107 protein-coding genes, 1 tRNA gene and 4 pseudogenes (1 of these 112 cut by a window edge) are annotated in these 110,080 nt (G+C 63.5%); 57 read left to right on the top strand and 55 right to left on the bottom strand.

What is annotated here, in order from left to right:
• Both FJ548_RS16075 and FJ548_RS16070 read right to left on the bottom strand, forming a co-directional pair.
• Window positions 1-408 carry the 5' portion of a sugar ABC transporter substrate-binding protein gene (locus tag FJ548_RS16075; RefSeq protein WP_140610916.1) on the bottom strand. The gene continues 543 nt to the left of window position 1, outside the view, so the window shows 408 of its 951 coding nt (coding positions 1-408); its start codon is at window positions 406-408; its stop codon lies beyond the left edge, outside the window.
• A gap of 112 nt (window positions 409-520) precedes the next feature.
• On the bottom strand, window positions 521-1,567 hold the full coding sequence (locus FJ548_RS16070) for a sterol desaturase family protein (RefSeq protein WP_140778389.1): 1,047 nt from the start codon (window positions 1,565-1,567) through the stop codon (window positions 521-523).
• A 187-nt stretch (window positions 1,568-1,754) separates the two neighbouring features.
• Between FJ548_RS16070 and FJ548_RS16065 the strand changes: the two genes are divergently transcribed.
• Complete coding sequence (locus FJ548_RS16065) at window positions 1,755-2,789, top strand: LacI family DNA-binding transcriptional regulator (RefSeq protein WP_140778370.1); 1,035 nt, start codon at window positions 1,755-1,757, stop codon at window positions 2,787-2,789.
• Window positions 2,790-3,060: 271 nt separating this feature from the next.
• Here the strand turns inward: FJ548_RS16065 and FJ548_RS16060 are convergent, their stop codons facing one another.
• On the bottom strand, window positions 3,061-3,963 hold the full coding sequence (locus tag FJ548_RS16060) for a GNAT family N-acetyltransferase (protein WP_140778369.1): 903 nt from the start codon (window positions 3,961-3,963) through the stop codon (window positions 3,061-3,063).
• Between FJ548_RS16060 and FJ548_RS29855 the strand changes: the two genes are divergently transcribed.
• The 7 genes from FJ548_RS29855 (at window position 3,911) to FJ548_RS16030 (ending at window position 10,779) form a co-directional block, all read left to right on the top strand.
• Window positions 3,911-4,210, top strand: coding sequence for a hypothetical protein (locus FJ548_RS29855; RefSeq protein WP_181168812.1), 300 nt, complete (start codon window positions 3,911-3,913; stop codon window positions 4,208-4,210). The two genes, FJ548_RS16060 and FJ548_RS29855, sit on opposite strands and share 53 nt — an antisense overlap.
• The gene (gene argE, locus FJ548_RS16055; RefSeq protein ID WP_140778368.1) at window positions 4,197-5,321 is read left to right on the top strand and encodes an acetylornithine deacetylase; all 1,125 of its coding nucleotides are present in this window, start codon (window positions 4,197-4,199) and stop codon (window positions 5,319-5,321) included. The genes FJ548_RS29855 and argE overlap by 14 nt, the downstream gene beginning before the upstream one ends.
• A 13-nt stretch (window positions 5,322-5,334) precedes the next feature.
• On the top strand, window positions 5,335-6,258 hold the full coding sequence (locus FJ548_RS16050) for a glyoxylate/hydroxypyruvate reductase A (RefSeq protein ID WP_140778367.1): 924 nt from the start codon (window positions 5,335-5,337) through the stop codon (window positions 6,256-6,258).
• 24 nt (window positions 6,259-6,282) lie between these two features.
• Window positions 6,283-6,636, top strand: a complete 354-nt coding sequence (locus FJ548_RS16045; RefSeq protein ID WP_140778366.1) for a cupin domain-containing protein — start codon at window positions 6,283-6,285, stop codon at window positions 6,634-6,636.
• 150 nt (window positions 6,637-6,786) lie between these two features.
• Window positions 6,787-8,250, top strand: a complete 1,464-nt coding sequence (locus FJ548_RS16040; RefSeq protein ID WP_140778365.1) for an aldehyde dehydrogenase — start codon at window positions 6,787-6,789, stop codon at window positions 8,248-8,250.
• Between the two features lie 10 nt (window positions 8,251-8,260).
• The gene (locus FJ548_RS16035) at window positions 8,261-9,304 is read left to right on the top strand and encodes a tartrate dehydrogenase (RefSeq protein WP_140778364.1); all 1,044 of its coding nucleotides are present in this window, start codon (window positions 8,261-8,263) and stop codon (window positions 9,302-9,304) included.
• A gap of 17 nt (window positions 9,305-9,321) precedes the next feature.
• On the top strand, window positions 9,322-10,779 hold the full coding sequence (locus FJ548_RS16030; RefSeq protein ID WP_140778363.1) for an NAD-dependent succinate-semialdehyde dehydrogenase: 1,458 nt from the start codon (window positions 9,322-9,324) through the stop codon (window positions 10,777-10,779).
• Window positions 10,780-10,803: 24 nt separating this feature from the next.
• Here FJ548_RS16030 and FJ548_RS16025 read toward each other — a convergent pair whose 3' ends face one another.
• Together FJ548_RS16025 and FJ548_RS16020 are read right to left on the bottom strand one after the other, a co-directional pair.
• Window positions 10,804-12,078, bottom strand: coding sequence for an FAD-binding oxidoreductase (locus FJ548_RS16025; RefSeq protein ID WP_140778362.1), 1,275 nt, complete (start codon window positions 12,076-12,078; stop codon window positions 10,804-10,806).
• Between the two features lie 16 nt (window positions 12,079-12,094).
• Window positions 12,095-12,763 carry a haloacid dehalogenase type II gene (locus FJ548_RS16020; protein WP_140778361.1) on the bottom strand — a complete coding sequence of 223 codons (669 nt, stop codon included), beginning with the start codon at window positions 12,761-12,763 and terminating at the stop codon, window positions 12,095-12,097.
• Between the two features lie 317 nt (window positions 12,764-13,080).
• On the opposite strand from FJ548_RS16020, the gene FJ548_RS16015 reads away from it, so the two are divergent.
• The 7 genes from FJ548_RS16015 to FJ548_RS15985 all read left to right on the top strand — a co-directional run bounded on the left by FJ548_RS16015 (window position 13,081) and on the right by FJ548_RS15985 (window position 21,480).
• Window positions 13,081-13,920 carry a GNAT family N-acetyltransferase gene (locus FJ548_RS16015; protein WP_140778360.1) on the top strand — a complete coding sequence of 280 codons (840 nt, stop codon included), beginning with the start codon at window positions 13,081-13,083 and terminating at the stop codon, window positions 13,918-13,920.
• A gap of 14 nt (window positions 13,921-13,934) precedes the next feature.
• The gene (locus FJ548_RS16010; protein WP_140778359.1) at window positions 13,935-15,308 is read left to right on the top strand and encodes an aspartate aminotransferase family protein; all 1,374 of its coding nucleotides are present in this window, start codon (window positions 13,935-13,937) and stop codon (window positions 15,306-15,308) included.
• Window positions 15,309-15,544: 236 nt separating this feature from the next.
• Window positions 15,545-16,267 carry an HAD-IA family hydrolase gene (locus tag FJ548_RS16005; RefSeq protein ID WP_140698210.1) on the top strand — a complete coding sequence of 241 codons (723 nt, stop codon included), beginning with the start codon at window positions 15,545-15,547 and terminating at the stop codon, window positions 16,265-16,267.
• 65 nt (window positions 16,268-16,332) lie between these two features.
• Entirely contained in the window at window positions 16,333-17,943 is a 1,611-nt protein-coding gene (locus tag FJ548_RS16000) for an ABC transporter substrate-binding protein (RefSeq protein ID WP_140778358.1), read from the top strand.
• Window positions 17,944-18,029: 86 nt separating this feature from the next.
• Entirely contained in the window at window positions 18,030-18,980 is a 951-nt protein-coding gene (locus tag FJ548_RS15995; protein WP_140698204.1) for an ABC transporter permease, read from the top strand.
• Window positions 18,977-19,828, top strand: a complete 852-nt coding sequence (locus FJ548_RS15990; protein ID WP_140698201.1) for an ABC transporter permease — start codon at window positions 18,977-18,979, stop codon at window positions 19,826-19,828. Before FJ548_RS15995 ends, FJ548_RS15990 begins: the two co-directional genes overlap by 4 nt.
• Window positions 19,825-21,480, top strand: coding sequence for an ABC transporter ATP-binding protein (locus tag FJ548_RS15985; protein WP_140778357.1), 1,656 nt, complete (start codon window positions 19,825-19,827; stop codon window positions 21,478-21,480). The genes FJ548_RS15990 and FJ548_RS15985 overlap by 4 nt, the downstream gene beginning before the upstream one ends.
• On the opposite strand, the pseudogene FJ548_RS30460 reads toward FJ548_RS15985, so the two are convergent.
• A pseudogene (locus FJ548_RS30460) lies at window positions 21,481-21,576 on the bottom strand (Lrp/AsnC family transcriptional regulator); the annotation flags it as partial.
• Window positions 21,577-21,699: 123 nt separating this feature from the next.
• Entirely contained in the window at window positions 21,700-23,775 is a 2,076-nt protein-coding gene (locus FJ548_RS15975) for an NADH:flavin oxidoreductase (protein WP_140778356.1), read from the bottom strand.
• Between the two features lie 71 nt (window positions 23,776-23,846).
• Between FJ548_RS15975 and FJ548_RS15970 the strand changes: the two genes are divergently transcribed.
• Entirely contained in the window at window positions 23,847-24,788 is a 942-nt protein-coding gene (locus FJ548_RS15970) for a LysR substrate-binding domain-containing protein (RefSeq protein WP_140778355.1), read from the top strand.
• A gap of 37 nt (window positions 24,789-24,825) precedes the next feature.
• On the opposite strand, the gene FJ548_RS15965 is transcribed toward FJ548_RS15970, so the two are convergent.
• Window positions 24,826-25,302, bottom strand: coding sequence for an Lrp/AsnC family transcriptional regulator (locus tag FJ548_RS15965; RefSeq protein ID WP_140610868.1), 477 nt, complete (start codon window positions 25,300-25,302; stop codon window positions 24,826-24,828).
• 224 nt (window positions 25,303-25,526) lie between these two features.
• Here FJ548_RS15965 and FJ548_RS15960 point away from each other — a divergent pair, with 224 nt between their 5' ends.
• Window positions 25,527-26,852 carry an FAD-binding oxidoreductase gene (locus FJ548_RS15960; protein ID WP_140778354.1) on the top strand — a complete coding sequence of 442 codons (1,326 nt, stop codon included), beginning with the start codon at window positions 25,527-25,529 and terminating at the stop codon, window positions 26,850-26,852.
• 46 nt (window positions 26,853-26,898) lie between these two features.
• On the opposite strand, the gene FJ548_RS15955 is transcribed toward FJ548_RS15960, so the two are convergent.
• From FJ548_RS15955 to FJ548_RS15935, 5 genes are all read right to left on the bottom strand, one after another.
• Entirely contained in the window at window positions 26,899-28,266 is a 1,368-nt protein-coding gene (locus FJ548_RS15955; RefSeq protein ID WP_140778353.1) for an FAD/NAD(P)-binding oxidoreductase, read from the bottom strand.
• Window positions 28,263-28,565 carry a (2Fe-2S)-binding protein gene (locus FJ548_RS15950; RefSeq protein ID WP_140778352.1) on the bottom strand — a complete coding sequence of 101 codons (303 nt, stop codon included), beginning with the start codon at window positions 28,563-28,565 and terminating at the stop codon, window positions 28,263-28,265. The genes FJ548_RS15955 and FJ548_RS15950 overlap by 4 nt, the downstream gene beginning before the upstream one ends.
• The gene (locus FJ548_RS15945) at window positions 28,562-30,547 is read right to left on the bottom strand and encodes a hydantoinase B/oxoprolinase family protein (RefSeq protein ID WP_140778351.1); all 1,986 of its coding nucleotides are present in this window, start codon (window positions 30,545-30,547) and stop codon (window positions 28,562-28,564) included. Before FJ548_RS15945 ends, FJ548_RS15950 begins: the two co-directional genes overlap by 4 nt.
• A 4-nt stretch (window positions 30,548-30,551) precedes the next feature.
• The gene (locus FJ548_RS15940; RefSeq protein WP_140778350.1) at window positions 30,552-32,630 is read right to left on the bottom strand and encodes a hydantoinase/oxoprolinase family protein; all 2,079 of its coding nucleotides are present in this window, start codon (window positions 32,628-32,630) and stop codon (window positions 30,552-30,554) included.
• 89 nt (window positions 32,631-32,719) lie between these two features.
• Window positions 32,720-33,625 (bottom strand): LysR family transcriptional regulator, encoded by a 906-nt coding sequence (locus tag FJ548_RS15935; RefSeq protein WP_140778349.1) that lies wholly within the window; start codon window positions 33,623-33,625, stop codon window positions 32,720-32,722.
• Window positions 33,626-33,838: 213 nt separating this feature from the next.
• On the opposite strand from FJ548_RS15935, the gene FJ548_RS15930 reads away from it, so the two are divergent.
• A complete protein-coding gene (locus FJ548_RS15930) occupies window positions 33,839-34,957 on the top strand; it encodes an FAD-binding oxidoreductase (protein ID WP_140778348.1) in 1,119 nt (372 codons plus the stop codon).
• 203 nt (window positions 34,958-35,160) lie between these two features.
• Here the strand turns inward: FJ548_RS15930 and FJ548_RS15925 are convergent.
• Window positions 35,161-35,236, bottom strand: a tRNA-Ile gene (locus FJ548_RS15925).
• Window positions 35,237-35,371: 135 nt separating this feature from the next.
• Here FJ548_RS15925 and FJ548_RS15920 point away from each other — a divergent pair.
• Window positions 35,372-36,082 (top strand): SIMPL domain-containing protein, encoded by a 711-nt coding sequence (locus FJ548_RS15920; protein ID WP_140778347.1) that lies wholly within the window; start codon window positions 35,372-35,374, stop codon window positions 36,080-36,082.
• A gap of 146 nt (window positions 36,083-36,228) precedes the next feature.
• Here the strand turns inward: FJ548_RS15920 and FJ548_RS15915 are convergent, their stop codons facing one another.
• Together FJ548_RS15915 and FJ548_RS15910 are read right to left on the bottom strand one after the other, a co-directional pair.
• A complete protein-coding gene (locus FJ548_RS15915; RefSeq protein ID WP_140778346.1) occupies window positions 36,229-36,585 on the bottom strand; it encodes a hypothetical protein in 357 nt (118 codons plus the stop codon).
• 203 nt (window positions 36,586-36,788) lie between these two features.
• Complete coding sequence (locus tag FJ548_RS15910) at window positions 36,789-37,235, bottom strand: YcgN family cysteine cluster protein (RefSeq protein WP_140692496.1); 447 nt, start codon at window positions 37,233-37,235, stop codon at window positions 36,789-36,791.
• 199 nt (window positions 37,236-37,434) lie between these two features.
• Between FJ548_RS15910 and FJ548_RS15905 the strand changes: the two genes are divergently transcribed.
• Complete coding sequence (locus FJ548_RS15905) at window positions 37,435-39,660, top strand: OmpA family protein (protein WP_140778345.1); 2,226 nt, start codon at window positions 37,435-37,437, stop codon at window positions 39,658-39,660.
• A 338-nt stretch (window positions 39,661-39,998) separates the two neighbouring features.
• Here FJ548_RS15905 and FJ548_RS15900 read toward each other — a convergent pair whose 3' ends face one another.
• Window positions 39,999-40,865: an NAD(P)-dependent oxidoreductase gene (locus FJ548_RS15900; RefSeq protein ID WP_140778344.1), complete on the bottom strand. Its 867-nt coding sequence runs from the start codon at window positions 40,863-40,865 to the stop codon at window positions 39,999-40,001.
• 179 nt (window positions 40,866-41,044) lie between these two features.
• Between FJ548_RS15900 and FJ548_RS15895 the strand changes: the two genes are divergently transcribed.
• Both FJ548_RS15895 and FJ548_RS15890 read left to right on the top strand, forming a co-directional pair.
• Window positions 41,045-41,311, top strand: a complete 267-nt coding sequence (locus FJ548_RS15895) for a type II toxin-antitoxin system VapB family antitoxin (RefSeq protein ID WP_140778343.1) — start codon at window positions 41,045-41,047, stop codon at window positions 41,309-41,311.
• Window positions 41,308-41,697, top strand: coding sequence for a type II toxin-antitoxin system VapC family toxin (locus tag FJ548_RS15890; RefSeq protein ID WP_140778342.1), 390 nt, complete (start codon window positions 41,308-41,310; stop codon window positions 41,695-41,697). Before FJ548_RS15895 ends, FJ548_RS15890 begins: the two co-directional genes overlap by 4 nt.
• 8 nt (window positions 41,698-41,705) lie before the next feature.
• Here the strand turns inward: FJ548_RS15890 and FJ548_RS15885 are convergent, their stop codons facing one another.
• Together FJ548_RS15885 and FJ548_RS15880 are read right to left on the bottom strand one after the other, a co-directional pair.
• Window positions 41,706-42,338 carry a helix-turn-helix transcriptional regulator gene (locus tag FJ548_RS15885; RefSeq protein WP_140778341.1) on the bottom strand — a complete coding sequence of 211 codons (633 nt, stop codon included), beginning with the start codon at window positions 42,336-42,338 and terminating at the stop codon, window positions 41,706-41,708.
• 8 nt (window positions 42,339-42,346) lie between these two features.
• Window positions 42,347-43,219, bottom strand: coding sequence for a S1C family serine protease (locus FJ548_RS15880; protein ID WP_140778340.1), 873 nt, complete (start codon window positions 43,217-43,219; stop codon window positions 42,347-42,349).
• Window positions 43,220-43,387: 168 nt separating this feature from the next.
• Here FJ548_RS15880 and FJ548_RS15875 point away from each other — a divergent pair, with 168 nt between their 5' ends.
• Window positions 43,388-44,338 carry a trypsin-like peptidase domain-containing protein gene (locus FJ548_RS15875; RefSeq protein ID WP_140778339.1) on the top strand — a complete coding sequence of 317 codons (951 nt, stop codon included), beginning with the start codon at window positions 43,388-43,390 and terminating at the stop codon, window positions 44,336-44,338.
• 9 nt (window positions 44,339-44,347) lie between these two features.
• Here FJ548_RS15875 and FJ548_RS15870 read toward each other — a convergent pair.
• Window positions 44,348-44,772 (bottom strand): annotated as a pseudogene (locus FJ548_RS15870) (VOC family protein).
• 66 nt (window positions 44,773-44,838) lie between these two features.
• Here FJ548_RS15870 and FJ548_RS15865 point away from each other — a divergent pair.
• Entirely contained in the window at window positions 44,839-45,432 is a 594-nt protein-coding gene (locus FJ548_RS15865; RefSeq protein ID WP_140611725.1) for a TetR/AcrR family transcriptional regulator, read from the top strand.
• Window positions 45,433-45,533: 101 nt separating this feature from the next.
• Here the strand turns inward: FJ548_RS15865 and FJ548_RS15860 are convergent, their stop codons facing one another.
• A complete protein-coding gene (locus FJ548_RS15860; RefSeq protein ID WP_140611751.1) occupies window positions 45,534-46,487 on the bottom strand; it encodes a LysR family transcriptional regulator in 954 nt (317 codons plus the stop codon).
• Between the two features lie 108 nt (window positions 46,488-46,595).
• Here FJ548_RS15860 and FJ548_RS15855 point away from each other — a divergent pair, with 108 nt between their 5' ends.
• From FJ548_RS15855 to FJ548_RS15845, 3 genes are all read left to right on the top strand, one after another.
• Complete coding sequence (locus FJ548_RS15855) at window positions 46,596-47,231, top strand: FMN-dependent NADH-azoreductase (RefSeq protein ID WP_140778338.1); 636 nt, start codon at window positions 46,596-46,598, stop codon at window positions 47,229-47,231.
• Between the two features lie 189 nt (window positions 47,232-47,420).
• Window positions 47,421-47,660: a CopG family ribbon-helix-helix protein gene (locus tag FJ548_RS15850; RefSeq protein WP_140778337.1), complete on the top strand. Its 240-nt coding sequence runs from the start codon at window positions 47,421-47,423 to the stop codon at window positions 47,658-47,660.
• A 2-nt stretch (window positions 47,661-47,662) separates the two neighbouring features.
• Window positions 47,663-47,956, top strand: coding sequence for a type II toxin-antitoxin system RelE/ParE family toxin (locus tag FJ548_RS15845; protein ID WP_140611719.1), 294 nt, complete (start codon window positions 47,663-47,665; stop codon window positions 47,954-47,956).
• A 96-nt stretch (window positions 47,957-48,052) separates the two neighbouring features.
• Here the strand turns inward: FJ548_RS15845 and FJ548_RS30455 are convergent.
• Window positions 48,053-48,176: pseudogene (locus tag FJ548_RS30455) on the bottom strand (IS630 family transposase); the annotation flags it as partial.
• Between the two features lie 141 nt (window positions 48,177-48,317).
• Window positions 48,318-48,989 carry a DUF1236 domain-containing protein gene (locus FJ548_RS15840; RefSeq protein ID WP_140763586.1) on the bottom strand — a complete coding sequence of 224 codons (672 nt, stop codon included), beginning with the start codon at window positions 48,987-48,989 and terminating at the stop codon, window positions 48,318-48,320.
• A 178-nt stretch (window positions 48,990-49,167) separates the two neighbouring features.
• Here FJ548_RS15840 and FJ548_RS15835 point away from each other — a divergent pair.
• Window positions 49,168-49,596 (top strand): annotated as a pseudogene (locus FJ548_RS15835) (IS630 family transposase); the annotation flags it as partial.
• Window positions 49,597-49,626: 30 nt separating this feature from the next.
• Here FJ548_RS15835 and FJ548_RS15830 read toward each other — a convergent pair.
• Both FJ548_RS15830 and FJ548_RS15825 read right to left on the bottom strand, forming a co-directional pair.
• On the bottom strand, window positions 49,627-49,926 hold the full coding sequence (locus FJ548_RS15830; protein WP_140778335.1) for an AzlD family protein: 300 nt from the start codon (window positions 49,924-49,926) through the stop codon (window positions 49,627-49,629).
• Window positions 49,923-50,657 carry an AzlC family ABC transporter permease gene (locus tag FJ548_RS15825; protein ID WP_140778334.1) on the bottom strand — a complete coding sequence of 245 codons (735 nt, stop codon included), beginning with the start codon at window positions 50,655-50,657 and terminating at the stop codon, window positions 49,923-49,925. Before FJ548_RS15825 ends, FJ548_RS15830 begins: the two co-directional genes overlap by 4 nt.
• A 170-nt stretch (window positions 50,658-50,827) precedes the next feature.
• Between FJ548_RS15825 and FJ548_RS15820 the strand changes: the two genes are divergently transcribed.
• Window positions 50,828-51,286, top strand: a complete 459-nt coding sequence (locus FJ548_RS15820) for an Lrp/AsnC family transcriptional regulator (protein WP_140611709.1) — start codon at window positions 50,828-50,830, stop codon at window positions 51,284-51,286.
• Window positions 51,287-51,386: 100 nt separating this feature from the next.
• Here the strand turns inward: FJ548_RS15820 and FJ548_RS15815 are convergent, their stop codons facing one another.
• Window positions 51,387-53,477, bottom strand: coding sequence for an EAL domain-containing protein (locus FJ548_RS15815; RefSeq protein WP_181168805.1), 2,091 nt, complete (start codon window positions 53,475-53,477; stop codon window positions 51,387-51,389).
• A gap of 199 nt (window positions 53,478-53,676) precedes the next feature.
• Here FJ548_RS15815 and FJ548_RS15810 point away from each other — a divergent pair, with 199 nt between their 5' ends.
• Complete coding sequence (locus FJ548_RS15810; protein WP_140778333.1) at window positions 53,677-54,711, top strand: class I SAM-dependent methyltransferase; 1,035 nt, start codon at window positions 53,677-53,679, stop codon at window positions 54,709-54,711.
• A 400-nt stretch (window positions 54,712-55,111) separates the two neighbouring features.
• Here FJ548_RS15810 and FJ548_RS15800 read toward each other — a convergent pair whose 3' ends face one another.
• Window positions 55,112-55,402, bottom strand: a complete 291-nt coding sequence (locus tag FJ548_RS15800; RefSeq protein ID WP_140778332.1) for an HlyU family transcriptional regulator — start codon at window positions 55,400-55,402, stop codon at window positions 55,112-55,114.
• Between the two features lie 48 nt (window positions 55,403-55,450).
• On the bottom strand, window positions 55,451-56,092 hold the full coding sequence (locus FJ548_RS15795) for a TetR/AcrR family transcriptional regulator (protein ID WP_140778331.1): 642 nt from the start codon (window positions 56,090-56,092) through the stop codon (window positions 55,451-55,453).
• A 185-nt stretch (window positions 56,093-56,277) separates the two neighbouring features.
• On the opposite strand from FJ548_RS15795, the gene FJ548_RS15790 reads away from it, so the two are divergent.
• Window positions 56,278-56,955: a PspA/IM30 family protein gene (locus tag FJ548_RS15790; protein ID WP_140778330.1), complete on the top strand. Its 678-nt coding sequence runs from the start codon at window positions 56,278-56,280 to the stop codon at window positions 56,953-56,955.
• Between the two features lie 62 nt (window positions 56,956-57,017).
• Entirely contained in the window at window positions 57,018-57,278 is a 261-nt protein-coding gene (locus FJ548_RS15785) for a YiaA/YiaB family inner membrane protein (RefSeq protein WP_023770145.1), read from the top strand.
• Between the two features lie 321 nt (window positions 57,279-57,599).
• Here FJ548_RS15785 and FJ548_RS15780 read toward each other — a convergent pair whose 3' ends face one another.
• Window positions 57,600-58,274, bottom strand: a complete 675-nt coding sequence (locus FJ548_RS15780) for a PadR family transcriptional regulator (protein ID WP_140763559.1) — start codon at window positions 58,272-58,274, stop codon at window positions 57,600-57,602.
• A gap of 275 nt (window positions 58,275-58,549) precedes the next feature.
• On the opposite strand from FJ548_RS15780, the gene FJ548_RS15775 reads away from it, so the two are divergent.
• On the top strand, window positions 58,550-59,413 hold the full coding sequence (locus FJ548_RS15775; RefSeq protein ID WP_140611694.1) for a patatin-like phospholipase family protein: 864 nt from the start codon (window positions 58,550-58,552) through the stop codon (window positions 59,411-59,413).
• A 25-nt stretch (window positions 59,414-59,438) separates the two neighbouring features.
• On the opposite strand, the gene FJ548_RS15770 is transcribed toward FJ548_RS15775, so the two are convergent.
• The 3 genes from FJ548_RS15770 to FJ548_RS15760 all read right to left on the bottom strand — a co-directional run bounded on the left by FJ548_RS15770 (window position 59,439) and on the right by FJ548_RS15760 (window position 60,480).
• Window positions 59,439-59,807 carry a DCC1-like thiol-disulfide oxidoreductase family protein gene (locus FJ548_RS15770; protein WP_140692404.1) on the bottom strand — a complete coding sequence of 123 codons (369 nt, stop codon included), beginning with the start codon at window positions 59,805-59,807 and terminating at the stop codon, window positions 59,439-59,441.
• A 20-nt stretch (window positions 59,808-59,827) separates the two neighbouring features.
• Window positions 59,828-60,088 (bottom strand): DUF333 domain-containing protein, encoded by a 261-nt coding sequence (locus FJ548_RS15765; RefSeq protein WP_140778329.1) that lies wholly within the window; start codon window positions 60,086-60,088, stop codon window positions 59,828-59,830.
• Window positions 60,089-60,186: 98 nt separating this feature from the next.
• The gene (locus FJ548_RS15760) at window positions 60,187-60,480 is read right to left on the bottom strand and encodes a GYD domain-containing protein (protein ID WP_140611690.1); all 294 of its coding nucleotides are present in this window, start codon (window positions 60,478-60,480) and stop codon (window positions 60,187-60,189) included.
• 345 nt (window positions 60,481-60,825) lie between these two features.
• Here FJ548_RS15760 and FJ548_RS15755 point away from each other — a divergent pair, with 345 nt between their 5' ends.
• Entirely contained in the window at window positions 60,826-61,881 is a 1,056-nt protein-coding gene (locus tag FJ548_RS15755) for a TauD/TfdA family dioxygenase (RefSeq protein ID WP_140778328.1), read from the top strand.
• Between the two features lie 71 nt (window positions 61,882-61,952).
• Here FJ548_RS15755 and rpoD read toward each other — a convergent pair whose 3' ends face one another.
• The 5 genes from rpoD to FJ548_RS15730 form a co-directional block, all read right to left on the bottom strand.
• The gene (gene rpoD / locus FJ548_RS15750; RefSeq protein ID WP_140611686.1) at window positions 61,953-63,977 is read right to left on the bottom strand and encodes an RNA polymerase sigma factor RpoD; all 2,025 of its coding nucleotides are present in this window, start codon (window positions 63,975-63,977) and stop codon (window positions 61,953-61,955) included.
• Between the two features lie 427 nt (window positions 63,978-64,404).
• On the bottom strand, window positions 64,405-66,342 hold the full coding sequence (gene dnaG / locus FJ548_RS15745; protein WP_140611684.1) for a DNA primase: 1,938 nt from the start codon (window positions 66,340-66,342) through the stop codon (window positions 64,405-64,407).
• 129 nt (window positions 66,343-66,471) lie between these two features.
• The gene (locus FJ548_RS15740) at window positions 66,472-66,837 is read right to left on the bottom strand and encodes a helix-turn-helix transcriptional regulator (protein ID WP_140611682.1); all 366 of its coding nucleotides are present in this window, start codon (window positions 66,835-66,837) and stop codon (window positions 66,472-66,474) included.
• Between the two features lie 12 nt (window positions 66,838-66,849).
• Entirely contained in the window at window positions 66,850-67,098 is a 249-nt protein-coding gene (locus FJ548_RS15735) for a type II toxin-antitoxin system RelE/ParE family toxin (protein WP_140611680.1), read from the bottom strand.
• A 144-nt stretch (window positions 67,099-67,242) separates the two neighbouring features.
• Window positions 67,243-67,605 (bottom strand): RcnB family protein, encoded by a 363-nt coding sequence (locus FJ548_RS15730; protein WP_140611678.1) that lies wholly within the window; start codon window positions 67,603-67,605, stop codon window positions 67,243-67,245.
• Window positions 67,606-67,982: 377 nt separating this feature from the next.
• Between FJ548_RS15730 and FJ548_RS15725 the strand changes: the two genes are divergently transcribed.
• From FJ548_RS15725 to FJ548_RS15710, 4 genes are all read left to right on the top strand, one after another.
• Window positions 67,983-69,647, top strand: a complete 1,665-nt coding sequence (locus FJ548_RS15725; protein WP_140778327.1) for a Na/Pi cotransporter family protein — start codon at window positions 67,983-67,985, stop codon at window positions 69,645-69,647.
• Between the two features lie 131 nt (window positions 69,648-69,778).
• Complete coding sequence (locus tag FJ548_RS15720) at window positions 69,779-69,988, top strand: DUF2061 domain-containing protein (RefSeq protein WP_140611674.1); 210 nt, start codon at window positions 69,779-69,781, stop codon at window positions 69,986-69,988.
• A gap of 164 nt (window positions 69,989-70,152) precedes the next feature.
• The gene (locus FJ548_RS15715; protein WP_140763535.1) at window positions 70,153-71,337 is read left to right on the top strand and encodes an MFS transporter; all 1,185 of its coding nucleotides are present in this window, start codon (window positions 70,153-70,155) and stop codon (window positions 71,335-71,337) included.
• Between the two features lie 93 nt (window positions 71,338-71,430).
• A complete protein-coding gene (locus FJ548_RS15710) occupies window positions 71,431-72,465 on the top strand; it encodes a P1 family peptidase (protein ID WP_140763532.1) in 1,035 nt (344 codons plus the stop codon).
• A gap of 5 nt (window positions 72,466-72,470) precedes the next feature.
• Here the strand turns inward: FJ548_RS15710 and FJ548_RS15705 are convergent, their stop codons facing one another.
• Window positions 72,471-73,028, bottom strand: coding sequence for a GNAT family N-acetyltransferase (locus tag FJ548_RS15705; protein ID WP_140778326.1), 558 nt, complete (start codon window positions 73,026-73,028; stop codon window positions 72,471-72,473).
• A 31-nt stretch (window positions 73,029-73,059) separates the two neighbouring features.
• A complete protein-coding gene (locus FJ548_RS15700) occupies window positions 73,060-73,770 on the bottom strand; it encodes a DNA helicase (RefSeq protein WP_140778325.1) in 711 nt (236 codons plus the stop codon).
• Window positions 73,771-74,155: 385 nt separating this feature from the next.
• On the opposite strand from FJ548_RS15700, the gene FJ548_RS15695 reads away from it, so the two are divergent.
• Entirely contained in the window at window positions 74,156-75,163 is a 1,008-nt protein-coding gene (locus tag FJ548_RS15695; protein ID WP_181168804.1) for a hypothetical protein, read from the top strand.
• A 35-nt stretch (window positions 75,164-75,198) separates the two neighbouring features.
• Here the strand turns inward: FJ548_RS15695 and FJ548_RS15690 are convergent, their stop codons facing one another.
• Window positions 75,199-75,648, bottom strand: coding sequence for a GatB/YqeY domain-containing protein (locus FJ548_RS15690; protein ID WP_140763519.1), 450 nt, complete (start codon window positions 75,646-75,648; stop codon window positions 75,199-75,201).
• A 277-nt stretch (window positions 75,649-75,925) separates the two neighbouring features.
• Here FJ548_RS15690 and carA point away from each other — a divergent pair, with 277 nt between their 5' ends.
• From carA to FJ548_RS15675, 3 genes are all read left to right on the top strand, one after another.
• On the top strand, window positions 75,926-77,131 hold the full coding sequence (gene carA / locus FJ548_RS15685) for a glutamine-hydrolyzing carbamoyl-phosphate synthase small subunit (RefSeq protein WP_140778324.1): 1,206 nt from the start codon (window positions 75,926-75,928) through the stop codon (window positions 77,129-77,131).
• A gap of 95 nt (window positions 77,132-77,226) precedes the next feature.
• Complete coding sequence (locus FJ548_RS15680) at window positions 77,227-77,478, top strand: plasmid stabilization protein (RefSeq protein WP_140778323.1); 252 nt, start codon at window positions 77,227-77,229, stop codon at window positions 77,476-77,478.
• Between the two features lie 11 nt (window positions 77,479-77,489).
• Window positions 77,490-77,873 (top strand): helix-turn-helix transcriptional regulator, encoded by a 384-nt coding sequence (locus FJ548_RS15675; protein WP_140611659.1) that lies wholly within the window; start codon window positions 77,490-77,492, stop codon window positions 77,871-77,873.
• Between the two features lie 9 nt (window positions 77,874-77,882).
• On the opposite strand, the gene FJ548_RS30450 is transcribed toward FJ548_RS15675, so the two are convergent.
• From FJ548_RS30450 to ehuB, 11 genes are all read right to left on the bottom strand, one after another.
• Window positions 77,883-78,194, bottom strand: coding sequence for a hypothetical protein (locus FJ548_RS30450; RefSeq protein ID WP_246678679.1), 312 nt, complete (start codon window positions 78,192-78,194; stop codon window positions 77,883-77,885).
• Window positions 78,195-78,197: 3 nt separating this feature from the next.
• A complete protein-coding gene (locus FJ548_RS15665) occupies window positions 78,198-79,463 on the bottom strand; it encodes a TCR/Tet family MFS transporter (RefSeq protein WP_140778322.1) in 1,266 nt (421 codons plus the stop codon).
• A gap of 154 nt (window positions 79,464-79,617) precedes the next feature.
• Window positions 79,618-80,556 carry a neutral zinc metallopeptidase gene (locus FJ548_RS15660; RefSeq protein ID WP_140611655.1) on the bottom strand — a complete coding sequence of 313 codons (939 nt, stop codon included), beginning with the start codon at window positions 80,554-80,556 and terminating at the stop codon, window positions 79,618-79,620.
• Window positions 80,557-80,721: 165 nt separating this feature from the next.
• Entirely contained in the window at window positions 80,722-81,189 is a 468-nt protein-coding gene (locus FJ548_RS15655) for a hypothetical protein (protein ID WP_140778321.1), read from the bottom strand.
• Between the two features lie 130 nt (window positions 81,190-81,319).
• Window positions 81,320-81,508 (bottom strand): hypothetical protein, encoded by a 189-nt coding sequence (locus tag FJ548_RS15650; protein WP_140611651.1) that lies wholly within the window; start codon window positions 81,506-81,508, stop codon window positions 81,320-81,322.
• Between the two features lie 104 nt (window positions 81,509-81,612).
• A complete protein-coding gene (gene mntR, locus FJ548_RS15645) occupies window positions 81,613-82,062 on the bottom strand; it encodes a manganese-binding transcriptional regulator MntR (RefSeq protein ID WP_140692366.1) in 450 nt (149 codons plus the stop codon).
• Between the two features lie 361 nt (window positions 82,063-82,423).
• The gene (locus FJ548_RS15640; protein ID WP_140611647.1) at window positions 82,424-83,173 is read right to left on the bottom strand and encodes a GntR family transcriptional regulator; all 750 of its coding nucleotides are present in this window, start codon (window positions 83,171-83,173) and stop codon (window positions 82,424-82,426) included.
• Window positions 83,170-83,949 carry an ectoine/hydroxyectoine ABC transporter ATP-binding protein EhuA gene (gene ehuA, locus FJ548_RS15635; protein WP_140778320.1) on the bottom strand — a complete coding sequence of 260 codons (780 nt, stop codon included), beginning with the start codon at window positions 83,947-83,949 and terminating at the stop codon, window positions 83,170-83,172. The genes FJ548_RS15640 and ehuA overlap by 4 nt, the downstream gene beginning before the upstream one ends.
• Entirely contained in the window at window positions 83,946-84,605 is a 660-nt protein-coding gene (gene ehuD / locus FJ548_RS15630; RefSeq protein WP_140692361.1) for an ectoine/hydroxyectoine ABC transporter permease subunit EhuD, read from the bottom strand. Before ehuD ends, ehuA begins: the two co-directional genes overlap by 4 nt.
• A complete protein-coding gene (gene ehuC, locus FJ548_RS15625) occupies window positions 84,602-85,330 on the bottom strand; it encodes an ectoine/hydroxyectoine ABC transporter permease subunit EhuC (RefSeq protein WP_140778319.1) in 729 nt (242 codons plus the stop codon). Before ehuC ends, ehuD begins: the two co-directional genes overlap by 4 nt.
• 57 nt (window positions 85,331-85,387) lie before the next feature.
• Window positions 85,388-86,251 carry an ectoine/hydroxyectoine ABC transporter substrate-binding protein EhuB gene (gene ehuB / locus FJ548_RS15620; RefSeq protein ID WP_226890382.1) on the bottom strand — a complete coding sequence of 288 codons (864 nt, stop codon included), beginning with the start codon at window positions 86,249-86,251 and terminating at the stop codon, window positions 85,388-85,390.
• Window positions 86,252-86,506: 255 nt separating this feature from the next.
• On the opposite strand from ehuB, the gene FJ548_RS15615 reads away from it, so the two are divergent.
• The 6 genes from FJ548_RS15615 to FJ548_RS15590 are packed head-to-tail and all read left to right on the top strand — an operon-like array spanning window position 86,507 to window position 93,888.
• A complete protein-coding gene (locus FJ548_RS15615; RefSeq protein WP_140611637.1) occupies window positions 86,507-87,688 on the top strand; it encodes a M24 family metallopeptidase in 1,182 nt (393 codons plus the stop codon).
• Between the two features lie 37 nt (window positions 87,689-87,725).
• Entirely contained in the window at window positions 87,726-88,874 is a 1,149-nt protein-coding gene (locus FJ548_RS15610; RefSeq protein ID WP_140763504.1) for a Xaa-Pro peptidase family protein, read from the top strand.
• A 9-nt stretch (window positions 88,875-88,883) separates the two neighbouring features.
• Window positions 88,884-90,140: a sarcosine oxidase subunit beta family protein gene (locus FJ548_RS15605; RefSeq protein ID WP_140611633.1), complete on the top strand. Its 1,257-nt coding sequence runs from the start codon at window positions 88,884-88,886 to the stop codon at window positions 90,138-90,140.
• 11 nt (window positions 90,141-90,151) lie between these two features.
• Entirely contained in the window at window positions 90,152-90,409 is a 258-nt protein-coding gene (locus tag FJ548_RS15600) for a sarcosine oxidase subunit delta (protein ID WP_140692350.1), read from the top strand.
• A 4-nt stretch (window positions 90,410-90,413) separates the two neighbouring features.
• Window positions 90,414-93,362: a sarcosine oxidase subunit alpha family protein gene (locus FJ548_RS15595; protein WP_140778318.1), complete on the top strand. Its 2,949-nt coding sequence runs from the start codon at window positions 90,414-90,416 to the stop codon at window positions 93,360-93,362.
• Entirely contained in the window at window positions 93,355-93,888 is a 534-nt protein-coding gene (locus tag FJ548_RS15590; RefSeq protein WP_246678678.1) for a sarcosine oxidase subunit gamma, read from the top strand. Before FJ548_RS15595 ends, FJ548_RS15590 begins: the two co-directional genes overlap by 8 nt.
• 53 nt (window positions 93,889-93,941) lie before the next feature.
• On the opposite strand, the gene mntR (FJ548_RS15585) is transcribed toward FJ548_RS15590, so the two are convergent.
• The gene (gene mntR, locus FJ548_RS15585; protein ID WP_246678677.1) at window positions 93,942-94,418 is read right to left on the bottom strand and encodes a manganese-binding transcriptional regulator MntR; all 477 of its coding nucleotides are present in this window, start codon (window positions 94,416-94,418) and stop codon (window positions 93,942-93,944) included.
• A gap of 257 nt (window positions 94,419-94,675) precedes the next feature.
• Between mntR (FJ548_RS15585) and FJ548_RS15580 the strand changes: the two genes are divergently transcribed.
• The 4 genes from FJ548_RS15580 (at window position 94,676) to FJ548_RS15565 (ending at window position 99,384) form a co-directional block, all read left to right on the top strand.
• Window positions 94,676-96,199, top strand: a complete 1,524-nt coding sequence (locus FJ548_RS15580; RefSeq protein ID WP_140778317.1) for an FAD-dependent monooxygenase — start codon at window positions 94,676-94,678, stop codon at window positions 96,197-96,199.
• Window positions 96,200-96,359: 160 nt separating this feature from the next.
• Window positions 96,360-97,724: an Nramp family divalent metal transporter gene (locus FJ548_RS15575; RefSeq protein ID WP_140613337.1), complete on the top strand. Its 1,365-nt coding sequence runs from the start codon at window positions 96,360-96,362 to the stop codon at window positions 97,722-97,724.
• 49 nt (window positions 97,725-97,773) lie between these two features.
• On the top strand, window positions 97,774-98,616 hold the full coding sequence (locus FJ548_RS15570; RefSeq protein WP_181168803.1) for a protein-L-isoaspartate O-methyltransferase: 843 nt from the start codon (window positions 97,774-97,776) through the stop codon (window positions 98,614-98,616).
• Window positions 98,617-98,733: 117 nt separating this feature from the next.
• Window positions 98,734-99,384 carry a dihydrofolate reductase family protein gene (locus tag FJ548_RS15565; RefSeq protein WP_140778316.1) on the top strand — a complete coding sequence of 217 codons (651 nt, stop codon included), beginning with the start codon at window positions 98,734-98,736 and terminating at the stop codon, window positions 99,382-99,384.
• A gap of 44 nt (window positions 99,385-99,428) precedes the next feature.
• Here FJ548_RS15565 and FJ548_RS15560 read toward each other — a convergent pair whose 3' ends face one another.
• Complete coding sequence (locus FJ548_RS15560) at window positions 99,429-100,298, bottom strand: LysR substrate-binding domain-containing protein (protein ID WP_140763489.1); 870 nt, start codon at window positions 100,296-100,298, stop codon at window positions 99,429-99,431.
• A 96-nt stretch (window positions 100,299-100,394) separates the two neighbouring features.
• On the opposite strand from FJ548_RS15560, the gene FJ548_RS15555 reads away from it, so the two are divergent.
• Window positions 100,395-100,994, top strand: a complete 600-nt coding sequence (locus tag FJ548_RS15555) for a LysE family translocator (protein WP_140778315.1) — start codon at window positions 100,395-100,397, stop codon at window positions 100,992-100,994.
• Window positions 100,995-101,223: 229 nt separating this feature from the next.
• Here FJ548_RS15555 and FJ548_RS15550 read toward each other — a convergent pair whose 3' ends face one another.
• Window positions 101,224-102,018: an SDR family oxidoreductase gene (locus tag FJ548_RS15550; protein ID WP_140778314.1), complete on the bottom strand. Its 795-nt coding sequence runs from the start codon at window positions 102,016-102,018 to the stop codon at window positions 101,224-101,226.
• A 195-nt stretch (window positions 102,019-102,213) separates the two neighbouring features.
• Here FJ548_RS15550 and FJ548_RS15545 point away from each other — a divergent pair, with 195 nt between their 5' ends.
• Window positions 102,214-102,678: a MarR family winged helix-turn-helix transcriptional regulator gene (locus FJ548_RS15545; RefSeq protein ID WP_140778313.1), complete on the top strand. Its 465-nt coding sequence runs from the start codon at window positions 102,214-102,216 to the stop codon at window positions 102,676-102,678.
• A 32-nt stretch (window positions 102,679-102,710) separates the two neighbouring features.
• Here FJ548_RS15545 and FJ548_RS15540 read toward each other — a convergent pair whose 3' ends face one another.
• A complete protein-coding gene (locus FJ548_RS15540; RefSeq protein ID WP_140778312.1) occupies window positions 102,711-103,889 on the bottom strand; it encodes an MFS transporter in 1,179 nt (392 codons plus the stop codon).
• Between the two features lie 194 nt (window positions 103,890-104,083).
• Between FJ548_RS15540 and FJ548_RS15535 the strand changes: the two genes are divergently transcribed.
• The 3 genes from FJ548_RS15535 (at window position 104,084) to carB (ending at window position 109,764) form a co-directional block, all read left to right on the top strand.
• Window positions 104,084-104,440: a helix-turn-helix transcriptional regulator gene (locus FJ548_RS15535; RefSeq protein ID WP_140778311.1), complete on the top strand. Its 357-nt coding sequence runs from the start codon at window positions 104,084-104,086 to the stop codon at window positions 104,438-104,440.
• Window positions 104,441-105,034: 594 nt separating this feature from the next.
• Window positions 105,035-105,988 carry an SH3 domain-containing protein gene (locus tag FJ548_RS15525; RefSeq protein WP_140778309.1) on the top strand — a complete coding sequence of 318 codons (954 nt, stop codon included), beginning with the start codon at window positions 105,035-105,037 and terminating at the stop codon, window positions 105,986-105,988.
• 272 nt (window positions 105,989-106,260) lie between these two features.
• A complete protein-coding gene (gene carB / locus FJ548_RS15520; protein WP_140778308.1) occupies window positions 106,261-109,764 on the top strand; it encodes a carbamoyl-phosphate synthase large subunit in 3,504 nt (1,167 codons plus the stop codon).
• The last annotated feature ends 316 nt before the right edge of the window (window positions 109,765-110,080 follow it).

Here is a 110,080-nt window from a genome sequence, read left to right as displayed (position 1 = left end):
ACCGCCCTTGTAATCGTCCGAGCCGACATAGTTCATGGCGCCAAGACGATCGGCCGCTTTCAGCCCGCCGGCATTGTAGATGAGCAGCGGAATGCCAGCATCCCTGACAGCCTTGAACGCAGGGTCCATCGCTTCCGGCACCCAGTCCGGGCCGACAATGGCGTCCGCCTTCTGGTCGATGGCTTGGCGGATCAGTTCGGCGGCGTCCACGCCCAGATTGTCGTAGTTCTGCGGCCCGAGCCAAGTGACCTTGCCACCCTGAGCCTCGACCACCTTGCCGGCGTCTTCGGCGCCGCGCTTGACGATCGACCAGAACGGATCGTCGGGCTTGCCGCCGACGACGAAGATGTTGGCGGCAAGCGTCGCGCCGGTGCTGAAGCCGACCAGCACCGCTGTCGACACAAGCATCTTGAAAAGCTTCATGGTTTTTCCTCCCAGATTACCCCGTAGGGTTTCGACAAAAGTCTTCCTGTTCCAGGCCCGCTCCTCACGGACTCAGCCGAAACAGCGCTTGGTTTCGTTATTCGGCCGGCATTCCAGACGCTGGATCGCCGCGGCCTTCCTGTCGGCCCCGTACCTTTTCCTTTTTCTTGCGAAAGCGGGTCTTCATGACTTCGTCGGCTTCCTTGCTGCCGTCGTGCCAGGTGCCGAACAGCTTATCGAGGGGCACAAGCCCGTCGCCGCCGTAATTCACCTCGAAGTATTTGTGGTGCAGGTAATGCACGTAAGAATGGCTATCGAGATTGATCTTCTCGGTGATTTCAAACGTCTCGAAGCCGAGGTGGCCGTTGACCGCGCCGAAGCCCGCTCCATGCAGCGTGAAATAGGCGCAGACCGGGTTGGACGGGATCAACAGGTGCAGCCAGGCTTCGGCATGATAGAGGAAGCCCTCAACCGGATGCATCGACAGCGACGACCACGGGCTCGGATTGATCGAATTGTGGTGGACCGAGTGCACCCATTTGTAGAGCGGAGGCCAATGGATCGCCCGGTGCAGGAAGAAGAAATAGACCTCATGCACGGCAGGCGCGATAAGCACCAAGAACGACAGGTAAAGCCAGTTCGTGGTCCATGGCAGCCAGACCGCCCAGCTGTTGGCATAGACCCACAACATCACGATCTCGACTACCGTCCACAGTGGTATGGTGACGAAAAACGATCGGGCGAAATTGTCGATGTTCTGGCTTTGAAACCAGAACACGTCGGACGGCGCGTCCGAGGGAAACTTTGGATTGTACTTGAAGCGGTTCTGTTGTTTGCGCTGGACATAGTAGCGCAGCTCGAAGAAGCCGTAGAAAAGAAAAATCCCAGCGGCGTTGAGGCCGTATAGCCAAAGGTAGTTTAGCAGCGAAAGGCTCGCGAGGCTCTGCCAGCTCGGGATCAGCAGGTTGACCCAAATGAGCGACGTGGCGAGGTGGAAGGTATTCCACGGCCAGAAGAATTCAGGAATCCAGGCCAAGACCTTTTTCGCATTGAACGGACGGTGCCAGATCGGTGCCGGCGCGGCGCGCAGGTGCGGGGCCCAATTGCCGCGCTTGTCGCGTGTTCCATACTGAAGGTCATCCATCATAACAGCGCCTCCTCGCCCGGTTCATTCTGGGGTTCGGACCCCGCCCCAGGGCTCAGCCGATCGAGCCCCTATTCGGCGCAATTCATATCGGAGGGTTGATATTCGGAGAAGCTAGAAATAATATCAAAATTGCATTTGTATCATTTAGCTTCAATCATGATGATACAGCCAAGGGACGGGTTTGGTGAAGCGGCCGACAATCCAAGATCTGGCTACCGCGGCAGGCGTATCGGTGGCGACTGTGAACAGAATTTTGGGCGGCACCGTTTCGGTGCGGCCGAAAACTATCCAACGCGTCCAAGGTGCTGCGGAAGAAATTGGCTTTTACGGTATCGGGGCGATTGACGATCGGGCTCGTAAAATATCGCCGCATTACCGACTGGGTTTTCTGCTCCAGCAGTCGACCCGTGACCTCTACCAGCTGTTCGGCAAGAAGATTGTCGCTGCCTGTCGCGAGCGTCGGGACGAGGTCATCGACCCTGTCGTCGACTTCGTCGATATTTTGACGCCGGATACTATTTCGAACCGCCTTATCGCGCTCGGCGAGAAATGCGACGCCGTCGCGGTGGTCGCGGCGGATCACCCGATCATTGGCCAAGCCATCCGTTCCCTGAAGGAGATGGGAAAACCAGTTGTTTCCTACATCACGGATCAGTCGGCGCCTGAAAGGGCGGCCTATGTGGGCACGGACAACTGGAAGCTGGGGCGTACATCTGCATTTTTGATTGCCCAAACCACCCACGGTCCTGGTCGAATTGCGGTTTTCATTGGCAACCATCGATATCAGTGCCAGGACGTCTCAGACGCCAGCTTCCGTTCGTATTTGCGCGAACACGCTCCACGGCTCACGGTGGAGGAAAGCCGCCCAACCCACGAGGAATCGAATGAGGCTTACCGAATGGTCGCCGAGTTGCTTAACACAACCGCCGATCTCGTGGGAATTCTGATCGTCGGCGGCGGAATTACCGGTGTCCTTCGTGCATTGAGAGAGGTCCCTTCGGAAAGGCGTTCGGGCATCAGGGTAGTATGCCGCGACATTGGTCCTGAGACTCGCAGGGGATTGTCGGAAGGGTTAATCACTGCAGCTCTCTGTCACCCGCTTGAGGCGACCTCCGCCCTTCTCGTGCAGACCATGATCGATGTCAGCGGACCACAAGCACCGCTCGCAACTCTTCAACGGTCCATACCGTTCGAAATAGTCACGCCGGAGAATATCTGAGGGTGGCTGCTAGGTCACACTCGGACATCTGATTAGGAGTCTGCTTTCAGGTGACATGCGAGCTGAGCTCAACGACCGAGATTGATGCCCCCAAAGCAGCCATGTCATCTCGCTCCGAAACCGGACTGGCGGCTTCTGGCCTGAGAGGTCCATGTCCGGACGTTCATATTTTAAGGCGTGAGGCTGGAACCGGTCCAGTTGGAGATACATAGGGAACAACCGTGCAATGGTTGAATGTTGACCGGCTTTTTTTGTCGACGAAAGCACCGGACTATCCGAGAGTTTGGCTCGCCAGAGCATAGATCTTCGGCGTAGCCGAGCCGCCTACGGAGAAATCGGCGAGGCGTTTGCCCAGCGACATGGTCAGCACCGTATCGAAGACCGGCATTCCGGCGTTCGAGAGAAAGGCGGCGAACTCGCCGCTGTCCATGTGGGTGTCGACCCGAAGGAAAGACCCCGAATGGTCGGCGACGTGCGGCCGCACGATAGCTATGGCGTCGGTATCGCTTTCGGCCACGACCGGTCCCACCACATAGCCGCGCCCGAACGGCCGGCAGAGCGCGAAGGCGCTCAGCCTGTCGCCCTTGAAAAGCCCATAGCCGGCCGAATGCGCGAAGAGCATTTCAATAAGCCGCGTCCGCTTCACGCCAAAGCCGGCCGCGTCGAGCGCGATCCCTGCCGGAATATCGCTTGCCGCCAAAGCCCGGATGTCGCCGCGCGCGCCCGGCTGACTATCCGTTGTTGGTATGCGGGCTATGCCCTGGTATTGATAGACGGTCTTCTCAGGCTGGAAGTCGAGCGAAAGGTAGAGCCGCCTTGCCGCCCGGGTTGCATTGAGGCGCAGGTCGCGCCCGGCGACCTTCTCGAAGACCCGCTGCATCAGCCATTGCCCCGCACCGAGCGTCTGCAGTCGCGGCGAGGTGATGACCATTCCAACGGTCGCGAAATCGGCGCCATGCGCGAACCACATGGCCGAGCCCAGAACACGGCCGATCTCATCAAGCGCCACGAGCCCTTGCCCCACCTCGCGCAGGAACTGCCAGTCTTCGGCTCGGTGCGGCCATCCCACGGACAGGGAGTGCGCGTGCAACCGGTCGAGTTCGATGCCCTCGATGTCGCCGATGCGCATCAAGAAGGCATCGATTTTGAAACTTCCGGACGGCTTCAATTTCATGCCTCAGAACGATTGCATCACGGGTGACACACAATGGCCGCCCGCCCCTGCCAACGCTAGACAACCAGGTCGATACGATTTGCTCGAAAGCCGCGCGCCAACGCAAGATTCGACTGAAACATTTCCGCTTTCAGCACGCAATCGCGAAAGAGGCCGCACATGCTGTTCCAAGTTGTTGCAGCATACGGTCGACGGCACCCATCCGGCGCACCCGAAATCCGTTGAGGGCTGGAATGGACGTCTTTGAGATCCTCGATCGCCTCGTCTCCTTTCCATCGGTCGCTGGCAAACCCAACGGTGATATCGCCGGCTGGGTCGAGACCTATCTCATGGAACATGGAACGCAGGTCACCGTCCTCCCCGGACCGGAAGGCGATCGTTCCAATCTTTTCGCGACGATCGGCCCTGCTGATGTCCCCGGCTACATACTGTCCGGCCACATGGACGTCGTCCCCGCCGCCGAGCCGCAATGGACCTCGGCCCCTTTCGCGCTGCGTCAGCAGGGCGAAAGGCTCTACGGACGTGGCACCACCGACATGAAAGGGTTTCTGGCCGTGGTGCTCGCGGCCGTACCTGCACTGAGGGGACTGCGCCTCGCCAGGCCGATCCATCTCGCCTTCTCCTACGACGAGGAGGTGGGGTGCCGCGGCGTTCCGCATCTGATTGCCCGCCTGCCTGCCCTTTGCGCGAAACCGCTCGGCGTCATCGTCGGCGAGCCGAGCGCCATGCGCGCCGTGTGCGCCCACAAGGGCAAGGCAGCCGCCCGCGTGACGATCAACGGGCGCTCCGGCCATTCCTCGCGGCCCGATCTCGGGCTCAACGCTATCCATGCCATGGCCGGGGCGCTGAGCGCGGCCGTGAGCGAAGCCGAGCGGTTGACGCATGGTCCGTTCGACCCTGCCTTCGAGCCGCCCTACTGCTCGCTGCAGGCGGGCGTGGTGGCAGGCGGACAGTCAGTCAACATCATTCCCGACACCTGCACTTTGGACCTGGAGGCGCGCGCCATACCCGGCGTCGATCCGGCCAGCCTGCTTGCGCCCGTCAAAGCGCAGGCAGAGGTTCTTATGGCCGACGGCTTCCAGGTCGAATGGACGCCGATCAGCGCCTATCCGGCGCTATCGCTTCCGCGAGACGCGGCGCTGACAACCCTGCTGTGCGAGTTGACCGGCGAAGCGCCGCTCGGGGCCGTCAGCTACGGCACGGAGGCCGGCCTGTACCAAGCCGCCGGCTTCGACGCGATCATCTGCGGCCCAGGCGACATTGGCCGCGCCCACAAGCCGGACGAGTACATCCTTGCGAGCGAACTCGCCGCCTGCCAGCGATTGATCGGGGCGCTGGGCACGCGCTGCGCGTCGTGACGAGGCAACCACGATGACATTCCTGTTCAATTCCGATGCGCGCCGCGGTGCCGTCTTCGCCGAGGCGTTCGCGGGGGAATTACCGGACGTCCCCTTCACGATCGATGCCGCAACAGTCGATCCCGACGCCGTGCGTTACCTGATCAGCTGGACCGTGCCGGACAACCTCGCCCGCTACAGGAACCTGGAAATCCTGTTTTCCATCGGCGCCGGCGTCGACCAGTTTCGCCTCGATGCGGTGCCTCAAAACGTGAAGGTCGTGCGCATGATCGAGGAAGGCATCGCGCGCATGATGCAGGAATATGTGACGCTGGCCGTGCTCGCGCTCCACCGCAACCTGCCGGCCTATCTGGCGCAGCAGCGCGCCGGCCAGTGGAACGATATCGCGCAACTTCAGGCCCGGTCGCGCCGGGTCGGCGTGCTCGGCCTCGGACAGCTTGGCCAGGCCGTCCTGGACAGGTTGAAGCCCTTCGGATTCCCGCTTGCCGGCTGGAGCCGCTCGCCGCGACGGATCGAGGGCGTTACCTGTAATCATGGCGAGCTCGGGCTGGAACAGATGCTCGCGGCCAGCGACATACTGGTCTGCCTGCTGCCCCTGACCGAGGATACGCGTGGCTTCCTTGATGCGGGCCTGTTTGCGAAGTTGCCCAAGAACGCGGCGCTCGTCCACACCGGCCGGGGGCCACAGCTTGATCACGAGGCGCTTGTCGCCACGCTCGACAGCGGCCACCTGTCGGCCGCAATGATCGACGTGACCGATCCCGAACCGCTGCCCGCGAGCCATCCGTTCTGGTCGCATCCGAAGATCATCCTCACTCCGCATGTCGCCAGTGTCACCCAGCCAGCGACCGCCGCCCGCGCCGTCATCGACAACATCAAGCGTCACCGCGCCGGACTCGACCCCTTCGGGCTCGTCGACCGGTCGCGCGGCTATTGAATTTCCAACACGAAAGGCCGCTCCTTGCTCCTGCTCAAGACCGTCGACACCAATCCAGCTTTTTCACCGCGCGAATCCAAGGCGTTGCCCGAACGGCTGATAGCCGGCAATCCCGCCTTCAAGACCTGGGCACAGGACGTGGCCAAGGACGACCTCGTCCATACCGGCGTCTGGGAAGCGACGCCTGGGGAGACGCGCTCGATCAAGGGGGAGACCTTCGAGTTCTGTCACATCCTCTCCGGCATGGTCGAAATCACCCCTGACGGCGGCAAGCCGGTGATCTACCGCGCCGGCGACAGCTTTGTGATGAAGCCTGGCTTCACCGGAGTTTGGAAGACCATCGAAACGGTGCGCAAGATCTACGTAACCGTGGGGTAGAGGGCGTGGGCGACAGGCGCCGACCTGCGCGGAAGATTTTGCCGTCCCCCGCGCCCAGCACGCAACATTCGTCGGCGACGGGCCACCGAACAGCGCATGCTGCGCGCTGCCACGCGCTACGCTCCGGCCAATGCAGGAAAGTGGTCGCCCGTGAGCCTAAGCTTCGATCCGGATACAGTTCCCTTCCCCGTTGGGCATTTCATTGGCGGAGAGCTGATCGCGGCCGAGGGTGCGATCGAGATGCGCCGACCGTCTGACGGCAAGTTATACACCGCCTGCCCCATTGCCGGCACCGACATCGTCGCCCGCGCGGTAGAGAGCGCCAAAGCCGCACTGAAGTCCAGCAACTGGAGCGGCATTCGGCCTCGCGAACGCACCAAGGCGCTCCAGGCCTGGGCAGACCTGATCGAGGTGGAAGCCGAAACGCTCGCCAGGATCGAGGCCATGAGCTCGACCCGGCCCGTGGGACAGCTCATCGCCGGCGACATCGCCGTCACCGCCGAGCAGATCCGCTTCTTCGCCGAGTTCGCCGACAAGGAAGGCAGCGAGCTCGTGCCGACCGACGATGCCAGCCTCGGCATGATCATGAGCGAACCCTATGGCGTGGTCGGCGCGATCACACCGTGGAACTTTCCCATTTCCATGGCCGGCTGGAAGCTCGGCCCGGCGCTGGCCGCCGGCAATGCCGTCGTGCTGAAGCCCTCCGAGATGACGCCCTTCTCGGCAGTCTACATGGCGCAGCTCGCCGTCAGAGCAGGCTTGCCGGCCGGGCTCATAAACATCGTGCTCGGCGACGGCCCGACGACCGGCACGGTGCTCACCGGCCATCCAGAGATCGCCAAGGTCAGCTTCACCGGCTCGACCCGCGCCGGCTCGGCCATCATGGAGAATGTCGCGCGCACCGGCATCAAGCCGACGACGCTGGAGCTCGGCGGCAAGAGCCCGCAGCTCGTCTTTGCGGATGCCGATCTCGACAAGGCGGCGATAGCGATCGCCGGCAGCGTCACCTTCAACGCCGGCCAGGCCTGCGTCGCCGGCACGCGCCTGATTGTCGAGAAGCGCGTGGCCGACCGGCTGACGGCCGCGATTCTGGAGCGGATGAAGGCGGTGCGCCCGGGCCCTACCTGGGACGAGGCGACGCACTATTCGCCCATTATCTCAGACAGGCAACGGACACGTGTCGATGGCATCGTGCGGGCCGCCATCGAGGCCGGTGGCGAATGCCTGACCGGCGGCGGGGCGATGGAGAACCCCGGCTATTTCTACGAGCCGACGCTGATTGCCAATGTCGACCAGGCCAATCCGGCGATCGTCGAGGAGATCTTCGGTCCGGTCCTGACCGTCCAGACCTTCGAGACCGAGGACGAGGCGCTGGCGCTCTCCAGCCATCCGACCTACGGCTTGGCTTCCGGCCTGTTCACCGCCGACCTGTCCCGCACGATCCGCATCGCGCGCAAGCTCGAAGCGGGCACCGTCTGGGTCAACCGCTACAGCCGCTCGCGCGACCACATCCTGCCGACCGGCGGCTACAAACGCTCCGGCATCGGCAAGGACCTTGGCCGCGAGGCCTATCTCGCCAATCGCAGGACCAAAAGCGTCCTGGTCAGCCTCTAGAGAGATGCCGATGAAGTCCTATTCGATCGCCCTGATCCCCGGTGACGGCATCGGCAGCGATGTGACCGCGGCCGCGTGGACGGTGCTGGAAACGGTGGCCACGCGGTCCGGCTTTGCGCTAGGAGCAACCGAATTTCCCTGGTCCTGCAAATTCTATAAGGAAACCGGCCGCATGATGCCGGGGGATGGCATTGAGACCCTGCGCGGCTTCGACGCCATCCTGCTCGGCGCGGTCGGCTGGCCGGCGGAGGTGCCGGATTCCGTCTCGCTCCACGGCCTGCTGCTGCCAATCCGCAAGGCATTCGTGCAATACGCCAACATCCGCCCGCATCGGCTGCTGCCTGGGGTGACGGGGCCGCTGCGGGCCGAGAGTTTCGACATATTGTGCATCCGCGAGAACACCGAAGGCGAATATTCCGGCGCCGGCGGGCGCGTGCATCAAGGCACTGCGGACGAGGTCGCGGTAGAGACCTCGATCTTCACCCGCGCCGGCGTGGAGCGCATCCTTCGCTTCGGCTTCGAACAGGCACGGGCACGGCGGGGCAAGCTTGCCTCCGTCACCAAATCCAATGCGCAGAAATATTCGATGGTGTTCTGGGACGAGATCACGCGAAAGCTCGCCGCGGAATACTCCGACGTCGCCGTGACCAGCTATCATGTCGATGCGCTTGCCGCGCGCATGGTCATGGCACCGGAAAGTCTGGACGTGGTCGTCGCGTCCAATCTCTTCGGTGACATCCTGACCGATATCGGCGCAGCGATCCAGGGCGGGCTGGGCTACGCCGCCTCCGCCAACATCAACCCCGACCGCTCGGCGCCATCCATGTTCGAGCCGGTGCACGGCTCCGCGCCTGACATCGCCCATCTCGGCATCGCCAATCCGATCGCCGCCATCTGGTCCGGCGCCATGATGCTCGATCATCTCGGCGAAATGGCTGCGGGCGGCCGCGTGATGAAGGCGCTCGAGGTGACGACCGCCAGAGGCATCGGCACCATTGCCGGCAAGGACCGGACGGAGGCCATCACGGCCACCGTCATCGCGGCACTCACCTGATTGCAAGGTCGTTTTCTATGAAAAACTTGAAGGACAAAACTCTCTTCCGCCAGGCAGGCCTGATCGGTGGCGAATGGGTCGGGTCAGGCTCCGGCAGAACGGTCGATGTCGTCGATCCGGCGACGCAGACCGCGATCGGCGCGGTGCCCGACATGGCCGGCTCCGAGACCCGCGCGGCCATTGACGCGGCGGCTTCCGCCTATCGGGATTGGCGGAAAAAGACCAACGCCGAACGCGCTGGCCTCCTGGAAGCCTGGCACGGCTTGATGCTCACGCATCTGGACGATCTGGCACTGATCCTGACGACGGAACAGGGCAAGCCGCTGGATGAGGCCAGGGGCGAGATCCGCTATGGCGCCTCCTTCGTCAAATGGTTCGCCGAGGAAGCGCGTCGCATCAACGGCCACACCATCCCCTCGCCGACGTCCGACCGCCGCATCATCGTGCTGAAGGAACCGGTCGGGGTGTGCGGCATCATCACGCCGTGGAATTTTCCCAACGCGATGATCACCCGCAAGGTCGCGCCGGCGCTCGCTGCCGGCTGCACCGTGATCGTCAAGCCGTCCGAGTTCACGCCCTATTCGGCGCTGGCGCTCGGCGTGCTCGCCGAACGGGCGGGCATCCCCGCCGGGGTCATCAATATCGTCACCGGCATGCCGGCCGAGATCGGCAACGAGATCATGGCGAACGAGACCGTGCGCAAGATCTCCTTCACCGGCTCGACGCGAGTCGGCTCGCTGCTGATGCGCGGGGCGGCCGACAGCGTGAAGCGGCTCAGCCTGGAGCTCGGCGGCAATGCGCCCTTCATCGTCTTCGACGACGCCGACCTCGATCTCGCCGTGGAGGGCGCGCTCGCCTCGAAGTTCCGCAATGGCGGTCAGACCTGCGTCTGCGCCAACCGCATCCTCGTCCAGGCCGGCGTCTACGAAACTTTCGCCGCGAGGCTTTCCGCCCGCGTCAACGCCATGACAGTCGGGCCAGGCACACAGCCCGGCGTCACCATCGGGCCGATGATCAACATGGCAGCGGTCGAGAAGATCAACCGGCACGTCGAGGACGCGCTCGCCAAAGGCGCCGCAATCGTCACGACGAGCCCGGCACTGCCGGAGGGAGCTCAGTATGTCGCGCCGCTGGTGCTGACGGGCGCGACAAAGGATATGCAGCTCGCCGGCGAGGAGACCTTTGGTCCGGTCGCGCCGCTTTTCCGCTTCGAGACGGAAGAGGAGGCAATCGCGCTGGCCAACGGCACGCCCTATGGGCTTGCCTCCTACTTCTACACCGAAAACCTGCAACGCGCCTGGCGTGTCGGCGAGGCACTGGAGTTCGGCATGGTCGGGCTCAACACCGGCTCGGTGTCGATGGAGGTGGCACCCTTCGGCGGCGTCAAGCAGTCCGGCCTCGGGCGCGAGGGGGCACAGGCCGGCATCGAGGAATATCTCGAGATGAAGAGCTTCCATATCGGCGGGCTGGGCTGAGGCCCGGCCACGCCGGATTGCTGATTATCGTATCTGGTCGAGCGCCTTGTAGTAGAGCCCGACCATCGGCAGGAACCAGGGCTTGCCGGAATAGCCGGGAATTGACGGCCACTCGAGCCCCTTCATCGGATTGCGATCCTCGCGGCCGAGCATGGCATCGGCCATGATCATGCCGAGATGAGTGGAAAGCTGCGCGCCATGGCCGGAATAGCCCATCGCGTACCAGGCTCCGTCCTGGTAGCCGGCGCGCGGGAAACGGTCCTTGGTCATGTCGACCAGCCCGCCCCAGCAATAGTCGATCTCGACCTTGGCGAGTTGCGGGAAAATCGCCGCGAGGCCTGCCTGCAATATCTGGCCGCTCTTGGCGTCGGAGCGCTGGTCGGATGTCGCCGAAAAGCGTGCGCGGCCACCGAAGATCAGGCGCTTGTCCGGCGAAAGCCGGAAATAGTTGCCGATATTCATCGAGGTCACGCATGTCCGGTTGCCAGGCATGGTCGCTGCGATCTCGGCATCGCTCAACGGTCTGGTGGCGATTATGAAGCTGCCGACGGAGATGATCCTGCGGCGGAAATAGCCGAAATTCGGCGTGGTGTACGCCCCGGTCGCCACCAGCAAATTGTCGGCGCTGATCTGGCCGCGGGAGGTGGTGATCTGATGCCTGTTGCCGGCCTGCTTGCGGTCAGTCACCACTGCATTCTCGTGGATGACGGCGCCGTGGCGGACGGCGGCCGTGGCGAGGCCGGCCACATAGCGGCCCATATGCATCATGGCGCTCTTCTTCGACAGCATCGCGCCATGGAAGGGAGAGCCGATCTCGGACTTGAGATCGGTCGCCGACAGCAGCGCCGTGTCCGGATCCACCTCGGCATGAATGGCTTCGAAGTTGCGCGCGATCGCTTCGAAATGCTGCGGCTTGGAGGCAAGCTTCAGCTTGCCGGCGCGGCGGAAATTGCAGTCGATGCCTTCCTCGGCGACCAGCGCCTCGATAGTGTCGATGGAACTGTCCAGCGCGCGGTAAAGTGCGATCGCCCGTTCCTTGCCGAGCTCCGCCTTGGCCGAAAGGTAGCTATGCGCAAGGCCGTTGTTCAGGTGCCCGCCATTGCGCCCCGACGCGCCCCAGCCCACCCGCTCCGCTTCCAGCACTGCCACCTTCGCGCCCGCCTTCGCCAGATGGCGCGCGGCGGCGAGACCGGTGAAGCCGCCGCCGATGATGGCGGCGTCGTAATGCCCCTCGACCGGGCCCTGGGCGCCGCCGGAAAAGACTGGGGCGGTGTCGTGCCAGTAGGAGACCAACTTCATCGGCATCCTGCCTGTCTCAAAGCCCGACCACGCCCGGAAGACCCGAAATATCGGCGATCTCGACATAGCCATAATACGGGTTGGCCGGCTCGTGACCCCGGTTGACCCAGACCTTGTTCTTGATGCCGAGGTCGTGTGCCGACATCAGGTCGTAGCGGAACGAAGACGAACAGTGAAGCACCTCTTCCGGGCCGCAGCCCAGCATGTCGAACATATACTCGAACGCCCTGAAGCGGGGTTTGTAGGCCTGCGCCTGTTCGGCCGTGTAGACGGCATGGAATGGCGCGCCGAGCTTTTCGACATTGGACATGATCTGCGCGTCCATGGCGTTGGAGAGAATGACCAGCGGGATTTCCTTGGCGACCTTCGCCAAGCCGGCCGGGACGTCAGGGTGCGGCCCCCAGGTCGGGACGCGCTCACAGACCATTCTGGCGTCCTCGGCGCTGAAGGCGACGTCGTTGCGCTTGCAGGCGCGTTCGAGCGCGTTGTGGACGACATCGGCATAGGGCTTCCAGTCACCCATGATCTCGTCGAGCCGGTAGGCCGCGAAGTTCTTGATGAACTCCTGCATGCGCGGTTCGTCGAGACGGCTGCCGTAGAGATCGCGCGCCGCTTCCGCCATCTGGAAGAAGGTCAACGTGCCGTAGCAGTCGAAGGTGATGTATTTGGGCCTGAAGGAAGCCATGTCCGTCGATCTCCGGTGGAAGCACATCCGCATTCGGGATGCCTGATCATATGCCGGCACACGGCGAGTCACCTGACCGAAATGAACCTCCCGAAAGCAGAAAGTTCCGTATCCGCCATCCCGTTTGGCACGCTGTAGCATCTTGCCTGGCGATGGCAGCGCGGTTTCGTGGCGTGGCGCGTTCGCTTCGGACGGCGCCGGCACAAGATGCGGCGCGCCCGTCGCGCTACGGCGAAAGATACTGCCAAAGCCGAGGTCTTCAGACGATCTGCTGCGCGCCGATGGCCGAAACTTGGCATCAGACGAAAGGACGCTCAATGCAGCAGGGCGAGATCGAACTCCAGGCCTTCCGGCCCGACCACATCGAGGGCGCGGTGGCGCTTTCCCGCCAGGAGAAATGGCCGCATCGGCAGCAGGACTGGCAGATGGCTCTGCAGCTTTCGAGCGGCGCGGTCGCGCTCGACGACCAGGGCCGCGTCGCCGGAACCATCCTGGTCACGCCCTACGGCAAGGACTGCGCCATGATCAACATGGTGATCGTCGACAGGAACGCGCGGGGCAAGGGGCTCGGGCGCCGTCTCATGGAGCAAGCCTTCACCCTCGCGGGCGAACGTCCGCTGCGGCTCGTCGCGACGACCGACGGCATGCCTCTTTATCAGAAGCTGGGCTTCGTGCCCTCCGGCACCATCATGCAGCATCAGGGCAAGGTCACCAAGCTTGAGGCGCCCGACGGCGTGGACGCAGCAAGCGCCGATAACCTGCCGGAAATCAAGGCGCTGGACCGCGGTGCCTATGGCGCCGACCGTGAAGCCCTGATCGATGCGCTGGCCGAGCGCGGCCAATTCGCCGTGATCCGCCGCAACGGGGCCATTGAGGCCTATGCCGCGATCCGACCGTTCGGACGCGGCGAGGTGATCGGTCCGGTCATCGCGGGAAGTGCTGACGCCGCGAAGGCCCTGATCGCGTTCTTCGCCGCGACCCGCCCCGGCGCCTTCCTGCGTGTCGATACCGACAGCAGGACCGGCATTGCCGGCTGGCTCGGGGAAATCGGCCTCGCCCATGTCGGCGGCGGGGTGGCCATGGACCGTCCGCCCAAGAAAGATCCTGAACAGTCCAGGCCAAAAATTTTCGCCCTCGCCAACCAGGCGCTCGGCTAGTCCGGAGGACAACAATGCTCGCCAATTCCCTGATCGAACTCGACCGCGCCCATCTCATCCATCCGGTCGCCTCCTATCGCGGCCATGAGGCGGTCGGCGTACGCGTGCTGAAATCGGCCAAGGGCGCCACCGTGACCGATGCGTCCGGCCGGCAACTTCTCGACGGTTTCGCGGGGTTGTGGTGCGTCAATGCCGGCTATGGCCACGACAGCATCGTTGAGGCGGCAGCCCGGCAGATGCGCGAACTCCCCTACGCCACCGCCTATTTCGATCTCGGCTCGGAGCCGGCCATCCGGCTCGCCTCGGAACTGGCCGAGCGCGCCCCCGGCGATCTCAATCACGTCTATTTCACGTTGGGGGGGTCGGACGCGGTCGACAGCACGATCCGTTTCGTCCGCTACTACTGGAATGCGAAGGGCGAGCCGAAGCGCGACCAGTTCATCTCCATCGAGCAGGGTTATCACGGCTCGTCGGTGGTCGGCGCGGGCCTGACCGCCCTGCCCGCCTTTCACGCCGGCTTCGGCATTCCTTTTGATTGGCAGCACAAGATCCCTTCCCCCTATCCCTACCGCAACCCGGTAGGCGAGGACGGCAACGCGATCATCGCCGCGTCGCTTGCCGCGCTGAGGGCCAAGATCGAGGAGATCGGGCCGGAGCGGGTCGCCGCCTTCTATGCCGAGCCGATCCAGGGCTCGGGCGGCGTCATCGTCCCGCCGAAAGGCTGGATCAAGGCCATGCGCGAACTCTGCCGGGAGTACGGCATCCTGTTCATCGCCGATGAAGTGATCACCGGCTTCGGCCGCACCGGGCCCCTGTTTGCCTGCACGGATGAGGACATCGTTCCCGATTTCATGACGACCGCGAAGGGTCTGACCTCGGGCTATGTTCCCATGGGCGCCGTGTTCATGGCCGACCATGTCTACGAGGTCATCGCCGATGGCGCGGGCGCCTCGGCGGTCGGCCACGGCTATACCTATTCCGCCCACCCGGTCAGCGCCGCCGTCGCCCTCGAAGTTTTGAAGCTCTACGAAGACGGTCTTCTGGAGAACGGCATCAAGGCCGGCGCCCGCCTGATGGCTGGTCTGTGGGGCTTGCGCGATCACCCGTTGGTCGGCGATGTGCGCGGTCGCGGCATGCTCGCGGCGATCGAACTGGTCGTCGACAAAGAGAAGAAGACGCCGCTTCCGGCGTCGGCCATGCCGGCGCGGCGGGTCTTCGACAGGGCATGGGACAACGGCCTCATCATCCGTGCGTTTGCGCATGGGGTTATCGGCTATGCACCCCCGCTGTGCTGCACAGACAGCGACATCGACGTGATCGTCGAGCGCACGCGCCGAACGCTCGACCAGACGCTCGAGGACCCGGATGTTCGCCAGGCCCTGCCATGACGAGCAGCGAATATTTCGTGTCTCGAAATATCGCCGGGGCAGATGATTTCGCAATTTTGTGCCGCCCCCTTACGCCTTTTCGGCGAATCCAGCGCGGGGGAAGTGCCAGACTGCTCTTAAGACAAGGCCAGAAGACCCGAATTTCCGGGCCTTTGAAAAGGCCGACGCCCCGGACAGCACGGAATTTTGTTCTGTTCAGCACGATTAATTCGGCCGCGCGCAGAGGAGAGCCAGTCTTGGCCAGGGGCTTCAGCGAATTCAAATATATGACCTTCGACGTTGTCGGCACGCTGATCGACTTCGAAGGCGGCATTACGACCTGCATGGCCGGGATTGCCGCCGAGGCCGGCGTTGCCATCGATGGCGAAGCCGCGCTGGCTCTGTACCGGCAGGCTCGCTACATGCCCGATGCGGGCCTGTTTCCCGACGATCTCGTGCGTGTCTACATGGTTATCGCGCCACAGCTCGGCCTGCCGGCCGAGGAGAAATATGGCGTCCGGCTGCGGGACTCCGCCAGTGCCTGGCGAGGTTTCCCCGACAGCGCGGCGGCATTGGCCGAGCTTGCGAAGTCACACAAGCTGATTGCCATGACCAATGCCCGGCGCTGGGCGCTCGATCATTTCGAAAAGCAGCTCGGATCACCCTTCTTCGCCACCTTCACGGCCGACGACACCGGCACGGAAAAACCCGACCCTGCTTTCTTCCAGACGGTCTTCGATTTCGTGGCCTCTCGCGGCGACAGCAGGGACGACATCCTGCATGTGGCGCAAAGCCAGTATCACGACATCGGCATCTCCCGGGCGCTCGGCATGACCAATTGCTGGATCGAGCGCCGGCACGCCCAGAAGGGCTATGGCGGCACGATCGAGCCCGAGCGCTTCACCGTACCAGACCACCACTTCACCTCGATGGCCTCCCTTGCAGCGGCCGTTCGGGAAAGCCTGAAGGAACGAACCTGAGCCAAAGCTCGGAAAGCCGCAGCAAGACGAGCATCCTGACCAAACAAACAGAAAGGGGAATGAACATGACCGACAAGATCACGAACTGGACCAGCGCAGACGATGCCATGGTCGAAAATGCCATTCGGCGGGGCGCAAGCCGCCGCGAACTTCTCAAGATGCTGTTGGCCGGTGGCGCCGCGGTTGCCGCGGGCAGCCTTGTGCTCGGCCGCGCCACCCAGGCCGTAGCCGCCACGCCGGTCTCCGGCGGAAATTTCAAAGCCGCCGGCTGGTCGTCCTCGACCGCCGATACGCTCGATCCGGCAAAGGCGTCGCTCTCCACCGACTATGTCCGCTGCTGCTCGCTCTACAACCGACTGACTTTCCTCGACAAGGATGGCGTCACGCAGATGGAGCTGGCCGAAAGATTCGACAGCAAGGACGCCAAGACCTGGACCGTGAAGCTGCGCAAGGGCGTCACCTTCCACGACGGCAAGGACCTCACCGCCGACGACGTCGTCTTCTCGCTGAAGCGCCATCTCGACAAGTCGGTCGGTTCCAAGGTCGCCAAGATCGCGGCGCAGATGACCGGCTTCAAGGGGGTCGACAAGTCGACCGTGGAAATCACGCTCGCCGACCCGAATGCCGACCTGCCGACCATCCTGGCGCTGCACCATTTCATGATCGTCGCAGACGGCACCACGGACTTCTCCAAGGGCAATGGCACCGGCGCGTTCGTGCTGCAAACGTTCGAACCTGGCGTGCGTTCGGTGGTCACCAAGAACAAGAACTACTGGAAATCGGGCAAGCCCTACCTGGATTCGTTCGAATTCATCGCCATCAGTGACGACAGCGCCCGCGTCAACGCGCTCTTGTCCGGCGACATCAGCTTCGCCGCCTCGATCAATCCGCGCGCGATGAAGCTCATCAGCGGCCAGCAGGGCTTCGAAGTGTCGAAGACGACCTCGGGCAACTACACGGATCTCAACATTCGGCTCGATATGGACCCCGGCAACAAGGCCGACTTCGTGGCCGGCATGAAATATCTCGTCAACCGCGAGCAGATCGTCAAATCGGCGTTGCGTGGCCTCGGTGAAATCGGCAACGACCAGCCCGTCTCGCCGGCCAATGTCTTCCACAACGCCGACGTCAAGCCGAAGGCTTTCGACCCGGACAAGGCGAAGTTCCACTTCCAGAAGGCAGGCCTGCTCGGCCAGTCCATCCCGGTGGTCGCTTCCGACGCCGCCACCTCGTCGATCGACATGGCTGTGATCATCCAGGCCGCCGGCGCGGATATCGGTATGAAGCTCGACGTCCAGCGCGTCCCGGCCGACGGCTACTGGGACAATTACTGGCTCAAGGCGCCAATCCATTTCGGCAACATCAATCCGCGCCCGACGCCGGACATCCTGTTCTCGCTCCTCTACGCATCCAACGCGCCGTGGAACGAAAGCCAATACAAGTCCGAGAAGTTCGACAAGATGCTCATCGAGGCGCGCGGCCTGCTCGACCAGGCCAAGCGCAAGGAGATCTATGGCCAGATGCAGGCTATGGTCTCCGAGGAGGCCGGCACCATCATCCCGGCCTACATTTCCAACGTGGATGCCCTCTCCAGCAAGGTGAAGGGTTTGGAGGCGAACCCGCTCGGTGGCATGATGGGCTACGCAATGGCGGAATATCTCTGGCTCGAAGCCTGAGGGAAGCCAGCCGGGGGCCAGTCAGCCAGCCCCCGGCATTTCATTGCGCAAGATTGCTTGGCCGAACAACCGCAGGGAGCGCTTCCATGACGTCTGGGGTTCTCAACCTCGTGCTGAAGCGGCTGGGGATTGCGGCCGTCACGCTTCTGATCGTCCTGTTCGCCGTGTTTTTCGCCACCAGCATGCTGCCTGGCGACACCGCGTCGATCCTGCTTGGCCAGGCGGCGACTCCCGAAGCCGTCGCCGGCCTGCGCGAGGCCATGCATCTCAACGATCCGGCGATCCTTCGCTTCCTACGCTGGCTTCTCGGCCTGCTCCACGGCGACCTCGGCACCTCCTATGCCAACCAGATGCCGGTCGCGGCGCTGATCGGCGGTCGCTTCGTCAACACCATGGAGCTTGCCGGCATCACCACCCTGCTCTCGGTGCCCCTGGCGCTGACGTTGGGTATCACCGCCGCCATGCTGCGCGGCTCCCTTTACGACCGCACCGTCACCGTCCTTTCGATCGGCGTCATCTCCGTGCCGGAATTCATGGTCGCGACCCTCGCCGTCCTGCTCTTCGCCGTTTATCTTAAATGGCTGCCGGCGCTGTCCTCGGTCAATGAGGCGCATACTCTGACCGACCTCGTGCGCATCTATGCAATGCCCGTGATTACGCTGACCTTCGTCATCTCCGCCCAGATGATCCGCATGACCCGCGCCGCGGTACTCGAAACGCTCTCCGCGCCTTATGTCGAGATGGCGCTGCTCAAAGGCGCCTCACGCGGCCGCATGGTGCTCAAGCACGCGCTTCCCAACGCGCTCGGGCCGATCGTCAACGCGGTTGCGCTGTCGCTGTCCTACCTGGTCGGCGGCGTCATCATCGTCGAGACAATCTTCAACTATCCCGGCATCGCCAAGCTGATGGTCGATGCCGTCGCCACCCGCGACCTGCCGCTGATCCAGAGCTGCGCGATGATCTTCTGCCTCGGCTATCTCTTCCTCATCACCGCCGCCGATGTCGTCGCCATCATGTCCAACCCGAGGCTCAGATGACGGTTGCGCGCGCCACAACCTCCCGTCGGTCCTTCCTGGGCCACAGCTACAGCCTCGTGGGCATCGTGGCCGCTTTGGTCATCCTGGCTTGGACGCTCGTCGCGATCCTCGCGCCCTACATCATTCCTCATTCGATTGGAGACATCGTCGACGACGATTATTTCGGCCCGATGCGTCAGGGGTTATGGCTCGGCTCGGACTATCTGGGGCGCGACATGCTCTCGCGGGTGCTTATGGGCGCGCGCTACACCGTCGGCATATCGCTCGCCGCCGTCGCCATCGCCTGCTTCTCGGGCGTCGTGCTGGGGATGATCGCGGCCGTCACCGGCGGCTGGCTCGACACCTGCCTCAGCCGCTTCCTTGACGCCTTGAATTCCATTCCCAGCAAACTGTTCGGCCTTGTGGTCGTTGCCGCGGTCGGCTCGTCGATCCAGGCGCTGATCCTGACGCTGGCCGTCATCTATATACCAGGCGCCTACCGCTTCGCGCGGGCGCTCGCCGTCAACATCAACACCATGGATTTCATGACCGTCGCTCGCGTCCGTGGCGAGAGCATCGTCTATCTCATCGGGTCGGAGATCCTGCCCAATATCATCCGCCCGGTGCTCGCCGACTTCGGCCTGCGCTTCGTCTTCATCGTGCTCCTGCTCTCCGGCCTCTCGTTCCTGGGACTCGGCCTGCAGCCGCCGCTCGCCGACTGGGGCGCGCTGGTGCGCGAGAACATCGGCGGCCTGCCCTTCGCGGCGCCGGCAGTCATCGTGCCTTCGCTGGCGATCGCCAGCCTCACCATCAGCGTCAACCTGCTGATCGACAACCTGCCGCAGAAGATCAGGGACAGGGACGCATGACCAATCTCGTCGAGGTCCGGAACCTGAGGATCGAGGCGACGACCGACGCCGGACGTGTCGTCGAAATCATCAAGGGCGTCAGTCTCGATATCGCCGACGGCGAGATCGTCGCCCTGATCGGAGAGAGCGGCTCCGGCAAGACAACGGTGGCGCTCTCGCTCATGGGGCACGCGCGACCGGGCTGCCGGATCACCGGTGGCGAGATCAATGTGAACGGCAAGAACATAGCCGCACTTTCCGAAAAGCAGCGCGCCAGGTTGCGAGGCACCGACATTGCCTATGTTCCGCAAAGTGCCGCAGCCTCGTTTAATCCCTCGTCGACCATCATGGAGCAGGTGATCGAGGTTACGCGCATCCACAGGCTGATGCCCCCCCAGAAGGCGCGAAAGCGGGCTGTCGAGCTGTTCAGGGCCTTGTCGCTGCCGGATCCGGAAGGGATCGGCGCCCGTTATCCGCACCAGGTTTCAGGTGGGCAATTGCAGCGGCTGTCGGCGGCCATGGCCCTTATCGGCGATCCCAAGCTGGTTATCTTCGACGAGCCGACGACAGCACTCGACGTGACGACGCAGATCGACGTGCTGAAGGCATTCAAGTCGGTCATGCGGGCGGGTGGGATAGCTGGGGTCTATGTTTCCCACGATCTCGCCGTCGTCGCCCAGATCGCCGACCACATCGTCGTGCTGAAGGGCGGCGAAGTGCAGGAGACCGGCAGCACGGTTCAGATTCTTTCGGCTGCCCAGCACGCCTACACGCGCGAACTGCTTGCTGCCTTCGAACCGAAGCCGCGGCAAGCGCATGCGGACGCAGATGCCGGCGCGAAGCCGTTGCTGCGCATCGACAATGTGACTGCCGGCTATGGCGCGCTGCGAGATGACGGACTGCCACTTATCCGGGCCGTCGATACCGTCAGCCTGGTCGTCGAGAAAGGACGCAACCTCGGCGTCATCGGCGAATCCGGCTGCGGAAAATCGACGCTCGCGCGCGTTATCGCGGGCATTCATCCGGCCGCGGCCGGCGACATCATCTTCGACGGCAAGCAACTGCAGCGTGCCGCAGGCAAACGCAGCCAGGACCAGCTGCGCGAGATGCAGATCGTGTTCCAGTATGCCGACACCGCGCTCAATCCAGCCAAGCCGATCGAAGACATCATCTCCCGTCCGCTGGCCTTCTATCACCGGCTCGACCGGCAGGCGCGCTCGAAGCGCGTCGACGAACTGCTTGACATGGTCCGCCTGCCGCGGGCGTTGCGCTACCGTCGCCCGTCGGAGCTCTCGGGCGGCCAGAAGCAGCGGGTGAACTTCGCGCGCGCCCTGGCGGCCGGGCCCAAGCTCATCATCTGCGACGAAATCACCTCGGCGCTCGACACGGTAGTGGCGGCCGCCGTGATCGAACTGCTCAAGGACCTGCAGCGCGAGTTGGGCCTTTCCTACATTTTCATCAGCCACGACCTCTCGGTCGTCGAAGCGATCTGCGACGAGATCATGGTCATGTACAATGGCGAGCGGGTGGAGCAGATTACGCCCGACAAATTGAAGGTGCCCACCCACCCCTATTCGAAGCTTCTGTTCTCCTCGGTGCCGAAGCTCGATCCGACATGGCTCGATGGCCTCGTCCGAGACCCCGAGCTGGTCAGCCAGTACGGCCATCGCTGACTACAAGGGAAAGAGGCGGGGCAGTGGCATATGCGCCGTGACGGTGGGAGACCTCAGCACCGGGAAGCTGAAACACCTGTCAATGCCGATATCCATGTGGTGAGCCGCTCATGAATCTCGATGTCAATTCGATCGAGTTCCATGAACTGCCCAGGAATAGAGGTGTTGGGAGCCGCCGTCAGGCTCCGCCGTCATCCATGCCGCGGAACTCTCCCGACGCTACAATTGCGAGCCGAGCCGGTAGGCCTCGTAGATCGACGAGTAGATGTCCCGGCTGGCAACCGCGTCTCCAATGCGGTGCAAGACAAACGATCCAGCGGCTTGGGCATTATCAGCTTTCTTTGTCCCCGCTCCGGTCATGAGTGCTATATCGGTGACGCCGTTGTTGGCTGAGCGCGCACGCAATTCCTGGTAGGTATCCTCCATGGGCGCGGTGCCGCGCTCGACAATGAGTTGGGCTGCCGGCACTTCCGTTTCCGCACCGGTGAGTTCGTGCCGGAACGTGGCGGCGATTCCGTTGCCTTGGCGTGCTGCCTTGACCAGGCGCACGTCGCTGATGACGCGGATGCCGCGTTCCGCGGCGCGTTTGCGAAAACTCACCCTGTCCGGATAAGGCGTCTCGATCGCCAAGGTGTCGTCCGCTATCGCCAGGCTGACCAAGCGCCCCGGACGGGCAAGATGCAGAGCGCAGGAAATTGCGGCCTGGCGTCCGGTCTCATCGTAGATGAGCACATCGTCCTTCGCCGGCACCACCCCGGTCAAAACATCCCAGACGCTGTCGCAATATTCGGCGCCCTCCAGCCACTCCATGTCGGGAACGCCGCCGGTGGCGATGATGACCGCGTCCGGTTTATCGGCGAGGACCACTTCTGCGTCAGCATAGGTGTTGAGACGAACTTCCACACCAAGGCGAGTGAGTTCGCCGGTACGCCAGTCGACTATGCCGATGAGATCCTTGCGGTCGGAGGCGGAGGCCGCGACGAGCACCTGCCCGCCAAGCCGTGCTCCCGCTTCAAGCAGGGTCACTTTGTGTCCGCGCTCGGCGGCGACCCGTGCCGCTTCCGTCCCACCCGGGCCACCGCCGACCACCACCACCCGTTTCGGCGTTTCGGCCCGTTCAATGATGTGATTGACGATCGTCTCATGGCCGCTGGCCGGGTTGTGAATGCATTGCACCTTCTTATACAGGCAATAGGATGCGCCGACACACGGGCGGATGCGTTCTTCTTCTCCGCGCATCACCTTGTTGACGATATGGGGGTCGGCAATATGCGCCCGGGTCATGCCAACCAGGTCGACAAGGTTTTCGCGGATGGCATGTCGAGCCGTGGCTAGGTCCCGGATTGCTGCGGCGTGGATGACGGGCAGTTTGGTTTCCCGCTTGAACCTGCCGACCTGAGGCAAAAACGGCGCGCTCGGGCTAAACATGCCGGGCATGTTCTGCTCGGCCAAGGACAGGTCGGTGTCCATGCGGCCGAAGATGCAGTTGAAGAAGTCGATGTGGCCTTCCCGCTCGAATAGCCGGGCGAAATCAAGGCATTCCTCGAAATCCGGCCCGTCTTCGGCCGCCTCGTCGATCACGAAGCGGATGCCCACGGCGAAGTCGTCGCCGACGGCGCGGCGGATCGTCTCGTGAACCATCAAGCCGAAGCGGGCCCGGTTTTCCAGCGAGCCGCCGTAGGCATCCGTGCGCTTATTGGTTCTGCGCGACAGGAATTGGCCGATCAGATGGCCGCCGGTAACGGTTTCGATGCCGTCCAGACCTCCGTCACGGCAGCGCTTGGCGGCGCTGGCGTAATCGCCAATGATCCTGTCGATGTCGGCGCCGTCCATCTCCTTCGGGAAGTTGCGGTTTCGCGGCTCGCGAATGCGTGACGGTGCCACCGGCGCGAGCCAGTTCCCGGCATAGGCGGTGGCGCGCCGCCCAAGATGTGAGACCTGGCACATGACGGCGGCGCCATGGCGATGGATTCGCTGCGACAGCGACTGGAGATGAGGGACGATGCGATCGGTCGAAAGGTCCAGCTGACCGCCGCCCCAACTGGAGTCGGGCGAGGTCATGGCCGAGCCGCCCGCCATGGTCATCGCCAGGCCGCCGCGCGCCTTCTCCTCATGGTAGCGCTGGTAGCGCTCGAGCGGCAGGCCGCCATCATCCAGCATCGAGGCGTGACTGGTGCTGACAACACGGTTGCGCAGCGTCAGACCCTTGAGCCGAAACGGTTGAAGCAGAGGATCGCCGGACGTGCCGCTTGCGGGAGATGCCGCTGTGTTCACGTCGTGCCCCATCCCATTCATGAAGGTTATAGTCCGTCATTTGTGAGGCCGGAGAAAGCTTGAAATTGTTATGGTGGCTATACGCTGGGCGTATGGCCGGTTTCGCAAAACTCATCCCTTCCGCGCGCGGATTGCTCGTTTTCGAAGCTGCTGTCCGCTCAGGCAGTTTCACCGCCGCCGCGCGCGAATTCAATGTCACGCAACCATCGGTCAGCCGCAGCATCGCCCAGCTCGAGGCCGATTTTGGGGTCGCGCTTTTCACGCGCAGTCCAGCGGGATTGGCCCCAACCGCCGAAGGGCGTGCGCTCTATTCGGCCGTGCGGGAGGGATTTGATGGCATCGAGGAGGTGATCCGGAGAATCAAGCAGAGCGGTGCTGCAAAGCCGGTGGTCACCCTCTCTCTTTCTAGTTCTCTGGCAACATATTGGTTCGTTCCCAGGTTAGGAGCTTTCAACACGAGGTTTCCTGATGTGGACCTGAGGTTCGAACTGATCGCGGGCGTTCTGAGAGGCCCCGCCGAGAATGTCGACCTTGCCACGAGGATCCTGTCGGACGACGACACCCACTATCACCGCTGGGCGTTCTCGCCGGAAATCATTGTTCCGGTATGCAGCCCATCCTATTTGTCAGCCCACGGTCTGTTGATGCATGCCGGGACTGGTGAGGGCCATGTCCTGCTGCATCTCACGGACGCCAAGGAGCAGTGGCTGGACGCCTGGGGCAACGTGGCCAACCGCAAGACCAGAAGGGCAAAGTGGCTCGAATTCTCGGACTACGCGGTCGTGCTTCAGGCCGCGATGAATGGGGAAGGCGTGGCGCTCGGCTGGCTCAGCAACGTCTCAAGGGCGTTGCTTCAGGGAACCCTTGTCCCAGCTTCGGACCGGCAGATCAACACGGGCCGGATCCATCAGCTGATTGCACCGCGCTCACAGCCGGTACGACCGATCGTTTCTGACATCCGCGCCTGGATGATGGCCGAGATGCAAGCCGAATTGAAAGCACTGCACCCGATCTTGCGAACTGACATCTTGTAGCGAGGCGACAAATGCAGTGCGGCACGGCCGCCGCTGACTACATCGGAAACAGGCTGGGCAGCGGCATGTGCGCCTTGACGATGGGAGATTTCAGCACTACGAAGCTGAAATACTTGTCGATACCGATATCCATATCGGTCAGCCGCTCCATGATCGTCTGGTACTCGCCGATGCCGGCGGTCACGAATTTAATCAGGTAGTCGTAGCCGCCCGAGACGAGATGGCATTCGATGACCTGGTCGATCTTCTCCACCACGGCGAGAAAGCGGGCGAAGTCCACCTGGCGATGGTTCCTCAGGGTGACCTCAGTGAACACGGTCAGCATCTGGCCGAGTTTGCCGATATTGATCTGCGCCGAATAGCCTTCGATATAGCCTTCCGACTGGAGTTTCTTGACCCGCATGAGGCACGGGCTCGGCGACAGATGCACCAACTCGGCCAGTTCTACATTGGTCACGCGGCCGTTCTTCTGCAGTTCGTGCAGAATCTTGATGTCAATCCGATCCAGTTTCATGGCCGTCTCCGAACAACGCAAGCCACAGCACAAAATGCTGCCGTGCCAACAACCATCGACACTACCACAGCCCGTATGCCTGTCCATCCGAACGAACACTGCTTTGAAACGCAGGGACTTCCGATTTCCACGGGCTCGTCGGAATAAAATTCTGCTTCGCCTTCAACTGCAGCAGCGGCTGCCTGCGCAACGCGATAGATTGAAACGTCAAACGAGAGAGGATCATGCGCGCGCCGCTGCAGCAAATCGAGACATCCGGCGAACTGCCGCAATCCGCGGACGCGGTGGTAATCGGCGGCGGTATCGTTGGCGTCTTTGCGGCTTACTACCTGGCGGGGCGCGGCATGAAGGTTGCGCTCATCGACAAGGGGCGCATCGGCGCCGAGCAGTCCTCCCGGAACTGGGGATGGTGCCGCCAGCAGAATCGCGACGCCCGCGAACTGCCGATGGCGACACGAAGCCTCGATCTGTGGGAGCGTTTTGCGGCAAACACCGGGGAGGACACCGGCTTTCGCCGCTGCGGCCTGCTCTACCTCAGCAATGACGAGGCGGAACTGGCCGGGTGGGCGCGCTGGCGCGACTTTGCCAGAACGGCTGGCGTCACGACGCACATGCTCGACGGCGCCGAGGCCAGCGAGCGGGGCGGCGCCACGGGCCGGACGTGGAAGGGCGGCGTCTTCTCGCCGACCGACGGCACCGCCGATCCGTCGCGAGCCGCGCCCGCGGTCGCTCGTGCCATCCTGAAGCTCACAGGCACGGCGCACCAAAATTGCGCCGCACGCGGCATCGAGACCGAGGGCGGACGCCTGAGTGCCATTGTCACCGAAAAAGCGACGATCCGCACGAAGGTGGCGGTCCTGGCTGGCGGCGCCTGGTCCTCCTCCTTTTGCCATCAGTTCGGCTTCCGCTTCCCGCAGGCCTCGGTCCGCTCCTCCATCCTGTCCGTGTCGCCCGGGGCGGAGGGCCTTCCGGATGCGCTGCACACGGCACGGATCTCGGTTACACGTCGCGGCAACGGCGGCTATACGCTCGCCATAAGCGGTCGCGGACGCGTGGATGTCACGCCGCAGCAACTGCGCTTTTCGTCGCAATTCGTGCCGATGTTCCTGAAGCGGTGGCGCAGCCTCGCGCCCGGCGGCCTGCAGGGTGTGCGTTCTGGGCACGAAACGCTTCAGCTTTGGCGGCTCGACCAACCGACGCCGATGGAGCGCATGCGCATTCTCGATCCGGCGCCGGACCAGGCGACCATCCGCCTGACCCATGCCCGTGCGCTTGAGTTGCTGCCGGCGCTGCGCAAGACGACGATCAGCGCGGCCTGGGCCGGCTACATCGACAGCACGCCGGACGGCGTGCCCGCCATCGGCGAGATCCCTACCGTTCCGGGTTTCTTCCTGGCTGCCGGATTTTCGGGGCACGGCTTCGGCATTGGGCCTGGCGCTGGACACCTCGTCGCCGATCTGGTGGCCGGGTCGGAACCGATCGTCGATGCGACACCCTACGATCCGCGCCGCTTCGACGCTTCGGCCTGGGGCAAGGTCGCCGACTTCTGAGAGGCGATTCATGCCCGTCCCCAAAGCCGTGGCTTTAGCAATCGCATCAGCTTTCCCGAAGAAAGGCGCCGATCGGCGCTGGTCGGACAGGCGCCTGCCCGCGAAACCGGCCGACGGCGCCGGGCTTGCAACCGGCCTTCGCCGCGACGAGTTCGACGGCGGCCAGTTGGCAGTAACGCCCCTGGCAGCGCCCCATTCCGACGCGCGAAAGCGATTTCACCCTGTTGGCCTCGCCGCCGCCGGCATCCGCGCTCTCGCGCACGGCGCCCGCGCTCACATTCTCGCAGCGGCAGACGATCGCGTCCTCGGGCAGTGCCCGCACCATCTCGGACGGCCAGGGAAACGCGAAAGCCAGACCGCGGGCAAAGCGCTCGAGCCGCGCAAGCTTGTGCAGATCGGCCTTGGCGGACGGCGCCGGACGTCCGAGATCGGCAAGGCACGCGGCCGCGGCAAGGCACCCAGCAATCTCCGCGCCGTCCGCCCCGAGGAGACGGACCCCATCGCCGGCTAGATAGACCCCATTGCCGGCCCGACCCATCCCATCGATTTTTGGCAGCCATTGCCGCCACTGTTCGTCATAGGTGAAGGCGCATCCTGCCAGGTCGGCGAGATGCGTCTCCGCCCGCAAATGCCAGCCAATACCCACCATGTCGCATGAGGTGGCGCGCTGCCTTCCACCAGCGTCGCGCCAGCGCACCGCCGCCACGCCCGACCCGTCGGTCTCGATCCGTTCGAGCGTCACGCCCGCATGATAACGGCCACCAAGCCGCGCTCGCATAACCAAGCCGCGCAACGCGACGACTGGCCGAGCGGCAAGCTCCCAGAGCCCTCGTAGTTGCTGGCGCCAGGGAGAGGTGTCGAGCACCGCCGGCACATGGGCGCCGGCCTTGACAAGTTGGGCGCCAACCAGGGTCAGTAAAGGCCCGGATCCCATCAGGACGATCCGTCGCCCGAGTGCCACGCCCTGTACCTTCAGCGCGATCTGCGCCGCGCCGAGGCTGTAGACGCCGGCGCTCTGCCAGCCGGGGACGGGAGCGACGCGGTCGGATGCGCCAGTGGCAAGGATCAGACGGTCATAGAAGATCACCTGGACGCCGCTCTCCCCCAGAACATGCAGACGACCCTCGTGCACGGCAATGACCGAGCTGCGCGCGTAATGGGTGAGCCGCCCCTCTGCGGCCAGCTGGTCGAAGAGCGAATGTAGCGCGCGCGCCTTTTGCGCCTCCGACCCATAGAGCTGTTGCGGGGGGCGGGTAAACCCGGCAGGCGGGCGACGATAGATCTGCCCGCCCGCGCGCTGCCCCTCGTCGATCACGATCGGATGGAGGCCAGCATCAACCAGCGTCGCCGCAGCCCTTATACCGGCGGGGCCTGCACCCACGATCACGATCCGCGGCGAGGCAAGATCGCTCACGGCCAGTTCTCCGGCGGCGTCGTGCGCAGCCGCATGCCCTCGGCAATCAGGATTGTGCACGCGCGCAGACGCGGTCCCTCCTCTTGCCAAACCCAGCAGTCCTGGCAGGCGCCCATCAGGCAGAAACCGGCGCGCGGCTCCGATCCGAACTCGGAGTTCCGCAAGGCGTGTCCTGATGCCAGCATCGCGGTCAGCACGGTGTCGCCCGCGAGCGCGCCGCGCATCTCACCGGCGAGAAGGAAATGCACCTCTGCCCGGTCGCGCTCCGCCAGCCGGACGATGCGGCCGGGCGTCATCATTCCGCGGCCTCTCGCACCGGGCGAGGACGCGGCAGTTCGGGGAAGCGTTCGCAGACCGCATCGAAGGCCGTCTGAACTCCCTCCGGCCCGGCGCGTCCCTTCATGCGCCGGAAGATTTCTGTCTTGGCGAAGAACCGCCAATGGATCGGCAAGGCATCCAACAGGGTGTGGAGCCGATCATAGGAGGCCGGCGTCCACTGTGCTTCGTAGCCGTCGCGCTCCGGACCGAAATGGAAATGGCCGGCAGGGAGCCCGTGCCGTGCGCGCTGCTGCGTCGTCGCCTGCTCGTCGACCTCGCCGCCGCGCAGGACGACGCCGTAATCGCGCTCGGCCGCTGCCGCCGAGACATAGCCGCGCCGCACGTCCCGCGCCACCTGCCACGGCTCGCGCTGATACGGATCGCCACGCCCACCGCCTCCAGCGGAGCGGATCTCGAGCATGTCCCCTGGCTGCAGGACCGCCGTGTCGATATTGCCCAGCCGCCGCTCGTGCTCGGTCCCGGGATTGACGATCATGTCCGACAGGCCGGCCGCCTTACCGCCCAGCACGCCCCAGGGACGGAAGAAGCTGCGGTCGCGGTTGCGTGCTGTAATCCTGGAGTCGGGGGCAAAGACGCGGAAGGCCATTTCGGTCGCCAGCCCGCCGCGCCAGCGGCCCGCACCGCCGCTGTCCCTGGCGAGCCCGTATTTCACGAATTCGACCGGGGTTTCGGTTTCGGTGATCTCGATCGGCGTGTTCTTGAGATAGGCGGCATCCGCGCCCGATCCGTTTGTCCCATCGCGATGCGGCATCGCCCCGCCGCCACCCACCACGGGGTTCACCGCCGCGATGACGGTCCGGCTGGTGCGCTCATCCGTGGTCATGACGTTGACGATGCAGTTGTTGCCGGCCGGTGCTGCGGGCAGCCGCTCTGGCACGGCCTGCGAGAAAGCGCCGAAGATAACCGAGCGTAGCCGGGCGCAGGTAAGCGAGCGCATGCCCACGGCGGCCGGGTCGACCGGATTGAGCACCGAACCCAGGGGCGTGATGCAAGTAAACGGCCGGGTGAGACCCGTGTTGAGCAGGATCTTCGGGTTCAGCGTGTAGAGCACATAGTAGACGCCTACCAGCAGCATGGTGTGGCGCGGATCGCCGCCCGAGGGCACGTTGAGCGAGGAGCCGAGCTGCGGATCGGAGCCGGTGAAGTCGAGCACCGCCTCGTCGCCCCTGATCGTCAGCGTCAGCTTCAGCCGGCAAGGATTGGCTTCGACCGAATCCTCGTCGGCATAGTCGGCGAACTCCCATGTGCCGTCGGGCATGGAGCGGAGCACGTCACGCGCCTGCGCCTCCGCGTGATCGAGAAGCGCGGCGACGCCTTCGACGAAGCCGGCCCTGCCGAACTTCTTCACCATCGCCTGGATCTTGCGCTCGCCGGTGTTGAGTGCGCCGACCAGCGCCTTGATGTCGCCGATGTTGAGGTCGGGCTTGCGCACATTGGTGCTCATGATGCGCAGGATGGTTTCGTCGAAGACGCCCTCCTTCACCAGCTTCATGGGCGGAAAGCGGATGCCTTCCTGGTGGATTTCGGTCAGCGCCCGGCTGAGCGAGGCCGGCACCGCCCCGCCCATGTCGGTGTTGTGGATGTGCCCGCCGGTCCAGGCGACGATCTCCCCGTCGACGAAGACCGGCTTCCACAGATGCGTGTCGGGCGCATGCGTGGCGACGTGGCCGGAATAGGGATCGTTGGTGAAGGCAACATCTCCCGGCCGGTAGTCGCTGACCATCGCGATCGCGCGGTGGTACGAAAGCCCCGGATACCAGGTGGCACCGAGTTCCATCGGCACAGCGAAGGTCGCGCCCGTGGTGTCCATCAGCATCACCGTGAAGTCCTGCGTCTCCTTGACGAAGGCGGAGTGCGCGGTGCGGTGGAGCGTGTGGGCCATGTTTTCGGCCGCCGCGCGGGCATGGTTCGCCAGAACCTGCAGGTTTGTGCGGTCAAACATGGCGTCACTCCGGGAAGGTCAGCAGAAGGTTGAGATGGCGGTCGACCCGTGCCTGCGCTCCCGCGGGGATTGCAAACGTTGTATCTTCCTGAACGACCACGGCAGGCCCATGGAACGTGCTGCCAGGCACGAGGGTCTGCCGGTCGTGAAGGTCGACGGTCTCGACGCCGAGGCCCGTATAGACCGCGAGCCGTCGTGCCGGATTGGCCGGGGCGTCGACCGCATCGGTTTGCGGAAAGGAAAGTTTCGGCCCCGCGCCTATGGCGGACAGCCGGATGTTCACAAGCTCAATGTCGCCGTCCGGATCGTGAAAATCGTAGAGCTGCTGATGGGTGAGGTGAAAAGCCTGCACGATGGCGGCCATATCGCCATCCGCCAGCCATTGCGGCGAAAGGACGACTTCGATCTCATAGCTCTGCCCGACATAGCGCATGTCACAGAAGAGATTGAGTTCCGCGGCCGCATTATGCCCCTGCGCTGCGAGCCAATGACGGCCCTCGCCCGCAAGCGCGTCGAAGGCCTCGCGAATTGCCGGCAGCGACGCGTCCGATAACGGGCTGAAGACGGTCCGGATGAAATCTCCGCGCAGATCCGCCACCAGCCCACCCAGGGCCGACACCACGCCGGGGCGGCGCGGCGCCATGACGCGTTTCATACCAAGTTCGCGGGCAAGGAAGGCGCCGAGCATCGGGCCGCCGCCGCCGAACGGCATGAGCGTGAATTCGCGCAGGTCCACGCCGGCGCGCGAGGCGAGTTTCTCGACCTCGACGAACATTTCCGACACCGCGATGTCCAGGATCGCCTGGGCCGTCTGCTCCACCGGGCGGCCGAGCCGGGCGGCAAGGTCACCGACCGTGCGATACGCCAGCCGGGTATCGATGCGAAGCTGTCCATAGGCCATCTCGCTGTGACCGAGCCAACCGCACACCACCATGGCGTCCGTCACTGTCGCCCGCTCGCCGCCCCGGCCATAGCATGCCGGCCCAGGTGTCGATCCAGCCGATTCCGGCCCGACGCGCAGCACACCCTGGGCGTCGACACAGGCGATAGAGCCGCCGCCGATGCCGATCGAGCTCACCGACACGGAGGGGATATGGAGCGGGAATTCGCCAATCAGCTCGCCGGTGCCGAATTGCGCCTTGCCGCCGATGATGAGCGCGAAGTCGGCCGAGGTCCCGCCGATGTCGAGGGTAAGAACCTTGTCCTCGCCAGCCTGGCGCGCCAGCCACGAGGCGCCGATCACTCCTGACGCCGTCCCCGACAAGAGCATGTTCACGCAGGCGCGCTTGCCTTCCGCAGCGTTCATCAGCCCGCCGTTCGACTTCGTCAGCATCGGGCGCGCCGGTACACCGCGGCTCTTCAGCCGCTCTTCCAGCGCGGTCAGATAGCCCGAGACGCGCGGATGGACATAGCCATTGAGAATGGCGGTCGAGCTGCGCTCGTATTCGCGGATGACAGGCCAGACCTCGGCAGAGGTGAAGACGAACAGGTCGGGCGCAAGGCGCGTGATCGCCGCCTTGACGGCAGCTTCCTGCGCAGCATTGCGCCAAGCATGAAGGAAGGAGATGATGATCCCTTGCGCGCCGTTCGATTTCGCCGCAGCGACCGCGCTTTCCACCGCCGCCATGTCCGGCGCTCTGGTCTCGCTCCCGTCGGCGCGCATGCGAGCTGGAATGCCGAAGACCATGTCACGCGAGATCAGCGGATCCGGCCGCGAGCAGAACAGCGAATACATGTCCGGCATGCGAAGCCGCGCCAATTCGATGACATCCTCGAATCCGGCATTGGTGAAGAGCGCGAGCGGCGCGCCCTTGCGCTGGATGATCGTGTTGATACCGACGGTCGTGCCATGCACGAAGCGCGTCATACGGACTGGATCGAAGCCTTCGCGCTCGGCCAGAAGGGCAAGACCCGTCATCAGTTCGGCGCCGGGATCCTCCGGCGTCGTCAGCACCTTCAGCGAAGCGACGCGTCCGGAGTTTACTTCGAGCGCGCAAAAATCGATGAATGTTCCGCCAATATCGACGCCGACCTTCCAGTCAGCCTCTTTCAGCGCCTCATTCGCCGTGATCGTACCGTCCATGATGCGTCCCTTCCTGTCCGCGGACCAGGACTGGCACGAGCGGACGGTCAGGGTCCAAGATGGATGACGAGCAAAGATATAAGCCTTGCTTATGCTTCGGCGCGATGTTCGCCGAGGACGGCCGAACAGGCAGCACGGATTTCGTCGCGCATCATCTCGTCGGCCCGCGACAGCCCCCGTGTGCGCGAGGTGAGCAACGCGATCGGAAATTCCGGCCCTTCGACCAGCGGCCTGACGGCAAGCCCGGCAAACTGGTGCCATGGCAGCAGCGCGTCGACCAAGGCGATGCCGAGACCGGGCTGGACGAAGCCGACCGCGGAAATGGAGACGTCGATCTCGAGCGACGGCGAGAGCGTGACGCCCTGCGCGCGGCCGGCGTGGGCCAGTTCGTCAGCGGGACGGGTGTTTCCGCGATAGGATATCAACTCCTCCCCGACGAGATCAGCGAGAACCAGCTCGGTTTTCCTTGCCAACGCATGTCCAGTGGGCAGCAGGCAAGCGAAGCCTACGCTGCCGATCACTTCGGCCTCGATGTCGGGAGGCAGGCGGTCGTCCATGGCCACGCCGAGGCTGGCATCGCCGGCGCGCAGCATGTCGACGATCGCGGCGATTGGCGCCATATGGGAACGCAGCAGAATATCGGGATGCTGCGCCCGGAATTTGGTAAATGCGCGCGGCAATATCGCCATCGCCGGCGGCGGCGAGGCCGCGACCCTCACCAACCCGGTCCGGCCGAGACGCAGGTCGGTGGTCTTGCGGCGCAAACCCTCCAGCCCCGCCGATAGCCTTTCGGCATCGGCGAAGATCTCGAGCGCCTCCGGCGTCGGACGCAGCCGGCCCTTGACACGTTCGAACAGCGTGAAGCCGAGTTCGTCCTCAGTGTGGAGCAGGATTTGGCTGAGCGCAGGCTGGGAGATGTTCAGCATCCGCGCCGCGGCGGTCACAGTGCCCGCCCGCATGATTGAGATAAACACTTCGAGCTGCCGCGCCCGCATTGCCACTCCATAGGTAAAACTTATGGCTCTTGTCCAAACCCATCTTTGACGCAATGCCGCCGGGCGGACAAGATCAGCATGTTCAAGGATATCCGCTCTGGGCTAAATCAGGATGAAGTTTGGCTGAATCGTCATCCTGATTTAGCTCTTCGTTGGAGCAGATCTTTTCCGAAACCGGTTCCCACTTTCGGAATCATGCTCTGAGAAACGACTATGGATGTGATCGTGCTAGGCGGCGGATTGATGGGGACGGCTTCGGCCTATTTTCTTGCCAGGCGCGGCGCGCGCGTGACGTTGATCGAGCGCAATCGGATCGGCACGGGGGCAACCGTCGCTTCCTTCGGCAATATCCGGCGCACCGGGCGCCATCTGTCCCAGCTTCCGCTGGCCCACCGCTCGCTCAGTCTGTGGGGCGAGGCCGAGAAAATGCTCGGCCGCGACGTGGAATTCCGCGCCACCGGCCATGTCCGGCTGATCTTCGATGAAGGCGGTCTCGCCGACATGCGCGCCTATGCTCAAGCCGCGCGGCCCTGGGGGCTTGAACTGGAAGAACTTGGACAGAGTGAGATTCGCGCCCGATTTCCCGGCCTCGGTCCCGACGCGATCGCGGCCTCGTTCTCGCCCCGCGACGGCAGCGGCAATCCGCGGCTGATCGCGCCGGCCTTCGCCGAAGCCGCGCGCAAGCTGGGCGCGGAAATTGTTGAGGGAGCTGAAGTCCAGACGATCAAGCATACGGATTCCGGCTTCCTTGTCGCCACTGGAAAGGGCACATTCGACGCCGAATGCCTGCTCAATACCGCCGGCGCATGGGGCGCGCGCATCGCCGCGCAGTTCGGTGAGGAGGTGCCGCTCGACGCCCGTGGCCCGCAGATGGGCGTGACCGAGCCGCTGCCGCATCGGATCTTGCCGGTGGTGGGCATCTGGACGCGCGACAAGGACCATGGCGCCTATCTGCGCCAGGTCGAGCGGGGCAACATCGTCTTCGGCGGCGCGGCCGAAAGGGTGCCGGTGGACCTCGATCCTGGCCATGCGGCCGCCGATCCGATGCGACTTCCGGTGCAGTTGCGTGCTGTCGCGCGGCTGCTGCCGGCAATCACGCGGGTTGCAGTCATCCGCACCTGGTCCGGATGCGAAGGCTATGTGCGGGACATGCTGCCGGTCATGGGACGCTCGGCAACGACGCCAGGGTTGTTTCACGCTTTCGGCTTCAGCGGACACGGCTTCCAGCTCGGCCCCGGCGTTGGTGACGCCATGGCCGAACTGATCGTGACCGACCGTTGCGAGATACCGATCGACGATTTCAGGATCAATCGCTTCAGCCGCGCAGCCTAATGAAGCGAACCGACCAGGGTTGGCCTCCCCGAAGCAATTAGCAATGGTCTTTTTTAGGAAACACCAGAGCTTACCGCAACGGGCGATATGAGGCGCGCAAAGCCGCCATTCGCTAGAAGATAAAGGCGATCGGCGAGTGGCGGACCGGCTTCTTGAATCGACTTTGGCGAACTATCCCGTAAGCCATTGATAAATAACGATAATGGTGGGCCCGGAGGGACTCGAACCCCCAACCAAGCGGTTATGAGCCGCCGGCTCTAACCATTGAGCTACAGGCCCCACGCGGGCTGGATTAATGTTTTTCCTTCGACGGCACAAGGCTTTCCCTGCGGGCTTTCACAGATCGCCCAAATCAGCCCATATTCGCGCCCTAGTTGAGCATCCGCGACAGGATCGCGGACCAAGGAGATTTTCATGACCAGACACCTTTTGCCTCTCGCGCTCGCCGCTGCAATCGCTTTTCCGGCGATGGCTGGAGCCGCCGATTTGCCGACGCCGCCCCGCATCATCGTGTCCGGCGAAGGCGAAGCAACCGTCGCTCCCGATCTGGCGGTGCTGACGCTCAGCGTGATGCGCGAAGCCAAGACCGCGCGTGCGGCGCTCGACGCCAACAACGACGCCATGGCTGCGGTGATCGCGGCGATGAAGGCGGCCGATATCAAGGATCGCGACCTGCAGACCGCCGGCATCCAGATCAATCCGCGCTACAACTACACCAACAAGCCGGACGGCAGCCAGGAGGCCGAGCTCGTCGCCTACCACGTGACCAACACGCTTTCGGTGCGCGTGCGCGACGTCGACAAGACGGGCGAGATCCTCGACAAGGCGGTTTCGCTCGGCGTCAACCAGGGCGGCGGCATCGCCTTCACCAACGACAATCCGTCGGCCACCGTGAGCGAGGCCCGCAAGAAAGCGGTCGCCGACGCCATCGCCAAGGCCAAGACGCTTGCCGTGGCCGCCGGCGTCAGCCTCGGCCGGGTGCTCGAAATCACCGATCAGAACATCAGGCCGATGCCGATGCCGATCAACGCCAAGGCTTTCGATGCCGCGGCAGGCGCGGCTCCGGTGCAGGCCGGCGAGAATTCCTACAACGTCCAGGTCACCGTCACCTTTGAACTGAAGTAACGGCGACGGAAGCAACGGCCTCCATCGCCGGCGCTGACCACGACGGATGATCCACAGCCGATGCGAAAAAACCCCGCGGGATCGCTCCCGCGGGGTTTGTCGAGCCACACCCGTCCGATGAGAAAGGGGCTCTGCTACCAGAGGCTTCAGCGATCGATGACGGGGCAACCGCGCTCATTGGCGAACACGATGACGACGCGGTCGCCGTACTGACGGCCCATGACCTTGACCGTGCGGCGATTGACGTCGACGATGCGGGCACGGCGCAGTCCCATGCGGTCGGCCTTGTCGAGGGCACGTTCGGGCGAACAGCCGCGGCGCCAATCGTCACGGCGTTCGTCACGGCGGTAGCGATAGCCGTCGTCGCCGGCATAGACGCCGAACCGCGGATCCTGGTTGTTGCCGAAACCGAGATAGAGGCTGTCGGCATGGGCGGGGATGGCGGCCAGCGTGGCGAGCCCGACCAGCGCCGAAAGGGCCGCCGTCTTGATCGTGGTGTACATGGTTCTCTCTCCTTGTTGCGGGCTAATACCCGTCCTCGTGAAACCGATGGTGGGAGAATGCACTCGCCTGTCTGAACTATTTACGAACCCGCCGTTCATCTGCGGTTCATGTGGCGGGAAAAGGAAACCTCCGCCGGTTTTCGAACAATGCGCCTCAAACGGCCTGCCCTGTGTGGTTCCGGCGCGCCTTGCCGACACCAGCTTCAGGGCTCGTCGTCGAGCATATAGTCAAAATAATCCTCCGGCTCGGCGAGGTCGGTTTCGCTCGCCTTGACCCGGCCGCGCATCGAGATGCCGGCCTCATGCACGGTCTCGGCACTGCCCGACACCAGCCGGTGCCACCAGTAGAGATCGCGGCCCTCGGCAACCAGCCTGTAGGCGCATGTGCTGGGCAGCCAGCTGATGGTACGCACGTTCTGCGGCGTCAGGCCGACGCAATCGGGAACGCGCGCCAGCCGGTTGGCGTAGTCGGCGCAGCGGCAAGTCCGCGCATCGAACAGCCGGCAGCCGACGCTGGTCCAGTAGATTTCGCCCGTATCCTCGTCCTCGAGCTTCGACAGGCAGCATTTGCCGCAACCGTCGCAGAGCGATTCCCACTCGGCCGGGCTCATCGCCTCCAGCGTCTTTGTTTTCCAGAACGGTGTTTCCATCCCGGGGATGTGGCCCCAGCAATCGCCAAGGTCAAGCATCGCAATGGCCGCAATAGGGCTACACCCCAGCCGAATGACACGAAGTTGCCTTCAAAAGGCCGGCCAATCGCCCTGTACGGCCCCTACCCATGGGCAGCTGGAACCAATTTCGTTAAAATCGGTTTTCGGCAAGGATGGGACCCCACAAGGAGAATTTTCAATGAAACGCCAACCACGGATTCTGGCAGGCACCGCACTTGGCCTGTTGATGGCATCCGCGCCGTTAGGCGCATCCCCGCTGCAGGGAAGTGCTGCGTTCGGCTCCATGCAACGGGGTGCCCTGCCAATCATCCTGGCCCAGGCGGCGTGTGCCGAGGGCGAATCAGCCGAAGCCTGCGCACAGAAGCAGCAGGGAGATCAGAAACCCGAGCGCAAGAAGCGTGAGCAGCAACAGACCGAACAGGCGCCCGCCAGCCAGGCCGCCCCCGCGACCGAGGAGCAGCAGCCGCGCAAGAAGAAGCGCGACCAGCAACAGCAACAGACCCAGCAGGCTCCCGCCGCTGAGGCCGCTCCTGCGACCGAGGAGCAGCAGCCACGCAGGAAGAAGCGCGACCAGCAGCAGCAGCAGCAGCAGACCCAGCAGGCTCCCGCCGCTGAAACTGCTCCCGCAACCGAGGAGCAGCAGCCGCGCAGGAAGAAGCGCGACCAGCAGCAGCAGCAGACCCAGCAGGGGCCCGCCGCTGAAACCGCTCCCGCCACCGAGGAGCAGCAGCCGCGCAGGAAGAAGCGCGACCAGCAGCAGCAGCAGCAACAGACCGAGCAGGCGCCCGCTGGTCAGGCGGCACCCGCCAATGACAACCAGCCGGTCGAGAACCCGCGCAAGAAGCGCAAGCAGGACCAGCAGATCGAGACAGCACCTGGCGGGCAGGCGCCGGCCGCCGAGCCCGGGCAGAAGCCGGACAAGCACAGGAAACCGGCTGGGACGAACCAACCGACGCCGGAAGCCACACCTTTGCCGACCAACAAGGAAGCCCCGGCTGAGCAGCCGGCGCCGAAGGCCGAGCAGGCTCCTGCCGGCCAGGCTCCCGCCCAAGGCGAACAGCCGCAGGACAAGACGAAGAGGAACGGCAGGAAACCGGTAGGCGAGCAACCGGCGACTGGCGAGCAGCCCGCGACCGGCGAGCAGCCGCAGATCGGCCAGCAGCCCGCCACGGGCGAACAGCCCGCCACCGGCGGCAAGGCCGCGCCTGCCCAGGGTGAGAACCCCGTGCAGGGCGAGGTGCCCGCCGACAAGAACGCCGCTCCCATTCTCGACAGCCAGAAGGATGCCGAGCGCAAGGGCGGCAGAAAGCCCGCCAACCAGAATGGCGGGCAGCAGAATGGTGGCCAGAATGCCCAGCAAGGCACCGAGCAGGGGCAGAAGCCCGCAGTCGCTCCGGTCGACCAGGGACCGCCGCCAACCGACGACAAGGCCGCCCAGCAGGAGATCAGGACCGAGAAGATCGTCCCGGTGACGCAGGAGAAGGGCAAGCGCCTCGATCGCGCACCCGACGAGAACATCCGCGACCGCCGCCGGCCCAAGGGCGTCGATGTGCTCAAGGAGATCGGCGACCGGGTCATCATCCAGCTCAACGACCAGACGTTCGTCCAGCACAATGATCGCCCGCGCCTGACCCGCGGCGCCAGGGATGTCTATTACGAGGACCTGCCGCAAGGCCGCACCCGAGAGACGGTCGAGCGAGACAATGGCATCCGGATCGTCACCATCCGCAACCACTACGGCGACATCCTGCAGCGGTCGCGCATCACGCCCGACGGCCACGAATATGTGCTGAGCTATGTCGACGAGAGGAGCTATGAGGATGAAAACGACTGGCGCGATCCCGGCGATGACCTGCCGCCGATGCGGCTGACCATCCCGCGCCGCGATTACATCCTCGATTCCGAGGATGTCCAAAGTCCGGACGACTACTACACCTTCCTCGAGCAACCGCCGGTGGAGAAGGTGCAGCGCCTCTATTCGATCAACGAAGTCAAGCGGTCGGCCCGCGTGCGTGATATTGCCCGGCGCATCGACCTCGACACGCTGAACTTCGAATTCGGCTCGTCCTCGATCTCCGACACCGAGGTGCAGAAGCTCCAGGGCGTCGCCGACGCCATGGAGAAGCTGTTGAAGAAGAACCCGGCGGAGACCTTCCTGATCGAAGGCCACACCGACGCCGTCGGCACGCCCGAGGCGAACCTCGCTCTGTCGGATCGCCGCGCCGAAGCGGTCGCCGAAGCGCTGACCAATGCCTTCGGCATCCCACCGGAGAACCTGACGACACAGGGCTATGGCGAGGAGTATCTGAAGGTCAACACCTCGGCGCCCAATCGCGAGAACCGCCGCGTCGCCATCCGCCGCATCACCTCGCTGGTGGCGCCGGTGGCGAGCAACAATCAATAGTTCAGCTGTTTCCAGGGCTTGAGACAGCACCTGGACTCAGATTGACAAGAAAGACCCCACCCCGGCGAACCGGGGTGGGCCAGAGTTCAGGTCCCTCGCGCAAAAGAAGTTTTGTAGCGGCATCAGAGCCGCCTCATTGAATCGGAGCGGGGCAAACCCCAAATTCTGGACCGGGCGTTCCCTGCCCCGTCCCGACTCCAGCGGGACGCATTGAGCCCCGCCGGTCCCCTCGCCGGCGGGGTTTTTGATTTGACGGAGTGAGCCAGGCCGTTCTCACCGCCGCTGTACGGACGGTGACGGAATTGGATGAAGGCGGCTCTGCCGGCGCGCGATTTCCCTCAATAAATGCTTTTCACCTTCGTATCCGAATGCGCAAACACCTCGTCCGGCACGAAGAAGTCGCCGGCCAGCGGTCCGGTCGCGCCCGGCGCGTAGGCCGAAAAATCTGTCACGCCTTCGGCCCGCAGCACCTCCTCGTCGATGTAGAAATTGCCCGATGTCTCGCGTGAGGGCCGCAGGAAGATCGCATGCGCTGCATCGGCCATAATGTCGGGCGAACGGCTCATCGCCGCCACTGTGGCGCCTCCCAGGAGATTGCGCACCGCCGCCGTGTCGATGGTCGAGATCGGCCACAGCGAATTCACCGCGATGCCGTCCCTGGCGAACTCGGCACTCATGCCCAGCGTGCACATCGACATGCCGAACTTGGCCATGGTGTAGGCGACATGGTTCTTGAACCACTTTGCCTTCATGTCGAGCGGCGGCGCCAGATTCAGAATGTGAGGATTTTCAGCCAACTTCAGGTGCGGAATGCAAATTTTGGAGACCAGGAACGTGCCGCGCGTGTTGATCTGATGCATCAGGTCGTAGCGCTTCATGTCGGTTTCCAGCGTGCCCGTAAGCTGGATGGCGCTGGCATTGTTGACGCAAATGTCGATGCCGCCGAATTTTTCGGTCGTCCTGGCAACCGCCTCGGCCACCTGCGCCTCCTCGCGGATGTCGCACAGGACCGGCAGCGCCTTGCCGCCGGCCTGCTCGATCTCCTGCGCCGCGGTATAGATGGTGCCTGGCAGCTTCGGGTGCGGCTCGGCGGTCTTGGCGGCGATCGTCACATTGGCGCCGTCGCGCGCGGCGCGCAACGCGATCGCCAGCCCGATGCCGCGCGACCCGCCGGAGATGAACAGCGTCTTTCCCTTGAGCGACATTTTTCCTCCGCTTCCCTGCAATCCTTTTCGTCGGCGCGATCCTTGCCCGTGGCGGCTCCGGATACAAGAGCTTGGCGTCCCAAAGGACGATGACGCAACGGAGGCCGGTATCGCCCAAGGCCTGTTGGACGTCGCGGCCTTTTATGGTATATATTCTATACAATGAGGTAGATTATAGAATGGCAGTGTCGATCAAGAATGTGGAAGTCGAACAACTGGCGCGCGAGTTGGCGCGCCGGCGTCGGGTGTCCCTCACTGAGGCGATCCGCCAGAGTCTCGAGCGCGAGATTGCCCGCGAGCGGCTGGTGCCGCGTGACGAACCCGATAGTCTCTTCCAGCGCCTGATGGCGATCGCCGACAAGGCCGGCAAGATTCCAAGACGCGAGAATGCGATGACCGAAGATGAGATCCTCGGTTACGATGAACTTGGAATTCCGACGCGATGATCGTCGATTCATCGGTCCTCGTCGCGATTCTGGGCGCCGAACCTGGCCATGATCAATTTGTGCGCGCCATCACCAACGCCGGGAGACGGCTGATCGCGGCGCCAACGCTGCTTGAGACGACGATGGTGCTGGTCGGCGGCTGGCAGGACGAGATAGCCGATCATCTTGACGCCTTCCTGAGCGCGGCTTCGATCGATACGATCCCGTTCACGGCCGACCATGCGGCGGTAGCCCGTCAAGCCTTCCTGCGCTATGGCAAGGGCAGACATCCGGCCGCGCTTAATTTCGGCGACTGCATCGCCTATGCCGCGGCTCGGCTCGAGGCCATGCCGTTATTATTCAAGGGCAATGATTTTCGACTAACCGATATCGAACCCGCCATCTGACTGAGGCGTTAGACCAGCACCAGCCCTTGCCGCATCGCGATGGCGATGGCGTCGGTGCGATTGGCCGCGCCGAGCTTGATCAGGATCGCGGCGACATGGAATTTCGCCGTGTGGACGGAAATGTTGAGCCGCCGGGCGATCACTTTGTTGGGCGCGCCTTCGGCCAGCAGCGCCAGCACTTCCGCCTCGCGCGGCGACAGCGCCGGCCGCACGGCATGCTCGTCGGAGGCTTCGTCCTCGAAAGACTGGCCCTCGCTTGGGTGGAAATCCTCATGGCGCCCGCCGCCACCGCCCGAGACGCGATATCCGGCTGTCGCCAGCCGTGCCGCCGCGGCAATCAGCAGATCGTCCGCGCCCGCGGGCATGACGGCAAACACCTCGCCGGCCGGCCGCTCGCCGCCGGCACGTCCCGACAGCAGCACCCGTGGAATTGAAACCGGCACGGTATCACCGCTCCTGTCATCGACGATGGCAACGTCGGCCCTGCCGCCGCCGGTCACGACCGGCAGCAGGTCATCGCTGGTGGCAAGCGAGGCCGCCAGGCGCTCGGCGCGGGCCGCATCGCCAAGCGCAATCAGCACCACCAGCCGCCGCGAGGCGGCGCTGTCGGTCATGATCCGTTCGCTGGCGAGCATATCCATCTGGCCTCTCAGGAAAGTGGCTTTTCGCCGATGGTGAGCTGGACATCGCGCTGTTCGCCGCCACGCACCACGCCGAGCGTCACCGATGCGCCGGCGCTGTCGGGCCCGAGCCTGCGGATCAGTTCGCGCGGACCATGCACGGCCTCGCCGTTCCAGGCCACGATGATGTCGCCCAGCGACAGGCCGGCGCCCTTGGCCGGACCATTGTCATCGAGGCTCATCACCATCGCGCCGCGCGCATCGCGGTCGCGCACGGGATGCAGGCCGGCACCGAGGTAGCCGCGCGCGACATGGCCTTTCTCGCGCAGCGTCGCCACCGCCCGTTCGATCGTCTCGTAAGGCATGACCAGCGCACGGCCGCGCGGCCCGAACAGAAGCATGCCGATGAGCGCCCCCTTGGCGTCCAGCACCGGGCCACCCTCGAAGCGGCCGCCGGCGCCGACGGCCAGATGGATGCGTCGATCGATGGTGCCGCCGCGCATCGAGCGCCAGGCCGGGCCGACTTCGCCGACCGAGCCGGATACGGCCAGTGCCGAACCCTGGCTGCTGCCGATGGCAATGGCGACATTGCCCGGCCGGACCAGATCTGCCTTGACAAGCACAGGCGCGCTGACCGCATCCGCGGGCTTCAGCAGGGCAACCCCCGTGGAGGGATCGCGGCCGACGAGTTCGGCCTTCACCGTCCCGCCCGAGGCCAATGTCAGTTCGATCTCCTCGCCGGCCTCGACGGCCTCCTCGGCGGTGACGAAATAACCGTCGCCCCAGTGGAAGGCGCTTGCCGTGCGGTGGTGATGCGTGGCGAAGCTTGCCGTAGCGGGCGCCGCCTTGGCGGCGAGATCGGCGATGGCCTCGGAAAATACATTCAGATTGAAGTCGCTCATAATGATCTCCTGGGTTCTCTCATGCCCCAGATATCGCTCGGTAGTGCGTCCGGAGATACTCGCCTGACGGCTAGTTGCCGGCTCGACTGGCCATCTGGTCAGGTCGCGACCGGTCGGGCTGCTCCGCACATATAGTTACGAAAAAGCCTGAAAACACGGAGCCCGTTCATGGCCCTTGCCGCCCGGAAATTCGAAACCGATGAAACACTGCTCGATGCCTATTCGATGACGGTGGCCGACGCTGTCGACCGCATCGGCCCGGCTGTCTGCCGCATCGAGCGCATCGGCGGCCAGGGTGGCCATGGATCGGGCTTCGTCATTGCGCCGGACGGGCTGGTCGTCACCAATTTCCATGTCGTCGGCGATGCCAAAACGGTGCGCGTCTCGATGCCCGACGGCGCCTCCAGGGAAGGCCGCGTGCTTGGCCGCGATCCCGACACCGACATCGCGCTGGTGCGTGCCGACGGCAGCTTCGCCGATGTGGCGCCGCTGGGCGATTCCAAGCGGCTGCGGCGCGGCCAGATCGCCATTGCCATCGGCAACCCGCTGGGTTTCGAATGGACCGTCACCTCGGGCGTCGTCTCGGCGCTCGGCCGCTCGATGCGCGCTTCGACCGGCCGGCTGATCGACGACGTGATCCAGACCGACGCCGCGCTCAACCCCGGCAATTCCGGCGGGCCGCTGGTATCGTCGGCCGGTGAGGTCATCGGCGTCAACACCGCCATGATCCATGGCGCGCAAGGCATCGCCTTCGCGGTCGCCTCCAACACCGCCAACTTCGTCATCTCGGAGATCATCCGCTTCGGCCGCGTGCGGCGCGCCTTCATCGGCATCTCGGCCGACACCACCAATTTGCCGCGCCGGGCGGCCCTTCTGTCGCAAGTCTCGACCAGCACGGCGGTACGGCTTCGCACAGTCGAGAAGAACGGCCCGGCGGCCGAAGCCGGTCTCAAGGAAGGCGACATCATCGCCGCCATTGACGGGCGCCCGGTCACCGGCGTCGACGATCTCGTGCGCATGCTCGACGCCGAGCGCATCGGCCGCGAGACGCTGTGCACCGTGGTGCGCCGCACGGGCGTCAGCCAGGTGATGGTGACGCCGGTGGCGCGGGCAAGCTGAGGCTGTCGCTCAACCCCCGGCCGCACCCTGCGCGTACCGCGCCAGAAATTCCTCGCTGGGCGGGATCGGCTTGATGACATCGATCAGCACCCCATTGGGGTCCCTGGTGATGAAATGGCGTTGGCCGAAGGGCTCGTCGCACAGGGAACGCAGGATCGGCAGTCCGGCGGCGGTGGCGCGTGCATAGGCGGCGTCGGGACCGCGACCTCGAAATTGATCAGCAGGCCCGAGGCGCGGCCCCGTCCCTCCTGCGGGATCGTTTCATGGTCGCCCTGGACGATGCCGAGATTGACGCGCTTGCTGTCGACCGATTGCAGATGCACGTACCAGCCGCTCGTAAACAGCGGCTGGAAATCGAAGTGCTCGACATAGAAGGCGGCTGTACCGGCGACGTCGCCGGTCATCAGCACGGGGTAATAGCTTGACATCTTCATCTTTCGCTCTCCTGTCGATTAACATACAGTTTGCAGGTAAACGCAAATAACATACAGGCTGTATGTATGCAACAGGAATCCGGACGCCGCTCCAACCGCGACCGCACCGAAGCGACACGCGGCGATCTCATCGCGGCGGCGCGAAGGCTGTTTACGGAAAAATCCTATGCCGAGACCGGCACGCCGGAGATCGTCGCCGCCGCCGGTGTGACGCGCGGCGCGCTCTATCATCACTTCGCCGACAAACAGGCGCTGTTTGCCGCCGTGGTCGAGCAGGAGGCGCAGGCGGTGGCCGAGGAGATCGACCGGGCATCACCGTCCTCGCTCAGCGCCCGCGATGCGTTGATCGCGGGTTCGGATGCCTATCTCGCCGCCATGCGCGTGTCCGGCCGCACACGGCTCTTGCTGCTTGACGGGCCGGCCGTGCTCGGCCGTGCCGAGATGGATGCGATCGACGACCGTCACGGCAGCCGTTCGCTGCGCGAAGGCCTGGTCGCGGCAATGCGCGAGCGATCCATGAAGACGCTGCCGGTGGAGGCGCTTACCGCCCTGCTCGCCTCGGCCTTTGACCGGGCGGCTCTCGCCATCGAGGCGGGTGGATCCGACAAGGACTACCGGGTCGTCCTTCTGGCGCTGATCGACGGTCTGTCCCGGGCCTGACGGGAAACAACCTCCCTTAATGGGAAGGTCGGACCGCAGGTCCGGGTGGGTGCTGGCCCCGACACGGCGAGATGTCGCGCTTCCGTCAAAGAAGACGAACCTCAACTCTGCGCGTTGCCAATCTCGGGCTCATCCTCCGGCACCTCGCCCGGCTCGAATTCGTTGAAGCAGCCCAGTTGTCGCTTGAACTGGTCGATCAGCCAGGCCGCCGCCGGCTTCGGGCTGCGGTCGACGCGATGCATGGCATAAAGCGGCGAACTCACCTCCCTGTAGGGTTCGAGATCGAGCTCAACCAGCCGGCCATTGGCCAGATCCTCGGCGATCAGCCATCGCGGCAGACCGCCCCAGCCCAGCCCCGCGCGCATCAGCGTGTGCTTGGTGCGCATGTCAGTCAGGCGCCAGGTGCGGTAGGCGAAGACACCGTAGTCGCGCCCCTTGGTGCGCTCGGACTGGTCGATGACGACGAGTTGCGTGTGTTCGCGCACATCCTCGAGCGCCACCGGCTTCGGCAGCAGCGCCAGCGGATGGTTGGGTGCCGCGGCCGGCACCATGGACATGAAGCCGATGCGCACGAGATGCACGTCGACGTCGCCCAGAAGACCGCCGATGCCGAGATCGGCCTGTCCATTGACGACGTAGTCGGGAATAAGGCCGAGCGAGCCGATATGCAGGCGCAGCATCACCGCGGGGAACTGCGCCTCGAACGCCTTGAGCACCCGCACCAGCACCGGAGACGGCAACGCCACGTCGACCGACAACGCCACCTCGGCCTCCAGCCCGTGATGGTGCCCGTCTACCCGGGAGCGAATGCGCTGCAGCATGCCGATCATGCGCCTTGCATCCTCCAGCGTCGCCCGGCCGATCTCGGTCAGTTGTGGCTCACGCGTGCCCTCGCGTTCGAACAGCTTCAGCCCAAGCTGCGCCTCGAGATTGGCGATGCCGTAGCTGATGACGGATTGCGCCCGGTTGAGCTTGCGGCCGGCAGCCGAGAAACTCCCGGTTTCGGCAACGGCGACAAGGATCTGAAGCTGGTCGAGCGTCGGGTTGGGCTGCATCATCGTATCCATTTTATGGATGGATCGTATATGAAATATACCAGTTTATTTGATTGGTTGATAGCCCCATATCTGGCGGGACAATTCATCCCACTGGAGAAACCCGCTATGTCCATTCTTCTCGTTACCTCAAGCCCGCGCGGCGCCGCCTCGCACTCGACCCGCATCGCCACCGAATTCGCGGAAAAGCTGCTTGCCGCGGATCCGTCGAACACGCTCGTCGTGCGCGACCTCGTCGCCAACCCGCTGCCGCACATCGACGCCGACTATTCGACCGGCATCTACACGCCGGCCGAAGCCCGCACCCCGCGCCAGGCTGAAGTCGTCGGCGTTTCCGACGCGGCGCTGGACGAACTGTTCGCCGCAGACACGGTGATCCTGGCCACTGGCTTCATCAACTTCAACATCTCCTCGACGCTGAAGTCCTGGGTCGACCACGTCGCCCGTTCCGGCAAGAGCTTTGCCTATGGCGAGAATGGTCCCAAGGGCCTCGTCACCGGCAAGAAGGTCTATATCATGCTGGCTTCCGGCGGCATCTATTCCGAAGGTGCTGCCGTGCAGATGGACCACGCGATCCCCTACCTGCGCTCCGTGCTCGGCTTCATCGGCATGACCAATGTCGACGTCATCCGCATCGAAGGCGTCGGCATGGGCCCTGACGCGGTGACCGCTGCTCTCGCCAAGGCGACCGCCAAGGTCGACGCGGTGGTGGCCGCCAGCCAGCAGGTCGCCGCGGCTGCGTAAGGCACCTCGCCATCTGAACCGAAAAACAGGCGTTCGCGCCTGCTTTTTCGCCGTCCAATAACGGCCTTGCTGCTTGCCGATGCCCCGGCAGCGCGAAAACAGTAAGCGACCGCGCTCTTAGGATATGGCAACCTTGACCATTCACCTTGGTTCACAAATAATCACAGTGAACCAGGGTGAATCGCAACTATGACCGCTTTTACAGTACGCCTTTCCGACGACACGACAAACAGGCTCGACCGGCTTGCCGAAAAGCTCGATCGCTCGCGCTCCTATATGGCAGCCCAGGCCATTGAGGACTTTATAGCTCGCCAGGAATGGCAGCTCGCGGAGATAGAGGCGGGATTGGCCGAGGCCGAGCGCGGTGAATTTGCCAACGAGCAAGAGTTGGCCGCCGTGATTGCGAAATACGTCAAACCCACCGGCTGACGATGAGCCGCAGGACAATCCGCTGGACCAAGCGGTCCTTACGCCGGCTTGACGAAATCGGCGCGCACATTGAAAAGGACAGCCCCGAAGCGGCCGCTCGTGTCATTGCGCGCATCTTGTCGGCGGCGGAGCTGCTCGCCGAGCAGCCGGCCATGGGGCGCGTTGGGCGTATCAAATCGACGCGAGAACTCGTTTTGGTCGATATTCCCTATATCGTCCCTTATCGCGTAGGTAGGGATACCGTTGAGATACTGACAGTCCTACACGCCGCCCAACAGTGGCCGCAGACCCTGTGAACTAGCTAATGCTGGCCGAGGGAACTGAAATCTGAGCGATGACGGCCTCGCGTGAGTCGCGCGAGGCCGTCATCGCTTCGGCGAACTGTCGTCGTCCACCGTCCAGCGACTGCGGCCCGGCGGCGGGCTGGAGCAGGCGGTGGCCACCAGGAAGGCCTCCTCCTTGCCGGAAAGCTGCGCGCCTCCCGGAGCGCGGCTCCTCGCTGAGCGCTGCCTCCAGTGCCGTCAATCAGATTGGTTTATTACGGTGAACGGCGATTGCTATCTACAGCCGCGCCAATTGTGTTGTGGTCAACAGCCCGCCTCGGCTTGACCGCCGGGCAGCTCGCCCGACGGTCGGTATCCATTACCGATCGGCGCTTCAGCGTGCCACATAGACGATGCGGCGCGTCGATGGCTCAACCAGCACCGGGCGGTTGTTCACATAGACATATCGGTACCGGTAGTTCGGGATCTTCTGTAGGGCCACCGTGTCAGGCAGGGTCGCGCCGGTCACAACCTTGCCTTGAAGGTAAACAGGCTTGACCCGATGCGCGCTGATGTAAGTGCGCACCTGTTCCGGCGGATTGATCACGGTGCCGGCTGCACCGCCGCCGACGACCCCAGCCGCGCCGCCCACAGCAGCGCCAACTGGTCCTCCAATGATAGCGCCGGCGATTGCTCCGGTAGCGCCACCGGCGATGGCTCCGGCATTACCGCCTTGATCGCGAGGAGGTTTCACAACCGCGATGCCGGAATCGGCCGGCCGCTCGGTTAAGACCACCCGATTGCCGCCGAATTCTGCGGTGACGTAGTCGGAATAGATCCAGCCTTGACCACCGGCCTCGGCGATGGTGCACCATTTCGAGTTTTGCAGGCAGCCGTTCAGTGTGGCCGTCTGGCCCGCCCGCAGCACGCCGATGACCGGATACTGCGAGCCCGGCCCGGCTCGAACGTTAAGGTTGGTAGCGGCGGATACGGGAGTGTCGGCAAAAGCTGCGCCAGACAGGGCAACAAGCGCGCCTGTTATAACGGGTAACAAAAGCCTTTTCATCGTTCTCTCTCCGTTTCATGGTTCCCTCAGAGCCAAAACGAGGAAGAACCGTGTGCGTTCCGGCTAAAATTCCGTGCGTTTTTCATTAATTGTTCCCGTTTCTCGCGAACTTGGTGGATAGGCCGAGAGAGATGCTGCTAGTTTTCCGCGTGGCTGAAGACAACAGCGCCGCTGTCCCTGGACTTCGACGCATGGGCACTGGAAAACGACCACTTTTACAGGCGCATTGCGCCTGACGGGCATGACTGCGCCGATGGTCCTCGACGGACCGATGACGGGGGAATGGTTCACCGCTTATGCCAAGCAGGTACTGGCGCCTACGCTTCGAACTGGTGACATCGTCACCCTCGACAACCTGCCCGCTCACAAAGTCACCGCCGCCCGCCAAACGATCGAAGCGGCCAGCGCGCGAATGCTCTTCCTGCCACCTTATAGCCCCGACCTTAACCCGATCGAAAATGCCTTCTCGAAGCTGAAGTCGATCCTCAGGAAAGCCGCCGCCCGCAACATCCCCGAGCTCTGGGACACTATCCGCGACGCGCTGCCCCGCTTCACCGCCGAGGAATGCACCAACTACTTCAGCGCCGCAGGTTACGAGCCAGAGTGATCAGGTCTGCTCAAACCGGCAGCTGCCTTTCTATCCAATGAAATGCCTCAGCAGCCCCGCCGCCACCACTCCGATCAACACGGTCGGCAGCATGGAAAGCCGCGTCGCGGCGACAAAGGTGATCGCCAGCGCCAGGAGATCGGCCGGATTTCGTGACACGAAGGCTGGTGCGATGACCGAAATCAGCACGCAGCCGGGTGCGGCTTCCATCACCGCCGTGGCACGGGCGCCGAGCACGCGGTTGCGCAGCACGACATAGCCGCCAATCCGCGTGAGATAGGTGACGCCGGCCATCAGCACGATGGTGAGAAGGGTCGTCATGTCGATCATGCGGCAACGGCCATCAGCCAGGCGGCAATCAGCCCCGACACCGCGCCCGCCGCGACATACCAGGCGCCGGGAACGAAGAGATAGACAAGTGCGGCCACTACGAGGCTCACCAGCCAGGGCCGCGCCGCTTTCATACCCTTCCACATGCCGCGCATCAGCACCAGGAAGACGGCCGGGAAAGCCATGTCGAAGCCGTAGGTCTCGATATGGCCAAGCATCGGGCCGAGCAAGGCGCCGAGCGTGGTGAAGGCCACCCAGGTCACATACATCGCCAGCGCCGCGCCCATATAGTAGCGCGGGCTGAAGGCCGGCCTGATCCCGGCGGCGGCACGCTGCTTGGCGTCGGCCAGGCCCAGCGCCCAGCTTTCGTCGCACATGAAGAACAACGCCGGGAACACCTCGCGCCGCGGCAGGTCGCGCAGGAACGGCGCCAGGGCCGCTCCCATCAGCAGATGGCGGCTGTTGACCAGGAAGGTGATGGCGACGATGAGCAGGATGTGCGGCGGCGACGTCCACAACTGGATCGCCGCGAATTCCGATCCGCCGGCGAAATTCAGCCCCGTCATCATGGACAACTCGACCGTGCTCAATCCTTTCTGGGTGGCCTGGGCACCAAGCACCAGCGCATAGGGGATGGTGCCCAACAGCACAGGCGCGCAGGATGCAACGCCCCGGCGGAGTTCCGATCCCGAGCCATCGCCCGCTGTTTCGATTGTCTGCGAAATGCTCATGCCTTGCCACCGGCCGGCCTCGCGGCCGCCGCTTCCCTGGGTTTGAACTCTCGTGATACCGGCGCCAAACATACCCACACTTCTGCGCAATTTGGTCGCGAAGATCGTTGTTTCTCACCCGATTTCGGCATTGAATGCTGCAAACCAGAAAGAAAATGGAATTCAACGCCATGAAGCTTGACGACATCGACAAACGCATCCTGCGCGCGTTGCAGCGAGACGGCCGCATGGCCAACAACGACCTGGCCAATGAGGTCGGCCTGTCGCCCTCGCCTTGCCTGCGCCGCGTAAAACTCCTGGAGGAAGCCGGCGTCATCGATCGCTATGTCGCCGTGCTCAACCCGGCCAGCATCGGCAAGGGCCTCACCTTCTTCACCCGCATCTGGCTGAAGGCGCAGGACGAGGACACGATCGAGCATTTCGCCACCGAGGTGGCCAGGCTGCCCCAGGTCATGGAATGCTATCTGATGCTGGGCGACTGCGACGCCATGGTGCGCGTGGTGGCGGCCAGCATCGACGACTACCGCCGCTTCCAGTCGGAGCATCTGAGCCGCATCAGGGGCGTCCAGAACGTCAAGACCGACGTCCCCAGCCAGACGATCAAATACACGCTGGAACTGCCGATCTGACAAGCGCTTGCAAGAGCAGCCCCGAGCGGCCGAGATTGTAGGACGGATCGAGTGCCAGATTGAGGAATGCGGTGGCATGACGCCACCGCCTGGCCTGTCGCTACGCGGACTTGAGAACCGGAAATGCGCGTTTCTGGATGACCCGCTTTGCCTGGAAATTCGCTGCCGGAAGCGGGCGACCGACATGAAAGCCCTGGACCTTGTCTATGCCGTATTCGCGCATGAGGCCCATCTGCTGTTCGGTTTCCACCCCTTCGACCAGGATCTTGTGGCCGCGATTTCGGACCAGGGCGATGATGTCCTGCAGCATGGCCATGCCCTTGGGCGTGGCGCAGTCGTGAAGGAACGAACGATCGATCTTCACCGTATCGAAATCGATCAGACGAAGCCACGAAAGGCCGGCGAAACCGGTCCCGAAATCATCAAGCCATATCTTGATGCCCAACAGCTTCAGGTCGCTGATGCACCGCAGGATGTCCGAGTGCATCTCCATTTCCAGCCCTTCGGTGATTTCGAAGGCCAGCCTGTTGCCGGTTACGCCGGTCTCGCCCAGGATGGTCGCGACCGATGCAGCGAAGCCGGGCGTTTTGAGCTGGATCGGCGAGACGTTGACGCTGACGACACGGACGTGATCGCCAGCCAGAAGCTCGGTGCACACGGTCCTTATTGCCCAGCGCCCGAGTTCCAGGATCGCGCCAGTGCGTTCCGCGACGGGAATGAACAGGCTCGGCGGAACCAGGGTGCCGTCCAGCATTTTGAGGCGCATCAGCGCCTCCACGGCCTCGAGCCTTCCCGATTTGACATCCTGGATAGGTTGATAGACGAGCGAAACCAGATCCTGGCCGATCGCGATCTTCAGCAAAGCCGCAAGATTCTCGCTCTCGTCGCTGCTCTGGGGATCGGTTGGATCGAACAGCCGGGCACAGTTTCGGCCGCTGGCCTTTGCCAGATAGAGCGCGCGATCCGCCTCGTGAATAATCTTCTCCAGCTTGGCGCCGGACTGCTTCCTGGTGAAGGCAGCGCCAACGCTCGCCGTCACGATCGAAATACCGTCCCGCCGCAGTTCGTGGGTAAGCGCCAGGTTCTCCACCGTGCGGCAAATGGCTTCCGCGAGATCCTCGACCTGGTCCTTCTTGTCCATGCGCGCCAGGACGATGAATTCTTCACCGCCATAGCGCCCGATCGAACCATCATAGCCCTTGATCAGATCGCTGAGGGCGTTGGCGACATGGATCAGGCAACGGTCGCCCTCCTGATGGCCGTAGCAGTCGTTGAACTTCTTGAAGAAGTCCACGTCGATCAGGATCGCAGCAAAACCTGCGCCAAGCTTCTGCCAGTCGCTCCAGTAATCCCGCAGCTTCTCGTCGATCGCCCGCCGGTTCTCCAGACCTGTAAGCGGATCCGTCCGCGACAGCCTGAGCAGCGCCTTGCCGCGCTCGGTGGCCTCCCTGTGCTGAATTTTGGCTTCCAGGGCATTCAGGAAGACGTTGTAACGCTCTTCGTTCAGCTTCCAGTTCACATATGAGGTGAACGTGAAGCATGAAATATAGAAAATGGCTAATATTAGCTTGTACGTCGGAGTAGAAGGAACGAAATAATTAACAATGAATAGTAAGAACAATATTATAGCGGAAGTTACAATAGATAGCTTAAATCGAAATGTAAAGAAGAGATTTGCACCCATCATAAAAATGGTGCCGAAGACCATATAATAAGAAACGCTCTCTTTCTCTGCAGACAAGATCGTTGGACATAACCAACCAAGGTAGCCAAATATAATGGCCGCAGCGCAGGTGACATCAAGCCATTCTGCTCCGACTCCCCGGCGAAGCTGCGCCTCCAAGGTCAAAAGCGCTGCCAATCCGACCGCGAAGCGCGCCTCGATCGTGTAGGCCGCCACGTCTGGAATGAGCAGCAGATCCATTGCCGAAAACAGCAGATAGATGGCAACGGCGATCCAAAGCCCTGGCCTGGCTTCCACTCTTCGCGTTGCTTCAGCCTCCTTGCGGTAAAGGATACGAAGTTCGGCCGCCCCCAACTCCTGGCGCGGATCGTGCGGTTCCGAATCCACCACATCGGCCACTCGGGATGACACGCGCTCGTTCACAAATCCCGGCTGAAGGGGATTTCGCGATCCGAATTCGTTTGCAGCTTCTGCCCCCAACGCAGACCGACTCCTTGGGTGCGACATGTTTTGCCCGCGCAGTCAAATGCAATGATGCAGGACAAGTTTCCGTTAACTCGAACCCGGAGTCGCTCCTTAAAAACCCCAAAGAATTGACATGGTTAGCGAGAAATTAATCATATCGATAGAATGCTCGCGAGCCGACATTGGCAAATGGAGCATTCTACGCAATAAGTTAACTAACTGTTAACTATGGAGCATCCGTGTGCAAACTGTCTTTGACGGCAAAAGCCTGATTACTGCCGAGCTGATTGCCGACGGGCTACCTCGAGGAAAGATCGAGCATTACGGCGAAGCTTTCGAAACCGCTCGCGCTGAGCTTGCACTCATACTCCACGCGACACAGCAGCAGATCGAACAACACAAAGACCCCGCCGAGATCATTCGTCGTCTGACGTCGTACCTCAGCGCGACGCGCTCCAAGGTTCATCGCGACGTTTGGCAAGCCTTGATACCGGTGGTGCAGAACCACCCAGTCGTGAAATATTTCCTCGAGGATCCGCTTACGCGCTGGTCCTTCACCAAGCCCAGAGGTTATTCAGGCGACGCGCAGTTGCTCGACTACATCTATTGCGATCCGCATGTGGCCGAAAGCGTGGCGAACGCCTCGGAGATCGGCAAGGCACTCTACAACCATACCAAGGACGTGCCCTCCTCCATCGCAGCACGGGAACGGCGCGATCTCTTGACCCGCTATGTCGATGAGATTGCGAACAAAAATGGGCCGCAAACGGAGGTTCTCGCGATCGCGGCCGGCCATTTGCGGGAGGCCAATCGCTCGGCTGCCCTGGCCGAAGGCCGCCTCAAGCGCTGGGTCGCGCTCGATCAGGACCCCCAGAGCGTCGGACTGATTGCGCGCGACTTCCAGGGCACCGCCGTCGAGGCTATCGACGGTTCGGTGCGAACCCTGCTCACCAGGGGCCACAGACTGGGCAAGTTCGACTTCATCTACGCCTCCGGCCTTTACGACTATCTCCAGCACAACGTCGCGGTGAAGCTCACCAAGACCTGCCTGCAGATGCTGAAGCCGAACGGGACATTCCTGTTCGCGAACTACGCCGAAGGCGCTTCCGGCGCGGGGTATTGGGAGACGTTCATGGACTGGGTTCTGCTGCTGCGCACAGAAGCCGATATGTGGAACATCATCAATGCCAGCGTCGACCGCAACACCGTCGAGGCGCAGGTGTACTTCGGCGAGAACCGCAACGTGCTGTACGGCATCATCAAGAAGCACGGATAGCGCCTGCCGGACGCCAGGCCACGTCAAAACAATAATCCCGGGACTCTAACCCGGGATTATCCGTTTACGAGAATTGGGCCTTCAGCGCACGAAACTCTCGCATCGTCTTCTCGGTTGTCTGCGCATCGGCGGCCACGAAGCCCGTGACCAGACGTGTTGCTCGTGCCGTAGCGGTACTGGATCGAGGGCGGAGACGTTGATCCGCTACTGGAGCGCCGCCGCGGCGATTACCTTATCGCTGCATCTGTCGCGTAAGATGCCGACGACCTGGATGCCGGATTCGGTGGTCCAAAAATCCAGCCATTCCCCGCGATGCCTTGGCGCGCTTTCCAGCAAGAACTGCCGTCTGGCACTGCCCTTGCAGCGCAATGCCGACGATCGCTGCCGCGACCGGCCCGCTTTACCCGAACATCCGATCGCCCTGTTCATCCACCAGTTGGATGCCCTTCTTGATGGAGATGTCGACAGCGTCGTCGAGGCCGGCGAAGCGATCGGCGCGGATGAATTTGCGTTCCTTCATCACGCCGTCGATTTCCTTGGAGACGACGCCGCAGGTCTGGTACTGGCCCTCGGCCTTGTAGGGCGTGGCGCTGATCAGGAAACCCTTGTGCTCGACCTGCTTGGCGGGTACGGCACTTCTGGGCTCGGCCGCTTCACCGCCGCCGCCGAAAAGACGCTTCAGAAAAGACATGGCTCAAATCTCCTTGTTCGCCCCTGCAAACCGCTTCTTGTTGGCGATTCACGACGCTGTTGGCCCAGCATGCGCGAATGTACCGCCGCGTTCCAGCCCCCTGATGAAGACGGTCACCAGGAGGTCCACCTGCCGCTCGATCTCGTCCGCCTGCCGTCGCACGGATCTCGCAGCGTAGCCGCTGGTGACGATGCCATGCACGCTTGACCACAATGTGCGCGCCGCCACCCGGCGCGTTTCGTCGTCGAGATCGAAGTCGCCGCCGGCGAGCACAGCGGCAATGATGTCGAACAGCTGGTCGAGCCGCGCTTCATAGGCATCCGGCTCGGCCAGCGTCGGGCGGCGCCTGTTGAAGGCGAGCAGCGCCGGCCAGCTGCCGGGATGCGCCTCGACAAAGCGCATATAGGCGCCGGCCAATGCCAGCAGGCGCTGCCGCACGTCGGTGATGCCGCGCTTGGTGAGGTCGGCCATCGCCGCCGCCCCCGCGGCGCCCAGGCGGTCGAGCAGCCGCATGTTGACAGCACGATGCACCCCCTCGAGATCGGCAAACAGATTGTAGACCGAACCGACCGAGATGCCCGCCTGCTCGGCGATGGTCCTCGCCTTCAGATTGTCCACGCCGCCCTCGTTGATGAGCGTCTCGGCAATGGCCAGCACCCGCTCGCCCGTCTCTTCCTTGTCCAGTGCCATGCTTTTTCCTGTGAATGCGCATCCTTGCCGGACGGAACGCTGTTGCGAACGATCCGGCTTCCTCTCGTTTACCATCTCCGAGGCACCATGAACAGCGTTCAAAAACATCTTGAACAATGTTCATTTCCCTAATATGCTTGGCTTTGTGAACATTGTTCACAGGAAAATTCGAAGGGAGAAGAACCATGCTTAGCCTGATCAGAACATTGCTCGACGGCGCCAGTGCGCGCGCCGAGGACGGCCTGAAGGATCGCTTTGCCATCGACCTTCTGGCGCAACGCATCCGCGATGCCGAGGCGGGACTTGCCGCCGCCAAGCAGACCCTTGCCACCTTGATCGTGCGCCAGCGCGCCGAGCAGGCCGGCCTCGACCAGCTCGACCGCCGCCACGCCGATCTGGAAACCCGCACGCTGAGCGCGCTGGCCGCCGGCAACAACGGGCTCGCCGAAAGCGGTGCCGCGGCCATCGCCGAACTGGAAAATGAACGCGAAATCCGCCGCGCCACCGTGCAGAGCCTTGGCGAAAAGACCTTGCGAATGCGCGTTTCGGTGGAGCGGGCGCATCGCCGTATCATCGACCTCAACCAGGGCATGATCTCGGCCCGCGCCATCGATGCCGAGCGCAGGGCGCAGTCACGCCTCGTCAGGTCGATCGGCCATTCGGCGAGCCTCAACGAAGCAGAGGAACTTCTGGCTCGCATCAAGGGAGCCAGCGACCCGTTCGAGGAGGCCGGCATTCTCGACGAGATCGACGGCGAATTGCGTCACGAGGCGATCCGCGACCGCCTTGCCGATGCCGGGCATGGTCCGGCGGTGAAGGTGCGCGCCAAGGACGTGCTCGAACGGCTGAAGACGATCAACTGAAACCGCTTCCCCGGTCCTGACTTCCATCAAACCAACTCTCGTCAAAGCAACGGAGAACTCCAATGAACGCCAATCAGACCTATATCATGTTCAACACCATCTCGGTCGGCGCCGCCTATTTCATGCTCGGCCTGTCGCTGTGGCTGGCGCCCGTCGACCTGTCGACCAAGGGCTACTGGGCCATGGGCATCCTGCTGCTCACCGGCAGCCTGGTGAACCTTGTGAAGTATCGCACCGACGAACGCATCTCGGCCGAGACCACCGCCAAGATCGAGAAGGCGCGCAACGAAAAGCTGATCAGCGAATATGTCGGCAAGGAATGAGGCCGGCATCCCCGACGCAGAAAAGCCCGGGCCTACCCGGCTTTTGGTATCCGCCGCTTCCACCTCCCCCTTGTGGGGAGGTCGGACCGCAGGTCCGGGTGGGGGTACTGGCGCCGGCTTAGCAGAACGTAGGTTCCTCGCCCCGCAAGGCGGGGAGAGGTGGCCGCGAAGCGGTCGGAGAGGGGCTGCGGCGCTGGCGATTTCACTCTGAATCCATCCAGGGGCCGCGCCATCCCCCTCTCCGTCTCGGCTTCGCCGAGCCACCTCTCCCCATTTCATGGGGCGAGGAACCCAAGCCTTTGCATGCCAGGCGCCCTCGCCTTACTTGCGCGACAAGGCTTCCAGCGCCTCGGCCGCGGCTTCGAGGATGCTCATGGCCTCGGCCTGCTTTTCGGCCGGGGCATCGACGATGTCGCTCAGCGCGGCGCGCAGCCGGTGGCGGATAGCGCGGAACTCGTCGCGCGCCTCCGAACGGTCGCCACGCCCGCCTCGGCCCCCGCGACGATCCTCGCTATCGTCATTCCAGCCGAACCATTCCCGGGCCTTGGCCATCTTGCGGCCGAAGCGTTCGAGGTGTTCGAGCACGCTGTCGATCATCTCGCGATTGTCGGCGAGATGCGCCTGCCCGGCCTCGGTGATGGAGAACACTTTCTTGTTGCCTTCGCTTGACGACACTGCATAGCCGGCCTCTTCCAGGAAGGTCAGCGTCGGGTAGACCACGCCCGGGCTCGGGCTGTAGATGCCGGAGGTGCGCTCTTCCAGCGCCTTGATGATGTCGTAGCCATGGCGCGGCGCCTCGGCCAGCAGCGACAGCGTGATCAGCTTGAGATCGCCGTCGGCCAGCATGCGCCCGGCGCGGAATATGTCGCCCGGGCCGCGTCCGCCGCCGCCCCGGCCTCCGAACGAACCGAAACCGCCGCCGCGGCCGCCGAACTTGCCGGCCATGTGCATGAACATGCGCTCGCCGAAATGGCCGCGCCCGAAATCTTTGTGCATGGATTGCTCCTTGAGTTCTATCTTGCGATATATCTTAATTAGGCGCACACCTGCGCCGAGTCAAGATATATCTTACGATGTATCTGAATGCCGCGGCTGAGGAGCTTTTGCTGCGGGCCTCGTGGCAGTCGGTTCACTCGTCTGGCTGGGCCGCGAATTGGCTTCCCGGCGCGAGCGGCGCTTCACGAAGACGTGCTGGCATGGGGAGAATTCCAAGAAACAAACGACCTGACGCCGGCGAACCCCTTGGGCGGGCCATGCAACGAGGTCGTGCCATGCCATCAGGAACAGACAAGGTCGCGCTGGTGCTCGCGGGCGGCGGCAGTTTCGGCGCGGTACAAGTCGGCATGCTGAAGGCGCTGGTCGCCGCGGGCGTGACCGCCGATTTCGTCGTCGGCTCCAGCGTCGGCGCCATCAACGGCGCCTACTACGCCGCCGCCGGCACAATGGAGACCGTCGCTCGGCTGGAGGCCCTGTGGCGGGGCATCACCCGCAACGACGTGTTTCCCGTCAGTTGGCGGTCGATGCTGGGCTTTGCGGCCCGGCGCGATTTTCTGTCCGCCTCGCACGGCATCCGCAATCTGATCGAGCGCAACCTGCCCTATCGCGACCTCGAGGAGGCGCCGATCCCGATCCACATCATCGCGACCGATCTCTTCTCCGGTGACGCGGTGGTGATCTCGAAAGGTAATGCGGCCGAGGCGATCGCCGCCTCAAGCGCCATTCCGGTTGCGTTCGCGCCGGTGCGGGTCGGCGAGCGGTTCTTGATCGACGGCGCGGTGACCTCGAATACACCAGTCGGTGTTGCGATCAGCCTCGGCGCGCGCCGGCTGATCGTGCTGCCAACCGGCTTCGCCTGCAATCTGCGCGCGCCGCCGCAAGGCGCGGTTGCCAACGGCCTGCATGCCTTGACACTGTTGATCGCCCGGCAATTGGTGCGCGAACTCGACACCATGCCGGCCGAGATCGACTACGCGATTGTCCCCTCGCTCTGCCCGCTGGTGGGCTCGCCCTACGATTTCACCCGCACTGGCGCGCTGATCGACGACGCCGAAAAATCGACCCGGGCATGGATAGAGGCGGGCGGACTGTTTGAACGCGTCATCCCGAACCAGATGCGTCCGCACCGCCATCATTGATTTCACCCGATTTCACAGCAGGGCGCTACCACCGCCCCTTGCGCCGGTTCCAGGCATAGAGCAGGTCGGCGAAGCGATCATAGGCAAGACGGGTCAGCGGCAAGGCGATCGGATTGCCAAACAATCCCGCCAGCCAGCCCTCGCCAGGTGTCATCGCCCACACTGCAATCGCAACGTCGGCGCCGACCAGCAACCGGCCTTGCGCATCGGTGGCATGCAGCCGCCGGCGGATGTCCTCCAGCGAGGCGCCATGTCCGGCAAGCGCCGCCGGCTCGAGGTTGATGTCGCGAAACTCGATCCGTCCGGCCTTGACCGCTTCGATCAGCCGCCGCTTCTGCCTGCCGATGCCCGCATCGCAGACCGGACAATGTGTGTTGTACCAGACAGTCAGCAAAGGCGTGATCCTGTCAGGGCTCACTTGCCGCGCATCGCCGTCTTCGGCCCGACGCGTTTGTTGTCGCGAAATAGCGCCCGCTCCCCATACAGGCGTCCGTTGGGCAGGCGGCAAAATCCATATTCATTGCCGGCCCTATCCTTCCTCATCGCCAGGCGCCCGCCGACCCCGCCGCAATGGACGGATGCCGGATTGGCCATGCCGACCGGCTTTTGCACGGCAGCGCCGACGTCGATCGGCACTAAGGACAATGCGGCCAGGCCGGCAGCCGATATCTTCATCGCGATCCCCCCCTCGGCCGCACCCTGTCACGGCGAAGCGCCTTGTCTGCGGCAAGGCGTCGCCAATGACCATCGACTTCGAGAACCTGCCGATGGATTCATCCGAGCGAGGAGATGATCTCGCGGTAAGCAAATTCCGGGAACGCCTTGAGCGTGCGCGTCTTGACGCTGCCGCCCGAGCCCAGCATCAGCGCGAAACGGGCGAGCACCGCATCATCAGGCGCTTCGACCACCGACACCATGTCGAATTCGCCCATGGTCAGGTAGAACGACTTGAACGATCCACCCATCTCGCCGAGCTGCTTCTTGGCGGCGTCCAGCCGCTTGGGCGAGTCGCGCACATTTTTCGCGCCCTGCTCGGTCCAGTTCATCAGCACGATGTAAGTCGTCATGGCACACCTCTCTCCGGGCCACGGAGCACGGCATTGAGACCGCTAAAAAAGGACGGCCTCGACCGGGGCGGGCTTCCGGGGTTGACGCCCAGAAAATGCATCCGTCACCAGATTATCCTCCCGCTGCCAGCGTCCCGCAAGCACTACCGCGCCGGCACCGTATTGCCGAGTCCTCGTGCCAACCGACACGCGGGCGCTGGCATGGCGACGGCCACAAATCAGTCGGCGGCGATCAGGCAAAGCCGGTTTAAAAACCCGCCTGATTGCGGCAGTCTCCGCCGTGGCCGTCGGACACGGCAAACACCGGCCAACATCCGAGGCCCAGTCCAGTCGCAGGAGAGCTTCATGCGCAAAACAACAGACCTGCCGCCGGAACGGATCGAAATTCCCGCCGCGTGGACCGGCGAGGACATGGCGAAGCATCCTGAACGATGGCTGGTCGAACTGGACCCGAAGGACGTCGCGGAGCTGGAAGCCGCCGCAACCGGCTTTCTTGCCGGTTCGCACGATATCGGCGGCCTGACCAAGGCTGATTTCCCCTTGCCCCGGCTTGCTGGCCATCTTGCCGCCCTTCGCGAAAAACTGATCGCCGGCATAGGGTTCGAGGTGCTTCGCGGTCTCCCGGTCGAAGGATACTCCGCGCAAATGGCGGCAACGATCTTCTGCGGAGTTGGCGCCCATCTGGGAAGCGCTCGGTCTCAGAACGCCCAGAGCCATATACTCGGCCATGTCCGCGACACAGGCGCCGACGCCAGGGACGCCACGACGCGCATCTACCAGACCTTGGAGCGCCAGACGTTCCACACCGACTCCGCCGATGTCGTCGGCCTGCTCTGCCTGCAAGATGCCATGCAAGGCGGCGAGTCCCTGCTGGTTAGCACGGTGACGATCTACAACGAGATGCGCAAAAGGCGACCTGATCTGGTCCGGCTGCTGTTTGATCCGATTGCCACCGACCGGCGCGGCGAGATACCGGAAGGGCAAAAGCCCTACTTCGAAATCCCGGTCCTCAACTGGCATAGGGGGCTGCTGACCGGAATCTATCAGCGCCAGTACATCGACAGCGCGCAGCGCTCCCCGGATGCCATGCGGCTGAGTGCTGCGCATGTCGAAGCATTGGATCTCTTCGACAGCCTTGCCAATGAGCCGAAGCTGAACCTGTCGATGCGGTTACGGCCCGGCGACATGCAGTTCGTCTACAATCATTCGCTGCTTCACGACCGCATGGGTTTTCGGGATTGGCCGGATCCGGACAAGCGGCGCCATATGCTGCGCCTGTGGCTGTCAGTGCCCGGCGACCGCCCGCTGCCCGATTGCTTCAGGCAGCGCTATGGCTCGATCGAGATCGGCGACCGGGGCGGCATCGTCGTCAAGGGGACGCGGCTGAACGTGCCCCTGTAGAAGCAAACCCGCTTGAAACGAAAAAGGGCACCAGTCGGCGCCCTTGATTCTCGTGACAGATAGAACCCGCCTCAGCTGTCCAGAAAGCTTCTCAGCTTGCGGCTCCGGCTCGGGTGCTTGAGCTTGCGCAGCGCCTTGGCTTCGATCTGGCGGATACGCTCGCGGGTGACCGAGAACTGCTGGCCGACTTCTTCCAGCGTGTGGTCGGTGTTCATGCCGATGCCGAAGCGCATGCGCAGCACGCGCTCCTCGCGCGGCGTCAGAGACGCCAGAACGCGCGTGGTGGTCTCGCGCAGATTGGCCTGGATCGCCGCGTCGATCGGCAGGATCGCCATCTTGTCCTCGATGAAATCGCCGAGGTGCGAATCCTCCTCGTCGCCGACCGGCGTTTCGAGCGAGATCGGCTCCTTGGCAATCTTCAGCACCTTGCGCACTTTTTCCAGCGGCATGGCGAGCTTCTCGGCCAGTTCCTCCGGCGTCGGCTCGCGGCCGATCTCGTGCAGCATCTGGCGCGAGGTGCGCACGATCTTGTTGATCGTCTCGATCATGTGCACCGGAATGCGGATGGTGCGCGCCTGGTCGGCGATCGAACGCGTGATCGCCTGCCGGATCCACCATGTCGCGTAGGTCGAGAACTTGTAGCCGCGGCGGTATTCGAATTTGTCGACCGCCTTCATCAGGCCGATATTGCCTTCCTGGATCAGATCGAGGAACTGCAGGCCGCGATTGGTGTACTTCTTGGCGATGGAGATGACGAGGCGCAGATTGGCCTCGACCATTTCCTTCTTGGCGATCGCGGCTTCGCGTTCGCCCTTCTGCACCTGGTTGACGATCTTGCGGAATTCCAGGATCGAGATCGCCGTTTCGGTGGCCAGATGCTGGATCTCGGCGCGCAGGTCCTTGATCGCGTCCTTCTCGTTCTTGGTGAATTCCTTCCAGCCGCGCGAGGTCAGATTGGCGATCGAGCGCGTCCAGTTGGGATCGAGCTCCGAGCCCTGATATTCCTTCAGGAACTCCTCGCGGCGCACGCCATAGCTTTCGGCGAGGCGCAGCAGCTTGCCCTCGTTCTGCACCAGGCGCTTGTTGATGTCGTAGAGCTGCTCGACCAGCGCCTCGATGCGCGCCGTGTTGAGCGACAGCGACTTCACCGCTTTGATCAGCTGGTCCTTCAGTTCCTTCAGCCGGCGGTCCTGGCTGGGCGACAGCGTGCCGGCGGCGGCCAGACGGTTCTCGACCTGCTGGTCCTGCAGCTTGCGCAGCTTCTTGTAGGTGTCGGCAATGACGTCGAGCGTCTCCATCACCTGCGGACGCAATTCAGCTTCCATCGCCGCCAGCGACAGGCTGGCCTCGTCCTCGTCTTCCTCATCGTCGTCCCCGATGCCGCGCGTGTCGACACCGACATTGGTGATGTCGTCTTCATCGTCGCGCCCGCGGCGCGGCTTCTCGTCAGCCTTGGGCGCTTCCTCGACGCGCTCGACCACCGGCGCCTGCTTGGCCTCGGGGCCGGCATAGGTGGCTTCAAGATCGATGATCTCGCGCAGCAGGATCTTGGATTCGTTGAGCTCGTCGCGCCAGATGATGATCGCCTGGAAGGTCAGCGGGCTCTCGCACAGGCCCGCGATCATCGTCTCGCGGCCGGCCTCGATGCGCTTGGCGATCGCGATTTCGCCCTCGCGCGACAGAAGCTCGACCGAGCCCATCTCGCGCAGGTACATACGAACCGGATCGTCGGTACGGTCGGTCGGTTCTTTCTTGGTGGTGGTAGCGGCTACCGCGGTGCCGGTCTGCTCGGCCAGTTCGTTGGCGTCTTCCTCGGCATCCGCCGCGGTGTCGCCGGCCTCGGCCTCCTCGCCCTGCTCGTCATCCTCGACGACATTGATGCCCATGTCGGACAGCATCGCCATCGTGTCCTCGATCTGCTCGGAGGTCACTTCCTCGGAAGGCAGCACCGAATTTAGCTCGTCCATCGTGACATAGCCGCGCTTCTTGGCGGCCTTGATCATCTTCTTGACAGCATCATCGGAAAGGTCGAGCAGAGGCCCATCGGTGGCGCCCTCGCGTTCGGTCTCGACCTCTTCCTTTTCCTTTGTCGCCATAGTCTTTATCTTCTCCTAGCGGCCGGGCATCGGGCCACGTAAGCTGTCGGACCAGTCAAATTGGATATGCTCGTTTTTCTAAACGCGCTTCACCCGGGCCACGAACTGCATCCACTCTTTGTAGTTTGGCGCATGTCGTCGCCCCAAAACCGGTTTCCACTTTTGGGCGACATGCATTAAGTCCAGATTAACCCTGATATCTGTGGCAGGCTGTCTGCCTGTCCAGTGACCAGGACCTCTTATCGCTGCACTTCCCGTCGACACGGGTGCGGGTTAACGTTTCGAATCGTCCTGATTCCGCCATTCTGCCGGAAGGTCAAGCGCCTCTGGCATGATTCGCATGAAAAAAGCGAATCAATTACCCGACTTAGCGCGCCCGGCTTCCTGGGGAAGCCCGGCCACACCCTCATTCTGTACCCGCTTGCACTTAGGCTCGCCCGGCCCTGCCCGACGATACGCCGAACCCTTCGATCAGCGCTTCCGTCGCTTGTACATCCTGAAATTGCGCCTGAATTTCGATCAGATGGCGGAAGTTTTCGTCCGAAGGATCCGCTTCGAGAGCCGCTTCCGCCTGTTTCAGCTCCTTATGTAAGGTGCGCGCGCTACGCTGCAAGTGCAGTGCCTGGTTCAGAGCGTCGCGGGCATCCTCGAGCGCCGCCGTCTCCAGCGCCGGCCATTGCCGCGCTCGCCGGATCAGGCCTACGGCGCGTTCCCATATCTCGGCGCAGCCGGCGCGCTCGATCGTCGCCACCACGGCGTGGCGGTCATTGGCCATGTCATGCGCCATCGCGTCGAGGATGGCCGCGTGCAGCCGGTTCAGGTCGGAATTGGCGAGATCGAGAAACTCGACATGCGCGAAATTCTCGTCGATCAGCGCCGGATGGTTGACCAGCGCCACGATGATCGTCGCCTCGCGCACCGACATCCCCTCGCCGCGCTTGACCAGCGCCGACTGGCCGAGACTTTCGGTGATGGCAATGCGGCCGCCGCCCTTGGCGAACTGTCCGCCGGGCGCGGCCGCCTTGCCCTGGCCGCGCGCTCCTGGCCGGCCGTTGTCGCGGCCCTGGCGGGAAACGCGCTGGGAGCCGAAGAAGCTCAGCACCCGCTCGCGCATCTCCTGTTGATAGTGGTACCGCAGGCTCTCATCTCGGATGCGGCTGGTCAGCTCGCGCAGCGTCTTTTCAAGTTCCGCTCGCCGCTCCGGCGTGTCGAAGACGCCGCCCGCCGTCTCGCGCATCCATAGGAGGTCGACCAGCGGCCGTGCGTCGGCAAGCACGGCGCGAAATGCGTCCGGTCCCTCGGCCTTGACCAGGTCGTCGGGGTCCTTGCCTTCCGGCAGCAGCGCAAAGCGCGCCGAGCGCCCCGCCTGTACCGATGGCAGTGCGAGATCGGCGGCCCGCCACGCCGCTTTCAGCCCGGCCTTGTCGCCGTCGAAACACAGAACCGGTTCGTTGGCCATGCGCCACAACAGTTCAAGCTGGTTCTCGGTAAGCGCGGTGCCGAGCGGCGCGACCACATTCTCGAAACCGGCCTGCGCCAGCGCGATCACGTCCATATAGCCTTCGACCGCGATGACCGCGCCGCCCTTGGCCAGCGCCTTGCGGGCGCGGGCGAAATTGTAGAGCACATTGCCCTTGTGGAAGAGCTCGGTGTCGGGCGAGTTCATGTATTTGGCCGGCGCGTCGGGCGCCAGCGCTCGGCCGCCAAAGGCGATGATCTTGCCGCGCGAATCCGGAATCGGAAACATGATGCGGTCGCGGAACCAATCGTAGGAGACCGGGATGTCGTCGCCATGGCGCACCAGCCCGCAGGCTTCGATATCGGCCTTCGGCACGCCCTTTGCCGCCAGATGCTCCTTCAGCGCATTGCGGCTGTCAGGCGCGAAGCCGAGCCGGAACGAATGCTGGGTCGCCGGCGTCAGACCACGATCGCGCAGATAGGCGCGGGCTTTGGCGCCTTCCGGTCCTTGCAGCCGCTCCTGGAAGAAAGCCGTCGCCATTTCCATGACATCCGTCAGACTGGCGCGTTCCTTCTCGCGCCGCTCCTCCTGCGCGTCGCGGACCGGCATCGGCACGCCGGCCATGTCGGCGATCTTCTCGACCGCCTCGGGAAAGCTCAATCCTTCGAGTTCGGTGAGGAACTTGAAATGGTCGCCCGAGGCCGAGCAGCCGAAACAGTGATAGCGCCCCTTCTTGTCCTCGCAGTGGAAGGATGGGCTCTTCTCGCCATGAAACGGACAACAGGCCCAGTAGTCGCCGCGCGACGCATTGGTCTTCTTGCGATCCCACGCGACGCGCTGGCCGATGACCTGAGAAATCGACACGCGGTCGCGTATCTCGTCGAGGAAGGCGGGCGGAAAGCGCATCAGGAAACTCGTTTCCCCCCCATATAATCATGCCCGCGGAATCCGACGACCCCCAATAGGCGCCATACCCGGTTTCCACAGGCCAGGTCTTCTAACAGGCTAAGAGATGGCAATTGCGGCGATTGCCGATCAATCGCCTTCGTCGACCAAACTTTCCACCGGCACTTCAAGTGCTCGGGCCAGTCGCAGCCAAAGCGCGACGTCGCCGCCACGTTTTCCGTTCTCGATGTCCGAAAGATAGTTCTGAGTGACACCGACAGAAGTCGCGAGAACGGCCTGGGTCTGCTTGCGATATTTGCGCCAGAAGGCAAGCGGAGAAGTCGCCGCCACCAGAGCCCGCGCTTCATCCGCGGTCAAACCTGGTATCTGGCCTGCGCGAAAGCTACCCAACGCCTGTGCGTGGTCCAATGATTCCCGCAACGCCTCAAGCTCGCTGCGCGGCAGGATGGCCAATTCCTCGCCACCGGGCGTCGTGACATAGGCAATGTTGTTCATCCTCGCATCCCTTCAATCATAAACAGATCCGCGTGGCCCAATCTTGGTGACGATGATCTCCTGGTCTGTCTCCTCGAAAATGACCCGATAGTCACCGACCCTCAAACGCAGAGCGGTCGATCCCTGCAGAGCCTTGACACTGTTTGCAAGCGTGCTCGCGTCGTGGGCATAGGTTTCGATCTTCGACAGGATCCTCTCGGCATCCGCCCGATGCTTCCGCAGCGCCTTGGCGGCCAGAGGGAGAAGAATGACCCGCTTCACCTCAAAAATATCGCATATTGTGATATTTTGTGCAAGCAGTTCGGCCCATGGAGACGGGTCGCAAAGGGCATGAACGCCAAAAAGAAGGCGGCCATTGCGAACCGCCTTCTTGTCACATCCGGCAAGCTGCCGTGGAGCTGGAGCCTACTGAGCGGCGATGGCGCCGAAGATCACGCCGGAGAGAATGCCGACGAGCACGTAGTCATTGCCGACGCGGATCCATTCCTGGCCGCGGCCGGGACGACGCAGGCCATAGCGGCCATAGTCGCGGATCGGCTGGTGGCGCTTCCAACTGGAATATCTCTGGCCATTGCGCCAATGGTTGCGCTTCACGACGACCTTCTTCTTCACGACACGCTTCTCGACATGCCTGCCGGGCTTCTGCCAATCGGCCTTTGTGTAGGTCGACTGCGGCGCGACCGGTGCGTTCATCGGCGCCGCCTGGCCGGTGAGCGACGTGGCGGCCAGCATCGAGAAGGCGAGGCCGGAAAGGATAATGCGTTTCATCAGAAGTCTCCTTGGTTGTCGATGCCCGAGGAGTAGCCGCCAGCGGATGAACTGAAACTGAACGCCTCCATTACAATTGCGTAATGAATTCCTCCATTTACGCCGGCGAGTTGAACATTATCGCAAAGGCAACAGCCAGAAGCCCGGCAAACCCGGCTGATGCCGTGGACCGGCATGCAACCTTTGCGCACCCCGTCCATTTCCCGACACGGCCTGTCGCGCCGCGACAGCCCCTTGAAATCGACAAAATTTTATTACCCGGCTAAAGTATTCCGGCTATTGTTCACGGCTGCCATGACCATGATTCGTACTCCCGCTTATTCCCCCGATCGCCGCGTCTCCCGCACCGCGCGCCCTGTTCGCATACAGGCGCGGCAGTGACCGGCTCCGTCGTCCTGCTGCATCTGGCCGGCGCCGTGGCGCTGATGCTGTTCGCCACCCGCATGGTGAAGACCGGCGTCGAGCGTGCTTATGGCGACATGCTGCGCCATCGATTGCGCGCCACCATGCGCAACCCGATCATGGCCGTGCTGGCCGGAACGGGCCTGGCGATCGCGCTGCAGAGTTCCACCGCGGTCACTCTGCTGGTCGGCTCCTTCGCCGGCTCGGGCATCGTCTCCGGCGCCGCAGGCCAATTGGCGGTGCGCGGCGCCGAGATCGGCTCGGCGCTGGTGGTCAAGCTGCTGACGTTCGATCTGACACTGCTGGTGCCGCTCTGCCTGATCACCGGCACGGTGATGTTCATGGCCACCGAGCGGCGCGACTGGCGCCAGACCGGCCGCATCCTGGTCGGCATCGGCCTTTTGATCCTGTCGCTGGAAATGATCGGCCAGGCCTCGGAGCCGTTGCGCAACAGCCAGCTCATGCCGGTCATCATCAACTACTTCTCCAGCGATTCCATCACCGCCTATCTGCTGGCGGCGCTGATCACCTGGCTGTTCCAGTCGAGCATCGCGGCAGTCCTGTTGATGGCGACGCTGGCTGGCCGCGGCCTGATCACGCCCGAACTCGGCGTCGTCCTTATCCTCGGCGTCAATCTCGGTTCCTCGATCATCGCGCCGATGCTGACCCGCTCGGCCAGCCCCGCCGTGCGCGTCGTGCCGATCGGCAATCTCCTGATGCGCGGGCTTGGGTCGCTGGTCATGCTGGTGCTGTTCATGATCTTCAGGCCGCATGTCGGCTTTCTCGGCGCCATGGCGGCCGACCAGATCGTCAACGCCCATATCCTGTTCAACGTCATCATCCTGCTCGCCGGCCTGCCGCTGGCCAGCCTCGTCTACCGCGCTTCCGAGAAGATCGTGGCGCTCGGCACCAAGCCGGCGCCGGCGGCCTCGCTCGACGTCATCGAACTCTCGGCGCTCAACGAGAGCGCGCTCGACGTGCCGAGCCAGGCGCTGGCCAACGCCACCCGCGAGGTGGTGCGGGTATGCGAGACGGTCGAGATCATGCTGAAACGCATCATCGAGCTCTATGAGGACGCCGACACCGACAAGATCAAGGCGCTTGCCGCCCTCGACGACCGCGTCGACCGCAAACACGCGGCCATAAAACTCTACCTCGCCAAGGTCACCAAGAAGCCGCTGACCGAGGACGAGTCGCTGCGCTGCCAGGAGCTGATTGGCGCCTGCGTCAAGCTGGAGCAGGTCGGCGACATCATCGTGCGCAACATGCTGGTGCATGTGAAGAAGAAGTTCGATCGCGGGCTGGAATTCACCGACGAAGGCTGGAGCGAATTGTGCGCCTTCCACAGCTCGGTGCTGGCCAATGCGCGGCTCGCCTTCAACGTTCTGGTCTCGCGCGACCCCGAAACGGCCCGTCAGCTGGTGCTGGAGAAGGACCAGCTGCGCGACCGCGAGAAGGAAACCAGCGCCAGCCATTTCCTGCGGCTGCGCGAAGGCACCGCAAAAAGCGTCGAAACCAGCTCGATCCACCTCGACACCATCCGCGATCTCAAGCAGATCAACTCGCTGCTGGCATCGATGGCCTATCCCGTCCTCGAAGAGCGCGGCCTGCTCACCGGGTCGAGGTTGAAGGCGAGCTGAGGCGCAAGCTTTTTGCCGCAAAGGCATCAACTTGGAACAAGGTTGCGTCATCCCGGCTTCAACGGCAAAATTAGTCTTTGCTCATCCTGCCATCCGTCGGCTAAGCATCTGATGCCACCGGGAGGAAATCGATGGATACCCATTCGCGCAGTTTCGCCAAGGCGCTTTCCTGGCGCGTGACCGGCACCGTCGACACGATAATCATCTCGTTGGTGGTGACCGGAAGCGTCAAGCTCGCGGCCGCCATAGGCGTAACAGAGGTCTTCACCAAATCGCTGCTCTATTATTTTCACGAGCGAGCGTGGCTGAAGATTCCCTACGGGCGCAGGAACGCGACATAGCGGCCCGTCCGCTGCCGGCCGGCACCGCCCCGCCCGGTTGCCACGCCACTGGCCGACACAACGGAACCGGTCAAGAAAAGCTAAACCGGCGACAAAAAATTCTGGATTGCCGGCAACGCCCATCCGTGGTTTGAGGCCTGCATTCGAGGATCCCATTTCCGGCCATGTCGCTTCCGCTGATTGCCCTGTTCATCGCCGCCTTCGCCTTCGGCACCACCGAGTTCGTCATCGCCGGCGTGCTGCCGCAGGTGGCGCAGGGCCTCGGCGTTTCGGTCCCCTCCGCCGGCTATCTCGTTTCCGGCTATGCCTGCGGCATCGCCATTGGCGGGCCGTTGCTGGCGCTCGCCACCAAGTCGCTGTCGCGCAAGACCCTGCTGCTCGGCCTCGCCATTGCCTTCACCATAGGCCAGGCGGCCTGCGCGCTGGCGCCCGACTTCACCTCGATGCTGCTCCTGCGTATTGCCGTCGCTGTCGCGCATGGCGCCTATTTCGGCGTCGCCATGGTGGTCGCGGTCGGCCTGGTGCGCAAGGACCAGCGCGGCATGGCCGTTGCCGTCATCCTCTCGGGCCTCACCGTTTCCAACGTCATCGGCGTGCCGGCCGGCACGGCGATCGGCAATATCTGGGGCTGGCGCGCGACCTTCTGGGTGATGGGGGCGCTGGGCGTGGCGGCGACCCTTGCCATGGCCGCCCTTTTGCCGCGCGCCGCCGGATATCAGGCCAAGCCCGCCGATCTCGCCAGCGAGGCCCGCGTGCTGGCGCGCCAACAGGTCTGGACCTCGCTGATCCTGATGCTGATGCTGATGATCGGCCAGTTCGGCCTGTTCACCTACATCACGCCGACCCTGCTGGAGGTCACCGGCCTCGACGAGAACCTGGTGCCCTGGGTGCTGCTGCTCAACGGTGTCGGCGCCACGCTGGGCGTCTTCCTTGGCGGCAAGCTTTCCGACTGGAAGCTGATGCCCTCGCTGATCGCCATGCTCTTCCTGCAGGCGGTGACGCTGGCGGTGATCTACGCCGTCAGCCCCTACCCCTTGCCGATGATCGTGGCGATCGTCGTCTGGGGCGGACTCAACTTCGCCATCGGCACGCCGATCCAGACCCGCATCCTGGCCTGGACGGCCGACGCATCCGGTCTCGCCGCCTCGCTCATTCCATCCGGCTTCAATATCGGCATCGCATTGGCCGCATCGCTGGGTGCCGCCATGCTCAATGGCGGCTACGGCTATCGCAGCCTGCCATTGCTCGGCGCTTTTGCCATGCTGATCGCCGTCACCGTCGCTGTTGCCTCGCACATTTGGGAACGCCGCGCCGACGTCAGGCCACCACTGCCGGCGGCGGCCGAGTAGATCAGAACCGACGACCCTGGCCGCGTGTCGTCCGCGCCGTGCCCGATGACCACGACAGGGCCCGCACGGACCGTTTGTGAAACCGGAGCAGAGATGGGAAGAGCCAGCGATTTCGGCCTGACCTGCGGCAGATTGCCGACGGGCACGCACAATGCGATCACCGACGTGCCCGGCATACGCGTCGGCCACTGCACGCTGCGTAACGGCGACATCAACACCGGCGTGACGGCCATCCTGCCGCATGGCGGGAATTTGTTCCGCAAGAAGGTGGCCGCGGCGAGCCATGTCATCAACGGCTTCGGCAAGACCGTCGGCCTGGCGCAGGTCCAGGAACTCGGCACCTTGGAAACGCCGATTCTCCTGACCAACACGCTCTCGGTCGGAACCTGCGCCACGACGCTGATTCGCGACGCCGTCCGCCAGAATCCGGATATCGGCCGCACCACCGGAACCGTCAATCCGGTGGTCGGCGAGTGCAATGACGGCCCGCTGAACGACATCCAGGCGCTGGCGGTGACCGAGGAGCACGCGCTTGCCGCGTTGGCGGACGCGCAGGAGGGACCGGTCGAACAGGGCAATGTCGGCGCCGGAACGGGAATGAGCTGCTTCGGCTTTAAGGGTGGTATCGGCTCGGCGTCGAGAACGATATCGCTTGGCGGAGACCATCACCTGGGCGTCCTCGTCCTGTCGAATTTCGGCAGGGCCGGAGACCTCGTTCTGCCCGATGGGCGCCGGCCCGACCCGAGGCGGCCGGTCGAGGCCGAACGCGGCTCGATCATCGTCGTGCTGGCGACGGATGTGCCACTGGAACACCGCCAGCTCGAGAGGGTGGCGCGCCGCGCCGGAGCCGGCATCGCCAGGCTCGGCTCGTTCTGGGGCCATGGCAGCGGCGACATCGCCATCGCCTTCAGCACCGGCAATCTGGTCGACCACGATGAGACCCGCGATCTGGTGCCGCTGCTCGCGCTCAACGAGGCGCGCATCGACATGCTTTTCCAGGCGGCGGCGGACGCCACGCACGAGGCGGTGCTGAACTCCATGCTGTCCGCCGACGCCTTCACCGGCAGGGCCGGCAAGCAACGCGCGTCGCTGGCCGACTGGCTGCGCGATCAGGCCGAAAAGCGGTAGCTGCTCTACAGATCGATTCGGAACCGCAGGCTCTCCACCCCGCCATAGGCGGCATCCTCGAAGAAGCGCTCGACGAGCTTGCCGCCATTGGCCAGGATCACCTTGTGTGAAGCCGGATTGCCCGGCTTGGCGGTGATCTCGATATAGGGAAGGCCTACCGCCCTCGCCTCGTCGAGCATCAGCCGCAACGCCTCGGTCGCATAGCCGCGCCGCCGTTTCCACGGCACCACCGCATATCCGATATGGCCAAGCACATGGGACGGCAGTTCCGCCCTGCCCTTCTGCCAGCGAAAACCGATAGAGCCCGATGCCTCGCCGTCCCAGATCCAGCGCCTGAAACCCGGCAGGCGCGGCACTTGTCTGCCGTCGGGCAAGGTTATGGGCGGGCCCTTGGCCTCGGGATCGTCGAGGCTGGCCAGGAAGGCCACGGGATCCTCGTCTATCGCCGCAAGCTGCTCGCGTGTCGCAACCTCCAGCCGCACATTGTCCGGCGACCAGCCGCGCTCGAGCGCCGCCTTGTAGGACGGCAGATGCTTGAGCGCGGGTTTGACGATCTCGATCATGGTCCAGGCATAGCTTTGCCCGGTGGAACGCTCAAGCCGCCTGGAAGCGGATCTCGCCCTTGTTCAGGAAACACACCTTGCTGAACAGCGACAGGTCCAGCGGGTTCGGCAATCTGACGTCACTGATATCGGGAAACGGTTTTGTCGAGGGATCGTAGGACCGGTCGATCTGCGAGATGAAGACCAGGATAACGCCCCTGTGGCGTGCGAAAGCCTTCAGCGCACGGACCTGATCCATCAGGGCCGGGTTTTCCCGCTTCTGGTCGAGCAGTTGCAGATAGTCGATGACCGCCAGGGTGCCGCGCGGCGCCGATCGCAACGTCCTGACGATATAGTCGGCGCTGATGGCATCGGAACTGTCGAACTCGAACAGTTTGTCGAACCGGGCCGGATCGACCCCGATGGCGCGAAACCGCTCCAGCACGTCGTGCTGCGTATATTCCAGCGTGAAGAACACACCGCGATGGCCATGCTTCATCGCTTCGACCGCGAGTTCGAGGCTCATCAGGGTCTTGCCATGGCCTGGCCGTGCACCGATCAGGAGCAGGTCACCCGGCGCCAACCGCGAGAACAGCCTGCCGGCCGGTGTGGCTTCAGAGCCATTGGCCGCGAGCAGGCTCCAACTCGCAAAACCTTCCTGTGCCGCAATATGGTCAAGCGCCTGATGCAGCGGGATTTTTGCTTCCCGCGACAACAGCCTCGCCTGGCGCTTCAGATGATAGACGGACGCGGATAGCCTCATCGCAAACCTCCTGGTGCAAGCAGTTTTCGCAATCCCTCCTTATGCCTCGTGCTCGAACAGTCGGTTCGGTGATGGGATGGCCCGGCATGAACTGATGCTTTCCCGGCGGAGGGAGGAGGCGTGGGCCACGCCAGAATCAGATCATAACCCAATCCCAGCGGGTCGAAAATCGGCGGATCGAAGATCGCGAATGCCAGCCGATGCGAAGACGCGCGTCGCAAGCCTTGAGCCAGCATCCCGGCCTATGGACATTTTGCGCGCCGACCTGGTTCTTCGTGCAGGTTTCCCGGCACACTAAACAAGATGTGTCTCGCCGATTGTCACGCGGCATTTTATGATCGCCGCGGTGATTCACCGTGCGAAGTAAAAACGGTTCGGCAGGAGAATGGGTCTGGTGCGGTTGAGATCTGTCCCATTGGGTGTTGCTGGGGCCTTCGGCCTGCTCATCATCGTCGCCTTGATGGCGTCGGTCCGGTCCTTTGCCGCGCCCTCGGCCCTCCCGGCCTGGCTGCAGGCCCATGTCGGCGACAGCGACGGCCAGATTTCGCAGGTGGTCCTGGAACGCGCGCGCGCGCTCTATCTGAAGAAGGTGGCCCAGGGCGCTGTCACGAATCCCTGTTATTTCGCCATGGACGCCACCCGTCCCGGTGATCTCGGCAATGGCGTGCTCGGGCGCCGGTACTATGTCATCTGCGAGGCCAGTCAGTCGTTTCATGCCATCGCGTCGGGGCATGGCGGCGGCCGCAATCTGAAAGGCACGGTCGATTTCTCAAACGGCAGGCGGTGCTCCAAGAACTTCGGCAACGCCATGGATTCGGAGTTGACCGCCGGCGGCGCCTATATGACCCGCGAGGCGAAGACATCCTTCAAGGGTTTTTATCGCGCCGGCGCCAAACAGGATGCCGCCTTCCTGCGCACCTTCATACAGTTCGATGGCGAAGGCGAAGCCGCCAACGCCAGGCAACGCGTGATCGGCGGCCACGCGGCGCAGGTGCTGCGCACCATGTGCATGCGCAAAACCCCCAACAGCTCCTATGCCGACCATGATGGTCTGGTGCCGTTCGGCAAGCTGGTGGAATATGCTGGCGGCCGCAGCAATGGCTGCACCAGCTGGTCGCCGGCGGACGCGCGGCAGATCATCTCGATGGTGAAGGACAACCCGACAACGCTCTACATCTATCCGGAATCGCGCGACATCGCCGCCGTCGCGCAGGCGGCGGCAAAGGGCCATTCGCTATCCAGCGACGGGCCTTATTGGAACGCGTCCTGCCTGAAGGAAATCGGCGCGCCGAAATTCTGGCCGCGCAAAACCCTCGAGCCGATCATCGCCCAGTACAAGAAGGATCATCCCGCGCCGCCCGCGCAGCCGCTGCCGATCTGCAAGGAGCCGTGAAGCCGTTCGATCGGCGCCGTCGTGGCCGGAAAGGCCTACTGCAACAGGCCTTTGACGATGCCGCTTGCCTTGCCGAAATCCATCTGGCCGGCATATTTCTGCTTCAGCGCGGCGATCACCTTGCCCATGTCCTTCTGGCTGGCGGCACCGGTCGCGGCAATCGCTTCGCGCGCCGCGGCCGTGATCGCCGCATCGTCGAGCTGCGTCGGCAGGAAATCACGGATGATCTCCATTTCGCCACGCTCCTGCGCGGCCAGTTCCGGCCGCTTGCCGTCCTCGAAAGCCTTGGCCGATTCCTCGCGCTGCTTCACCATCTTGGCCAGTATCTGCAGGATCTCCTCGTCGCTGGCCGGCTCCTTGCCGGCGCCGCGATTGGCGATGTCGCGATCGTGGATGGCGGCCTGGATCAGCCGCAATGTCGGCAGCCGGTGCTTGTCCTGCGCCTTCATCGCGCTCTTCAGGGATTCGGCGATTTTCGCGCGCATTGTGCTTTCTCCTTCGGTCGGCGCGGACAATAGCGCCGAGGGCAGGCCAACGCAAATCCTGATGTGGCGGGGCAAGCCTATGATATTACTCAATGAAATAATTCGGAGCCGCAATCCGCATCGTCATTGACCGGCCTGCCCCCTTCCCCTATGTACTGGGCCTTGCATGAACTGAAGCTTGGGTGCGTGGAGGCCGCGAATTCGCCGCTCCGCGCCATTTGCTGCGCGGATGGCCGGCTGGGCCTATGGAAGCGCGCAGCCTGATAGGAGTGCCGACATGGCCGAGATGACGCCCGCCTGGGCCACCGAAAAGCCGACCGCCCTTCTGGTGCTGGCCGACGGCACCGTCATCGAGGGCCGCGGTCTCGGCGCCACCGGCTCCGCCGTCGCCGAAGTCTGCTTCAACACGGCGCTCACCGGCTATGAGGAGATCCTCACCGATCCCTCCTATGCCGGCCAGATCGTCACCTTCACCTTCCCGCATATCGGCAATATCGGCACCAATGGCGAGGACATCGAGGACCTCAATCCGGCCGCCCGCGCCGGCGCAGTCGGCGCCGTGTTCAAGGCCGATGTCACCAACCCGTCCAACTACCGCGCCGCCGGCCATCTCGACCAGTGGCTGAAGAAGCGCGGCATCGTCGCGCTGTCGGGCATCGACACGAGGGCGCTCACCGCGCTGATCCGCGAAAAGGGCATGCCCAACGCCGTTATCGCGCATGCGCCCGACGGCGTCTTCGACCTCGACGATCTGAAGCGGCGCGCCGCCGCATGGTCGGGCCTGATCGGGCTCGATCTCGCCAAGGAGGTCACCTCGGGCCAGTCCTCGGTCTGGCGCGAGACGCCTTGGGTGTGGAACGAGGGTTTTGCCGAGCAGGACGCGCCGACAATGCATGTCGTTGCCATCGACTATGGCGTCAAGCGCAACATATTGCGCCTGCTCGCGGGTCTCGGCGCCAAGGTCACGGTGGTTCCGGCCAAGACTGGTTCGGAAGAAATCCTGGCCATGCAGCCGGATGGCATCTTCCTCTCCAACGGTCCCGGCGACCCGGAAGCCACCGGCGACTATGCCGTGCCGGTCATCCAGGACTTGCTCAAGACCGACATTCCGGTGTTCGGCATCTGTCTCGGCCATCAGATGCTGGCACTGGCGCTGGGCGGCAAGACCGCCAAGATGCACCAGGGCCATCATGGCGCCAATCATCCGGTCAAGGACCACACCACCGGCAAGGTCGAGATCGTCTCGATGAACCACGGCTTCGCCGTCGACGCGGACTCGCTGCCATCAGGCGTCGAGGAAACCCACGTCTCGCTGTTCGACGGCTCGAACTGCGGCATCGCGCTCACCGGCCGCCCGGTGTTCTCTGTCCAGCATCATCCCGAAGCCTCGCCCGGCCCGCAGGATTCCCACTATCTGTTCCGCCGCTTCGTCAACCTGATCCGCGAAAAGCGCGGCGAGGAGTTGCTGGCCGAGCGGGCCTGATCTTTCCTGGATCGGCAACAAGCGATAATATCGCTTAATACCAACAAGCGATAATATCGCTTAATACAAAACGATAAATCTGCGATACCGCTGTTGTGAAGACGATTATCCTTTCGGTATCGGCGGCTCGCGATCTCGACAACCTGCCCGCTGACGTCCGCGAGCAGGTCTCCGAAGGTTTGATCGCCAACGCAGTCAGCGGCCGTGGAGATGTAAAGCGTCTTTCCGGCAGGGGCGGTTACAGGCTGTGGATTGGCCGCTACCGCGTCATATTCGATGAAGATCGCATCACGATCCTTGCAGTCTACATCGGCAAGCGTGAAACGACGACTTACAGCCGGCCATAGGACAGAATGCCATGAACGCCCCGCAAATCATAAAGACTTCAACCGGCGAAGAACTGGTCGTTATCCCGAAGGCTGACTACGAGGCCTTGCTGCATGCCGCCGAAGAAGCCCTCGAAGACGCAGCGGATGTCGCCATCTACGACGAACGGAAAGCTGATCTCAAAACGGAAAAAGCCCTGCCCGCCGATGTGACCATGGATATTTTGCGAGGCTCCGGCCGCCTCAAGGCGCTCCGCAATTGGCGCAAGCTGACACAAGCCGAGTTGGCGAATGCCATCGGTGTCAGTCAGGGCTTCCTGTCGGATATCGAATCCAATCGCCGCAAACCGTCTGCGCAAACCACGGCGATGCTGGCAAAGGCGTTGGATGTCCCTGGCGAATGGCTTGAATCCTGATTTCCGACCTCACGCCACCGGCCGGCCTTCACTCGCCTCCAGTATGGCAAACCATTGCTGGCGGTCGAGGCTGATTGCCAGCGCCTTGACCATGGCGGCCAACCCTTCCCGCTTCATTGGACCGAGTACCGGAACCAGCCGGGCCGGAGAACAGCAGCCAAGCGATGGCGACGGTGGCGAGATCGCCGGCATCGATGCGGTGCCAATCAGCCGGGCGACTTGATCGGCATCCGGGCGGGCGCAGCCATCGAGCAGGCGCCAGGCGCCGAAGACCAGCCGCGACAGCGACACTCCAACCTTGGTCAGCGATGCGGCTGTCATGGCTCATACCTGCGCTCCGTCTTCGGCGACGTCGGTCGTAACGGTCCTGGCCGCTGCCGGCCTCGCCACCTTGGTGACGAAGACGATGAGCGCCAGCACCAGGAAGCACGCTCCGACCAGATAGGGCGCGCCACCGAAAGTCACGGGTGCGCTGGGCCCGGTGAACCAGGAGAAGATGGCCGTGTAAAGCAGCGGCGTTATGATTGAGGTGATCGAGAAGATCGAGGTCATCGCGCCCTGCAGTTCGCCTTGCGCCGAAGGTGGCACCTTGGCGGCGGCGAGGCTCCTGAGCGGCGGATCGGCCAAGGCCTCCAGGCAACCGGCTACGATCACCGCATAGATCATCCAGCCCTGCGTGGCGAAGGCATAGCCGAAGGCGCTGGCCGCCGTGAAGGTCAGGCCGATCACTGCTGTCTTCCACTCGCCAAGCCTCGCGATCACGCGCGGAAGGACGGTGCCCATGATGATGGCACCGCACAAGCCGAAAGCGCCAAGCGAGAAGCCGATCTGTTGCTCACTCCAGCCATAACGATAATTTGAGACGAACGACCAGACGGCCGGATACATCATGTGGCCGAGCGTCATCAGGAAGAAGACGAGCCCGATCCAGCCGATGCCCTGATATTGGCGCATCTGCAGCAGCGTGCCGACCGGGTTGGCGCGCCTCCACTCGAAGCGGCGGCGGTGCCTTTCATCGAGCGTTTCCGGCAGGAAGAACATCGCGATCAGGAAATTGACGAAGGCGAGTCCGGCGGCGAAATAGAACGGCACGCGCGGCCCGAACGTGCCGAGCAGCCCGCCCAGCACCGGTCCGATGACGAAGCCGACGCCGAAGGCGATGCCGAGCAGGCCGAAATTCTTGGCCCGGTTCTCATCGTTGGAGATGTCGGCGATGAAGGCCGACGTCGTCGAATAGCTGGCGCCTGAAATGCCGGCCAGCACGCGGCCGATGAACAGCATCGGAAAGGACCAGGCGACCGCGCAGATCAGATTGTCGATGGAGAAGGTCAGCACCGAGGCGAGCAGGATCGGCCTGCGGCCGAACCGGTCGCTCAGACCGCCCATGATGGGCGCGAAGAAGAACTGCATGGCGGCATAGACGAAGAACAGCCAGCCGCCCTCGATCGCCGCGCCGCTGATGCTGACGCCGGACAGTTCCTGCAGATAGGCCGGCAGCACCGGCATGATGATACCGAAGCCGATAATGTCGAGCAGCAGCGTGGTGAAAACGAGCGCAAGGCCCCGCTTGGCGGTTTTGGGGTCGATCATGACGGGTCAAGCTCCTCTGATCGCCCTGGGCGGGGCGGACGCACCTTATAGGCGAGCCCGCCGAAAGGAACAATGAGGGAACAGGCAGGAAGCTTTGATCCTGACACTCCCTGACGGCGTCATTTCCGTCATTGTATCGCCGTGGAATCAGTGCTCAGAGCGGGCCGCTCATCGTGTTGCAGTCCGACAGTTTGCCGTTTTTGTAACCGCGCGCCAGCCAGGTCTGCCGCTGCTGGGAGGTGCCATGATTGAAGCTTTCCGGCACGACATAACCCTGCATCTTCTTCTGCAGCGTGTCGTCGCCGATCTGCTTGGCGGCATTCAGCGCGCTTTCGAAATCGCCCGGTTCCAGAATGCCCTTCTGCGCGGTGTAGTGGGCCCACACGCCGGCGAAGCAGTCGGCCTGCAGCTCGATACGCACCGACAGCTGGTTGGCATCGGCTTCGCTCATGCCCTGCCGCATCTGGTTGAACTTGGACATGATGCCGGTGAGGTTCTGCACATGGTGGCCGACCTCATGCGCGATCACATAGGCGCGGGCGAATTCACCGGAGGCGCCGAACTGCTGGTCGAGCTGCTGGAAGAAGGTCATGTCGAGATAGACCTTGTGGTCGCCGGGGCAGTAGAACGGACCAGCCGCCGAGGAAGCGAAGCCGCAGGCCGAGCGGATTTGGCTGGAAAACAGCACCAGCTTGGGATCCTCATAGGTCAGGCCTTGCGACTTGAAAATGCCGGTCCAGGTGTCTTCGGTCTCGGCCAAGACGGTCGCCACGAACTGCTTCATCTCGTCATTGGCGGGCGCGGCGCCGTTGCCGCCGCTGTTGTCCGATATCTGGCCACCGCCGCCCGGCAGCAGCGCGCCGCCGTCCCCGTTCAGGAGTTGCAGGGGATTGATGCCGAAAACACCCCAGGCAATGAGCGCGACAACCGCGAAGATGATGAGGCCCGAGAGCGACATGCCGCCACCGCCCGCGCCGCCGCCGATGGGGATGCGGAACTGGCCGGGGCCGCCGCCGTCAAGCCCGCCGCCGGAGCCGCTGTCGCCGCGGTCGTCCTCGACATTGTCACTCTGACGACGACCCCTCCAGAGCATGGCAACTCCTCGCACTGCGAACTTCGCGTTGTTCCGGTATGGCCGGCCCAACCCAACAAACAATTATCCCAATGGTTGCGCCAAGTCACAGCATTTTTCGGTAGTGCATCAGTTTGAAATCTGCAAACTAGCCGGCGCTTCACGAGATCGCATGCGGGACTATGTTCAACCAAGCCAACGATGAGCCAGCCACGCGAGAGACAAGCCGCCTATGGCCGCATAGATCAAGCCGATCGGGCCTTTGGGGAAGGGCTCGTGGTGCACCACGCGTGGCGATGGCGGCCGATAATAGGATAGCAGTTGCCGTTGTGAGACGATTAGCATTTGCTCCAACTCGCGGCGCCCTTCCTCCCTTGCCCGTTTTGAGTCCAGGCGCTCCTGAGCGTAGAGCTGTCTCGTATGCTCCGTGGCCGAAAATGAGTTTTCGTCTAGCCACGCTTTGAATTTGCCAGGCCTGACGAGGACTTTGGCATGGGTGAAGTCGCGTCGGTGGAGTCTCTCCGCCTTGGAAGCTTCAAAACCCGTATGCCACTCTTCCCAAGTCGCCGGCATGTCATCGGCGCCGGCAAGCTGGCGGATACGAGGATAATCCTTGGCAGTGTAAACTGGGATAGCCCTGACTTTGCTGGTCATTGCAAGCCTTCCCCTTCTCCCAAGAAGAGGATGCGACTCCTAGGACTCGCTGTCCAGATGGCGCTACCCAGCCATCATAAGCCACTTGGTCTCCACCCGCGCGGCCGGTATAGCCGTAACAGCAGAGTGCTCAGTCTTTTTGCTTGGCGCCGGCGCTCTTGCCGTCGGAGCTTTTCGAACGTTCCTCGAACCGCTCCGCTCCCTTCTTCAAGGGGTGGCCTGTCTCGGCTTCCGTCTTGCGCTCATCTCTGGCCGCAGCCTGCTTCAATCCCTTCGCCGCCTGCTTGCCCTTCGCGGTCGGTGCTTGTTCGACGCCCATCGTCTTCTCCCTGGCGCGACAATCGCGCGATCTCGGAAGCAACGTGCGGTGTGGTCAGGCGGTTCCCGCCCGCTGGTCCGTCCGAGGAAGTCGCCCCACCAGGCTCAGCCCACCGTCATCGCCTTGCGAAACGCCTCCAGCGTCTCGGCGCTGACATGGTGCTCGATGCCCTCGGCATCGATGCGCGCCGTCTCGGCGCTGACGCCGAGCGAGCGCAGGAAGGCTTCCACCGTCTGGTGACGGATGCGGCTCTCCTCGGCAACCTTGCGGCCGGCCTCGGTCAGGAACACACCGCGATAGGGTTTTCTCGACACCAGCCCGTCGGCGCACAACCTGGTCAGCATCTTGGCCACTGTCGGCTGGGCGACGCCGAGCCTAGCCGCAATGTCGACTTGGCGCGCCTCGTTGCCGTCCTCGATCAGGTCGGCGATCAGTTCGACATAGTCCTCGACAAGTGCGCTGCGGCGCGCTTCGCGCGTCTGCCGGAACCCTTCCGAGTGGACGTCGGCGTCAGGCAATGGCTCACGCGGGACCGGTTTGTTCTTCAGCGCCAATGCGCGCTCCTCCTGGGAGTTTTGCCGTCTCTGCTTTTATAGCACGGGCTTTGATTCTTCAGGCCGTTTATTTGGAGGCATGTTCGCCGATCGGCAAGCAGGTCGTTGCGCGTCGGGACGACGTTCCTCCGCCAGCCTATGCCCTCGATGGGACGGCAGAAACCGATCCAGTGCCATTGTCCGTCACTCCTGGGGCCATATTTGGGTGTTGCTGAGCTGAAACCGCCCGACTGCAATCGCCGCCAGGGAGAAAGCCATGACCCGCAGTGACGTTCTGATCGTAGGCGCCGGCCCAACCGGCCTGGTGCTGGCCACCTTCAACGATATCCGCCAATAGCGTTTCCAACTTCGGGCAAAGAAACTATTCTTCTTGCCGTACCAAGCGATCGCTGTTCGTGTCCTTGGCATGATCCCCATGCCGCATCATGCGTCTGAAGCTCATTGAGATATGCGCGCGCCTGATGTGCCCGATCGACTCCCAGTCGCCGATCTCCGCTGCGGCCAGGACTTCCTCCATCTCACGTCGAAACGCCGTGAACTCTTCCACAAGTCCTAGTTGAGGCATCATCTTCAGGACGACACGCGCCACCTGGAAATAAAGTCTCTCGCTGATCTCGCGCAATGGCTGGTTCCCGGTCATGGCGGTCAGTTCAGAAAAGAAGTCCATGTTCAGCTGCAGGAAAGCCCGCTGATCCGGATTGAGCATGTCGGAATCACAGCGCGCGATGAGCGTCCGGATTCGATCCAGGTCGGCCGCCGTCCGCGGGATCGGCGAAAGCTTGCCGACCAGAAGCGCCAATTCGAGGCGCAAGTGATAGACCTGCTGCAGTTCCTCGATGTCGACATCGGTGACTATGGTGCCGACGCCGTGCACGGATTGAACCAGACCTTCGGACTCAAGACGTGCCAGCACGCGACGGACCGGCGTGCGGCTGATCTGGAATTCCTGGGCGAGTTCTTCCTCGGAGAGCCGGCTTCCCGGCGGGTAGTCGAGCAGGCAGATGCGGTCTCGCAGGATCCGGTAGATACGCTCGAACCGTTCCCGCGCCGAAAGCGGCCGCGGCGCCTCCAGGATCGCCGTGGTGACCGAGGCATCCGTCTCCAGTGTCATCCAGCCTCCAGGACAGCATGCAGGAATTGCCGCGTCCGCTCGTTCTTAGGGGCACCGAACAGCTCGCCTGGCGGTCCCTGCTCGCATATCTTGCCTTGGTAGAAGAAGCAGACGCGATCGGAAAATTCCTTGGCGAAGCCCATCTGGTGCGTGACCATGAGCATCGTCAAATCATGCTCGCGGCCGATTTGCCTTATCACTTGCAGCACTTCGCCGACAAGTTCCGGATCAAGCGCCGAGGTCACCTCGTCGAACAGCATTATCTTGGGTCGCATCGCCAACGCCCTGGCGATGGCGACGCGCTGTTGCTGGCCACCGGAAAGCTGGGAAGGGTAATGATCCTTCTTCTGCGACAGCCCAACCATGTCGAGAAGCTCGGCCGCCCGCGCCTCGGCATCCGTCCTTTTCATGCCAAGCACGGTTATCGGCGCCTCGATGCAATTTGCCATCGCCGTCATGTGGGGGAACAGATTGAAGGACTGGAAGACCATACCGATCTTTGCCCGGATGCGACGGATGTGAGCAAGGTTGGCAGGCACAAGCGTTCCGCCCTGCTGCATGTGCGTCAGCGGCTCGCCTTCGACCCAGATGGCACCATCATTGATCGTCTCCAGCGTCATCAGCATGCGCAGCACGGTGGTCTTGCCCGAACCGGACGGGCCAATGACGGAGACCTTCTCGCCGCGCGCGATTTCGAGGTTCAAGCCGTCGAGAACGGTCAACGCGCCGTAGCGTTTGGAAACATTGTCGAAGCGGACCATCGGTTGTTCCGTCATCGCGTGTTCCTCCGGTTGAGCAGGCGTTCGAGGGCACGAATAAGCGCGGCAGAAACCAGGCTCATCGCAAGGAAGAACAGGCCGACCAGGGTAATCGGCTCGGTGTAGCGGAAAGTCTCGGAGCCGATGATCTTGGCTGTCTGCATGAGTTCCAGCACGGCGATAGCCGAAAGCAGCGGCGTTTCCTTGAACAGCGCGACGAGATAGTTGCCGAGCGCCGGCACGATCGGCGGAATGGCCTGCGGGATAATGATGTCGCGAAAGGTCGTCCAGGACGAGAGATTCAGCGCGATCGAGGCTTCCCATTGACCACGATGGATGTTGTCGAAGCCGGCGCGATAGACCTCCGAGCAGTAGGCGGCATAGTGAATACCAATCGCCATGACACCAGCCGTGAACGCGTCGAGCACAAGGCCGAATTTCGGAAAGACGAAATAGAGGAAGAATATCTGGATGAGCAATGGCGTCGAGCGGATCAGCTCGACCAGCACCGAGATCGTCCAACCGGTCCACGGCACGGCGATGCGGATCACCGCCAGGACCAGGCCGAGCGAGGCCGCGATGGCGAAACCGAGCAGCGTCGCCTCTATCGAGATGACCGCGGCGCGCGCCAGCACCGGCAGGATCTCTAGGGCAAAACTCCAATCCCAGATCATGCTGCCTTCCCTCGCGCCAAGCCGAGCGAGGCCCGCTTTTCGAGCAGCCGCATGCCGATGGAAACGGTGAGCGACATGGCGAGATACATCAGCAGCACCAGCGTGAAGATTGGAATGGTCTTGAACGTGTTCTGGTTCATCTGCTGCGCCTTAAAGGCAAGGTCCGACAGGGTGATCAGCGAGACCAGCGCGGTCGACTTCAGCAACTCGATGAACAGATTGCCCCAAGGCGGGATCATGGCGATGAAGGCCTGCGGCAGGATGATCCGTCGCAGCATCTGCGCGCGGCTCATGTTGAGCGCAGTTCCCGCTTCCCACTGGCCGCGCGCGACTGACTGGATGGCCCCCCGCACGCATTCGGATCCGTAAGCCCCGACATTCAGGCCGAGCGCCAGCACGGCAACGAGAAATGCGTCTAGCGTGACGCCGAATTGCGGCAGCACAAAAAATAGCCAGAACAATTGCACCAGCGCCGAGGTGCCGCGAAAGATCTCGACATAGACCGTCGCCAGCCATCTAAGCGGCGCCGGGCCATACATACGTGCCAAGGCGGCGAGCACGCCCATGATGACCGCCAGCAGGCTGCCCAGGATGGCGATCTCCATTGTCAGGACGGCGCCCTGCAACAGCCCCGGCAGGAACAGCCTGTATGTTGCCTGCGTTGCAAGCACGGCGATCATGGCCAGCGAGACAACCAGCATGGCAACGAGCGTGCGGATTCCCATCTGCTTCTCCGAGCAAAAAAAGGGGCGGCGCTTTCACGCCGCCCAGCAGTTGGGAACTTATTCGCCCTTGCAGAGCTGCGCGGTGGTCTTGTTCGGCAGATAATCCTTACCGAAGCCGAGTGGTTCGACCAGCGCAATGTGCTCCGGTGAGCCGATGAATTTCTTCAGTTCGGCATTGAACGCTTCCTGGAGATCGGTGTCCTCCTTGCGGAAGCCGAAGCCGCCGTGCCCCTTCACCGACTTGCCGGCAACTTCGCCGAAGGGCTTGGTCGATTCGACGCCATCGGCCTTCTTGGCCATATCGGCGATCGACAATGCGGTAAGCGCGGCGGCGTCGGCGCGCCCTGCCTGGACGGCGGCAACGAGACTGGACTGGTCAGGCAAAGCGACGATCTGCCCTGGCGCGACACCTGCATCCTTGGCGTATCCACCCTCGACCGCGCCCGCCATCACCGCAAGCTTGAGATCGGGATTGTCCTTGACGCTCGAATAATCCTTTATGCCCTTCGGGTTGCCCTTCGCCACCAGCATGGCCTGACCGATACCATAGGACGGTTCGGAGAAATTGATCTCCGCGCAACGCTTTGGATTGATGAACATGCCGGCAGCGATGATGTCAAATCTCCCAGCCTTCAGGCCAGGTATGAGCGACCCGAATTCGGTCAGCACGCCGTCCACCTGCGAAATGCCCATCTTGGCGAGCACAGCCTTGGCGACCTCGGGCGCTTCGCCGGTCAATTTGCCGTCAGGCGTTGCGAACCCGAACGGCGCCTCATTGGCGAAACCGACGCGGATGTAGCCGTCCTTCTTGGCGCGTTCGAGGGTCGTTTCGGCCTGAGCCGGAAGCGCCGTGAACATAGTCGCGACGAGCGCAAGGCAGGCAGCCGTCTTCATGGCCGTGCGGCGAGATATCTGTGACATGAGCATGCATTCCCCTTTTCTTTTTTGGATGAGCTTACTGGCTCGAAGGACGTTTCTCCATCGTCACATCGAACATGTAAGACGTATACAACTCATCTGGACATATCGCAAGACACCCTGTACGAATCTGGAAAATCACCGATGTCAGCCCGAATGTGTGGCTGGATTGATTGCTAGTTGTGCACAATTAGAGGTATCTGCCTCGAAATGTAGCGGCGGACTTGCAATCGATCACGATGGTCACGGGGACAAGTTTTGAGCAGGTCAGCCAATTTCACGAAGACGGAATACGCGCAGCGCCTGACGGGCGTGAAGCGGCGCATGGAGAAGGCCGGCTTCGATCTCATCGTCTGCCAGGATCCCGCAAACATGTGCTGGCTTACTGGCTACGACGGATGGTCCTTCTACGTGCCGCAATGCGTGCTCGTCCACCTGGAGGAAAATCTGCCGATCTGGTTCGGCAGGGCGCAGGACGCCAGGAGCGCCCGCTTGACCACCGGCCTGCCCGAAGAAAACATCGTCGCGTTCTCCGAGCGGCTGGTACAGCAGCCTATCGAGCATCCGTATGACGAACTCGCCAGCCTGATCCGGGCACGCGGATGGGAACAGGCGCGCATCGGCGTCGAGATGGACGCGCACTACTACACGGCGCGCTGTCATGCCCATCTTGTCGGCGGCCTGCCCGCGGCGCGTTTCGGCAACAATCACGACCTCGTCAACTGGGCGCGGCTGGTAAAATCGGAGGCCGAACTGGTGCTGATCCGTGAAGCCGGCGCGATCTGCGACAATGCCATGAACCGCGCGGTCGAAAAGATGCGACCGGGCGTGCCGCAGAACCAAGTGATCGCGGAAATCTATCATGCCCAGATCATGGGCCTGCCAGGCGTCGGCGGCGACTACGCAGCAATCTGCCCGCTGATGCCGGTAGGCGAAGGCACGAGCACACCGCATCTGACCTGGTCGGACGCGCCTCTTCCGGACAGCGGGCTGGCCATCATCGAGATCGCCGGTGTGCGACGGCGCTATCACGCGGCGCTAACCCGGACGGTGCATTTCGGCAAGCCGCCGACCGCCCTCTCCGATATGGCAAAGGCGATCGTCGAAGGGGTCGATGCGGGCCTCGATCTGGCACGGCCCGGCAACACTGCCGAAGAGGTCGAGGCCGCCTGGCAGGCGGTGCTGCGCAGAAACGGGCTGAAGAAGGAAAGCCGCGTCGGCTATCCTGTCGGCCTCGCCTATCCGCCGGATTGGGGCGAACGCACCGCAAGCCTGAGGCCTGGCGACAAGACCGAACTGCAGCCCGGTATGTGCTTCCACTTCATGGCCGGCGTATGGCTCGACGATTTCGGCGTCGCCATTTCCGAATCCTTCGTCGTTACCGAAGGCGGCGGCGAACGGCTGTGCGACGTGACCCGCGATCTCATCGTCATTGACTGACCACCAGCCCAAGAGCCGGTAACTTCAAGGATACCCAATGGACCGCAATCCCTTTTCCGAAGCCGAAATCGCCGGCCGCCTGTCGAAGGTGTCCACGGCGCTGGCAGAACGCGGGCTTGATGCCGCTATCTTCGCTTCGCCTGAGAATATCTTCTACCTCACCGGCCTCGACCATTGGGGCTATTTCGCGCCACACCTCTTGATTGTCCCACTCGACGGTCGACCGGTTCTGGTCACCCGGTCAATGGAAAAGGTGACGATAGAGAACCAGGTGAAGGCGGCGGATTTCCGCGGTCATTCCGACAGCGAAACCGCTGCCGATCTGGCCGCGCGCCTCATTTTTGAGCTTGGCCTGGCAGGCAAACAGATCGGCCTCGAAAACTGGACGGCGGGTCTGAGCCATGGCCTCGCCTTGAGGCTCGAGGCGCGGGCCGACGCCAGGTGGAGCGACGTTTCCGGGCTCGTCGACAGGATGCGGCTGGTGAAGAGTGCCGAGGAACAGGTGCTGATGCGCCGCGCCGCCAAGGTTACGGACGCTGCTGCAGGTGCGGCCATCGCGGCAATCTCCGCCGGCGCCGCCGAGCAGGAGGTCGCCGCCCAATGCGTGGCGGCGATGATCCGCGCCGGGGGCCACGCGCCGGGCTTCGGCCCGTTCATTCGTCCGGCCGCCAGGCTCGGGGAAGAACACACGACCTGGGGCGACGGCATCTACCGCACCGGCGAGCCTGTCTTCGTCGAACTCTCCGGCTGCGTCTCGCGCTATCATGCGCCGCTTGGCCGGCTGATCCGTATTGGCAGCACCAAGGATCAAGACGCGGCGATGGCCGAGGTGACGGCCAAGGCATTCGATGCCGTCGTCAAGGCGCTCAGACCTGGCGTCAGAGCGCGCGACGTCTATGCCGCCTGGCAAGACGTCGCCGACGAAGCCGGTCTCTCGCACTATCGTCGCCATCATTGCGGGTATCTGGTCGGCATTGGCCAGCCGCCATCCTGGACCGGCGGCAATTCGGTGACCGGCCTCAGGCACGATTCCGATCTCGAAATCGAGACTGGCATGAGCTTTCACATCCTGTCCTGGCTGATGGGCACCGGCCGCGGCGACCATTTCATGTCAAACACGGTGCTGCTGACCGACGCAGGCGCTGAAGTGCTGACGCGCACCCCGGCCGGTTCGATCGTTCGCTAGACCATGAACATGTCGCGCTATTCTGCGTTCTCGATTTTCCGCAATGGCCTCTCCGGCCAGAAGAACTGGCAGCGCGCCTGGCGCGCGGCGGAGCCGAAGCCGGCTTACGACGTGATCATCGTCGGCGGTGGCGGACATGGGCTGGCCACGGCCTTCTATCTCGCCGAGAACCACGCCATCCGCAATGTCGCCGTGCTGGAGAAGGGCTATGTCGGCGGCGGCAATGTCGGCCGCAACACCACCGTCATCCGCTCCAACTACCTGCTCGACGGCAACACCCAATTCTACGAATTCTCGGTCAAGCTGTGGGAAGGCCTGTCGCAGGCGCTGAATTTCAACGTCATGTTTTCGCAGCGCGGCCAGATCGTCACCGCCCATTCCGCGGACCAGCTCGACACTTTCAGTCATCGCGCCAACATCATGCGGCTGAACGGCATCGATGCCGACATACTCGACCGCGATGCAGTGCGGCGGCTGGTGCCCTATCTCGATTTCTCCGACACGGCGCGATTTCCGATATATGGCGCCATCCTGCAGGGTCGCGCCGGCACCGCCCGCCACGATGCCGTCGCCTGGGGTTATGCGCGCGCCGCCGATGGTCATGGCGTCGACATCATCCAGAACTGCGAAGTAACCGGTTTTGTCCGCGATGGCGACAGGATCATCGGCGTCGAGACGAGCAAGGGCCGGATCGGCGCCGGCATGGTCGGCCTCGCCGTTGCCGGTCATACGTCGGTGCTCGGACGGAAGGCAGGCCTGGAATTGCCGATCGAAAGCCATGTGCTCCAGGCTTTCGTCACCGAGCCGCTGAAGCCGCTGGTCGACCATGTCGTCGCCTATGGCGCCGATCATTTCTATGTCAGCCAATCCGACAAGGGCGGGCTTGTCTTCGGCGGCAATCTCGACGGTTACAACTCCTATGCCCAGCGCGGCAATCTCGGCGTCGTGCGCGAGGTGGCGGAGGCCGCGATCGCGCTGATGCCCTGCATCTCGCGCGTCAGGCTGCTGCGCCATTGGGGCGGCGTCATGGACATGACGCCCGACGCCAGCCCGATCATCTGCCCGACGCCGATCGACGGGCTCTATCTCAACGGCGGCTGGTGCTATGGCGGCTTCAAGGCGACACCAGCTTCGGGCTGGTGTTTTGCACACACGCTGGCGACCGGCAAACCGCATCCGCTGATCGCCGCTTACGGGCTCGACCGTTTCCGCACCGGCCACACACTCGACGAGGCCGGTGCCGGTCCCTCGGCCTGGCTGCAATAGGGAGCAGCGAAATGCTTCGCATCGAATGTCCGTGCTGCGGCCCGCGCGACCATGATGAGTTCCGCTATGGCGGCGACGCTTCGGTCACGCGTCCGCGGCATGACGATCCGGACCCGGAGGCCTGGTACCACTATGTTTATGTGCGCAAAAACCCGCCCGGGCAGCACAGCGAGTTCTGGCAGCACGTGACCGGCTGCCGGCAATGGCTGGTCGTCGAGCGCGACACCAGCGACCATTCCATCCTCTCCGTCGGTTTCGCCAGGACATAGAAGCATGAACTCGAATGACAGACGTTTGCCAGCAGGCGGCCGCATCGATCGTGCGCAACCGATTGGCTTCAGCTTCGATGGCCGCACGCTGAACGGCTACCAAGGCGACACGCTGGCTTCGGCTTTGCTGGCCAACGGGATCACACTCACCGGACGTAGCTTCAAATATCACCGACCGCGCGGCATCTTCTCGGCCGGCCCCGAAGAACCGAACGCTCTGGTCACCCTCGGGAGTGGGGGACGGCGCGAACCGAACCTGCCGGCCACCACGCTCGAACTGGCGGAAGGCATGTCTGCCGAAAGCCAGAACCGCTGGCCGTCACTTGCGTTCGACCTGCAGAGCATCAACGGGCTGTTTGCGCCGTTCCTTTCGGCCGGCTTCTACTACAAGACCTTCATGGGACCGACGCGGCGCGCCTGGATGTTCTATGAGCATTTTATCCGCCGGGCGGCAGGCCTGGGCCGGGCCGGCACGGAGCCCGATCCCGATCGCTACGAGGTGCGTCACGCATTTGCCGATATTGCCATTGTCGGCGGCGGCCCTGCCGGCCTCTCGGCGGCTCGCGCCGCGGCATACGCAGGCGCAAGCGTTGCGCTGATCGAGCAGGATTTCCTGCTCGGCGGCCAGCTTCTTTCGGAGCGTTCCGATGGCGAGGCGGCAGCGTGGCTGAAGGCGGTCGAGACCGAACTGGCAGGCCTGTCCAACGTCACGGTGCTGCGCAAGACGATGGCGTTCGGCGCCTATGACGGCAACACCCTGGCGCTGATCGAACGAAACGATGATCCGACCGCGCAAGGCGCTCCGCGGCAGGTCTTCACCATGCTTCGCGCCCGCGCAGTCGTCTTTGCCACCGGTGCCATCGAGCGGCCGCTGGTCTTCTCCAACAATGACCGGCCGGGTGTCATGCTGGCATCGGCCGCCCGGATCTACCTCAATCGCTTCGCCGTCCTGCCGGGCAAGAATATCCTGGTCGCTGCCGCGAATGACGGCGCCTATCTCACCGCCATCGATCTCGCCGCCGCCGGTGCGCAAGTGACCATCGCGGATCAGCGCAGCGCCTCACCTGCCGATCTGGCGGAGGAAGCCAGGCGCCTGAACATAGCGATCCGGGCCGGGACCCAAATCGCCGACCTGCGTGGCGGCCATGAGGTCAAGGCCGCGAAGCTTGCCGGGCCGCGCGGCAATTCGGAGATTGCGTGCGACCTCGTCTGCGTGTCCGGCGGCTGGTCACCGACCGTGCATCTCACCTCGCATCTCGGGGTCAAGCCTATCTATCGCGACGACATGGACGGCTTCATCCCCGGCGCCTTTCCGGCAGGCCACTTTGGCGCGGGCGCGATGATTGGCTGCTTCTCGACCGCCGATGGCACCGACGGCGGCCACCGTGCCGGCATCAAAGCTGCGGCCTTCTGCGGAAAATCTCGAGCCGCACCGGCCCCTGCGAGGCTCGATCTCGGCGAAGCCGCGGCCAACGCGTTCCGTGCAATCCCCTTCGTCGGCCGCGGAAAGGCCTTTGTCGATTTCCAGATGGATGTGACCAGCAAGGACATCGAACTGGCGTATCGCGAGGGTTATGAATCGGTCGAGCACCTGAAGCGCTACACCACGCTCGGTATGGGGACCGACCAGGGCAAGACCAGCAATTTCGCCGCGCTGTCGGCCATGGCGGCGTTGCGCCAGGCGACGATCCCGCAAACCGGAACAACGACCTTTCGTCCGCCCTACGCGCCGATCGCTATCGGCGCGCTCGCCGGCCGCGCCGTTGGTCACCATTTCAAGCCGGTTCGCCGCACGCCGATGCACGACTGGCATATGGCGAATGGCGCAGAGATGCTCGAGGTGGGGCTGTGGATGCGTCCGTATTTCTATCGCGCCGCCGGCCGCGACGTGAATGAGGCCTATGTCGCCGAGATGCGCATGGTGCGCGGCGCCGCGGGTCTGATGGATATTTCCACCCTCGGCAAGGTCGACGTGCAAGGCCCAGACGCGGCCATTTTCCTCGACCGGGTCTATGCCAACGGCTTTGCCAAGCTGCCGGTCGGCCGCGCCCGCTACGGCGTCATGCTGCGCGATGACGGCATCGTCTTCGACGACGGCACGACCACGCGGCTCTCGGAAAACCGCTTCTTCATGACCACCTCGACCGCCAAGGCGGCCGATGTCCTGTCGCGGCTGGAATTCCTGCTCGACACCGCGTGGCCGGACCTGCGCACCTCCGTCACCTCCGTCAGCGACGAATGGGCAGCGATGTCGGTCGCCGGACCGAGGAGCCGCGATATCCTTGCCGCCGCCTTTCCGGAGATCGACGTCTCGAACGATGCGCTGCCGCATATGGGCCTTGCCGAAGCGGAGTTTGACGGCCGGGCATTGCGCATCATGAGGCTCAGCTATTCCGGCGAGCGCGCCTACGAGATCTATGTCGGCGCAACTGCCGGCGGGAAGGTCTGGCACCATTTGCTTGAGGCCGCCGCGCCCTTCGGCCTGAGACCCTACGGGATCGAAGCGCTCGGGGCGCTGCGGGTCGAAAAGGGCCATGTCGCCGGACCCGAGATCGATGGCCGTACCGCGCTCGACGATCTCGGCCTTGGCCGCATGATCGGAAAGCGCACCGGATTCGTTGGTGATGTCTTGCGGCGGCGTCCGGCCTTTCAGGCGCCCAACCGCCAGCGACTTGTCGGACTGGAATGCACTGAGGAAGGCAAGCGCCTGCGTGGCGGCGCGATATTGTTCATGCCCGACGATACCGTTGCAGGGCATGGACGCGGCCGGATAACCTCAGTCACGTTCAGCCCGGAGCACGGCCGTTATGTCGGCCTTGCCCTGCTGGCAGGCGATGTCGCGGTCGAGGGAAGCGAAGTCCTCGCCACCTATCCGATGAAGGCTGAAACCGTTCGCGCCCGCATCGTCTCGCCCGTCTTTCTGGATCCGAAAGGAGAGCGGCTGCATGGTTGAGGCTCTGGCATTGAAAGATTTCAATCTGTCGACGTCAGATTGCCCGATCGTTCAGATCGAGGGCTGGGACGGGATGCTGGCCCGGTTTGAGTTGAGTGTTTCGCAATTACTGGGCACCGCCCTGCCCGTCTCCGTCGGCGAGACTGCCCGTTGTGCCGACACGCTCATCGTCCGGGTCTCTCCCCGCCGTCTGTGGCTGATCACGGAGGCGGATGCAAAACCGCCGCAACCCGCGATCGATCCCGAGCTGGGCTGTTCGCTCTCCCTCGGCGAGGGACGCGTGCGCTTCAGCTTGAGCGGCGCGGGCGTCCTGGAAATCCTCTCCAACTGCATCGCAGTCGACTGGCGCTCGGCAGGCTCAGCGCCAGGCCGCGCATTGCAAACGGCCCTCCATCACGTACCGGTGCTCGTCCTGCGCACGAGCGAGACCGGCTGCGACATGATCGTGCCGCGAAGCTTTGCGCGCAGCCTTGCGGACTGGATCGCCGAAAGCCGTTCTTCGCCTGGAACTAAAGCGCGAAATTGACTGACCGCTGGCCGACAAGATGGAACCCTTTCCAACCGGGGATTTGGAAGTAATCACGTCGAGGATCGCTCGACAGCGGCTGTCGACCGCAAAACCCACCAACAAAGCCATCCGGAGCCTCCGGCGCTGACATGGTGCTCGATGCCCTCGGCATCGATGCGCGCCGTCTCGGCGCTGACGCCGAGCGAGCGCAGGAAGGCTTCCACCGTCTGGTGACGGATGCGGCTCTCCTCGGCAACCTTGCGGCCGGCCTCGGTCAGGAACACACCGCGATAGGGTTTTCTCGACACCAGCCCGTCGGCGCACAACCTGGTCAGCATCTTGGCCACTGTCGGCTGGGCGACGCCGAGCCTAGCCGCAATGTCGACTTGGCGCGCCTCGTTGCCGTCCTCGATCAGGTCGGCGATCAGTTCGACATAGTCCTCGACAAGTGCGCTGCGGCGCGCTTCGCGCGTCTGCCGGAACCCTTCCGAGTGGACGTCGGCGTCAGGCAATGGCTCACGCGGGACCGGTTTGTTCTTCAGCGCCAATGCGCGCTCCTCCTGGGAGTTTTGCCGTCCCTGTTTTTATAGCACGGGCTTTGATTCTTCAGGCCGTTTATTTGGAGGCATGTTCGCCGATCGGCAAGCAGGTCGTTGCGCGTCGGGACGACGTTCCTCCGCCAGCCCATGCCCTCGATGGGACGGCAGAAACCGATCCAGTGCCATTGTCCGTGACTCCTGGGGCCATATTTGGGTGTTGCTGAGCTGAAACCGCCCGACTGCAATCGCCGCCAGGGGAGAAAGCCATGACCCGCAGTGACGTTCTGATCGTAGGCGCCGGCCCAACTGGCCTGGTGCTGGCGCTTTGGCTCACCAGGCTGGGTGTCGGCGTCCGCATCATCGACAGGACCGCCGAGCCCGGCACGACCTCGCGCGCCTTGGCCGTTGCCGCGCACACGCTCGAACTCTACCGTCAACTCGATCTGGCCGATGCCGTGACCGCGCGCGGCCACAAGGTGCGCGCCGCCAATTTGTGGGTGCGCGGTAAAGCGAAGGCGCGCGTGCCGTTCGCGGCGATCGGCGAGGATCTGTCGCCCTATCCCTTTTTGCAGATCTTTCCGCAGGACGAGCACGAACGCCTTCTGGTCGAACGGCTCGGACAATTGGGCGTCACCGTCGAGCGGCGGACCGAATTGCATGATTTCACCGACCATGGCGACCACATTGTCGCCCGCCTGCGTGGCGAGCATGGCGAGGAGACCGTCGAATTCAGCTATCTGGCGGGTTGTGACGGCGCACGTTCCCTGGTGCGCGAGACGATATCGGCCGGTTTTTCCGGCGGCACCTATCGTGAACTTTTTTACGTCGCCGATGTCGAGGCATCCGGTGAAGCGATCAATGGCGAATTGCATGTCGATCTCGACGAGGCCGACTTCCTGGCGATCTTTCCGCTGGCGGACACGCGCCGCGCTCGGCTGATCGGCACGGTCCGCGACGAACGCGCGGATCATGCCGACACGCTGACATTCGACGACGTCAGCAGCAAGGCGATCGAAAACCTGAAGATCAAGATCGAAAAGGTGAACTGGTTCTCGACCTACCATGTTCACCACCGCGTCGCCGGGCAGTTCCGCAAGGGCCGCGCATTCCTGCTGGGTGACGCGGCGCATATCCACAGTCCGGTCGGCGGACAAGGAATGAACACCGGGATCGGGGACGCGATCAACGTTGCCTGGAAACTGTCTTGCGTGCTCGCGGCACGGGCGCCCGATGCCCTGCTCGACAGCTATGAGATCGAGCGCATTGCATTCGCCAGACGCCTCGTTGCCACCACCGACTTCATCTTCACCTTCGTCACTGCCGACGGGCACATCGCCGACCTCGTACGCACGCGGATCGCGCCGATTGTCGTACCCAGGGTCCTCGGCATAGACCGGGTTCGCGAATTCATCTTCCGGACCGTTTCGCAAATCACCCTCAACTACCGCGACAGCCCCGTCAGCGAGGGCTCCGCGGGCGAGGTCCGCGGCGGCGACCGGCTGCCATGGGCGCCGGTCGGGGGATTGGACAATTTTACGTCGCTCGCCGCCCCGCAATGGCAGGTCCATATCTACGGCGTCGCCAATGGCGATGTGAGGTCCTGGTGCGAACGCCATCGGGTTCCGCTGAACGTCTTCGACTGGCGGCCTGCTTATGAAGCAGCAGGCCTGGCCCGTGATGCGCTCTATCTCCTGCGGCCCGACACCTATGTGGCGCTAGCCGATCCCCAGGCTTCGGTCGATACGCTCGAGCGTTATTGCAGCGATAGAGGCTTTTCCATCGGAATCTAGGGCAATTGCTCGACCCGGATATCGAGTCCGATTGCCTGTTCGCCACCTCCGGCAAAATGCCGGACAAAAAGCACCGACAATGAAATATAGCATATTGCATAATGTTGAGCCGTGACATAGCTTAAGGGAGATCGACAAGTCTCGCGGAAAGCCCTCTTTCATGTCTGAAGCCGAAGCCACAGCCTCCCGATCCGCATGGCGGGTAGCCGGGCCCGAAGAGGACGACCAGCCCAGCCTGCGTGAGGTCAATTCCTCCATCGCGGTGCCGAGTTCCGGCGCCTGGTTCCGCCGCCTGTTCGCTTTCATGGGTCCCGGCTACATGGTCTCGGTCGGCTACATGGATCCCGGCAATTGGGCGACCGACCTCGCCGGCGGCGCCCAGTTCGGCTACACGCTCCTGTTCATCATCATGCTGTCCAACCTGATGGCGATCCTGCTGCAGGCGCTGGCAGCCCGGCTTGGCATCGCCACCGGCCGCGACCTCGCCCAGGCCTGCCGTGCCTATTATCCGCGCCCGGTCAATTTCGTGCTGTGGATCGCCTGCGAACTCGCCATCATCGCCTGTGATCTGGCCGAGGTGATCGGCACGGCGATCGCGCTGCAGCTCTTGTTCGGCATTCCGCTGATCGGCGGCGCCGTGCTCACCGCGCTTGACGCCTTCCTGGTGCTGCTGTTGATGAACAAGGGCTTTCGCTATCTCGAAGCCTTCGTCGTCGCGCTTTTGATCATCATCTTCAGCTGCTTTGCCATTCAGATTTTCGTTGCCGCCCCGCCGGCCGGCACGATCCTGCATTCGATGTTCGTGCCGTCCTCGGAAATCGTCACCAACCCGGCGATGCTCTACATCGCCATCGGCATCATCGGCGCCACCGTCATGCCGCACAATCTCTATTTGCACTCCTCGATCGTGCAGACCCGCGCCTATGAACGCACCGACGCCGGCAAACGCGATGCCGTCAAATGGGCAACGGCGGATTCGACCATCGCCCTGATGCTGGCGCTGTTCGTCAACGCCGCCATCCTGATCGTGTCGGCGGTAGCGTTCCACGGCACCGGCCACCAGGATGTCGCCGAGATCGGTCAGGCCTTCGAGCTCTTGTCGCCTTTGCTGGGCCTCGGCATCGCCTCGATCCTGTTTGCCGTCGCGCTGCTTGCCTCGGGCCTGAACTCGACGGTGACGGCGACACTTGCCGGCCAGATCGTCATGGAAGGTTTCCTGCGCCTGCGCATCCCCAACTGGGCGCGCCGGCTTTTGACGCGCGGCATCGCCATCGTCCCGGTCGTGGCCGTCACCGCGCTCTACGGCGAGAAGGGCACCGGCCAGTTGCTGGTGTTCAGCCAGGTGATCCTGTCGATGCAGTTGCCTTTCGCGGTCATCCCGCTGGTGCAGTTCGTCTCCGACCGGAGGAAGATGGGCAGTCTTGCCATTCCGCGCGCGGTCGCCGCGTTGGCCTGGGTGGTCGCGGCCATCATCCTGGTGCTCAATTTCAAGCTGCTCTACGACACGATATTCGGGATGGGCTGAAGTCCACCCGGTCCCAAGAGCGCAAAATCGCGCTATCTTCCCGGGCGTCATGTCCAATGTCGAAGACGCCAGAAAGTTCTATGCACGGCTGATGGCCGCCAACGCCGCCTCATCGGACCCGCGGCTGGAAGACGTGTTCGCCAGTGTTCCGCGCGAAGCCTTCCTCGGTCCGGGGCCGTGGACGATCATCGCCGGCAAGGGCAAGATAACCACGCCGAGCTCCGATCCGGTCCACCTCTACCAGAACGTGCTGGTAGCGCTCGACGCCGACAAGGGCATCAACAATGGCGAGCCGTTCCTGCACGCCATGTGGATCGGGAAACTGGCGCCGAGACCTGGCGAGGCCGCCACGCATATCGGCGCCGGCACCGGCTATTACACAGCGCTGCTGGCCAGACTTGTCGCGCCCGGCGGCAGCGTCACCGCTTTCGAGCTCGACAAAGACCTGGCCGACCGCGCGCGAAAAAATCTCGAAGCCTATGACAACGTCGCCGTCGTCCATGGCGATGCCGTCATGTCCTCCCTGCCCCCATCCGATATCATCTACGTCAATGCCGGCGTCGTCGCACCTCCGGCCGGCTGGCTGAAGGCTCTGCGCCAGGGCGGCCGCATGATCTTTCCCTGGCGCCCGGCCGAGACCGTCCCGTTCGCCGTGATGGTGACCCGCACCGAAAAAGGCTTCGCGTGCGAACCGTTCATGCGCTCCTGGTTCATCCCTTGCGTCGGCGCGTCGAGCGTGGACCCCGCCGCCAAGATCCCGACGCGCGACCAGGCCGCGCGCAGCCGCTCGATCTGGCTGACGCATGACAAGGCGCCGGACCGCAGCGCCACCGCTATTTTCGGCGATGTCTGGTTCTCGTCGAAAAAGCCCGGCGCCAGACCCGGCAGCTGACCGATTGATGGCCGGGCTTGCGCAAAATCTGGCAAGCCATGTCGGGATGCTCACGCGCCGGCCGTCCTTGGGCCATAGTCCAGCCGCGACGGCGTGGACGGAGCAAAGGAGAGCACAATGAGAAAGATCATCGCCGCCACCTTCGTCAGCCTCGACGGCGTCATGCAGGCGCCGGGCGGTCCGGAAGAGGATCCTGTGGGCGGCTTCGAGTTCGGCGGCTGGACGTTCCATTACTTTGACGAGGTGGCGGGCACGGTCATGGAAGAATTGTTCTCCAGACCCTTTGCGCTGCTGCTCGGCCGCAGGACCTACGACATCTTCGCCGCGTATTGGCCGTATCAGAAAGATCCAATCGGCGATGCCTTCAACCCGGCGACCAAATACGTGGCCACGCACCGTCCGGATTCGCTGACCTGGCAGAACACCCAGTGGCTTGGGTCCGATGTCATTGCAAGGCTTAAGGAACTCAAGCAGGAAGACGGACCTGACCTGCTGATCCAGGGATCGGGCAATCTCATCCAGACGCTGCTCGCCAACGGGCTGATCGACGAAATCCGGCTGATGATCTTTCCGCTGTTGCTGGGCAAGGGCAAGCGGCTGTTCGGCGACGACGCGCTGCCCGCCGCCTTCACGCTCATCAAGTCGCAGGCGTCAACCACCGGCGTTATCATGGCGACTTATGAGCGCGGCGGTGAGATCAAGACCGGGTCATTCGTGCAGCAGGAGCCGTCCGACGCCGAGCTCGAGCGGCGCAGGAACTGGAAGTAGATTGTCGGAGGTGGCACCAAGCTGGAACAGCGAAGTTCGCCCCCTCAAGCCGCCTGCGCCCGCCGCGCCAGTCCATCACGTATATGCCGCGCGAACTCCTGCGCTGCCGGCGCAACGCCATGCCTCGGCAGATGCAGGTTGATGGCAAAATTCGGCAGTGGCGGCAGGCCGGATTCGAACGGCAATATGTCGAGATCGGCCGGCACGGTGGAAGCCAGCCAGGTGGTGACGGCGAGGTCCGATCGCACGGTTGCCGTCGTCGCGTCGATGTTGCCGTTCTCGAACACGGTGCGCCATTCCAGCCCGTGCTCGTTGAGCGCCGCCAGCACGACCGGGCGAAAGGCGCAGGTATCGGCGACGATCGAAACCGGCAGCGGACGCTTGGCACGGGCAACGCCGCCCTTCGCGCCGACCCAGACCAGCCGGTCGATGACAAGGCATTCGCCGGCGCTCGGACCGACGCGCTCCTCGATCACTGCGAGGTCGATGGTTCCCGCAGCCAGCGCTGACGCCAAGTCCGGCGAGGAGGCGCAGACTAGCGAGATCTCGACCTGCGGATAGGTCTCGGCATAGGCCTTCAGCACCGGCGCCAGCAAGGTGCCGACCAGATCGTAGGGGACGCCGAGCCGCACCCGGCCGGCGATGGCACTCCCCGCCATCTCGGCCCAGATTTCATCGTTGAGGCTGAGCAGTCGCTTTGCCTTGTCGAACAGCCGCTCACCGGACCGCGTCAGGCGCAGGCCGCGCCGGTCGCGCTCGAACAGGCCGCATCCGAGCGTCTCCTCCAGCCGCTTGACCTGCTGGCTGACGGCGCCCTGGGTCAGATGCAGCGCATTGGCCGCCGCCGTCATACTGGCCTTGTCGGCGACGGTGACGAAGGTGCGGATGAGCGCAGTGTCGAGATTACGGATCATGTCTGCATTATAGTTCCTAATGCCAACCATGACAAACATTGCATTTACTGATTGATAGTCGCGCATACCATGACGGCCACCGACAAAGGAAGCCGCATGCTCCAGCCCATCCTGCCACTCATCCTGTTCGCCTTCGTGGCCACCGCCACGCCCGGCATCGCCACAACCTTGTCAACGGCGTCGGGCGCGCAGTTCGGCTTTCGCCGTTCGGTGCCGCTGATGATCGGCAGCGCCGCCGGCCTCGCGACCGTGACAGGGGCGGCGGCCGCCGGGCTCGCGGGCCTGTTGCTTGCGGTGCCTTCCTTGCAACTGGCGATGAAGATCGCCGGCTCGCTCTATCTCGTCTGGCTGGCGGTCAAGATCGGCCGCGCGGGACCGCCCAATCTCGACGTGGCGATGGCCAGACCCAACAGCTTTCTTGGCGGCGCCGGCATCCAGTGGATGAACCCCAAGGGCTGGGCGATGGGACTGGGCGCGGCGGCCTCTTTCGCCGCGCTCGCCGACGGGCCGGGAAAGCTCGCCCTGCTCCTCGGCTCGACCTTCGGCCTCACCGCCGCCATCTCGCTGTCCGTCTGGTGCGCGGCCGGCATGGTGCTGGCACGGCTGCTCAAGACCGAGTGGCAATGGCGCGTGCTCAACATCGTGCTGGCGCTCGTGCTGGCGGCCTCGATCATTCCGATGTGGCGGACTGTTTAGCACAGACCGAGTCCCTCTCTTTCGCAAAGCGGGGAGAGGAACCGCACGAGGTCAGCGCCAGTACCCCCACCCGGACCTTCGGTCCGACCTCCCCACAAGGGGGAGGTAGAAAACACGCGCCCTACCCTCCCCCCTTGTGGGGTCCGAAGGTCGGCCGAGACTCGTGGCTCGCCCGGGCAAGCCGATGCGAAGCAGCTGGGTGGGGTGCTGGTTCGCGTCGCGAACCTCTTTAGGCCGCGTAGCGAGGGGCCGGCTTGGCGGCGTGCAGGCTGCCGTAGAAGGCTTGCCGGGCGCCGAGGAACGTATCCAGCTTGGCCGCGTCGGCAAGCGCCGGCGCGGTGACGGCTTCGCCCCTGGCCAGGCCGACAAGGGCGGCATCGACCAGATCGTCGGCATTCATGATGATCTCCTTCGGCAACTGGTCGATATCGCTGCCGGCAAGTTCCCAGAAATCGGTCCGGGTCGCACCCGGCAGCACCACCTGGACCTTGACGCCGGTGCCCGCGACCTCGCGATGCAGGGCTTCGGTGAAGTTGACGACATAGGCCTTGGTGCCGCTGTAGATGCCGCCGAACGAGCTGTCGAAGGCAAGCACCGAGGCGATGTTGACGATGGCGCCGCGATTGCGCGCCAAAAGCCCCGGCAGCACCGCGCGGGTCAGCCGGGTGAGCGCCACGACATTGACCTTGATCATGCGCTCGGCCGCGTCGGCGTCGGCCGTCGCCACCACCTGCTGGCCGCCGAGGCCGGCATTGTTGACCAGCAGCGTCACGCTGTCGTCGGCGGATATCGCCTGCTCTACGCGGCGCACATCATCGTCGTTGGACAGATCGGCGCTGATCACGCTGACCTTGCGATCGTGGGTATAGCGCAGCTTCTCGGCCAATTCCTCCAGCCGGTCGGCGCGCCGCGCCACCAGCACGAGGTCGTATCCCTGCCCAGCCAGCCGGTCCGCGTAGACCGCACCGATGCCCGACGAAGCACCGGTGACGACCGCCGTGCCCTTGTTGTCTTTCCTAGTCATTGTCGTTCCTTCCGTCCTGTTCGTTTGTCGCTCGGCCTTGCGGACTATCCAGTCCCCGCGCCGCGCCATTCAATGCAATTAGTGGCATATGCCACTTTCGCGGAAGCAGGTATATGCCGCTATCTTGTCAACGACGACCCCGAAAACTATTTTTGCGACAGGCTGGCGCATCCGTTGCGCAGCCAAGGAGTTCACATGACCGAGAGCCACGGGCCGGGATTCAGCCTTTGCAACAACGCCACGCTGCGCCGCGCCGGGCGCAGCCTCGGCCGCTTCTACGACGACATGCTGGCGCCTACCGGGCTGAAGGGCACGCAGTTTGGCTTGCTCTTTCAGATCGATGTCAGCGACGAGCCGACGATGGGCGCCCTGGCCGAAGCGCTGATCATGGACCTGTCGGCGCTCGGCCATACGCTGAAGCCGCTGATCCGCGACGGCTATGTCGAGACTTTCACCGACAGGGACGACCGCCGCGTCAGGCGCGTGCGGCTGACGCCGCTGGGCAAGGTCAAGCTCGAGGAAGCGATAAAATTATGGAGCATGGCCCAGCAGCGTTTCGAGGCGATGGTCGGCAACGAGCGCGCGGCTCAGCTGCGTGCCGCGCTGGATGAAATCGCCGAGCTGGATTTCGAAACGCCGACGACCGCCCCTTCCGATTGAAGGAGCGGCCGTCGAAACCGGTTCGGTCAATTCTATTCCGCCGGCATCGCCACTGGCCTCGCCAGCATACGCCCGGCCAGCACGATACCCAGTCCGATCAACGGGAACGCCGCGGCGACGAGGCCGAGATCGGCCGGCGCGCCGTAGCGCAGCACCTCGCCGCCGACGACGGCACCAAGTGCCACGCCCAGATAAAGCGCCGAGCCGTTGAGCGACAGCACGATGGGCGCTGCATCGGGCGCCAGCCTGATGATGCGGCTGGCCTGAGCCGGCGGGAACGCCCAGCCGACAATGCCCCACGGCACCATCATCGCCATCAGCGCCGGCCCGGCAATATGCTGCGGCAGGAAGGAGGGAACGACCGACAGCATCACCAGCATGGCCGCGCTCAGCGTCAGCGACCAGCCGACGGTGCGCGTGGCGCCGAAACGGTCGGCGGCCTGGCCGCCGGCGATGTTGCCGATGACGGCGCCGACGCCGAAGGCGAGCAGCATGCCGGGCAGCGCGATCTGGCCAAGCCCGGCGCCCTCGATGGCGAGCGGCGCGACATAGGCAAAGACGGTGAAGGCACCTGTCAGCGCCAGCAGCGTCGTCAACAGGATCGGCATCACGCCGGGACGCGTTGCGGCGGCAAGCCGGCGCTTCAGGGGCAGTCTGGTGCCGACGATGCCGCGCGGCAGCCTGTACCACAGGATCGCGCCGGCGAGCGCGCCAAGCCCGGCAATGGCATAGAAGGTGCCGCGCCAGCCGGCGATCGCAGCGACTAGAGCGCCGAGCGGCGCACCGACGGCAACGGCGACCGTGGTGCCGCCGACGACGACAGCGATGGCGCGCGCCCGGTGATGGTCATCGACCAGCGCCACCGCCGTGCCTTGCGCGGTCGCCGCGAACAGGCCCGACGACAACGCCATGATGATGCGCGCGATCAGAAGCACCTCGAAGGAGGAACTCATGGCGGCGACGACGTTGCCGACAACGAAGAACACCAACGTCCACAGGATGACGCGGCGCCGGTCCCATTCGCCGGTCAGCGTCGCCAGGATAGGCGTGCCGATCGCATAGGCGAGCGCGAAGGCGGTGATCAGAGATCCGGCGAGCGGTATGGAAATGCCGGCATCCCTGGCGATGTCAGGCAGGAGGCTGGAGATGACGAAGCCTTCGGTCGAGATCGTGAACGATCCGAGCGCAAGCCAGAAAAGCCGCTTGTCCATGCGAGATGTCCTTAGTTCAAAAGTTATTGAACAATTGGACATAAGGGAGCATGATGTCAATGAAGACTGGTAAAAATAGCAGAACCATCCTGACAGCCCTGTGTCAGCACGGTCATCGAATGGAGAAACAGTGTGCATGCCCGCAGCAGGACAGACGCGTTGAAATCGGCCCGAACTGTGCTTAGTTTTCGAGCATGACCCTGCCCCATCCCAATATTGACCAGATCAGCCTGCCGATCGTGCTCGGCGTGCTCGGCGACCCGACACGGCTGGCGATCGTGCGCTATCTTGCCAGCAAGGAAGGCGTGCCGCTGAACTGCAGCCGTTTCCTCGACCTCGGTTCCAAGACCAATCTGAGCTATCACCTCGCCAAGCTGCGCGAGGCCGGGGTCACCCGCGCCGAAGTGGTCGGCACCAATCGCATGATCACGCTGCGCCGCGCCGATCTCGACGCCCGCTTCCCGGGCCTGCTCGACAGCGTCATCGCCGCCGCAGTGGACGACCCCGCATTGCCGGCCGTCGGCGGCCAGGACCTCGAAATCCCTAATTAGAAACGATTACCGGATTGGCTGCAGTTTCCATTTCAACATTGATGATTTATGCATCTCACTTTCGAGATGGGGGATCGATGAGCAATTCTCAGATGGAAAAATATGTCTGGGCATCGGTCCTATATTATACTGTAACCGTGATTGCGTCGGTGCTTCTTGTAGCCGCTTACGTGAGCGACGTTGGTTTCCTTCTGGGCCTTCTTATAATATTTGGATACCTTGTGCTGGTCATATTTCTTAGAGCGTGGCAGCGTAGGAGACATCCGCGAAGTGCCTATCAAATAGAATTGGCCAAATGGAGATCGAGCCAGTAGCCGCCCTGGCTATAGTCCGCTCGGCACCACATTCATATCGACACTCACAATCACCGACATGCCGGCGCCAGCATCCGGACCTTGCCCCTCGTCGAGGATGACTTGGCGAGGGGATCGGCTGCGGTTTCGAAAGCAGCAGCAGTGGTTCCCCCGTCCGCCCCGCGGCATGGTTCGCTTGAATTTTCGGACTTACATGGCGGCACATCGTCCCTTATAAAACCGGCCGGGCATGCGGCGGAACCGCCGTGGCATGGTGATTTGACTATCGGCGCACGGCCAAATGAAGAGGCGCACAGTTACACTCCGAAAAAGTTTGCATGCGCTGATTGCCGCCGCTCCGCTGCTGATGGCGGCGTGGCAGGCTGTTGTCCCGGCTCATGCCGAAGAGGCCCCGTTCATCTCCATTGTCACCGGGCTGGCGCCAGACGACCTGCTCAATGTCCGCACCAAGCCATCGCCGATCGGCAAGACCGAGACCCGTCTGGCCGCTGGCGCCAGCGTCAGGAACCTCGGCTGTAACGACATTGACGGGCATCAATGGTGCAAGATCGTGTCGGACAATCCCCGGGCAACTGGCTGGGCCCCCGCGCGCTATCTCGTTCCCGTCAACCCGGCGACCGTACCTGACGCGGACCAACAGGCGGATGCCGGCGCCGAGGACGAGGACGCGGCTGCCGATGCGAACACGGACGGGGACAGGGTGGTGTCCGCCGATCCCGCCCAGCCGCCGCTGGCGCCTCCAGCCGACCTGGCGGCAAGGTTGGGGCGCGCGGCTCATCCGGCCGCCCCTGAAACACCGATGAAATCGGCCGCCGACACCGCCATGCAGGATGCCTATGGCCTGGCATTGGCCGCTGCCGAAACCCCGTCGACCGGTGAGGTCGCGGCACCCGCCGTGCCCGCCGCCCACGACCCGCTGACCGTCGCGGAACTGCCGCATCAGTCCGACGCTCTCGCCAGTGGCGGCTCCATCGAGATTCCCTGCGCCCGCAATGTCGGCCAACCGATGACCCGCTGCGCGGCAACAGTCCTGCATAAGGGTACGGACAAGGCCGAAGTGACAGTGACCTGGCCCGACGGCGGCACCCGTGTCATCTCGTTCGACGGTGGCCGGCCGGCCGGCTCGGACGCCAAAGGCGATTTCCGCTTCACCCGCGAAGGCAGCCTCAGCATGATCCGCATCGGGGTGTCGGAACGGTTCGAGATCACCGACGCGGTGGCGTTCGGGAAATAGGTTTTGGAGGGAATAAGGCAGTCGGGATTAGGCAGTAGGCCAATAGCCGGTTCGTGGCTGCGCGCGCCGAACTCCACCCGTTGGCAAGTCGCTACTGCCTACTGCCTATTGCCCATTGCCTAACCCCTGCTCCCTGCATTTTCGGGGTTACATCCCGCAAAACTCTTCCCTATAAGGCCCTCCTAGCCTGATACCAGAATCGCAAGCACAACCGGCCGGGTCTTCCCGTCCCGGTTTTTCGTGCAAGCCGCTCGCCGAACGGAATTTCGAACATGCCAAGACGCACCGACATCAAGTCGATCCTGATCATCGGGGCCGGCCCCATCGTCATCGGCCAGGCCTGCGAGTTCGACTATTCCGGCACCCAGGCCTGCAAGGCGCTCAAGGAAGAGGGCTTCCGCGTCATCCTGGTCAATTCCAATCCGGCCACCATCATGACCGACCCGGAACTGGCCGACGCCACCTACATCGAGCCGATCACGCCCGAGGTTGTCGCCAAGATCATCGCCAAGGAACGGCCCGACGCGCTGCTGCCGACCATGGGTGGCCAGACCGCGCTCAACACCGCGCTGTCGCTGCGCCGCATGGGCGTGCTGGAGCGCTATCAGGTCGAGATGATCGGCGCCGACGCCACGGCCATCGACAAGGCCGAGGACCGCGCCCTGTTCCGCGAGGCGATGAGCAAGATCGGGCTCGAGACGCCGAAGTCGATGCTGGCCAACGCCACCGACGTCAAGAACGCCGACCGCAAGACGCATGAGGCCGAGCGTGCGGCGCTGAAGGCCGAGAAGCCGGAGAATCTCGATGCCGCGCTCGACGCGCTTGAAACCAGCTGGAACCTCGGCGAAGGCGACCGCAAGCAGCGCTATATCGGCCATGCCATGGCGGTGGCCGCGCAGGCGCTCGACCATGTCGGCCTGCCCGCCATCATCCGCCCCTCCTTCACCATGGGCGGCACCGGAGGCGGCATCGCCTATAACCGCGCCGAGTTCTACGATATCGTCCAGTCCGGCCTCGACGCCTCGCCGACCACCGAAGTCCTGATCGAGGAGAGCGTGCTTGGCTGGAAGGAGTATGAGATGGAGGTCGTCCGCGACAAGGCGGACAATTGCATCATCGTCTGCTCGATCGAGAACATCGACCCGATGGGCGTGCACACGGGCGACTCCATCACCGTCGCACCGGCGCTGACCTTGACCGATAAGGAATACCAGATGATGCGCAACGCCTCGATCGCGGTGCTGCGCGAGATCGGCGTCGAGACCGGCGGCTCCAATGTGCAGTTCGCCGTCAACCCGGCCGATGGCCGCCTCGTCGTCATCGAAATGAACCCGCGCGTTTCGCGCTCCTCGGCACTTGCCTCCAAGGCGACCGGCTTCCCGATCGCCAAGATCGCCGCCAAGCTCGCCGTAGGCTACACGCTGGACGAGCTGGAGAACGACATCACCGGCGGCGCCACGCCGGCCTCGTTCGAACCGTCGATCGATTACGTGGTGACCAAGATCCCGCGTTTCGCCTTCGAGAAATTCCCCGGCGCAGAGCCGGTGCTGACCACCGCCATGAAGTCGGTCGGCGAAGTCATGGCCATCGGCCGCACCTTCCAGGAGTCTTTGCAGAAGGCGCTGCGTGGGCTCGAAACCGGCCTCACCGGCCTCGACGAGATCGAAATCCCCGGCCTCGGCCATGGAACCGCGGTCGCCAGCCATGCCGACGACCGCAACGCCATCCGTGCCGCACTGGGCACGCCGACGCCCGACCGTCTGCGCATGGTGGCGCAGGCGATCCGCATGGGCACCTCGCTGGAAGACGTGCACGCCATGTGCAAGATCGACCCGTGGTTCCTCGAGCAGATATCCGGCATCGTCGCCATGGAAGCGCGCATCCGCGAGCACGGCCTGCCGCAGGATGCCGTCAATCTGCGCATGCTGAAGGCGATGGGTTTCTCCGATGCCCGCCTCGCCTCGCTGACGAAGACCGACGCCGAAGTGATTCAGAAGACTCGGCAAAAGCTCGACGTTCATCCGGTTTATAAGCGCATCGACACCTGCGCGGCCGAGTTCGCCTCGCCCACCGCCTATATGTACTCGACCTATGAAGTGCCGTTCGCGGGCAGCCTCGCCAACGAGGCGCAGGTCTCGTCGCGCAAGAAGGTGGTCATCCTCGGCGGCGGCCCGAACCGCATCGGCCAGGGCATCGAATTCGACTATTGCTGCTGCCATGCGGCGTTTGCGCTGCGCGACGCCGGCTATGAAGCGATCATGATCAACTGCAACCCCGAGACCGTGTCGACCGACTACGACACCTCGGACCGGCTTTATTTCGATCCGCTGACGGCGGAAGACGTGCTGGAGATCCTGCGCGCCGAAAAGGCCTCGGGCGAACTGGTCGGCGTCATCGTCCAGTTCGGCGGCCAGACGCCGCTGAAGCTGGCCGACGCGCTGGAGAAGGCCGGCATTCCGATCCTCGGCACCTCGCCCGACATGATCGATCTCGCCGAGGACCGCGATCGCTTCCAGAAGCTGCTGCACAAGCTCAACCTCAGCCAGCCGAAGAACGGCATCGCCTATTCGGTCGAGCAGGCCCGCCTCGTCGCCGGCGAACTCGGCTTCCCGCTGGTGGTGCGCCCCTCCTACGTGCTCGGCGGCCGCGCCATGCAGATCATTCATGACGAGAGCATGCTGCAGACCTACCTGCTCGACACCGTGCCCGGCCTGGTGCCGGAGGACATCAAGCAGAAATACCCCAACGACAAGACCGGCCAGATCAACACGCTACTGGGCAAGAACCCGCTGCTGTTCGACACCTATCTCTCAGGCGCCATCGAGGTCGATGTCGACTGCCTCTGCGATGGCAAGGCGACCTTCGTCTCCGGCATTCTGGAACACATCGAGGAAGCCGGCATCCATTCGGGCGACTCGGCCTGCTCGCTACCCGTTCACTCGCTGCCTTCGGATCTCGTCGACGAGCTGGAGCGCCAGACGGCCGCGCTTGCCCGCGCGCTCAATGTCGGCGGGCTGATGAACGTGCAGTACGCGATCAAGGACGGCACGGTCTATGTGCTGGAGGTCAATCCGCGGGCGTCGCGCACCGTGCCCTTCGTCGCCAAGACCATCGGGCGTCCGATTGCGAAAATCGCGGCCCGCATCATGGCCGGCGAGACGCTGGAAGACGCCTTCGCCCATTACGGCCCCCTGCCCGATGCCCGCAACCCCGGCCACATCGCGGTCAAGGAAGCCGTCTTCCCCTTCGCCCGCTTCCCCGGCGTCGACATCTTGCTCGGACCGGAAATGCGCTCGACCGGCGAAGTCATGGGCCTCGACCGCGATTTCGCGCTGGCCTTCGCCAAGAGCCAGCTCGGCGCCGGCGTCGACCTGCCGCGCTACGGCACGCTGTTCGTCTCGGTACGCGACGAGGACAAGAAAGGCATCCTGCCGGCGGTGAAGCGCCTCGCCGGCCTCGGCTTCAAGGTGCTGGCGACATCAGGCACGCAGCGCTTCCTCGCCGAAAACGGTGTCGTCGCCGAAAAGATCAACAAGGTCCTGGAAGGTCGCCCCCACATCGAAGACGCCATCCGCAACCGCCAGGTCCAGATCGTCTTCAACACCACGGACGGCCAGAAGGCGGTGTCGGATTCGAAGTCGCTGCGCAGGGCAACGCTGATGCAGAAGGTGCCGTATTACACGACGCTATCGGGTGCGGCGGCGGTGGCCGAGGCGATCGCGGCGTTGAAGGCGGGGAGCTTGGAAGTGCGGCCGCTGCAGGAGTATTTTGCTTGAGGAGAGCTTTCTTCTCCCCGTTCAACGGGGAGAAGATGCCGGCAGGCAGATGAGGGGCAGCGCTAGCTTTGCTTGGGCGAGGACCAGGCATGAGGCCCAAGGCCAAACAGGTATTTCGGAGTTATTTGCGGATTAGATTAACGCTTGATAACTTCACTCCGTAGTGACGGAGTCAGGATTCTTTCGTGGAAAGCTGGAAAACCCTACTCAGTGCGACGCTTGCTCTTTCACCTACGGACACTAGAGCATAATCTGACCTGACGGAATCGCGAGGGATTCCCATCGGCGAGAATATCTGATTCATCATGTCTGCTGG

Origin of the sequence: Mesorhizobium sp. B2-4-17, assembly GCF_006441275.1 — a bacterium.
Taxonomy (GTDB): Bacteria; Pseudomonadota; Alphaproteobacteria; order Rhizobiales; family Rhizobiaceae; genus Mesorhizobium.
Note: the sequence above shows the minus strand (reverse complement) of the source record. Positions and strands in the feature narration are given on the sequence as shown.

What these genes read in the sequence shown, in the direction of transcription:
- FJ548_RS15595 (WP_140778318.1), top strand. Translation starts at nt 90,414, where the DNA reads ATGAACTCGAATGACAGACGTTTGCCAGCAGGCGGCCGCATCGATCGT.
- FJ548_RS16000 (WP_140778358.1), top strand. Translation starts at nt 16,333, where the DNA reads ATGACCGACAAGATCACGAACTGGACCAGCGCAGACGATGCCATGGTC.
- FJ548_RS15560 (WP_140763489.1), bottom strand. Translation starts at nt 100,298, where the DNA reads ATGATCCGTAATCTCGACACTGCGCTCATCCGCACCTTCGTCACCGTC.
- FJ548_RS16060 (WP_140778369.1), bottom strand. Translation starts at nt 3,963, where the DNA reads ATGAAATTGAAGCCGTCCGGAAGTTTCAAAATCGATGCCTTCTTGATG.
- FJ548_RS15760 (WP_140611690.1), bottom strand. Translation starts at nt 60,480, where the DNA reads ATGACGACTTACATCGTGCTGATGAACTGGACCGAGCAGGGCGCGAAA.
- FJ548_RS15775 (WP_140611694.1), top strand. Translation starts at nt 58,550, where the DNA reads ATGCCATCAGGAACAGACAAGGTCGCGCTGGTGCTCGCGGGCGGCGGC.
- FJ548_RS16010 (WP_140778359.1), top strand. Translation starts at nt 13,935, where the DNA reads ATGCTCGCCAATTCCCTGATCGAACTCGACCGCGCCCATCTCATCCAT.
- carB (WP_140778308.1), top strand. Translation starts at nt 106,261, where the DNA reads ATGCCAAGACGCACCGACATCAAGTCGATCCTGATCATCGGGGCCGGC.
- FJ548_RS15705 (WP_140778326.1), bottom strand. Translation starts at nt 73,028, where the DNA reads ATGATCGAGATCGTCAAACCCGCGCTCAAGCATCTGCCGTCCTACAAG.
- FJ548_RS15710 (WP_140763532.1), top strand. Translation starts at nt 71,431, where the DNA reads ATGGGAAGAGCCAGCGATTTCGGCCTGACCTGCGGCAGATTGCCGACG.
- FJ548_RS16030 (WP_140778363.1), top strand. Translation starts at nt 9,322, where the DNA reads ATGAAAAACTTGAAGGACAAAACTCTCTTCCGCCAGGCAGGCCTGATC.
- FJ548_RS15590 (WP_246678678.1), top strand. Translation starts at nt 93,355, where the DNA reads ATGGTTGAGGCTCTGGCATTGAAAGATTTCAATCTGTCGACGTCAGAT.
- FJ548_RS15910 (WP_140692496.1), bottom strand. Translation starts at nt 37,235, where the DNA reads ATGGAAACACCGTTCTGGAAAACAAAGACGCTGGAGGCGATGAGCCCG.
- FJ548_RS15840 (WP_140763586.1), bottom strand. Translation starts at nt 48,989, where the DNA reads ATGAAAAGGCTTTTGTTACCCGTTATAACAGGCGCGCTTGTTGCCCTG.
- FJ548_RS15715 (WP_140763535.1), top strand. Translation starts at nt 70,153, where the DNA reads ATGTCGCTTCCGCTGATTGCCCTGTTCATCGCCGCCTTCGCCTTCGGC.
- FJ548_RS15795 (WP_140778331.1), bottom strand. Translation starts at nt 56,092, where the DNA reads ATGGCACTGGACAAGGAAGAGACGGGCGAGCGGGTGCTGGCCATTGCC.
- rpoD (WP_140611686.1), bottom strand. Translation starts at nt 63,977, where the DNA reads ATGGCGACAAAGGAAAAGGAAGAGGTCGAGACCGAACGCGAGGGCGCC.
- ehuA (WP_140778320.1), bottom strand. Translation starts at nt 83,949, where the DNA reads ATGACGGAACAACCGATGGTCCGCTTCGACAATGTTTCCAAACGCTAC.
- FJ548_RS15860 (WP_140611751.1), bottom strand. Translation starts at nt 46,487, where the DNA reads ATGCAGCCCAACCCGACGCTCGACCAGCTTCAGATCCTTGTCGCCGTT.
- FJ548_RS15895 (WP_140778343.1), top strand. Translation starts at nt 41,045, where the DNA reads ATGGCAGTGTCGATCAAGAATGTGGAAGTCGAACAACTGGCGCGCGAG.
- FJ548_RS15950 (WP_140778352.1), bottom strand. Translation starts at nt 28,565, where the DNA reads ATGATGACGCCCGGCCGCATCGTCCGGCTGGCGGAGCGCGACCGGGCA.
- FJ548_RS15550 (WP_140778314.1), bottom strand. Translation starts at nt 102,018, where the DNA reads ATGACTAGGAAAGACAACAAGGGCACGGCGGTCGTCACCGGTGCTTCG.
- FJ548_RS16035 (WP_140778364.1), top strand. Translation starts at nt 8,261, where the DNA reads ATGAAGTCCTATTCGATCGCCCTGATCCCCGGTGACGGCATCGGCAGC.
- FJ548_RS15915 (WP_140778346.1), bottom strand. Translation starts at nt 36,585, where the DNA reads ATGTACACCACGATCAAGACGGCGGCCCTTTCGGCGCTGGTCGGGCTC.
- FJ548_RS15780 (WP_140763559.1), bottom strand. Translation starts at nt 58,274, where the DNA reads ATGCACAAAGATTTCGGGCGCGGCCATTTCGGCGAGCGCATGTTCATG.
- FJ548_RS15945 (WP_140778351.1), bottom strand. Translation starts at nt 30,547, where the DNA reads ATGTTTGACCGCACAAACCTGCAGGTTCTGGCGAACCATGCCCGCGCG.
- FJ548_RS29855 (WP_181168812.1), top strand. Translation starts at nt 3,911, where the DNA reads ATGCGCATCAAGAAGGCATCGATTTTGAAACTTCCGGACGGCTTCAAT.
- FJ548_RS15690 (WP_140763519.1), bottom strand. Translation starts at nt 75,648, where the DNA reads ATGCGCGCGAAAATCGCCGAATCCCTGAAGAGCGCGATGAAGGCGCAG.
- FJ548_RS15565 (WP_140778316.1), top strand. Translation starts at nt 98,734, where the DNA reads ATGAGAAAGATCATCGCCGCCACCTTCGTCAGCCTCGACGGCGTCATG.
- FJ548_RS15865 (WP_140611725.1), top strand. Translation starts at nt 44,839, where the DNA reads ATGCAACAGGAATCCGGACGCCGCTCCAACCGCGACCGCACCGAAGCG.
- FJ548_RS15525 (WP_140778309.1), top strand. Translation starts at nt 105,035, where the DNA reads ATGAAGAGGCGCACAGTTACACTCCGAAAAAGTTTGCATGCGCTGATT.
- FJ548_RS15640 (WP_140611647.1), bottom strand. Translation starts at nt 83,173, where the DNA reads ATGACACTGGAGACGGATGCCTCGGTCACCACGGCGATCCTGGAGGCG.
- FJ548_RS15995 (WP_140698204.1), top strand. Translation starts at nt 18,030, where the DNA reads ATGACGTCTGGGGTTCTCAACCTCGTGCTGAAGCGGCTGGGGATTGCG.
- ehuC (WP_140778319.1), bottom strand. Translation starts at nt 85,330, where the DNA reads ATGGGAATCCGCACGCTCGTTGCCATGCTGGTTGTCTCGCTGGCCATG.
- FJ548_RS15755 (WP_140778328.1), top strand. Translation starts at nt 60,826, where the DNA reads ATGCGCAAAACAACAGACCTGCCGCCGGAACGGATCGAAATTCCCGCC.
- FJ548_RS15890 (WP_140778342.1), top strand. Translation starts at nt 41,308, where the DNA reads ATGATCGTCGATTCATCGGTCCTCGTCGCGATTCTGGGCGCCGAACCT.
- FJ548_RS15740 (WP_140611682.1), bottom strand. Translation starts at nt 66,837, where the DNA reads ATGAACAACATTGCCTATGTCACGACGCCCGGTGGCGAGGAATTGGCC.
- FJ548_RS16020 (WP_140778361.1), bottom strand. Translation starts at nt 12,763, where the DNA reads ATGGCTTCCTTCAGGCCCAAATACATCACCTTCGACTGCTACGGCACG.
- FJ548_RS15610 (WP_140763504.1), top strand. Translation starts at nt 87,726, where the DNA reads ATGGACCGCAATCCCTTTTCCGAAGCCGAAATCGCCGGCCGCCTGTCG.
- FJ548_RS15665 (WP_140778322.1), bottom strand. Translation starts at nt 79,463, where the DNA reads ATGATCGACCCCAAAACCGCCAAGCGGGGCCTTGCGCTCGTTTTCACC.
- FJ548_RS15825 (WP_140778334.1), bottom strand. Translation starts at nt 50,657, where the DNA reads ATGAGCATTTCGCAGACAATCGAAACAGCGGGCGATGGCTCGGGATCG.
- FJ548_RS15660 (WP_140611655.1), bottom strand. Translation starts at nt 80,556, where the DNA reads ATGCTCTGGAGGGGTCGTCGTCAGAGTGACAATGTCGAGGACGACCGC.
- FJ548_RS15535 (WP_140778311.1), top strand. Translation starts at nt 104,084, where the DNA reads ATGACCCTGCCCCATCCCAATATTGACCAGATCAGCCTGCCGATCGTG.
- FJ548_RS15730 (WP_140611678.1), bottom strand. Translation starts at nt 67,605, where the DNA reads ATGAAACGCATTATCCTTTCCGGCCTCGCCTTCTCGATGCTGGCCGCC.
- FJ548_RS15570 (WP_181168803.1), top strand. Translation starts at nt 97,774, where the DNA reads ATGTCCAATGTCGAAGACGCCAGAAAGTTCTATGCACGGCTGATGGCC.
- FJ548_RS15580 (WP_140778317.1), top strand. Translation starts at nt 94,676, where the DNA reads ATGACCCGCAGTGACGTTCTGATCGTAGGCGCCGGCCCAACTGGCCTG.
- FJ548_RS15785 (WP_023770145.1), top strand. Translation starts at nt 57,018, where the DNA reads ATGAACGCCAATCAGACCTATATCATGTTCAACACCATCTCGGTCGGC.
- FJ548_RS15540 (WP_140778312.1), bottom strand. Translation starts at nt 103,889, where the DNA reads ATGGACAAGCGGCTTTTCTGGCTTGCGCTCGGATCGTTCACGATCTCG.
- FJ548_RS15875 (WP_140778339.1), top strand. Translation starts at nt 43,388, where the DNA reads ATGGCCCTTGCCGCCCGGAAATTCGAAACCGATGAAACACTGCTCGAT.
- FJ548_RS15605 (WP_140611633.1), top strand. Translation starts at nt 88,884, where the DNA reads ATGTCGCGCTATTCTGCGTTCTCGATTTTCCGCAATGGCCTCTCCGGC.
- FJ548_RS15930 (WP_140778348.1), top strand. Translation starts at nt 33,839, where the DNA reads ATGGATGTGATCGTGCTAGGCGGCGGATTGATGGGGACGGCTTCGGCC.
- FJ548_RS15960 (WP_140778354.1), top strand. Translation starts at nt 25,527, where the DNA reads ATGCGCGCGCCGCTGCAGCAAATCGAGACATCCGGCGAACTGCCGCAA.
- FJ548_RS15990 (WP_140698201.1), top strand. Translation starts at nt 18,977, where the DNA reads ATGACGGTTGCGCGCGCCACAACCTCCCGTCGGTCCTTCCTGGGCCAC.
- FJ548_RS15600 (WP_140692350.1), top strand. Translation starts at nt 90,152, where the DNA reads ATGCTTCGCATCGAATGTCCGTGCTGCGGCCCGCGCGACCATGATGAG.
- FJ548_RS15850 (WP_140778337.1), top strand. Translation starts at nt 47,421, where the DNA reads ATGACCGCTTTTACAGTACGCCTTTCCGACGACACGACAAACAGGCTC.
- FJ548_RS15985 (WP_140778357.1), top strand. Translation starts at nt 19,825, where the DNA reads ATGACCAATCTCGTCGAGGTCCGGAACCTGAGGATCGAGGCGACGACC.
- FJ548_RS15800 (WP_140778332.1), bottom strand. Translation starts at nt 55,402, where the DNA reads ATGTCTTTTCTGAAGCGTCTTTTCGGCGGCGGCGGTGAAGCGGCCGAG.
- FJ548_RS15650 (WP_140611651.1), bottom strand. Translation starts at nt 81,508, where the DNA reads ATGGGCGTCGAACAAGCACCGACCGCGAAGGGCAAGCAGGCGGCGAAG.
- FJ548_RS15970 (WP_140778355.1), top strand. Translation starts at nt 23,847, where the DNA reads ATGGCCGGTTTCGCAAAACTCATCCCTTCCGCGCGCGGATTGCTCGTT.
- FJ548_RS15545 (WP_140778313.1), top strand. Translation starts at nt 102,214, where the DNA reads ATGACCGAGAGCCACGGGCCGGGATTCAGCCTTTGCAACAACGCCACG.
- FJ548_RS15935 (WP_140778349.1), bottom strand. Translation starts at nt 33,625, where the DNA reads ATGCGGGCGCGGCAGCTCGAAGTGTTTATCTCAATCATGCGGGCGGGC.
- FJ548_RS15720 (WP_140611674.1), top strand. Translation starts at nt 69,779, where the DNA reads ATGGATACCCATTCGCGCAGTTTCGCCAAGGCGCTTTCCTGGCGCGTG.
- FJ548_RS15675 (WP_140611659.1), top strand. Translation starts at nt 77,490, where the DNA reads ATGAACGCCCCGCAAATCATAAAGACTTCAACCGGCGAAGAACTGGTC.
- FJ548_RS15700 (WP_140778325.1), bottom strand. Translation starts at nt 73,770, where the DNA reads ATGAGGCTATCCGCGTCCGTCTATCATCTGAAGCGCCAGGCGAGGCTG.
- ehuB (WP_226890382.1), bottom strand. Translation starts at nt 86,251, where the DNA reads ATGTCACAGATATCTCGCCGCACGGCCATGAAGACGGCTGCCTGCCTT.
- FJ548_RS16015 (WP_140778360.1), top strand. Translation starts at nt 13,081, where the DNA reads ATGCAGCAGGGCGAGATCGAACTCCAGGCCTTCCGGCCCGACCACATC.
- carA (WP_140778324.1), top strand. Translation starts at nt 75,926, where the DNA reads ATGGCCGAGATGACGCCCGCCTGGGCCACCGAAAAGCCGACCGCCCTT.
- dnaG (WP_140611684.1), bottom strand. Translation starts at nt 66,342, where the DNA reads ATGCGCTTTCCGCCCGCCTTCCTCGACGAGATACGCGACCGCGTGTCG.
- FJ548_RS15905 (WP_140778345.1), top strand. Translation starts at nt 37,435, where the DNA reads ATGAAACGCCAACCACGGATTCTGGCAGGCACCGCACTTGGCCTGTTG.
- FJ548_RS15830 (WP_140778335.1), bottom strand. Translation starts at nt 49,926, where the DNA reads ATGATCGACATGACGACCCTTCTCACCATCGTGCTGATGGCCGGCGTC.
- FJ548_RS15575 (WP_140613337.1), top strand. Translation starts at nt 96,360, where the DNA reads ATGTCTGAAGCCGAAGCCACAGCCTCCCGATCCGCATGGCGGGTAGCC.
- FJ548_RS15920 (WP_140778347.1), top strand. Translation starts at nt 35,372, where the DNA reads ATGACCAGACACCTTTTGCCTCTCGCGCTCGCCGCTGCAATCGCTTTT.
- FJ548_RS15975 (WP_140778356.1), bottom strand. Translation starts at nt 23,775, where the DNA reads ATGAATGGGATGGGGCACGACGTGAACACAGCGGCATCTCCCGCAAGC.
- FJ548_RS15940 (WP_140778350.1), bottom strand. Translation starts at nt 32,630, where the DNA reads ATGGACGGTACGATCACGGCGAATGAGGCGCTGAAAGAGGCTGACTGG.
- FJ548_RS15880 (WP_140778340.1), bottom strand. Translation starts at nt 43,219, where the DNA reads ATGAGCGACTTCAATCTGAATGTATTTTCCGAGGCCATCGCCGATCTC.
- FJ548_RS16050 (WP_140778367.1), top strand. Translation starts at nt 5,335, where the DNA reads ATGACATTCCTGTTCAATTCCGATGCGCGCCGCGGTGCCGTCTTCGCC.
- FJ548_RS30450 (WP_246678679.1), bottom strand. Translation starts at nt 78,194, where the DNA reads ATGACAGCCGCATCGCTGACCAAGGTTGGAGTGTCGCTGTCGCGGCTG.
- FJ548_RS15765 (WP_140778329.1), bottom strand. Translation starts at nt 60,088, where the DNA reads ATGAAGATATCGGCTGCCGGCCTGGCCGCATTGTCCTTAGTGCCGATC.
- FJ548_RS15655 (WP_140778321.1), bottom strand. Translation starts at nt 81,189, where the DNA reads ATGACCAGCAAAGTCAGGGCTATCCCAGTTTACACTGCCAAGGATTAT.
- argE (WP_140778368.1), top strand. Translation starts at nt 4,197, where the DNA reads ATGGACGTCTTTGAGATCCTCGATCGCCTCGTCTCCTTTCCATCGGTC.
- FJ548_RS15855 (WP_140778338.1), top strand. Translation starts at nt 46,596, where the DNA reads ATGTCCATTCTTCTCGTTACCTCAAGCCCGCGCGGCGCCGCCTCGCAC.
- FJ548_RS16025 (WP_140778362.1), bottom strand. Translation starts at nt 12,078, where the DNA reads ATGAAGTTGGTCTCCTACTGGCACGACACCGCCCCAGTCTTTTCCGGC.
- FJ548_RS15900 (WP_140778344.1), bottom strand. Translation starts at nt 40,865, where the DNA reads ATGTCGCTCAAGGGAAAGACGCTGTTCATCTCCGGCGGGTCGCGCGGC.
- FJ548_RS15815 (WP_181168805.1), bottom strand. Translation starts at nt 53,477, where the DNA reads ATGTCGCACCCAAGGAGTCGGTCTGCGTTGGGGGCAGAAGCTGCAAAC.
- FJ548_RS15555 (WP_140778315.1), top strand. Translation starts at nt 100,395, where the DNA reads ATGCTCCAGCCCATCCTGCCACTCATCCTGTTCGCCTTCGTGGCCACC.
- FJ548_RS15790 (WP_140778330.1), top strand. Translation starts at nt 56,278, where the DNA reads ATGCTTAGCCTGATCAGAACATTGCTCGACGGCGCCAGTGCGCGCGCC.
- FJ548_RS15695 (WP_181168804.1), top strand. Translation starts at nt 74,156, where the DNA reads ATGGGTCTGGTGCGGTTGAGATCTGTCCCATTGGGTGTTGCTGGGGCC.
- FJ548_RS15820 (WP_140611709.1), top strand. Translation starts at nt 50,828, where the DNA reads ATGAAGCTTGACGACATCGACAAACGCATCCTGCGCGCGTTGCAGCGA.
- FJ548_RS15845 (WP_140611719.1), top strand. Translation starts at nt 47,663, where the DNA reads ATGAGCCGCAGGACAATCCGCTGGACCAAGCGGTCCTTACGCCGGCTT.
- FJ548_RS16070 (WP_140778389.1), bottom strand. Translation starts at nt 1,567, where the DNA reads ATGGATGACCTTCAGTATGGAACACGCGACAAGCGCGGCAATTGGGCC.
- FJ548_RS15885 (WP_140778341.1), bottom strand. Translation starts at nt 42,338, where the DNA reads ATGGATATGCTCGCCAGCGAACGGATCATGACCGACAGCGCCGCCTCG.
- ehuD (WP_140692361.1), bottom strand. Translation starts at nt 84,605, where the DNA reads ATGATCTGGGATTGGAGTTTTGCCCTAGAGATCCTGCCGGTGCTGGCG.
- FJ548_RS15965 (WP_140610868.1), bottom strand. Translation starts at nt 25,302, where the DNA reads ATGAAACTGGATCGGATTGACATCAAGATTCTGCACGAACTGCAGAAG.